Origin of the sequence: Sphingomonas sp. Mn802worker (assembly GCF_000382485.1) — a bacterium.
In the GTDB taxonomy this organism is placed as follows: Bacteria; Pseudomonadota; Alphaproteobacteria; order Sphingomonadales; family Sphingomonadaceae; genus Sphingomonas.
Map to the genome: position 1 here is coordinate 1 of NZ_AORY01000017.1, position 85558 is coordinate 85558.

Here is an 85558-nt window from a genome sequence, read left to right on the forward strand (position 1 = left end):
GCTGATCGTGCACCCTGCGATTACCTTCACGTTCGGCGGGCTGACGATCGACACCGGCGCGCATGTGCTGCGGCGTGACGGGTCGCGCGTCGCCGGGCTGTTCGCTGCTGGTGCAGATGCTGCCGGCGCCTACGGCTCTGGCTACGCGGGAGGATTGGCGCTCGCCATGACATTCGGAATAACGGCAGCACGCTCGGCCGGCTGGACGTAAGGCGCGCAACTGTCTTGCGGCGAAATGACAATCAGAGCGCCGGTGCGAGACGCATCTGCTCAAGAAACGACGGTTCCGCCATTTGACATACGGTACCGAACCATCTTCATCGAGATCTGCTAATTGGGTAGTTAAGCGGAACTGCGTTCTGCAGTGGTCAAATCCAGTCCCAGCAACCAACCATACAACCTGATACACCACCTCAAGGACGGCGTCGTCGTTCGTGGCGGCGGTCGTAGCGTCGGTGCTGCATCATTGCCCGCAGCAGCAGGGAATCTGCTGCACGAGCTAGATCACGGCTAGCACCTGCTCACCAAGCCGAACCATTTTCAGGCCGAGCGGATGAAGCGCTCCATCAGGAAGGCTGCCGGCAAACACTTCCACGAAGGCCACGCAGCATATTGTGACGGCTGCGATGCGGCGCGCCGGCTTGAAACGCCCAGCCGCCAGCGGAGGAGGTACGACGGAACATCAGGAGACGGTCATACGTCCGAGAGCAGCCCGGCGAGGATTACCGGGCCGGTCGGCTGGCCAGTCGGCGATCCGCCTGCCGGTTCCACCGAGATCGCGAGCTGGTCACCGGAATGCGGCAAGTGCGACCTCGTCACGGGAAGCGCGCGTCCGGCATCCAGCCCAACAACACCCAGCGACACAGGCTTTCCATCGGCCGGAATGCGCCAAAGTTGCGCCGCGCGGCCGGACGGTACCTCGATCGCGTCGGAAAGACGCAGCGCTGCGGTGTCGCGATCAAGCAGTGCGACAATCGCCTTCTTGGGCGAGTCTGCCGTCGGCGCAAGCGCGGCGACCAGCAGATGCGGCGCGATCGCAACCGGGGCAGGCGGTGGCGTCGGAACCGCCGGCACAGGAAGCAGCCAGGCGACGCCCGACGCGGCGAGCGCGCCGAGCGCACCTCCGATGCCGACGAAGCGCCACCTGCTAGCGCCGCGCCGCTCGCGCCGTGTGGAGGCCGAGCGCGGCGCCAGTGCAGGCGCATCCACCAGCCTCGCCTCGATCCGCTCGCGCAAGCCGGCAGGTGGTGGGACATCCTCCTCCTGCGCGTAGAGCGGGGTCAGATGCCGCTGCCACCAGTCAACTTCCTGCGCGAAGGCGGGATCGAACGTTGCGCGATCCGCGGCGTGGGCGTGCTCCGCGCCCTCCAGCAGGCCGATCGCGAACTCGGCGGCGGTGACGTGGTCCTCAGTCGTCATCGCGCAGACATTCACGCAGGCGGATCAGGGCGCGCCGGATCAGGCTCTTCATCGTCGGCAACGGAACCGCGTCGCGAGCGGCGATCTCGGCATAGGTCAGGCCATTGATGAAGGCCGACCGAATCGCAAGGCGAGGCCGGTCGTCCAGCAGATCGATACAATCGCGCAGCCGACGGCTCTCTTCGGCAACGACGATCGCGTCGTCGGCGTGCGTGGCCGGGTCGACGATGCTGCTCGCGGCGTGATCGTTGTCCGATCCGACAGTATCATGGTCAGGGCGTCGCGATCGCCGCCAATCGAGCGCGCGGTTGCGCGCAATCACACACAGCCACGTGACCGGGCTGCCGCGCGTGGCATCGTAAGCCGAGGCACGTCTCCAGATCACGAGATAGACTTCCTGCAACACGTCCTCGGCCGCCTGTCGTTCGCCGCAGATACGAAGGCAGATGCCGAAAAGCTTCGTGGCGGTCATGTCATAGACCTGCCGGAACGCCTGCCGGTCACCTGCGCCGCTCGCCGCAAGCGCGGTGATCAGGGCCGTGCGGCGCGCCGTTGCCTGTGTTTGATCGACCGTCACTTTTTCATGGCCGTGTGTGCATCCTGTTCCTGATTGGTCTCGTACCTCCTTTCACCCGCATGAAGGAAGGCGTTTGTGACGCCGGCTGTGGGTTGGGAGGTGCCGAGTGACGATGCACGACGAACAGGTCACGCATGATCGGATAATCGAGAGTTTCGACGGACGGGTGAAACGCCGGTCCGACCGGCGTGCGTTCTTTACCGCCGCGATCGGTGCGGCGGCGGTCGGCGGTGCGTTCGCCTTCGCCGATCCGGCGCTGGCGCAGACCAGCCTCAACGACAATGACGTGCTGAACTTTGCGCTCAACCTCGAATATCTCGAGGCGCAATTTTACCTCTACGCTGTCAACGGCAGCGGCCTTCCCGCCAACCTGACCGCAAACGGCGCCGGCACGACCGCGGGTGGCACCGTGACTGGTGGCGCGAAGGTCGATTTCTCGGGTGATCCGCTGGTCGGTGCCTATGCGCGTGAGATCGCCGCCGATGAGCAGGCGCATGTCGCGTTTCTGCGCACCGCACTCGGCTCAAACGCAGTGGCGATGCCGAACATCAATATCGATGGCAGCGCGAGCGGCGCCTTTACCGCGGCGGCGCGCGCGGCGGGCGTGGTCGGGTCGAGTGACACGTTCAATCCCTATTCGTCGCCCAACAACTTCCTGCTCGGCGCGTTCATCTTCGAGGATGTCGGCGTCACCGCCTACAAGGGTGCGGCACCGCTGCTGAGCAGCAAGATCTTCCTCGAAGCCGCAGCGGGCATCCTGGCGGTCGAGGCGTATCACGCCGCGATTGTCCGCACGACGCTCTACAGCAAGGGTATCTCCGCGCTGGTCGACGCGACCGAGAAGATCTCGAACGCGCGCGACACGCTCGACGGCAATCCGACGCTCGACGCCGTCCGCGGCATCGGTCCCGACGACGATCAGGGCATCGCCCCTTCGGGCAGCGGCACCACGCTGACTGCCAACCTGGCCCCGCTCAACAGCAACGGCCTCGCCTACAGCCGCACGACCGGTCAGGTGCTCAATATCGTTTACCTGAATGCCGGCACCGCCACGATGGGCGGTTTCTTCCCCAATGGCGTCAACGGAAACATCAAGTCGACCACCTGAGCGGTGCTGCCTCGAACCGATGTCCACAGACGCTATCAAGGAACGTTCACATGATTGATCCCTATAAAGCCATCGAGATCCTGGCCGCCGCCGACAAGCGCCGCGCGGCCCGACGCGGGTTCCTGAAAGCCGCAGGCGGCGGTGTCGTGCTGCTCGGCGGCGCGTCGCTGCTGTCCGCCTGCGACGAGGATAAGAACTATCCGCCGCCGTCCACCCCCTCGCCGTCGCCAACCCCGACTCCGACGGCCGTTACCGACAACGACATCCTCAACCTTGCGTTGAACCTCGAATATCTCGAGGCGCAATTCTACTCGTTTGCCGTCAACGGCACCGGCCTGGCGGCAACACAGACCGCGAGCGGCTCGGGCACGGCTGGCGGCACAGTCACTGGCGGCGCCAAGGTCGACTTCTCGGGCGATCCGGTCGTCGGCGCCTATGCGCGCGAGATCGCGGCGGACGAAGCGGCGCACGTCGCATTCCTGCGCACCGCGCTCGGGTCGGCGGCAGTGGCGATGCCCAACATCAACATCGACGGCGGCGCGAGCGGTGCCTTCACTGCCGCGGCACGCGCGGCCGGCGTGATCGGATCGAGCGACACGTTCAATCCATATTCCTCGCCGGAAAACTTCCTGCTCGGCGCGTTCATCTTCGAGGACGTGGGCGTTACCGCGTACAAGGGTGCGGCGCCGCTGTTGTCGAACAAAACCTATCTCGAGGCGGCTGCCGGCATCCTTGCAGCCGAGGCCTATCACGCGGGCATCGTGCGCACCGTTCTATATGCCAAGGGCATGTCGACGAGCTCGCTCATCACCGCAACGACCAAGATTTCCGATGCACGCGACCTGCTTGATGGTACGCCGTCCAACGACGACGTGCGCGGTATCGGATCTGACGACGACCAGGGTCTGGTCGGATCGGGCAACACCGCCAACCTGGTGCCCGCAAACGTCAACGGACTAGCCTACAGCCGCAACAGCCAGCAGGTGCACAACATCGTGTACCTGAACGCGACCGGGGCGAACCGTACCGGTGGTGGGTTCTTCCCCAACGGCACGAACAATCCCAACGCATCGTTGCGCGTCGGCCTTTCCTAAGCTTTCGAACGCCCGGGCGATCCGCTCGCCCGGGCACGTTCGTGTATTTTGCGCATGGTCCTATCAGCCATCCGCGCAAACACGCCGCCGTCGACCGCAATGCAATAGATCGAAATACCGCAGCCATTCACCCTTGGGCGAAAGCGGCGCGATCAGTCCGATTGTTTGTGGCAACACGAACTGACTTGGTCGTCATACGGTTGCGGCAAATGGCTGCGAGAGCGCCAGTCCATTCCTCCATACCTTGCTCGCTTGTACGCAGCTGCGGACGATTACACGCTGACGACGCCTGTACCGGTTGTTATCGGCACGATCATCAGCATGCGTGATCGCTCATGTGCCGCTAGCGCGGATGTGGAACCGCCGCTTCGCCAAGCATGCGGGCGCGGCGATGAGCGGGCATCGGCAGACCGGGTGGGCCGGTCCGTCGGCTAGGCGTGACACAGAAGACTCCGGCGCTCGCGCAACCGGGGTCAGCCACTCAACATGCTCGGACGAGCGGCGCGCTTACTGACAGGCGAGGCACTCGTCATAGTCGGTCGTTTCGCCGAACTCGTACTTCGGCTTTTCAATGGTGTTGTCGTTCTCGACACCGCCGGCGAAGCCCGCGCGCTGCACCGATTTCGAGCGCAGATAGTAGAGCGACTTGATCCCCAGTTCCCACGCGCGGAAGTGGAGCATCAGCAGGTCCCATTTCTCGACATCCGCCGGGATGAACAGGTTCAGCGACTGCGCCTGGTCGATGTACGGCGTGCGGTCGCCGGCGAGTTCGAGCAGCCAGCGCTGGTCGATCTCGAAGCTGGTCTTGTAGCAATCCTTCTCGTCCTGCCCCAGGAAGTCGAGGTGCTGGACCGAACCGCCGTGTTCGAGGATCGAGCTCCACACCGCCTCGGAGTCCTTCGACTTCTCGGCCAGCAGCTTCTTCAGATATGGGTTCTTGACCGAGAAGCTGCCCGACAGCGTCTTGTGCGTGTAGATGTTCGCCGGGATCGGCTCGATGCACGCGCTGGTGCCGCCGCAGATGATCGAGATCGACGCGGTCGGCGCGATCGCCATCTTGCAGCTGAATCGCTCCATCACGCCCATGTCGGCGGCATCGGGGCAGGGCCCGCGCTCGACCGCCAGCTGCATCGACGCCTGGCTGACCTGGGTATGGATGTGGCGGAAGATCTTGAGGTTCCACGACTTCGCCATCGCGCCCTCGAACGGCAGGCCGCGTGCCTGGAGGAACGAGTGGAAGCCCATGACGCCGAGGCCGACCGACCGCTCGCGCGCGGCGGAATAGGCGGCGCGCTCCATGCCGGGTTCGTGACGATCAATGTAATCCTGCAGCACGTTGTCGAGGAAGCGCATCACGTCCTCGACGAACGTCTTGTCATCCTTCCACTGGTCCCATGTCTCGAGGTTCAATGACGACAGGCAGCAGACCGCGGTGCGGTCATTGCCGAGATGGTCGCGCCCGGTCGGCAGCGTGATCTCGCTGCACAGGTTCGAGGTCGACACCTTGAGGCCAAGATCGCGGTGATGCTTGGGCATGTTCGAGTTCACGTGGTCGGCGAAGACGATGTACGGCTCGCCGGTCGCGAGGCGGGTCTCGACCAGTTTCTGGAACAAGGCGCGCGCGTCCACCTTGCCACGGACCGCGCCGTCCTTGGGGCTCTTCAGCTCCCACTCGGCGCCGTCGCGTACCGCCTCCATGAAGGCGTCGGGGATCAGCACGCCGTGGTGCAGGTTCAGCGCCTTGCGGTTGAAGTCGCCCGAGGGTTTGCGGATCTCAAGAAATTCCTCGATCTCCGGGTGGCTGACATCGAGGTAGCAGGCGGCCGAGCCGCGGCGTAAGCTACCCTGGCTGATCGCGAGCGTCAGCGAGTCCATCACGCGCACGAACGGGATGATACCGCTGGTCTTGCCGTTCAGCCCGACCGGCTCGCCGATGCCGCGCACGTTGCCCCAATAGGTGCCGATGCCGCCGCCGCGCGAAGCCAGCCAGACGTTCTCGTTCCAAGTGTCGACGATGCCGTTCAGGCTGTCGGGAACCGAGTTCAGGTAGCAGGAGATCGGCAGGCCGCGCCCGGTGCCGCCGTTCGACAGCACGGGAGTCGCCGGCATGAACCACAATTGCGAGATGTAATCGTAGATGCGCTGCGCATGCGCCTCGTCATCGGCATAGGCGCAGGCGACGCGGACGAACAGGTCCTGATAGGTTTCGCCCGGCAGCAGGTAGCGGTCGTTGAGCGTTTCCTTGCCGAAGTCGGTCAGCAGCGCGTCGCGTGAGGCATCGGTCTTCACCTTGAAATCGCGCGATGCCGCCTTCTTGGTCGGCGCACGCTCGGACGCTGCCGACATGCCGGGCGCGCCGCGCTCGGACGCGGGGTTGGGCGCATCGGCCTCGGGCTTCACCACACGCTCCATCAAATCCATCATCGACTCGCCGCCGGCATCCCCGAAGTTCATCCTGCCGTTCCCTTTTGATCAATTCATCTGCTGATCACGCCACAGGGCGCGATCCAGTGTAACGCTAAGCTGCCCACGACTTTGCCGATCCATGCTGCCCACGCGGGCACGACGCCGAGTTGACAGGTCGGCGAGCAACGGATCGTCAAATACCACAGGCAGTGTCTTCGCGTCGGTTCTGCCCCCACAACTTGTGTTGAGCAAGGCTGAAACGAGTGTCGCTGTTTTCGTTTCCCACTCCGCAACGACGGCTCGAAGGGGCGCGACGCATGGACCTAGGCCGCTTCCAGCAAGTGCAAGTGGAAAGACGGTCGAAAAAAATAAATGCGGCTTGATTTTGGAAGGTGAGCGCGAGGCGATGTGCGCGAACGGCGTGCCCGAGTACGCTGCCCCGATATGCGCGAGGAAGCAGCTGGTGTCAGAACACGCTGCGACGGCCCGCAGCAACCACGCCGCGATCAGGCGGCGCGGCGCTGGGTCGACTGGATCAGCTGGTCGATGTCGATCGGGTAGGTGAATTGCAGTCCGGCGCGGCCGTCGTCGATCCAGCGGATCGTTGCGGGGACGAACTGGCCGTCGACCAGCTCGATCGTCATCTCGAACCCGACCGCCTCGGGCGGCAGGTCGACCCCGTCGATCAGCACGCCGCCGGTGGACACGTCGCGGATGCGGACCTCCGCGGTCTCCCCCGCCATCGTCGCGCGCGCGGCGCGCAGTACCTTGTGGCGTTGCGCGCGGCTGGTCTTGAAACCGACCGCGATCGCCTTGCCCTCGGGTTGGCCGAGTTGCGCATGCACTGCCTCGGCCGGGGCGGGCTTGCCGTAGACATAGCCCTGAATGTGGCTGCACCCCAATTCGCGGATCAGCGCGATCTCGTCCTGCTGCTCGACACCTTCGGCGGTCGTCTCCATCCCCAGCGTGTCGGCGAGCGTCACGATCGCCTTGATGATCGCGGCGTTGCGGTTGCTTTCGTTGATCGCGCCGCGCACGAAGCTCTGGTCGACCTTGATCTTGTCGAACGGCGCCTTTTTTAGATAGCCGAGCGAGGAATAGCCGGTGCCGAAATCGTCGAGCGCCAGCCGCACGCCGATCCGCTTCAACGCCGCAAACATCCGCTCGGACGAGGCGTCCTCGTTCAGGAACACGCCCTCGGTTATCTCCAGTTCCAGCCGATGCGGCGGGAGTCCCGAGGTGGCGAGTGCGCTCGTGACGAGGCTTGGCAGCGCCGGGTTGGCGAACTGGATCGGCGACACGTTCACCGCAACGCGGACATGGTTGGGCCAGGTCGCGGCCTCGGCGCAGGCGGTGCGCATCACCCACTCGCCGATCGCCTCGATCATCCCGCATTCCTCGGCGACCGGAATGAACTCGGCCGGGCTCACGAAGCCGCGCGTCGGGTGGCTCCAGCGCAGCAACGCCTCGTAGCCGACGATGCGCTCGTCCTTGGTCGACACCACTGCCTGATAGGCGAGGTGGAGCTGGTTCTGCTTCAACGCCTGCCGCAGGTCGTCCTCGAGCTGGCGGCGATATTGCGCACCCTCCAGCAATTCGTCGCGGTAGAAACGATGCACGCCGCGCCCGTCGCCCTTGGCGGCGTAGAGCGCCAGGTCGGCGTTGCGAACCAGCGCCTCGGGATCGTCGCCATGCTCGGGCGCGATCGCGACGCCGATCGAACAGCCGATCGAGATCGTTGCGCCGTCGATGTAATAAGGGCGTGATAGCGCGGCGATGATCGCGTCGGCGAGCGCCGCCAGCCGCTCGCGATTGCCCTCGCGCGGCAGGATCACCTTGAATTCGTCGCCACCCAGCCGGCCGACCATGCCGGCATCGCCGACCGTCTTCTGCAAGCGCCCCGCGACCTGTTTGAGCAGTTCGTCGCCGACCTGGTGGCCGAGCGTGTCGTTGACGGCCTTGAACCGGTCGAGGTCGAGCAGGAACAGCGTGTTCGAGCCTTGCGTCCGCTGCTGCGGCGACAGCATCTGCTCAAGCGACAGGCGCATCCGCTGGCGATTGGCGAGCCCGGTCAGGCTGTCGAACAGCGCAAGGCGCGTGATCTCCGCCTCGGCGCGGCGCTTCTCGGTCAGGTCGGAGCCCGAGCCGATGAAGCCCTGGAACCGGCCGAACTGATCGAGCAGCGGGCGGCCCGAAATCGACCACCAGCGCTCGGGCGCTTCTTCAGGCGCGGGGCGCACCGAATAGTCGGAGAACGACGTGCGGCTCGACAGGTGGAACGTCAGCGTCCGCTCTGTCTCGGCCAGCGCGGTATCGACGCGGAAGACGCGGGTCAGCGTCTCGCCCTTCGCCTTGATCCCGAACGCGGACACTTCGCGCGCGACCTTGTCGCTCAGATAGGTCAGGCGACCGCCGCGATCAGTCTGCCAGAACCAGCCCGAGCCATGGCTCTCGAATTCATTGACGAGCCGGCTGGCGAGCAACTCGGTACCCGCGGCTTCCTCTTCGCAGGCGAGTTCGGCGAGCCGCGCACGGCTGCGCCCGACGACGCCGTACGCCAGCAGCGCGGCGAGGATCACCGCGGTCCCGCTCGCCCAGGACAAGCCATGCTGGACGATCGTGGCGCAGGCAAGGGCCGCCGCGAAGCCGAGCGTGGCGGCGGCGACGGGTTGGATCACCACCGCGGTAATGATGATGGTGCCGAACAATGCGACGATCGCGGCGATGCGCAGGTCGGGCGCGACGAACTCGCCCGCGACCGCGGCAAGCGAGAACAGCGACAGCGCGGCCGCCGCAGCGACCGCGGCGAGCAGCAACGTGCGCTGGTGAGCGCCAAGCTGCTGCGCGACAACGAAGCGGAGCAGGACGAATACGCCGGGCGCGGCGATCAGCGCGGGGATGCCGACGAGCGCGAGGGTCGCGGCGAGCCCGCCCGAGCCGACGGCAAGTGCGGCCGCGATCAACGCCAGCGGCGTGGCCACCATCGCGACACCTGCGACGGGCCACAGCTCCGCCACCTCGGCGAGCGCGACGTCACGATGGTCACCGACGCGTTCTTCGTCGGATGCGACCAGACCGAGGCTCGCGAGGATCGCAGGACGCGGGACATCGGGCTCCCGCGTGATGTCCGTTGCCTCGTGCTCTGACCGACCTGCTCTTCCCATAAAGGGTCAGATAGCCTGACGGGGCTTTGTCGAAGCTTGACGCGCATGCTTAACGCGGCGCTAACCGGCGGAGTCCGGCGTTGGCATCATGTCGCGGCGCACCATTGCGAGTACAACATGGCCGTCTTACAGGGATCGGCCATGACGACGATCCGCGAAGCCGATTTGATCGAGAGCGTGGCCGATGCGCTCCAGTTCATCAGTTATTACCACCCGATGGATTACATCCGCGCATTGGGCGATGCCTATGAGGCGGAGGTCAGCCCGGCGGCGAAGGATGCAATCGCGCAGATCCTGACCAACAGCCGAATGTGCGCGGAAGGACATCGCCCGATCTGCCAGGATACCGGCATCGTCAACGTGTTCGTCAAATGGGGGATGGACTGCCGGCTCGACAACACAACCCGCTCGTTGCAGGACGTGGTCGACGAGGGCGTGCGCCGCGCCTACCTGCACCCGGAGAATAAGCTGCGCGCCTCCGTGCTCGCCGACCCCGCGTTCACCCGTCGTAACACACGCGACAACACGCCGTGCGTGCTCCACGTCGACATGGTGCCCGGCAACACGGTGTCGGTCGATGTCGCGGCCAAGGGCGGCGGCAGCGAGAACAAGTCCAAGTTCAAGATGATGAACCCAAGCGATTCGATCGTCGACTGGGTGATCGAGATGTTGCCGCAGATGGGGGCCGGCTGGTGCCCGCCGGGCATGCTGGGCATCGGCATCGGTGGCACGGCGGAGCATTGCGTGCTGCTCGCCAAGCAGGCGCTGATGGAGCCGATCGACATGGGGCCGCTGAAGGCGCGCGGTCCGCGCAACGATATCGAGGCATTGCGCATCGAGATATTCGACAAGGTCAACGCACTCGGCATCGGCGCGCAAGGCCTTGGCGGGCTGTCGACGATCCTCGACGTCAAGATCATGGACGCGCCGTGCCACGCGGCGGGAAAGCCGGTCGCGATGATCCCGAATTGCGCCGCGACCCGCCACGCGCACTTCACGCTCGACGGCAGCGGGCCGGCGTATCTGGAAGCGCCCAAGCTCGACGAATGGCCCAAGGTCGACTGGAAGCCCGATAGCGCGGCGATCCGCGTCGACCTCGACACGCTGACGCCTGAGGTGGTCGCGCAGTGGAAGCACGGCGACCGCCTGCTCTTGAACGGCAAGATGCTCACCGGGCGTGACGCCGCGCACAAGCGCATCGCCGACATGCTGGCGCGCGGCGAGGAACTGCCGGTCAGCTTCAGGGGCCGCGTGATCTACTACGTCGGGCCGGTCGATCCGGTTGGCGAGGAAGTGGTGGGGCCGGCGGGTCCGACGACCGCTACGCGGATGGACAAGTTCACGCGCATGATGCTCGACCAGGGCCTGCTCGCGATGGTCGGCAAGGCCGAGCGCGGGCCGGCGGCGACCGAGGCGATCCGCGAGGCGAAGTCGGCCTATCTAATGGCGGTCGGCGGTGCCGCCTATCTGGTCGCGCGTGCGATCAAGGGATCGAAGGTCGTCGGGTTCGAGGACCTCGGCATGGAAGCGATCTACGAGTTCGAGGTCAGCGACTTTCCCGTCACGGTCGCGGTCGATGCCGAGGGGCAGAACGTCCACCAGCTCGCCCCGCTGGTCTGGCGCGAGAAGATCGCGCGCGAGGGGTTGCTACAGCCGGCGTGACGCCTGTGAGGCGCTGGTCGCGGTGGCAGGAGTGCCGCGACCAGCATCCGCTTGACGACCGGTCGGGCGCGGCGGATGAGGACAATCGTTCCATCATCCAAGCGAGCGACTGCATGAACCTGGCCGACCTGCTGCTGCCGACCTACACCCAGATGCTGGGTACGATGGCCAAGTGGCTCGACAAGGCCGAGGCCGCGCGCGGCGATGAGGCGGATACGCTGTTGAGCGCGCGGCTCGCCCCCGACATGTTTCCGCTGTCGACGCAGCTGCGTTTCGCGTGCCGGCAGGCGCAGGAGGCGGTGTTCCGCCTGCAGGGCCGCGACTTTTCGCCCGAGCTGCAGGCGCTGCTCGACGAGGCGCGAAATGGCGGTGACAAGCCGGGTACGCTCGCCGACGCGCGGGCGCGGATCGGCGAGACGCTGGCGGTCGTCGAGGCGGCGGGGCGGGACGGCTTCGTGCTCGATGGCGATGCCGCACTCGCGCACGCACTGCCGAACGGCATGGTGCTGGATGTGACCGCGACCGTTTACGCGCGCGACTGGGCGCTGCCGCAATTCTACTTCCACGTCGTGGCGGCCTATGCGATCCTGCGCGCGCAGGGCGTGGAACTCGGCAAGGCCGATTATTGCGCGCACCTGCTGCCGTATCTGCGGATGCCGCAGCGGGATTGAGGCGGGCGCGTTGGCGGCGGCGCTTGCTCGGCACTGTCCTGCAACGATGGTTGGCCCTACGCCGCGTGCGTCTTTGCTAACGCTATAATCCGCGCACGCGTCGGCGCATGAGCGCGCGCATGTAGGGTGTGACGCTCGTAACCTTCCGCAACGCGTGGCACGGGTGTCCGCGTGATCTCACCGACCCGTAAATGAGAAGAGGCTGCCGGACCGTCTCTCGACGGACCCGACAGCCCCTAGACATGGTCAGCGGCCGGAGAGCTCCAGCCCGGGAGACCATGAACGCCTCATCGACGCATCGCCGAACCGTTGTCGAGGGGCAAACCCTCCGGTCCGTCGACAGATCTTAGAAGCGGATCCCCCGAGCGAACTGAACCGAACCCACTGCTGAACCATGAGACATCGGATCACCTCCTTTCGCTGGTTGAAGACACGTGCGACCTGCGTTGATCGCATCTGCAATGTGTCCTCATCGGCGACGATATACAAGGCTTGTATTATCGCCCGACATGACCGAGCATCCTCGGCCACGGCGCTGCCACGAGCGTGCGATCAGCCGCGGCAATCCTCGATCACACGGCCGATCTCGGCATAGGGCGGCAGCACCAGCGCGGGCATGCCCGCCTGCTCGATGACGAAACGCCCGCGGCTGAACGCGACTGCGTCGAGCAGCGGATCGTTCGGCGCGAACGCGGCCGCGACATAGGGCGGCGTGCCGCCGGTTGATCGTGCTGTCACGCTGCGGGTCAGCGCGGTGGTACGGATCGCAAAGGACGACGTGGCGGTGCCGCTGCGCGACAGGAAGATGCGCCGCTCACCCAGATCGCAGCGCAGCACCGCCAGCGCATCCTGTCCCGGCGTTCCGAACAGCGCGCGGCTGCCGCGCGCGTCGCGCCCGTAGCTCCAGGTGCCAGGCGTTCGCGGCCAGTCCTGCCAGTCGACCGGGGCGGGGGGAGGCGGCGCGACGGTCGGCGCAGCTGCCGGCCGCGGCACGTCGACCGGCGTTGGTGCGCGCGGCGGCGCGACGCACGCCGCCATCCACAGCAGCGCCATGGGCGAGAGGCGGAGCAGCAAGCGGGTGGAGAAACGCGTAACGGTCATCCGCCCGGCTATGCCTGATGCGCGCCGCACGCTCAACCGCAGCGGGAACCCGCCGACGCAGCGATCGGTTGTTCCGGGGCAAACGACCACAGGGAAGCCACATGTCCGACACCGACGCTTCATCATCGACGCCCGGGGAGCCGACCCAGCTGCTGGTCCGCTCGACGCTTTCCGACGCGATGCGGGTCGACAGCCGCGACGGCGATCACCTGGGCAGCGTCCATGCCTTCATGGTGCACAAGGGCTCGGGTCGTGTGACCCACGCGGTGCTGAGCCTCGGTGGCTTCCTTGGCATGGGGAAGAGCTTCTATCCGATGCCGTTCGGGCTGTTGTCGCTCGACGCGGTGCGCGACCTGTACGTCGTCACGATCGATCGCCGCATGCTTGAGGGCGGACCGAGCTGGGCGAACAATCCGCCGGTGTTCAACCAGTCGTACGCCGACAGCGTCGCGCGCTACTATGAAGTGCCGACCGAAAATCTCGCCAACGGTTGAATGAGAAAGGACCTTTCACGATGAGCATCTTCGGCAAGATCAAGGACGCGATCTTCGGTCATAACGGACCGCTCGGCGGGCAGTTCGGCGGCAAGAAGGACCCGGCACCCGCGCCCGCTCCGTCATCGACTGCTGGTGCGCCGCATCCCGCGCCGGCCCAGCAGCCGCAGGCTGCGCCGACCCAAGCACCCGCGACGCCTGCCGCAACGCCGGCGCAGCCGGTCAATGTCGAGCAGGTACTAACCAACATCGCGGCGCAGAAGGGCAATCCGAATCTTAACTGGCGCACGTCGATCGTCGATCTGATGAAGCTGCTCGACCTCGATTCGAGTCTCGACAACCGCAAGGAGCTTGCGACCGAGCTCGGTTACAGCGGGGCGAAGGACGGCTCGGCCGAGATGAACGTCTGGCTCCACAAGGCGGTGATGCGTGAGCTGGAGAAGAACGGCGGCACCGTGCCCGCCAGCATGAAGGATTAAGCGCGATGTCGGACAAGCAGAACGACGTGCAGAAAACGATCGAGGAGCTGCTCGAAGACCCGGACGCACCGGACAAGGGCAACACTCGCCCGCCGCAGACGATCGATGCCGAGCCATCGCGGGCGGACAAGGACGCACGGTAAGCGACCGATGGTGGGAGGCGGTGCCTACGGGTGCCGCCTTCTTGTATACGCTCGCTGGTAAAGCATCAGCAAAGAATAAGCGTTCCTCAGCGGCGGAAGAAGCCGGCCTTCTGATCAAGTCGGAGATGACGGTGCCGGCTCTAGGTCAACGGCAGAGCGCCTGCACGATCAGCGCCGGTCACTCTCGACCGCCCATGTATGGTTCTCCAAGATCCACGCTGGCACCGGACGACCTTCGGCGTCGCGAGATGGCTTGTAGCGGAAGCGCTGCTGGATAAGACGGCAGGTGGCGTCATCGAGCGAGCGATAGCCGCTGGACCGCGTGATGCGGCAATCGCCGACACGACCGTCGGTTTGCACCAGAAACCTGACGGACACGGTGCCCTCGAATCCGGTTTCGGCGAGGTCGCGGATGTCGGCGGGGAAGTCGCCGTCGGTGATGCGACCCTTGCGCTGTATCGGCGGGGTTTCGTCGCCGCCGTCTCCGTCGCCATCACCCCAGCCGCCCGAGCCGGTGCCGTCGCCGACGCCGCCCGCACCGGTGCCCGGGCCGACGCGCGGTGCCGCCCCTTGCGTCGCCTGATTGCCCGCGAATGCCTTGGTCGCGACGACGATCGGCGGGGGCGGTACGGGAATGACGACAACCGGCTTGGGCGCGACAACCTGCGTCGCCTTCGAACGGATGTTGGGCGGCGCGGCACGACCCTCTGCGCGCTTGCTGACCTTTGGTCGTGGCACGGTCTTGGGGCGCGGCGGGGCGGGGGTGGTGCCAAGTCGAACAACCGCAAGCCCTCGTCGACACGCTGCCGGATCGCCTCGCCGGCAAGGCCGTTCAGCAGCCCCCAGCCAAGTGCTGCCGTGACCCCCAGTGCGGCGGCGGCGGCACCGAGACGTTCCTGTCGAGGCTGCGCGTACATGCCGGCCGATGTAGGAAGCGGCGGCTGAACCGCGAGTGGCTGGCGATGATCGAGATCGCTGGAACGTCGCGAGGGTCACACCCATTCTACCACTGCGTCGAATGGTGATGCGTTCACTGAGCACGCATGTCCGAAAGGGTTGTGGTGCGCAGGACAGTTCGTCCAAGTCACACAGCAGCGGTGTTTCGAAGGCAACCGGCCGGCGGCAGCGACGACCGCGTCAGGTCACGACCGACGCGATCGTTCCCGAAGTTGGTCGCGGATCATGCCCACGACACTTGCCCCGATCGCAACGGTGCTGGCGACCGCGCACGCTGCCCAGCCGTGCAGTCCCGCGAAGCTCGGATCGCCGTGCGCGGTACGCAGGCCGATCACCGCACTAGCCCAGCCAGCGATAACGAGTGCGGCGAGTACCCACCATAGAGTGCGCCGACCACGCGGCGCCGCGGTGCCGAGTACGAAGGGCAACGCAGCGGGCAGCGCAGTTGCCGCGAACCTCAGGCCCATATTCGTGCCGACACCAGTTGCCGCGCCGAGCACGATCCCGCACGTCGACGCGAGCACACCGCCGGCGATGAGGAAGCGTCCGCGGGTCATGTCATTACGCGTCACCGGCGCTTGTTCATCCGCATCTGCTGCTGCTTGCCGAAGCGGGTCTTGCGCGTGCCGGGCTTGCCCTCGTTCGAGCGACCCGTGATCGGCGCCTTCTGTTCGTGGACAGGCAGGCCGAGTTCCTCCTGCTCCAACTGGCGGATCTCGTCGCGCAGCCGTCCGGCTTCCTCGAACTCGAGGTCGGATGCGGCCTTGCGCATCTTCTTCTCCAGCTCCTCGATATAGGCGCGCAAATTGTGGCCGACCATGTGCGGACGGTCCTCGTCGATCTCGACCGTAACCTGATCGCCCTGGCTGACGTGCGCGATGATGTCGCCGATGTTGCGGCGGATCGTCGTCGGGGTGATGCCATGTTCGAGGTTATACGCCTCCTGCTTCTCGCGACGGCGCTGCGTCTCGTTCATGGCGCGCTCCATCGAGCCCGTGACCCGATCGGCGTAGAGGATTACGCGCCCGTCGACGTTGCGCGCCGCGCGTCCAATCGTCTGGATCAGCGACGTTTCGGAGCGCAGGAAGCCTTCCTTGTCGGCGTCAAGGATCGCGACCAATCCGCATTCGGGAATGTCCAGCCCCTCGCGCAGCAGGTTGATGCCGATCAGCACGTCGTAGACGCCGAGCCGCAGGTCGCGGATCAGTTCAATACGCTCCAGTGTCTCGACGTCGGAATGCATGTAGCGGACCTTGATCCCCGCCTCGTGCATGTATTCGGTCAGGTCCTCCGCCATCCGTTTGGTCAGCGTGGTGACGAGCGTGCGGTAGCCGAGGTCGGTCGTCTTGCGCGCCTCGACGATCAGGTCCTGGACCTGCTCCTCGACCGGCTTGATCTCGATGGGCGGATCGATGAGGCCGGTGGGGCGGATCACCTGTTCGGCGAAGACGCCGGCCGACTGCTCCATCTCCCACGTGCCCGGCGTCGCCGAGACGCAGACGGTCTGCGGGCGCATCGCGTCCCACTCGTTGAAGCGTAAGGGGCGGTTGTCGATCGCGCTGGGCAGGCGGAAGCCGTACTCGGCCAGGGTGATCTTGCGACGGTGGTCGCCGCGCGACATGCCGTTGATCTGGCCGATCGTCTGGTGACTCTCGTCGACGAACAGCATCGCATTCTCGGGCAGGTACTCGAACAGCGTCGGCGGCGGCTCGCCCGGCAGGCGGCCGGTCAGGAAGCGGCTGTAATTCTCGATCCCGTTGCAGCTGCCGGTGGCCGCGATCATCTCGAGGTCGAAGTTGGTGCGCTGCTCCAGCCGCTGGCGCTCGAGAAGCTTGCCCTCGATCTCCAGCTCCTTCAGTCGCTCGGTCAGTTCGTGACGGATCGCGTCGGCGGCCTGCTTCATCGTCGGGCCAGGCGTGACATAGTGCGAATTGGCGTAAATGCGGATCGAGTTGAGGCTGGCCGATTTCTTGCCGGTCAGCGGATCGAACTCGACGATTTCCTCGATCTCGTCGCCGAAGAACGACACGCGCCAGGCGCTGTCTTCGTAGTGCGAGGGAAAGATCTCGAGATTGTCGCCCTTGACGCGGAAATTGCCGCGCTGGAAGGCGGCATCGTTGCGCTTGTACTGCAGCGCGACGAGCTTGCGGATGATCTCGCGCTGGTCTGCGCTTTGGCCCTTTTTCAGGTCGAAGATCATCGCCGAATAGGTCTCGACCGAGCCGATGCCATAGAGGCACGACACCGAGGCGACGATCAGCACGTCGTCGCGCTCCAGCAGCGAGCGCGTGGCCGAGTGGCGCATCCGGTCGATCGCCTCGTTCACCGAGCTTTCCTTCTCGATGTAGGTGTCGGACCGCGGCACGTACGCCTCGGGCTGGTAGTAATCGTAGTAGCTGACGAAATACTCGACTGCGTTGTCGGGAAAGAACGACTTGAACTCACCGTAGAGCTGCGCCGCGAGGATCTTGTTGGGCGCGAGGATCAGCGCCGGGCGCTGCATCTGCTCGATCACCTTGGCCATCGTGAAGGTCTTGCCCGAGCCGGTGACGCCCAGCAGCACCTGATCCTTCTCGCCGGCGCGCGCGGCCTCGACCAGGTCGCGGATCGCAGTCGGCTGATCGCCCGAGGGTTGGTAGTCGCTGACGAGCTTGAACGGGCGGCCGCCCTCGACCTTGGGCGGGCGCTGCGGACGGTGCGGGACGAAGTCGTCACCCGTTTCGGGTTCGGCCAGGCTGGTGCGGATCTGGATCGACATATGTTCACGATATGGGCGCTCGCACACGCGGCGTGAAGAAGCTTGGCGCGTGACAAGCTGCGCTTGGTTGACCGCGAAGACGCCCGCCCATATTGCGCAGCGTTCGCAATCAGAGTGACAGGCTTAAGGCCGTGCCGTCCGGGCGCGGTTCGAGGAAGAACAGGCATGACCGACGTCCGCGCACCCCAGACCATTCCCGAGAGCAAGGCGTTCGCCAGCGTCAAGGTGAACTGGGTGCGTCACTGGAACGAGCATCTGTTCAGCTTCGCGGTCGAGCGGCCGGCGAGCCTGCGCTTCCGTTCGGGCGAGTTCGTGATGATCGGGCTGCCGGGCGAAGAAGGGTCGGACGGCAGCGCGGGCAAGCCGATCATGCGCGCCTATTCGGTCGCGAGCCAGCATTATGCCGAGGAGCTGGAGTTCCTCTCGATCAAGGTCGAGAACGGCCCGCTGACGGGACGGCTGCAGCAGATCGTGGCGGGCGACGAAATCTATCTGGGGCGCAAACCCACCGGCACGCTGGTCACCGATGCGCTGCTGCCGGGCAAGCGGCTGTTCATGCTGTCGACCGGCACCGGCCTTGCGCCGTTCCTGAGCCTCGCGCGCGATCCCGACGTGTACACGATGTTCGACCAAGTCGTGGTGGTCCACTCGGTCCGCCGCGTCAGCGATTTGGCGTACCACGACGAGCTTGCCGCGCGGCTGGCGGACGATCCGCTGGTGGCGGACGAGGCGGCGACACAATTCCACTATATTCCGACCGTCACGCGCGAGCCGTTCCACACCACCGGGCGCATCGACGCGCTGATGGCGGACGGCACGATGTTCGGTGATCCGATCACCGGCGACAAGTGCTTCAACCCCGAGACCGATCGCATCATGATGTGCGGGTCGATGGACATGATCCGCGATACAGCGAAGACGCTGGAGACGCTGGGGTTCGTCGAGGGTTCGAACGCCGCACCGGGCACCTACGTGATCGAGCGCGCCTTCGTCGGGTAACGGTCGGGCGCTAGAATAACCCTAGCGCCGCCACTTCCTCGGCCGGCAGGTCGATGCCGAACATCATGCTCAACCGCATGCGATAGACGCGCGGATCGGTGATTTTGGCGGCGCTGTCGGTGTTGGCGGCGCGGCGGCGATAGTCGCGGTCGGTCAGCGTCGCGAAGCCGTGCGGCAGGATGATCGACACGACCGTCACGTTGGTGAAGCGGCTTGCGGGCGCGGTCGAAGCCCAGTGGTTGCCCATCGCAAGATCGCTGTCGTGCGCCTCGTCCAGCGTGAAGCTGTACTGACGCTGCCACCCGGCGCCGGCACCGCGCCCGTCCGTGGTCGCAGGATCGCCGTCGCGCGACAGTATCCAGCCGTGTTCCGCGTCGCGCGCGAGCATGAAGCGTGCGCCATCGGGCGCCTCCGCCGTCTCGCCATCCGCCAGCCGCATGACGGGCGCGTAGCTGCCGCCGAAGCCGGCGTCGGCGATCCACTGCTCGCCAGCGATCGTCACCAGCGACAGCGTGTGAGTGAGCGGCGGCACCTCGCTTGCGCCGAGCCAGACGCGCGCGAGCAGCGGGCGCGCGGTGAAGCCGTTCGCGGCGAGCGCATCGAGGAACAGCCGGTTGTGCTCGAAACAATAGCCCCCGCGACGCGCGGTCACCAGCTTCGCGAACACCGACGCGGAATCGATCGCGACGCCGCGTCCCAGGCGAACGTCGAGATTCTCGAACGGGATTGCGAGCCGGTGCGCGCGCTGCACGCGTGCGAGCCCTTCGGCGTCGTTGGTCGGGCGCGCGGGCAGGTCGATGCGGGTGAGATAGGCGTCGAGGTCGAACATGCAGGTTCCGTGACGGATCGCGCGCGCGGGGGCAAGGTTCGCGATCCCCCTAGGCATCCCGATCCGTGCGGCTATGGTCGCGGACAAGAAGAGGGGAAACGTCATGCGCCTGATCCACCTGCTGGCGGCTGCCGGCACGCTTGCTGCCCTGCCTGCACTAACCGCACCTGCGCTCGCCGAGCCCGATTATGCCGCCGCGGTGCGCGCCGACTACAAGCGCGATCTGGGTGCGATGTGGGACGACTTCCACCGCAATCCCGAACTGTCATTCCGCGAGGTGCGTACCGCGGCGAAGATGGCGGCGGCGCTGCGCGCGGTACCGGGCATGACGGTGACGGAAAAGGTCGGGCAGACCGGCGTCGTCGGTGTGCTGAAGAACGGAGCCGGCCCGGTGGTGCTGTTGCGCGCCGACATGGACGGTTTGCCGGTCGAGGAGAAGTCGGGGCTCGCCAACGCCAGCCATGCGCGGCAGGTCGGCGTCGACGGGGTCGAGGCACCGGTCATGCACGCATGCGGGCACGACACACACATCACCGCGATGGTTGCAACCGCACGGCGACTGGCGGCGCTGAAGGACCGCTGGTCCGGCACGGTCGTGTTCGTCGTGCAGCCCGCCGAGGAGCGCGTCGGGGGGGCGAAGGCGATGATCGCCGACGGGTTGTTCACGCGCTTTCCCAAGCCCGATTACGCGCTCGCCTTCCACGTCGCGGCAGGCATGGAGGCGGGGACCGTGTCAGCGTCCGAGGGCATACAATATTCGTCGTCAGACTCCGTCAACATCGACGTGCCCGGTGTCGGCGCGCACGGCGCCAGTCCGAACGAGGGGAAGGACCCGGTCTATATGGCGTCGCAACTCGTCATCGCGCTCCAGGGCCTCATCAGCCGCGAGCGCGTACCGCTCGATCCCGGCGTCATCACGGTCGGCTCGTTCCACGCCGGGCTGAAGCATAACATCATTTCCGACATGGCGAAGCTGCAGGTGACGGTACGCGCGAACAACGAGGCCGAGCGCGCCAAGCTGCTGGAGGGGATCAAGCGCGTCGCCTACGGCGTCGGCGTGATGAACGGGATGCCGAACGACAAGATGCCGGTCGTGTCGGTCAGTGAGGGCACGCCGACGACGATCAACGATGCGGCACTCGCGCGGCGATTGAACGCGGTGATGGTCGAGACGCTGGGGGCGAAGAACGTGCCTGCGTTTCACCAGGAGGGCATGGGCGCGGAGGACTTCGCTTATTACGTCCAGCCGGACACCGGCGTGAAAGGCTATTATTTCGCGGTAGGCGGTTCGACCCGCACCGAGATCGAAGCGGCGGCGCACGGCGGACCCAGGATCGGTTCACATCACTCGCCCGAGTTCCGCATCGCGCCCGAGCCCGCGATCACCACCGGCGCGATCGCGATGACCGCGGCGGTGCTCGACCTGATGAAGCCGGGCGCGGCGCGGGCAGGAACCGGATCGTGACCGGTCGCTGGCTTCTGCTGAGTGCGACGTTGCTGCTGGCGGCGTGCAGCGGCGACATCGACCTGACCAACGCGTCGATCGCGGAGGTCGCCGACGCGACCGCGAGCCTGGCGAAGCCCGAGGCAGGGCAATGGCGCACCGACACCCGTGTCGTCAGCTTCGACGCGGGCGCAGACAGGACGCCCGCTGCCGCCGCGATCCGCGATCAGGTGGGCGACACCGCGACGACCGAGGCGTGCCTGACCGATGAGGAAGCGGGCAAGCCGCTGTTCGGCGACCTGTCGACGGCCGCGGGCGCGAACTGCCGCTTTCGACGCTTCGCATTGAAGGGCGAGCAGCTTGATGCCGAGATGGCGTGCCGCAACACGAGTGGGGAGACGCTGACCGTCAGCCAGAAGGGGCGTTATTCGGCGAGCGCGGTCGATCTGACCGCAACGGTGCGCCGTGGCGGCATCGCGGCGCAGGCGGGCGGCATGGTGACGCGGATCGTCGCCAGGCGCACGGGTGACTGCACGGAGCAGTGATCGCGCCTAGCCGGGGCGAGCGGTTTGATCCTGCGCCCTAGGGCAGGACGCGGCTGGTCGCGAGCGGCGTGTCGTCGAGCAGGATCGCGACGCGATTGCTTTTGTCGGGCTTGCCGCGGAACAGCTTCTTCACGCCGTCGACCATGTCGCTTGCGAGTTGCCCCGCACTGGTCGACTCGCCCGGGTTTTCGCAGCAGCTGTCGGGCGCGATCAGTTTCTGGATGCCGCGGACCAGCGCGACGCCCGGTCCGACCACGTCGACACCGGTCTGGCACCCGCCCATCCGCGCGGCGCACGGCGTTCCTTGCGCGTTCAAGGCGCCGCGGCCCGTCAGGTAGCCGTTGATCGGCACCGGTCGATCCGACACCGCTTCGTTCGGAAGCGGCAATGTCTGCGAGGGCAGGGCATTGGCGCAGACGACTATCTCGTCGCCCTGCTTTCGCGTGCACCGCTCGTCGGGAACCGGCGCCAAAATCGATATGCGCTCGGGCACAGCGGGTAGGGGCGTGACGGCAGCGGCCGCCTGGACGGCGAAAGCGATCAGCAGCATCTTGGCCGCAGCGTGAGCGACCGCGGCGTGTACGTCAACCTTCGGCTAACCGGCTGATAGTAAAACTATGCCGTGAACTTCTCGCGCCTTTTTCGTAGTCGCTGGGCCGCCTTGTGGTGGGCGGGCGGCGTGATCTGGTTCGCGTACGATATTGCTGGCGAGGCCCCGACGGCGAACGGCGGCAATGCGAGCGAGATGATCGACGCGAGCGGAGAAACCGTGAACGCGAGTGATCTGGCGATGGTGGCGAATGCGCTGGCGCCTTGAGGATTGTTTGGGCTGGCCTTGGAGGCTTTAACCTTATGAACTTGTCGGGCCGGTAGAGCACGCCGGGGCGGCAGTCGCGGCGAATCCGCGCCTTGTGCGCCGGCTCCACGGCCGCTGGTCGGTCGATGGCGTCACCTGCGTGACGCGCCTTGTGCGAAGCGTTGCTTCGCACATCGGTCTGGCGTCGACTTACGGCCTCAGTGCCTTATCCTGTCCGTCATCAAGGTCCCCGTCTTCGGCCAGCGTGTTGTCGTCGAAGTCGTCCTGCGCTTCGTCCTCGGCGATGTCGTCCTCGTCCTCATCAGCCTCGTCGTCCTGCACGCCGACCTCGCTATCGGTCATCTGCAGGTCGTCGGCGCTTTCCATGTCTTCATCATCCTCTTCGACGCCGAGGTCGGGGTTGATGTCGGTCATGATCGTGCCGTCGCTCGGGCCATCGCGCGTCGCTTCGAGGATCTCCGCCCGCTGCGATTCGTCATAGCCGTCCTCGTCGAAACCGTCGTCGCCGCTGCCGTGGCTGGTAACCTGATGACCGCCCATATTCGCCTCCTTGTTCATTCTCGCAGCGAACGGCGCAGCAGCGCGCCGGGTTCCGCCACGCGCTTGACCGCAGCGCCGATCCAACGTTAGTGTGTTGCAAGACTAATACGGAGATTGATCATGCGCCGTTCGACCATCTTGCTCGCCGCCGCACTGGCACTCGCCGGATGTAATCGCGGCGAGGAGGGGACGCAGATCGCGGTCACCGCGAACGGCAGCGGCGGATCGATGGAAAGCGACGGGCAGGTCAAGATCGACACGCCCGCGTTCAAGGGTGCGTTCAAACTGCCGCAGATCAACCTGACGGCGGAGAGTTTCGACATCAACGGCGTCCATCTCTATCCCGACAGCAAGATCGCCGCGGTCAACGTCGACGGCACCGGCAAGGACAAGGTGACGGTGCGCTTCACCAGCCCGGCCGATCCCGCCACCGTGCGGACCTGGTTCGCCGAGCAGTTCAGGCAGGCGGGTACCGAGGTGAAAGTTGACGGCAACACGCTGACGGGCCGTGACGACGACCAGACCTTCACCATCGACCTGTCGCCCCAAGGGCAGCAAAGCGCGGGCCTCGTCCGCATCGGATAGATCCACGCAGACTGGCGGTGGCGCGCGCGAGGGCTTATGTCGGCCGCAACGATCAACCGGACGATTGACACCATGCTCGACACGCCTTCCGCCCAGGTTCCGACGCTCAGCCTCGCCGATCAGGCGCGCGATCCTCAAGGGTTCGCGGCCGCACTTGGGCAATCGTTCGAGCGGTTCGGCTTCGCGATTGTCGCCGATCACGGCGTGCCGCAAGATCTGATCGACCGCGCTTGGGACGAGACGCAGCAGCTGTTCGCGCTGCCCGAGGAGGAGAAGCGCGGCTATTTCGTCGAGGGCGCGGGCGGCGCGCGCGGCTATACGCCGTTCAAGACCGAGATCGCGAAGGATGCCAAGCACGTCGACCTGAAGGAGTTCTGGCACGTCGGACGCGAGCTGCCGGAGGGTCACCGCTTTGCGGGCGAGATGGCACCGAACATCTGGCCCGCGCGGCCCGAAGGGTTCAAGGACACGTTCGTCGAACTGTTCAGCGCGTTCGACACCGCGGGCGACAAATTGCTGTCGGCGATCGCGTTGCATCTGGGGCTCGACGCCGACTGGTTTGACCCTGCGGTGCGCGACGGCAATTCGGTGCTGCGCCTGCTCCACTATCCGCCGATCCCGGTCGACGCGGAGGGCGTGCGCGCCGGCGCGCATGAGGACATCAACCTCATCACGCTGCTGCTTGGTGCCGAAGAGGCGGGGCTCGAACTGCTCGACCGGCAGTCGGGTCGCTGGCTGGCGATCAAGCCGCCCGAGGGCGCGATGGTCGTCAACGTCGGTGACATGCTGCAGCGGTTGACCAACCATGTCCTGCCCTCGACCACGCACCGTGTCATCAACCCGCCGCCCGAGCGGCGTGGTCACTCGCGCTACTCGATGCCGTTCTTCCTCCACCCGGCGCCCGACTTCGTGATCGAAACGCTGCCGCAGACGATCACGGCGGAGAACCCGAACCGGTACCCCGAGCCGATCAGCGCGCAGGATTATCTGATGCAGCGGCTGGTCGAGATTGGGTTGATCAAGAAATGAGCGATCATGGCGGGATCGTCGATGGCGACCTGCTCGTCGATCGCGATGCGACCGTGTCGGGCATCGTCAGTGGCGATGTGATCGTGGCAGCCGGATGCCGCGTGAAGGTGAGCGGTATCGTCAGCGGCGACCTGATCGCCGACGAGGGTGCCGACGTTCACCTGAGCGGGATGCTGAGCGGACGGATTATCGAGCGCGGCGGACGGATGCGCGTCACCGGCATGGTGACCGGGGGCTGATCGCGGATCAGGCGATCCGCTCTGGCACCTCATCAGCGTCGGCCTGGATCGCACTGTCGGGCGCCATCGCCTCCCACGGAAAGACGAACCAGTCCTTGGTCACCGCACGGTCGATCGTGCGCGCGCGGTAGTCGACCTGCTGCGCCGAGCCGGTGTTGTCGATCAGCGTCGCGAAGCGGACGCTGCCGGCCGTCGCGCCGGCGCGTGCGAGCATGTCGCGCAGGTGGCCGATCGTGCGTCCTGAGTCGTTGATGTCGTCGACGAACAGCAGCCGCTCGCCCGCGCGGGTGCGCGCGGCCAGGCGCGCGATCGCTTCGGCGGCGAGATCCTCGGCTTGCGAGCTGTAATCGACCGCGAGCATCGGCAGACCGCTCGCGTGGCTGAGGTACACCGCGGGGATCAGTCCGCCGCGACCGATGCCGATCAGATGGTCAGGCGACCAGTCGGCGTCGGCGGCGAGTGCGTTGGCGAGCGAGCGGACCTGTTCGACCAGATCGGCGTGGGACAAATGCGTGAAGATCGTCATCGCCGCATCAGCCCGCCGAGTACGTTGCGCACCACGCTGGCGAGCAGCCCGCCGCTGCCGGAACGTCGCGACGAGGTGCCAAATACCGCCTTGCTGATCTCGTTGCCGACCTGCCGCCCGACCGACGACGAGGCGGAGCGCATCGCCGAGGTCGCCATCCTGTTCCACGGTGAGTTCGCTGCCTCGCGTGTCGCGGTGCGCTGCGCACGCTCGTCGGCGGCGCGGGCACGTGCGGCATCGCGGTCGGCGCGCGCCTGTTCCTTAGCTTGTTGTGCGGCAGAGCGTTCCGCCTCGTCGCGCGCGTTGGCGGCGGCAACCCCGGCGGCGGCGGCCTGTGTCTTCGCCGACAGGATTTCCTCCGCCGATTGGCGGTCGATCGGCTCGTCGTACTTGTCGCCGATCGCGTCGGTCTGGATCAGCACGCGGCGTTCCTCGGGGGTGAGCGGGCCGAGCCGACTGCCGGGCGGGCGGATCAGCGTGCGCGCGACGGGCGAGGGGGCGCCGTCGGGCTGGAGCAATGAGACGAGCGCCTCGCCGACCTTCAGCTCGGTGATGGCGGTGGCGACATTGACACCGGGGCTGGCACGGAAGGTCTGCGCGGCGGCGTTGACGGCTTTCTGGTCGCGTGGGGTGAAGGCGTTGAGCTTGTGCTGGATGCGGTTGTTGAGCTGTCCCGCGACCGTTTCGGGCACGTCAATCGGGTTCTGCGTGATGAAGTAGACGCCAACACCCTTCGAGCGGATCAGCCGCACGACCTGCTCGATCTTGTCGAGCAAGGCCTTGGGCGTGTCGTCGAACAGCAGGTGCGCCTCGTCGAAGAAGAAGCACAGCCGCGGTTTGTCGGGATCGCCGATCTCGGGCAACGTTTCGAACAGTTCGGACAGCAGCCACAGGAGGAAGGTCGAATAAAGCTTCGGGCTCTGCATCAGTTTGTCGGCGGCGAGGACGTTGACGACGCCGCGGCCTTCGTGATCGGTGGCGATCAGGTCGCGCATCTCGAGTGCGGGTTCGCCGAAGAAATGCTCGGCTCCTTGCGTGCGCAATTGCAGCAGCGCGCGCTGGATCGCGCCGATCGACTGCTTCGACACGTTGCCGTATTGCGTCGTCAGCTCGGCTGCGCGGTCGGCGCAGTGCGCCAACATCGCCTGCAGATCGTCGATGTCGAGGAGCAGCAGCCCTTCCTTGTCGGCGACGTGAAAGGCGATCGTCAGCACGCCCTCCTGCACCTCGTTCAGGTCCATCAGCCGGGCGAGCAGGACGGGGCCGAGTTCGCTGACGGTGGCGCGGATCGGGTGGCCCTGTTCGCCGAACAGGTCCCAGAATTGCACCGGCACCGCGGCGTAGCGCCAGTCGGTGTCGCCGATCTCCGCCGCGCGCGCCTTGAGCGTTTCGTGCATCTTAGCGGTAGGCGAACCGGGCAGGGCGAGGCCCGCCAAGTCGCCCTTCACGTCGGCGACGAAGCAGGGGACGCCCGCGTCCGAGAAGCCTTCGATAAACCCTTGGAGCGTCACCGTCTTGCCCGTGCCGGTCGCGCCCGCGATCAGGCCGTGGCGGTTTGCCCGACGCAGGTCGAGGCGTTGGGGGTTGTTGCCGCCCGCTTGTGCGCCGACGAAGAGGCTGCCGGGGGTGCTTGCGGGATCGGTCATGCGCGCTCCTGATCGGGCTGGTTGGGCGTCAACGGATCATAGGCGCAGTCGGGCGTCGACCCAAGCGGCCCTGCGCAAATGGGTGGAAGTTGAGAAAGTTGACACTCACGCGCATGTGCGTGTGCGCGCGTGAGAACGGGCGACAGCGGCGATGAGCAGGGCGGAAGTTGAGAAAGTTGACAGTCACGCGCGGGCACATGCGTGCGCGTGGAGCGCGGTCGCTGCCGGGGCGAAGTTGAGGAAGTTGAGACCAGCGCGTGTCGGGCGACGTTGCAAGTGGGAAGGCAGTTCGTCATGCCCGGGTTGTCGCAAGCATCGGGCGTGTAGGACAGCGCGCCCGAAACGAAGAGGCCGCCGCGGCTGGTTACCGCGACGGCCCCGTCATCGACAAAGAGGTCGGCTTACTTGATCTTCACCGCGAGCAGAACACCGGCGGTGCGCTGGCGGGTGATGCTGAGCAGCACCTGCGGGCGACCGGCCGCCTTTGCTGCGGCGACGCCGCGCGCGAGGTCAGCGCTGGTGCGAACCGGCGCCGAGTTGATCGACGAGATCACGTCGCCGCGCTTCAGCTTCTGCGCGGCGTCCGAGGAGGGATCGACCGAGGCGATCACGACGCCCTGCACGGTCGAGTCGACGCCGATCGAGCGCGCGATCTGCGGCGTGAGCGGCTGTACGGTGACACCAAGCGCGCTTGACGCGGGCGCGACCGCGCTGTCGCCGCCATCGGGAATGCCGTCGTTATCGTCATCGTCGCCGCCCTGGAGCGCGGCGATCTGGTCGTCGGCGGGACGTACGGTGACGGTGGCGTTGAGCGTCGTTGGCTTGCCGTCGCGGATCACGTCGAGGCGGGTCGAGGTGCCCGGCGCGGTGTTGGCGACGAGGTAGGACAACGTCTTGTCGGGCGAAACCGGCGTGCCGCCGACCGCGGTGACGACGTCGCCCGAACGGAGCCCCGCCTTGGCACCGGGACCACCCGGCTCGACCCGGCCGATGATCTCGCCCTGGTTCTTCTTCAGACCGAGTGCGGCGGCGATGTCGTCGGTGACCGGCTGGATCGTGACGCCCAGGTAACCGCGCTTGATCGCCTGACCCTTCATCAGCGTGTCGATGATCGGCTTCGCCTCGGTCGCGGGGATTGCGAAGCCGATGCCGATATTACCGCCCGACTGCGAGTAGATCTGGCTGTTGATGCCGATGACGTTGCCGTTCATGTCGAACATCGGGCCACCGGAATTGCCCTGGTTGATTGCGGCGTCGGTCTGGATGAAGCTGTCAAACGGACCGTTGCCGGTCGAACGGTGGACCGCCGAGATGATGCCTGCGGTGACGGTGCCGCCGAGACCGAACGGCTGGCCGATCGCGATCACCCAGTCACCAACGCGCGAATTGGTCGAGTTGCCGAAGCGGACGAACGGCAGCGGCGCCGGCGAGGTGATCTTGAGCAGCGCGAGATCCGAGGTCGGATCGCGGCCGATCAGCTTCGCGGTGTACTCCTTGCGATCCTGCAAGGTCACCTTGATCGACTCAACCGTTGCACCGCGACCTGCGGGCGCGATGACGTGGTTGTTGGTCACGACATAACCATCGGACGAGATCAGGAAGCCCGAGCCGAGCGACTGGCCCTCGCGCGTGACGGGCGCACCGCCCTGTCCGCCACCGCCGCCGCCGAACTGACCGAACAGGTCGCCGAACGGGGTGCCGGCGAACGGGTTCGCCTGCTGCTGCACCGTCACCTTCTGCGTGGTGGAGATGTTGACCACCGCGGGCTGGAGCTTCGCGACCATGTCGGCGAAACTCATCGGTGCGCCGGCACGCGGCGCCTGCGCGCTGATCGCGCCGGGCTCGTTCTGCGCGGTCTGCGCGGTGGCCGGGTTCTGCAAGGTCAGCGACGCCGCCGTCCCGCCAAGGAGGAGCGCGCCGGTGAGGGCGTAGGCGTAACGCACTTTCTTCATGTCCTCTCGATCACCCATCTACAAAAAAGGGAGACAATCCGATCAGTCATGCCGGGCATGCGATGAACGGGGTTTGAATATCGTTTCGCAACGCCAGCCGACCCGTATCGGGCCCGACCGGACGATCTTTTATCCCGAAAGACCGCGCCTGCATCACCGCGACGCACGCCCTTCGAACTCGCGCAGGTAGGAATTGCCCGGGCTCATGATGATGTTGGTCGAACCCTCGGGCTTCGGACCGCCATCGGCGCCGAAGGTGTGACGATAGGACTGCATCGCGCGGTAGAAATCGTAGAAGCTCGCGTCCTTGCTGAACGCGTCGGCGTAGATGCGCGCGGCATTGGCGTCGGCTTCGGCGCGGACGATCTGCGCCTGCTTCTGCCCCTGCGCGCGGATCGTGTTCGCCTCCTGCTGCCGGGCGGTACGCATGCGTTGCAGCGCGCTTTCGAGCGGACTGCCGTCGGGCAGGTCGGCGTGCTTGATCCGCACGTCCACGATCTCGACGCCGTACTGGCGCGCGTCGCGCTGGAGCGAGTTTTGGATCGCGTCCATCACGCGACCACGCTCAGGGCTGAGCAGGACCGAGAAGGGCACCTTGCCTAGTTCGTTGCGGAGCGCCGTGCCGAGCAGCGGGCGCAGCTGATCCGCGACGCGCTCCTCGGTGTTCGAGGTGCTGCCGGTCGAGGTGACCGCCCGTAGGGGATCAACGATGCGGAAGCGCGCGAACGCATCGACGTTCAGCCGCAGCTGATCGGTCGACAGCACCAATGTATTGTCGAGATCGGCGTCGAGCACGCGCTTGTCGAGCCAGACGATGTTGTCGATCAACGGGATACGCGCGATCAGGCCCGCGCCCGATCCGCCGATCGTCTGCCCGCGCTGCCACTGGTTGACGACGCGCTGCGGGTTGTTGAGCCGGAGCACGACCGCCTGCTGCGTCTCAGGCACGATCGCAAAGGTCATCGCGGCGACGATCACCGCGGCGAGCACCGCAAACATCGCGGCGATCGGATGCTGGAGCAGGCGCGGCATCAGCGTGTCCCTTCCGCGGTGGGTTGCGCCGGGGCAGGCGTCGCCGGTGTCGCTTCCTCGCCCGGTTCGCGCAATCGCTTGGCGCGGTCGAGCGGCAGGTACGGCGTCACGCCGTTCGGCTCGACGATCGTCTTGTCGGTATTGGCCAGCACGGCCTCCATCGTCTCGTAATACATGCGGCGGCGCGTAACCTCGGGGGCGAGGCGGTACTGTTCATACACCTTGTCAAACGAGGCGGCCTCACCCTGCGCGCGCGCGATCACTTGTTGCGCGTAGGAGCGCGCGTTGTTGAGGTTGCCGACGGCTTCCTGCTGCGCGGCGGTGACCGCGTTGAAATCGTCGATCAGGCTGGCGGGGGCGGACGCCTGCTTGATCGATACGCCCTGGATGCGGACGCCGGCCTGATAGCTGTCGAGGATCTCCTGCATCGCGACCGTCACGCGCGCCTCGATCTCGGTGCGACCCGCGCCGATCGCCTGTTCGAGCGTGGTGGTGGCGAGCACCGCGCGCATCGCGCTCTCCGCGGTGGCGCGGACGGTTTCCTGCGGGTCCTTGATCTCGAACACGTAGTTGCGCGGATCGGACACGCGCCAGCGCACGGTATAGGCGAGATCGATGATGTTCTGGTCGCCGGTCAGCACGTTCTCGCCGCCCTCGCGCGGGAATTCATCGGTGCGGACCTGCTCGACATCGACCTTGGTCACGCGCGTGAAGGGCGCGGGCAGCGTCACGCGGATGCCGGGTTCGAGCATCCCCGAATAGCGACCGAAGAAGGTGACCACGCCGCGCTGCTGCGGCCCGATCTGGTGGAACGACGTGAACAGCACCCAGACGGCGACCAGCAAGGCGACACCGATCAGCCACAGCGCGCGCGGGTTGGCGCCGATCGGCAGATTGGGACCGGAGCCGCCGCCGCTGCCGCCGCCACCACCGCGCGCGCGTTTGAGGAATTCGTCGAGCGCAGTGGGCTTGTTGCCACCGCCGCGATTGCCGCCGCCGGGCGGGACCGACCACGGATTGCGCGGGCCGCTCTTGTCGCCACCCGCGTCGTTGCCGCCCCCATTGCCCCATGGGCCATTGTTCTCGGCGGAAAGGACATGCGGGCGGCGAAGGCGCCGGAACAGGCGCAGCAGGGTCGTCATGACAGTCTTTATAGGAGCCGCGCGCGCGAAAAACAGTGGCAAGCGGCCACGACGGGCGTAACGCCTCGTTGCTATGGACGCAGAACAGGTAAAAGGCGCGGTTGCCGCAGTCGCCGGCGCGCGCGCGACGGTCAGGATCGACGGCAATCGCATCGGCGTGGTGGTGGACGCGAGCGGGCTCGACCAGCAGGCACGCGACGCGCTGGAGGCGAGCGTGCGGATGGCGGCAAGCGTGCCGAGCGCCGAGGTGCGCGTCGTGGTCACGGCCGAGCGACCGACACGGCGGCTGATCGCGGTGGCGAGCGGGAAGGGCGGGGTCGGCAAGTCGACGCTGTCGGCCAACCTCGCCATCGCGCTGGCGCGGGGCGGGCGGCGCGTCGGGCTGGTCGACGCCGACATCTACGGCCCGTCGCAACCGCGGCTGATGGGGGTGGAGGGGACAAGGCCCGAAGCGCGCGACAAGGTGCTGATACCGGTGCAGACGCCGTACGGCGTGCCGCTGCTGTCGATGGGGCAATTGGTCGAGCCGGGCCGTGCGCTGGCATGGCGCGGGCCGATGACGGCGGGGGCGCTCGGCCAGATGGTCGATGCCGAATGGGGGATCGCGGACACGCTGGTGGTGGACTTGCCCCCCGGTACCGGCGACGTGCAGCTGACGATGGTGCAGAAGCACCGCCCGGCGGGCGCGGTGATCGTGTCGACGCCGCAGGACCTCGCGCTGATCGACGCGCGGCGTGCGATCGACCTGTTCGACAAGGCGGGCGTGCCGATCATCGGGCTGGTCGAGAACATGGCGGGCTACGCCTGCCCGCATTGCGGCGAGGTGTCCGATCCGTTCGGGCGCGGAGGCGCGAAGGCGGCGGCCGTGGAGGCGAGTATCCCGTTCCTGGGCCGGGTGCCGCTCGACATCGCGATCCGCACCGCGTCGGACGCGGGGCAGCCGCCCGCGGCCGGAGCGGACGACCGCGTGTTCGCGGGGATCGCGGCGCAGGTGGCGGAGTGGATGGCGCGCAACTGAGGCGGGGGCGGGGCGTTCCTTTGCCAAAGGAGTTCGCCCATGCCGCTGACGAGTGACGCCGAGATCAAGGCCCTGCTGGAGGAAACGCGCACGATCGCGGTGGTTGGCGCGTCCGACCGGCCTGATCGACCGTCGTTCCGCGTCATGAAGACGCTGCAGGACCACGGCTATCGCACCATCCCGGTCAATCCGCAGATCACCGGCGCGCATATCCACGGCGAGTTCGTGTTCCGTGAGCTCGCGCAGCTGGGCGATCCGATCGACATGGTCGACGTATTCCGCCGCCCCGACGCGGTGGGCGAGGTGGTCGACGAGGCGATCGCGATCGGGGCGAAGTCGATCTGGATGCAATTGGGCGTGATCGACGAGGCCGCGGCGGCGCGTGCGGAAGCCGCCGGGTTGAAGGTGGTGATGGATCGCTGCCCGGCGATCGACATTCCGCGGCTGAGTGTCGTGCGCGTGGATGGATGACGCCGGCGGGGTAGTGCTTTTCCTTCCACCCCACTTGCCGGATCGCGCGGGGCAGCGCATCCTCCCGCGTCATGATCCCGCTGCTGCTGCTTCTCGCCGGTGCCGATGACGCGATGGAAACCTATCGCGCGCGAACGGCGGCGGAACATCGCTGCGTCGTCACGCCCGACACGACCGACGTCACCGTGTGTGGGAAGCGGCACGCCGACCGTTTCCGCGTGCCGTTCGTCGGCGGCCCGAACGGGAATCGAAGAGACGACGTGCCGTTCGAGCGCGAGGCGATGCTTCATCGCACCACCCCGATCGACGACCTGAGCCCGTTCCTCGTCGGCGGCGGCATGGCCGGGGTGAGTGTCAGCACGCGCGGCGGCGTCGGCGGGTACAAGACGCGCGAGCTTGCCAAATAACGGTGGTGTGGGTCGTGGCTTGACTACACTCCTACGCTCGTGCCTGGCGTAACCGGCGAGCGCGACCTGAGAGCGATTTAGGGTCGCCCTTTGGTCCTGATGTCCCTGCGTCGACCACGAGCGTGAAGCGGATGGGCGGCATGGTCCCACGGCGCGTCTGGCAGGTTGCTGGACCGGCGACCATATGTCCGCGGACGGGCGCTTCGCGCGGTCGTTGGGCGGTTAACGCGACGAGCGCAGTTTGGCGCTGTTGCAGCAGGCGCAGGCGGGGACGAAGCGATAAGCGTGTGCGATCGCGCCGCTGACCCTTTCGCGAGCGGTCGCATCTGTTACGATCGCGCGCAAACATGGGGGTGCCAGTGTCCAGTCTTTTCCGCCGCAAGCCGATGGCGCCGCCCGCGCCCGACGCGCACGGACATGTGCTCGCGCGCACACTGTCGTGGCCGCATCTGGTCGCGCTGGGCGTTGGAGCGATTGTCGGCACGGGCATCCTGACGCTGATCGGTGTCGGCGCCGACCGCGCGGGGCCGTCGGTGATCCTGTCATTCGTGATCGCCGGCGCGATCTGCTCCTGCGCGGCGCTCGCTTATGCCGAGATGGCGACGATGATCCCGACCTCGGGCAGCGCGTACACCTACAGCTATGTCGTGCTGGGCGAGGTGATCGCCTGGGTGATCGGCTGGTCGCTGATCCTCGAATATTCGCTTGTGGTGTCGACGGTCGCGGTCGGCTGGTCGGGATATGCCGCGCCTTTGCTGACGCCGCTCGGCTTTCCTGTTTCGTTGACGCAGGGGCCAGAGCTGGGCGGGCTGGTCAACGTGCCTGCGGTGTTCATCATCGCGGTGGTCGCGGCATTGCTGAGCGTGGGGACGAAGGAGAGCGCGACGCTGAATGCGGTGCTGGTGGTGGTCAAGCTGATCGCGCTGGCGGTATTCGTCGCCGTCGCGCTGCCGCATTTCGACGCGGCCAACCTCCACCCGTTCACGCCGTTCGGGTTCGCTAAGTCGGTGTCGGCGGACGGGGTCGAGCGCGGCGTCATGGCGGCGGCGGCGATCATCTTCTTCGCCTTCTACGGGTTCGACGCGATCTCGACCGCGGCGGAGGAGACTAAGAACCCAGGACGCGATCTGGCGATCGGGATCGTCGGGTCGATGGTAGCGTGCGCCGCGATCTACATGCTCGTTGCGGTCGCCGCGGTGGGTGCCTTGTCGTTCACGCGCTTTGCCGACAGCCCCGAGCCGCTGGCGCTGATCCTGCGCGGGATCGGGCGGCCGGGGTTCGCGACGTTCCTGGCGGTAAGCGCGGTGATCGCGCTGCCGACCGTCCTGCTCGGCTTCCTGTTCGGGCAGAGCCGCATCTTCTTCGTGATGGCGCGCGACGGGTTGCTGCCGCAGGCGCTCGCCAAGGTGTCGTCGCGCGGGACGCCGGTCAGGATCACGGTGATGACCGCGGTGCTGGTGTCGATCATCGCAGGAATCATGCCGATCGATGCGATCGCCGCGCTGGCGAATGCGGGGACGCTGGCGGCGTTCACTGCGGTGTGCGTTGCGATGCTGGTGATGCGCCGTCGTGCGCCCGATGCGCCGCGCACGTTCCGCGCGCCGGCGGCGTGGCCGGTCGGGATCGTCGGGGTGCTCGGGTGCGTCTATCTGTTCTTCAGCCTGCCGAGCCGGACGCAGCTGTATTTCGTGCTGTGGAATGTCGCGGGGCTGGTGCTGTACTTTGCCTGGGGCCGGCGCCGTGCGAGTGCGATGCTCGGCTAGACGGGGCGGGTGACCGACGCACCCGTGTCGGCAAGGAGGCGAGCGGCCTGTTCGTCGAAGGTCGCGAGCGTTTCCGCGCCGAGGCGGCGGCCGTCCGCCTCGATCACCGCGTCGGCGAAGTCGCCGCCGCGATCGAGCAGGTCAAGCCCTGCTTCGACCAGCGGCCACTCGGTCTTCACGCGCGGATCGTTCAACAGCAGGCGCAGTGCGGCGGCGATCTGCGGGCCTTTCCACTTGTGGGCTCTGTTAAGAACCCAGACCGTCTCAGCAAGCGCTACGATCGGCAGCGCCACCAGAGTCGCCTTGGACAAGGTTCGCATGGCAATAGGGGACTGCACCTGATCGTCGGCGGTTAGCGCGCGTACGAGGACGTTGGTGTCGGCCGTGATCTTCAAGGTTCGACTTCTCCGGCCCAGGCGCGCGCGATCACCTCGTTCATCTCCTCGATCGAGAGTGCCTTCTGTCCCGGCCGGTGAAGGGCGCCAAAGGCATCTTCGATCCGACCAGTTCGCGCAATCCGTTGCGGCGCAAGCGTCAGGCGACCACCGGGGGCGGGCGTCACCTCCACCTTGTCGCCGGGACGCAGCGCAAGGTGCTGGAGTAGCTCCCTCTTCAACGTGATCTGGCCCTTGGCGGTGATCGTGAGCGTGGTCATGACAGCAAGGTAAGGAAGATATGCCTTACCTGCAACGGTGTGAATAAGAGGCGGGATGCTGGCTTAGGGCCAGGATAACGGGATGATGGGCGGGACGGTGAAGACGCAGACACGACGAAGCCCGCGTCGCTCGTCGCGACGCGGGCTCCTCGATCACTCAGTCGTGCGCGCGGGTCAGGCGGCGAGCTTGCGCAGCACGTATTGGAGGATGCCGCCGTTGAGGAAATACTCGAGCTCGTTGACGGTATCGATGCGGCAACGAGCCTGGAACGTGTCCTGCGAACCGTCGGCGCGGGTCAGCTTGACGGTCACGTCCTGACGCGGACGAAGCCCTGCGACATTCTCGATCGTGAAAGTCTCGTCGCCGGTGAGGGCGAGCGTCGCGCGGTCGGTGCCGGCGGCGAACTGAAGCGGCAGCACGCCCATGCCGACGAGGTTCGAGCGGTGGATACGCTCGAAGCTCTCCGCGATCACGGCGCGCACGCCGAGCAGGTTGGTGCCCTTCGCCGCCCAGTCGCGCGACGAGCCGGTGCCGTATTCCTTGCCCGCGACCACGACCAGCGGCGTGCCGTCGGCCTTGTGGCGCATCGCCGCGTCGTAGATCGGCATGACCTCGCCGTCGTAGCGGCTCATGCCGCCCTCGACGCCGGGGACCATCTCGTTCTTGATGCGGATGTTCGCAAAGGTGCCGCGCACCATGACGTTGTCGTTGCCGCGGCGCGCGCCGTAGCTGTTGAAGTCGCCGCGGCTGACCTGACGCTCCTGCAACCACTTGCCCGCCGGGCTGTCCGCCTTGATCGAGCCTGCCGGCGAAATGTGATCGGTGGTGATCGAGTCGCCCAGGATCGCGAGCGGCTTTGCCTCGATGATGTCGGTGACGGGCTTCGGCGTCATCTCCATGCCCTCGAAATAGGGCGGGTTGGCGATGTAGGTGGATGCTGGCGGCCAGGCGTAGGTGTCGGTGCCCTCGACCGAGATGCCCTGCCACTTGGTGTCGCCGGCGTAGACGTTGCCGTAGCGCGTGCGGAACATGTTGTCGTCGATGTTGGCGGCCATCAGGTCGGCGACCTCCTGGTTGGTGGGCCAGATGTCTTTCAAATACACCGGACCGTCGGTGCCGTCGCCGATCGGCGTGTCGTTCATGTCGGTGGTGACGGTGCCCTTCAGCGCATAAGCGACGACGAGCGGCGGGCTGGCCAGGAAGTTCGCGCGCACGTCCGGCGAAACACGACCCTCGAAGTTGCGGTTGCCCGACAGCACCGAGGCGGCGACGAGATCGTTCTCGTTGATCGCCTTGCTGATGGGCGCGGCGAGCGGCCCCGAATTGCCGATGCAGGTGGTGCAGCCGTAGCCGACGAGGTTGAACCCCATTGCGTCGAGGTCGGCCGAGAGGCCGGCCTTGTCGAGATAGTCGGTGACGACCTGCGATCCCGGCGCGAGCGAGGTCTTCACCCACGGCTTGGGCTTCAGCCCCAGTGCGTTCGCCTTGCGCGCGACGAGGCCGGCGGCGACCAGCACCGAGGGGTTGGAGGTGTTGGTGCAGCTGGTGATCGCCGCGATCACCACGTCGCCGTCGCCAATGTCGTGGTCGCGATCATCGACCGCGACGCGCGCCGGGCGCTCCTTGTGGTAGATCTTGTGCAGGTCGCCGTTGAACACCTCGTCGACGGTGTCGAGGCTGACCTTGTCCTGCGGGCGCTTCGGACCCGCCAGGCTGGGAACGACCGAGCCCATGTCGAGCTCGAGCGTGTCGGTGAAGATCGGATCGGGCGCGTCGGCGGCGCGCCAGAAGCCGTTCACCTTCGCGTACGCCTCGGTCAGCGCGACCGTTTCTTCCGAACGCGCGGTCAGGCGCATATAGTCGAGCGTCTTGTCGTCCACCGGGAAGAAGCCGCAGGTCGCGCCGTACTCGGGCGCCATGTTGGCGATCGTCGCGCGGTCGGCGAGCGTCATCTGGTCGAGGCCGGGGCCGTAGAATTCGACGAAGCGGCCGACGACGCCCTTGGCGCGCAGCATCTGCGTGACGGTCAGCACGAGGTCGGTCGCGGTGATGCCCTCGCGAAGCTGGCCGGTCAGCTTGAAGCCGATGACCTCGGGGATCAGCATCGAGACCGGCTGGCCGAGCATCGCCGCCTCCGCCTCGATCCCGCCGACGCCCCAGCCGAGCACGCCCAGGCCGTTGACCATCGTGGTGTGACTGTCGGTGCCGACGAGCGTGTCGGGATAGGCGATCGCGGTTTCGCCCTGCGCATGGTCGCCGCTCTCGGTCGAGGACCAGATCGCCTGGCTGACGTACTCGAGGTTGACCTGGTGGCAGATGCCGGTGCCCGGCGGCACGACCTTGAAATTGTCGAGCGCCTTTGATCCCCACTTCAGGAACTCGTAGCGCTCGCCGTTGCGCTGATATTCCAGCTCGACGTTGTCGTCGAACGCCTTGGGCGTGCCGAACTCGTCGACCATCACCGAATGGTCGATGACGAGGTGGACGGGCACCTGCGGGTTGATCTTGGCCGGATTGCCGCCGAGCTTGGTGATCGCGTCGCGCATCGCCGCGAGGTCGACGACGCAGGGCACGCCGGTGAAGTCCTGCATCAGCACGCGCGCGGGGCGATACTGGATCTCGCGATCGGGCGCGTTGGGGTTCTTCTGCCAATCGACCAGCGCCTGGATGTCGGCCTCGGTCACGGTCACGCCGTCCTCGAAGCGGAGCATGTTCTCGAGCAGCACCTTGAGTGAGAAGGGCAGGCGGCTGACATCGCCGTACTTCGCCGCCGCCACGTCGAGCGCATAATAATCGTAGCTCTTGCCGCCGGCGGTGAGCGTCTTGCGGGCCTTCAGCGTGTCGTGGCCGATCGCGGTCATGGGGCGTCCTTTGCTGTTGCACCGGCGGGCTCGCAGGAGGCGGGGGGACCCGCGCGGGCGCCGACGATAGCCTGATGGTTGGCCTGAATATAAGGTCGCCGCGGGCGATAGCAGCGTGTTGCGGATGCGAAAAGGGGCGTGGTTGCGGCTTTTTGTGTCCGGCGGCGTTGTGGCGCGAATTAGAGGGTTTAGGGGCAGCGTGGCGCGCAAGCTGAAGGTGTTTCGCACGGCCGCGGGCTTTCACGACGCGTACGTCGCCGCGCCGAGCCGCAAGGCCGCGCTCGCCGCCTGGGGCGCGGAACGCGATCTGTTCGCGCGTGGGGCAGCGGAGGAGGTAACCGACGCGGCGTTGATGGAGGAGCCGCTCGCGCGACCGGGCGAGGTCATCAAGCGGTCGCGCGGCAGTGCGGCGGAGCAGTTCGCGGCGCTGCCGGCCGGCAAACCGAAGACGAAGAAGACGAAGAAGCGGGCCGCGAAGGCCGAGGGGTCCGAGCCAGCATCCAAGCCTGTGCCCAAGCCTTCCCGCGACGCGCTCGATGCCGCGCAGGAGGCGATCGACGCCGCGGAACGTGACTGGCGCGCGGTGCAGCGCGATCTGGCGGCGCGGCAAAAGGCGCTCGATCGCGAGCGGCGGGAGGCGAGCGAGCGACACGAGAGGGCACTGGCCGATCTGGAGCGGGCGAAGCGGGCAGCGCAGCACGATTATGACGCGGCGCTGGCGCGCTGGCGCGAGGCGCGCTGAACGGATCGAATCGATGCGCGTGCGAGCGGGTTGATTCGCGCAGGGCTCCCCCGGTATCAGGCGCTCTTCCGGGGCGGCCGACGTGGTCGCCCTTGCTGTTTGAACGAGGAGAAGCCCCGTGTCCGCTTCCATGCCCGCATTGATGCCCGTCTACCCGCGGTGCGACGTGCGACCGGTGCGCGGCGAGGGGGTCTACCTCTACGGCGAGCGCGGCGAGCAGTACCTCGATTTCGCGAGCGGGATCGCAGTCAACGCGCTCGGTCACGCGCACCCGGTGCTGACCAAGGCAATCGCGGATCAGGCCGCGACGCTGATGCACGTGTCGAACCTGTATGGCAGCCCGCAGGGCGAGGCGTTTGCGCAGAAGCTGGTCGACGCGTCGTTCGCCGACACCTTGTTCTTCACCAATTCGGGCACCGAGGCGGTCGAGTGCGCGATCAAGACCGCGCGCCGCTACCATTTCGCCAATGGCAATCCTGAGCGCCACACGCTCATCACCTTCAACAATGCGTTCCACGGCCGCACGATGGGCGCGATTTCGGCGACCAACCAGGCCAAGATGCGCGACGGGTTCGAGCCGCTGCTGCCCGGCTTCGCCTACGCAGCCTTCAACGACCTGGAGGCGGCGCTCGCGCTGGTCGACGACAATACCGCGGGCTTCATGGTGGAGACGATCCAGGGCGAGGGCGGTGTCTCGGCGGCGAGCGCCGAGTTTATCCAGGGGTTGCGCCGCGCGGCGGACGAGCGCGGCCTGCTGCTGGTGCTCGACGAGGTGCAATGCGGCTACGGGCGCACCGGCAAGATGTGGGCCTACGAGCATTACGGCATCACGCCCGACATCATGTCGGTGGCGAAGGGGATCGGCGGCGGCTTTCCGCTCGGCGCGTGCCTGGCGACCGCGGAGGCCGCGAAGGGGATGGTGTTCGGCACCCACGGCTCGACCTACGGCGGCAATCCGCTGGCGATGGCGGCGGGCGAGGCGGTGCTGGGCGTGATCCAGGGTGACGGTTTCCTCGACAACGTGACCCGCATGGGCGAGCGGCTGCGCTCGGCGCTGGAGCAGATGATCCCGAACTTCGACCACGTGTTCGAGCCGGGGCTGCGCGGGCGCGGCCTGATGACGGGCGTGAAGCTGAAGCCCGAAGCGGACGCGCGGCAGTTCGTGGCGCATTTGCGCGACAATCACGGGCTTCTGCTGGTGTCGGCGGGGGAGAATGTCGTGCGCATCCTGCCGCCGCTGATCATCGAGGAACGCCACATCGACGAGTTCGTGCAGAAGTTGAGCGACGGCGCGCGCGTGTTCGTCCCCGCCGCCGACGATTGATCCACGTTATTGCCATCCGGGACCGGGCTCGCGAGCGGTGAGCCCGGCCCGACCGGAAAGGCCCAAGTTCATGACCACCCGCCACTTCCTGAACCTGTCCGATGCCGGCGCCGACGCGATCGCCGCGATGCTGGACGATGCGCTGACCCGCAAGCAGGCGCGTGCCGGCTGGCCGAAGGGCAAGGTCGACGCCGATGCGCCGCTTGCCGGCCGCGTGCTCGCGATGATTTTCGAGAAGAACTCGACCCGCACGCGCGTGTCGTTCGACATGGCTGTCAGGCAACTGGGCGGTCAGTCGATCGTGATGGAAGCCGGGCAGATGCAGCTGGGGCGCGGCGAAACGGTCGCCGACACCGCGCGCGTGTTGTCTGGCTATGTCGACGCGATCATGATCCGCACCGACGACCATGCCAAGGTCGAGGAGATGGCGCGCTATGCGAGCGTGCCGGTCATCAATGGCCTGACCGACGCGTCGCATCCGTGCCAGATCATGGCCGACCTGCTGACGATCATCGAGGCGGGCAAGTCGCTGCCCGGATTGAAGGTCGCGTGGCTGGGCGACGGCAACAACGTGCTCGCCTCGATCGTCGAGGCCGCCGGGCTGATGCATTTCGACGTGGTCGCCGCCTGCCCGCAGGGGTTCCAGCCGGAGGAGGAGGCGATCACGCGGGCTTCGGGGCGCGCGCGAGTCGTGGCTGACCCGCGCGAGGCGGTGGAAGGGGCGGACATCGTCGTCACCGATACCTGGATCTCGATGGGGCAGGCGCAGGCCGAGACCAAGCTCGCCGCGATGATGCCGTATCAGGTCGACGCCAGCCTGATGGCGCATGCCAAGGCCGACGCGAAGTTCCTCCATTGTCTCCCTGCGCACCGCGGCGAGGAAGTGACGCCGGAGGTGATCGATGGCGCGCATTCGCTGATCTGGGCCGAGGCGGAGAACCGGCTGCACGCGCAAAAGGCAATCCTGCGCTGGTGTTTCGGGCAGATCGGGTGAGGCACCAGTCCGGTTGACCGGCCGGTTCGGTTGATCGCGGCCGACTCGGCTCCCAAATAGACGGCATCTCACGACATGCTGGCCCATCGCGCGCCCTTTCTGGCGTATGGGTCTGCTTCGATCCGCTGACGGGAGCCGCCGATCTTGACCCACCAGATAAACGCCGACCTCGACCGCGCGCTCGGTTTTGCGATCCCCGAGCGGCACGCGCGCGGGCGCGTGATGCGGCTGGGGCCGACGCTCGACACGATCCTCGCCGCGCATGCCTATCCGCCGGTGATCGAGCGGCTGCTTGCCGAGGCGCTGACGCTGACCGCGCTGATCGGCTCGACGCTCAAGGACCCGAGCGGACAGTTGACGATGCAGACGCAGACGCAGAACGGCGTCGTCACGCTGATGGTGTGCGACTATCGCGGTGGCGAGCTGCGCGGCTATGTCCAGTTCGACGCCGACAAACTCGCCGATGTGGGCGAGGAGCCGAGCCTGTTCGCGCTGTTCGGGCAGGGCTATCTCGCGATCACCTTTGACCTCGCCAGCACAAGCGAGCGCTATCAGGGGATCGTGCCGCTCGACGGCGAGACGATCGCGGACGCGGCGCAGAGTTACTTCTTCCAGTCGGAGCAGATCCCGACGTTGCTGCGCGTCGGCGTGCGCAAGGGTGCAGACGGGCGCACGATCGCGGGCGGGTTGCTGCTCCAGCATCTGCCCGAGGGCGAGCTGGGACGCGAGCGGTTGCACGTCCGGCTCGACCATCCCGAATGGGAGCATGTCGCGGCGCTGGGCAGCACGATGGGCGTCGACGAGCTCGCCGATGCGACGGTGCCGCTCGAGACGCTCGTCTGGCGGCTGTTCAACGAGGAGAGCGAGGTGCGCGTGCTCGACCGTGCGACGATCTCACGCGGGTGCCGCTGCACGCCCGAGCATATTCGGTCGGTGCTGGCCAAATTCCCGCTCGCCGACCGGCTGGAGATGGCGGACGAACACGGCGTGATCGCGGTCGATTGCGCGTTCTGCGCCACCGTTTTCCCCCTCAAGGCCGAAGATATTGAGGCGTAACGCTTTTTGTTAACGCTTCGGTAGGGATTATGAGTTAGGGCTGCTGACATACTCCTCATCCGAGTATGTTTTCTCCCAAGAAAACAGCTCCCTGCGAGCCGCCTGGGCCGCCCGACGGGGCGGCCCTTTTCTTGTCCGGCAACGCGGTGATGGTGGCGTCGCGAATGTGTCGAAGGGTTGCGTATCGCTCCTGATCGGCCTAGCGGCGCGCGGATCATGACACAGCAAACTTCTGCGGTCGTCCTCGTCTCGGGCGGGCTCGACTCGATGGTGTCCGCCGCGCTCGCGCGTGAGGCGGGCTATCCGGTGCTCGCGCTCTCGGTCGACTATAATCAGCGCCACCGCGTCGAGCTCGCCGCCGCGGCGCGCGTGGCGAAGGCGGTCGGTGCCGTACGCCACGTCGTCCTGCCGCTCGACCTGTCGGCGTTCGGTGGTTCGGCGCTGACGGACAGCAGCATCGCGGTGCCGAAGGACGGCGTCGAGGCAAGCGCGATCCCCGTCACCTATGTACCGGCGCGCAATACGATCTTCCTGAGCCTCGCACTCGGCTGGGCCGAGGCGGCGGGTGGCCGCGACCTGTTCGTCGGCGTCAACGCACTGGATTATTCGGGCTATCCCGATTGCCGGCCCGAGTTCATTGCCGGCTTCGAGCGGCTGGCCGAACTCGCCACCAAGGCGGGCGTGGAGGGTGCGCCGTTCCGCATCCACGCGCCATTGCAGCACATGACCAAGGCCGACGTGGTGCGCGAGGGCGCGCGCCTCGGGCTCGACATGGGGCTGAGCTGGTCGTGCTATGATCCGACACCGGCGGGGCAGCATTGCGGTTTGTGCGATTCGTGCCGACTGCGGCACAAGGGGTTCGAGGACGCGGGCGTCGCCGATCCGACGGTTTACGCCGTGACCCCGCCGGCGCCCTGATGACCTATTCGGTCAAGGAAATGTTCCTGACGCTCCAGGGTGAGGGCGTACAGGCGGGGCGTCGCGCGGTGTTCGTGCGTTTTGCCGGGTGCAACCTGTGGACCGGGCGCGAGCACGACCGCGCGCGCGCGATCTGCCGCTTCTGCGACACCGATTTCGTCGGCACCGATGGCGCGGGCGGGGGCAAGTTCGGCGATGCGGCGGCGCTGGTGGCGGCGGTGTCGGGCTTCTGGGGCGAGGGCGCGGAACGCCGGTTCGTCGTGCTGACCGGGGGCGAGCCGATGTTGCAGGTCGACGACGCGCTGGTGGATGCGCTGCACGCCGCGGGGTTTGAGATCGCGATCGAGAGCAACGGAACGATTGCCGTGCATCCCGGGATCGACTGGGTCTGCATCAGCCCCAAGGCGGGCAGCGAGACGGTGCAGCGGTCGGGCGACGAGTTGAAGCTCGTCTGGCCGCAGCCGGGCAGCGACGTTGCAGCGATGGAAGCGTGGGACTTCCGCCACCTGCTGCTGCAGCCGATGGACGACGCGCGGGGACAGGCGAACGTCGAGGCGGCGATCGCGCTGGTGATGGAGCGCCCGCGCTGGCGACTGTCGCTCCAGACGCACAAGGCGCTGGGCTTGCGCTGACCGGACGCGGGGCGGCGCTCAGCGCGCCTGCTCCGCCTCGTAGTTCTTGAGTTCGTCGCCGGTGATGCGGACGACGTGGAGGACGTTGGTCGATCCCGGCGTGCGGAAGGGAACGCCTGCCATCACGATCACGCTGTCGCCCGCCTTCGCGACACCCTGTCGCAGCGCGATGCGCTTGGCCTTGGCGACCATTTCCTCGAACGAGGCGACGTCGCGGGTGTGGACGTTGTGCGTGCCCCAAAGGAGGCCGAGGCGGCGCGCGGTTTCCAGCTGCGGGGTCAGCACCAGGATCGGCACGCCCGGCCGCTCGCGCGCGATCCGCCGCGCGGTCGAGCCCGAGGTGGTGAAGCAGATGATCGCGGAGGCCGACACCGTCTCGGCGATGTTCTTCGCCGCTTCCGCCAGCGCGTCGGCGGTGGTGGGGTCGGGGCGCGTGACCGTGAAGTGGATGCGGTCGCCGTGCATCGGATCGCGCTCTACCGCGTCGCCGATCGCGTTCATCATCGACACCGATTCGACCGGCCACTGACCCGCCGCGCTTTCGGCGGACAGCATGATCGCGTCGGCGCCGTCGTAGATCGCGGTGGCGACATCGGACACCTCGGCGCGTGTCGGCGACGGGCTGACGATCATCGATTCGAGCATCTGGGTCGCGACCACCACCGGGCGGCCGAGCCGGCGCGAGGTCTCGACGATGCGCTTCTGCAAGGGCGGGACCGACTGCGGCGGCAGCTCGACACCGAGGTCGCCGCGCGCAACCATGACGCCGTCGCACGCCTCGACGATCTCTTCCAGCCGCTCGATCGCGGCGGGCTTCTCGATCTTGGCAAGGAGCGCGGCCTTGCCCTCGATCAGCTTGCGCGCTTCCCACAGATCCTCGGGACGCTGGACGAAGGACAGTGCGATCCAGTCGACGCCCTGGTCGATCGCGAACGACAGGTCGCTGCGATCCTTCGCGGTCAGCGCCGCCATCGGCACGACCACGTCGGGGACGTTCAGCCCCTTGTTGTTGCTAAGCGGCCCGCCGACCTCGACCGTCGTCACCAGCCGGTCGGCGTCGCATTCCACCACGCGCAGCACGAGCTTTCCGTCGTCGAGCAGCAGCCGCGCGCCCGCCTCCATCGCGGCGAAGATCTCCGGGTGCGGCAACTGCACGCGTGTCGCGTCTCCGGGCGTCGCGTCATGGTCCAGCACGAAGGTGCTGCCCCGCTCCAGCACAACGCGCCCCTCGGCGAAGCGCCCGACGCGCAGCTTCGGCCCCTGCAGATCGGCGAGGATGGTGGAAGGGCGATCGAACTCCTGCTCCAGCGTGCGGATCGCCTTGATCACGTCGACCTTGGATGCCTGATCGCCGTGGCTCATGTTGATGCGGAACGCGTCGGCTCCGGCCTCGAACAGCCGCGCGATCATCTCGGGCGTGCTGCTGGCGGGGCCGAGCGTGGCCAGCACGCGGACCTTCCGCGAACGGGGGGCGAAGGAGTGGGTCATGGAAAAAGGCTTCCTGCTTTGCGCGTGCGTGCCTTAGCCGCTAACCGCAGGCGATCAACCATTCAGACGCGCGATCTCGCGACGGAGACATCAATGGACACGCTCGACACCCTGGACGATGCCGCCGCGGCCGCCGCGTTTCGTCGGCTGGTGCGTCACCTGCGCCACCGCAGCGACGCGCAGAACGTCGACTTGATGGGGTTGGCGGGCTTCTGCCGCAACTGCCTGTCCGACTGGACGCAGGAAGCGTCGGGGCTGTCGAAGGACGACGCGCGGCAGGTGATCTACGGGATGCCTTACGCCGAGTGGAAGGCGAACCATCAGGCCGACGCGACGCCGGAACAGCTGGAGCGGATGGCGGAGAGCGTCAAGAAGAACGCCTGACCGGCGCACCCCTTGCTGCCGCGGCGAGAAGCGGCCACCCTGTGGCAAACAGCAGGCGCGCCGGGGCAGGCGTGCAACAGGGGAGACAGGCGTGTTGAAGTTCGTCGGTAGCGCGCTGGCGCTGGCTTTCGCGGCGTCGGCGGCGGCGCAGGTTCCGGCAACGGCGCCCGCGCCCGCAGCCGCGTCGGTCGTGACCTACATCCATGCCGGGCAGTTGCTTGACCGCCCGGGCAGGCCGCCACGCGGGCGTAGCACGATCGTGGTGCAGGACGGTCGCGTGGTTGAGGTGCGCGACGGCTTTGTCGCGCCACCCGCGGGCGCGAAGCTGGTCGACCTATCGCGCCGCTTCGTGCTGCCCGGCATGACCGACATGCACGTCCATCTGTGGGGGATCGGCGGCGACCCGATGCGCGCGCGGCTGGCCGAGGCGACGCAGGATCAGGCCGACGACATGATGGTCGCGGTGGTCAACGCGCGCCGCACGCTGGCGGCGGGGTTCACCACCGTACGGGACCTGGGCGGCGACGCGCGCGGTATCCGTGCGCTGCGCGACGCGGTGGAGCGCGGCGATGTCGAAGGGCCGACGATCGTCAATGCGGGGCAGATGATCTCGGTAACGGGCGGGCACGGTGACGGTACCAACGGCTTGGGCGAAAGCTTCGCCGACGCGGTCCACGCGCATCAGATAAACGTGTGCGACGGCCCCGACGATTGCCGCCGTGCGGTGCGCCAGCAGGTCGGATTGGGCGCGCAGGTGATCAAGTTCGCCGCGACTGGCGGCGTGCTGTCGAACGTGTCGGGCGGGCTGGGCCGTGCGATGACGCCCGAGGAGATGCGCGCGATCGTCGAGACTGCGCATGCGCTGGGGCGCAAGGCGACCGCGCACAGCCACGCGGCGGAGGGGACGAAGGCGGCGCTGGAAGCGGGCTGCGACTCGATCGAGCACGCCAGCTACCTCGACGACGAGACGATCCGGCTGTTCAAGGCGAAGGGCGCGTATCTGGTGCCAACCGAGATCGCGCCGGTCGCCGCGCTCGCGCAGGCGCGATCGGGCGCGCTGCCGCCCGCGACGATCCCGAAGGCGGAGGCCGCGGCGGCGGCGATGCACGCCAACCACAAGAAAGCGTGGGCGGCGGGCGTCAAGTTCGCCTTCGGCACCGACACCGGCGTGTCCAAGCACGGCGATAACGCGACCGAGTTCGCCTATCTGATCGATCTCGGCATGACCCCGGCGCAGGCGATCGCGAGCGCGACGGTGGCGGCGGCCGACCTGCTCGGCCGTGACGACATCGGCACGCTGGAGCCGGGCAGACGCGCCGACGTGATCGCCGTGACGGGATCGCCGCTGGAGGACGTGCGGCGGCTGGAGCATGTCGATTTCGTGATGCACCGTGGGCAGATCGCCAAACCGGTCGTCGACTAACGCTTGAGCGCGGGCGCGGCGTCCACTAGGTGCCGCGCCCACACCCATCAGGGTTAACCGGCCGAACCCCGCCTGCGCGCACGCGCGGCAGGGCGCGCGGCCTATTCTTTCAAGGGACGAGACAATGGCTGAAGAGCGGGGCGAGGGCATGGGTGGCGGTCAGGTCGCAGCGGACGAGCTGCGGCTGCTGATCGAACGCGCCGAGCGGCTAGAGGAAGAGAAGAAGGGTATCCAGGACGACATCAAGGACGTCATGTCGGAGGCGAAGAGCCGCGGCTACGACCCCAAGGCGATCCGTAAGATCATGTCGATCCGCAAGAAGAAGCGCGAAGAGTATCAGGAAGAGGAAGCGATCCTCGAAGTGTACATGCAGGCGCTGGGCATGATCTGATCGCCCCGACGTGCGCTCCTCGGCTGGGGCGTTTGCAGGGAACGAAGCGGCGGCGCGTGAACGATCACGTGCCGCCGTTCGCGTTTCTACGCCGCCTCAGCCGAGGCGGTGGTCCAGCCGAGATGCGGGATGGTGATCGAGCGCTTGCCCGACAGGTCGACGCGGCTGACGAACAATTCGCGGCTCTCGATATAACCGATCAGGCGGCGGACGCGGCCGAGCGAGCTGGTGCCGTAGGTGTGCGCCAGCTGCTCGTCGGACGGGCACGGTTCGCCCTCGCGCGCGGCGCGGGCGACGAGCAGGAACGCGCCCATCATATCCTCGGGCAGCGTGTCGGCGAGGCGCAGCGCGTCGGCCCATTCCTCCGCGCGCACGTCGAAGATGCCCGCGCGTGCGCAGCTCAAGCGCCGGGTGAAAGCGGTCAGGTCCATCGCCGGCCGCGCGAGCCCCGCCATGCGGCAGCGGACCTGGAAATCCTGGAACAGGACGGAGGCCGGTCGCCCGAACGCCTCTGGATCGGCGACGACCCCGCGCAATGCCTCGGCGTAGATCGCCTCGACCTCGTCCTCGCTGCGTTCGGGCTGCGCGGTCGCGGCGACGCTGGCGGCGGGGCTGCGCGACAGGTCGGATGCGACTTCGTTGGCGGGCACGCGGCGCGGGCGGGGAACGTGCGCCATCGGCAGCTCGGGCGCGTCGACCACGGGTTCGACGATCAGGTCGGCGAGTTCGAGCGGGCGGGCGTCGGGCAGCGGCACGAGCTTGGGGCTGGAGGAGCGCGCCGAGGTCTCGACCTCACCGATCCGCACACTGACCGGGCGGCGCGAGACCGCGGGGCCGAGCGCCATGAAGGTACCGCGCGGCAGGTCGCGGATCGCCTCCGCCTGTCGCCGCTCCATGCCGAGCAGGTCGGCGGCGCGCGCCATGTCGATGTCGAGGAAGGTGCGCCCCATCAGGAAGTTCGACGCCTCCGCCGCGACGTTCTTGGCAAGCTTCGCCAGCCGCTGCGTCGCGATCACCCCGGCAAGGCCGCGCTTGCGTCCGCGACACATCAGGTTGGTCATCGCCGACAGCGATGCGCGGCGCACGTCCTCCGCGACCTCGCCGCCGGTGGTCGGCGCGAACAATTGCGCCTCATCGACGACGACGAGTGCGGGATACCAGTGCTCGCGCGGCGCATCGAACAGCGCGGACAGGAAGGCGGCGGCGCAGCGCATCTGCCCCTCGGCCTCCAGCCCCTCAAGGCTCAGCACGACGGAGGTGCGGTGCGCGCGCAGGCGCCCGGCGAAACGCTCGATCTCGGGCACCGAATAATCCGCCGCCTCGATCGCGACGTGGCCGTAGGCACCCGACAGCGTGACGAAATCGCCCTCGGGATCGATCACCACCTGCTGCACCTGACCCGCCGAGCGTTCGAGCAGGCGGCGCAGCAGGTGCGACTTTCCCGAGCCCGAATTGCCCTGCACGAGCAGGCGGGTCGCCAGCAATTCCTCAAGGTCCATCGCGACCGCCGAGCCACGCTCGTCGAGCCCCATGTCCACGCTTACCGTCATGTGGCCGCCTGTGCCCGGCGCGTGTGGCGGGAGCAAGGCCGCGACTCGGGTGGGCATGGTTGAGCGAACAGGCGCGCCGCTCTAAGGACCGCACAACGCTTCAGTTTGCAGGGTTACGATGGCCGGCCATTCCAAGTTCAAGAACATCATGCATCGCAAGGGCGCGCAGGATAAGAAGCGCTCCAGCATGTTCTCCAAGCTTTCCCGCGAAATCACCGTGGCGGCGAAGATGGGCCTGCCCGACCCCGACATGAACCCGCGCCTGCGCGCCGCGATCGCCGCGGCCAAGGCGCAGTCGATGCCGAAGGACAACATCCAGCGCTCGATCGACAAGGCGTCGAAGGGCGACACCGAGAGCTACGAGGAAATCCGCTACGAAGGGTTCGGCCCCGGCGGCGTGTCGCTGATCATCGAGGCGCTGACCGACAATCGCAACCGCACCGCGACCAACGTGCGGACCGCGGTGTCGAAGAACGGCGGCAATCTGGGTACCGCGGGCTCGGTCAGCCACGGCTTCGACCGCGTCGGGCTCATCAGCTATCCGGCGAGCGCGGGTGACGCCGACACGGTGTTCGAGGCCGCGCTGGAGGCGGGCGCGGAGGACGTCACCTCGGGCGAGGATGGCCACGAGATCTGGACCGCGGTCGGCGACCTGCACGAGGTCGCCAAGGCGCTGGAGCCAGTGCTGGGCGAATCGACCGGCGCGAAGCTGGCGTGGCGGCCGCAGACCAATGTCGAGGTCGGCGAGGGCGATGCGGCGACGCTGTTCAAGCTGATCGACACGCTCGACGACGACGACGACGTGCAGCAGGTGTGGGGCAATTACGAGGTGTCCGACGCCGTGATGGAGAAGCTCGGCTGACCAAGCCTCTGATCATTCTCGGCATGGACCCGGGGCTCGGCACGACGGGGTGGGGCGTGATCCGGGCCGAGGGCAACCGGCTGACCCACGTCGCCAACGGGCAGATCAAGACCGACACGACGATGCCGCTCGCTAGGCGGCTGTGGAATCTCCATTCCGCGCTGATCGACGTGATCCGCGCGGAGAAGCCCGACAGTTCGGCGGTCGAGGAGGTGCTGGGCAACAGCAACGCGCAGTCGACGCTGAAGCTGGGGCAGGCGCGCGGCGCGGTGCTGCTCGCCGCCGCCGCCTCGGGGCTGATCGTCGGGGAATATCACCCCAGCGCGGTCAAGAAGGCGGTGGTCGGCACGGGCGGTGCTGAAAAGCGCCAGATCCAGGCGATGCTCGGCCACCTGCTGCCGGGCGCGAAGCTGTCGGGGCCCGATGCTGCCGACGCACTGGCGGTCGCGATCACGCACGCGCACCATCTGGCGAGCGCGGAAGGAATGATGCGGCGCGCGCGGGTGATGGCGTAGGGATTGACGGGCGACATTTGCCCTCCCGCTGCCTGCACGTTCCTGTTAGGTTCCGCCGCATGACCTTGCACCGGCCAACTATCCGATGATCGCGCACCTGAAGGGCCGGCTGGAATCGACCGGGGTCGACCACGCGGTGATCGATGTCGGCGGGGTCGGTTATCTCGTCGGCGCGTCGGCGCGGACGCTTGCGGCGGTGGGGCCTGTTGGGGAGGCATGCGTGCTGCATACCGACCTGCTCGTCGGCGAGGATTTCCTTCGGTTGGTGGGCTTTGCGACCGCGGCGGAGCGTGACTGGTTCCGGCTGCTGACCGGCGTGCAGGGAGTCGGCGCGCGCGTCGCGCTCGCGATCCTCTCGGCCTTGGAGCCGAACGACATCAGCCGCGCGGTGATGGCGCAGGACAAGGCGACGGTCGCGCGCGCCAACGGCGTCGGGCCCAAGTTGGCCGAGCGGATCGTGCGCGAGTTGAAGGACAAGGTCGGCGGCATCGCGATCGGTCCGTCGGCGGCGGCGCAGGTCGTGCCGGTCGGCGCGGGCGCGGACGCAGTGTCGGCATTGCTCAACCTCGGCTTCCGTCCCGCCGAGGCGAGTGCGGCGGTGGCCGCGGCGGAGGAGGAATTGGGCGACACCGCGACGCTCGACGCGCTGGTGCGGCTGGCGCTCAGGAAGGCGGCGAAGTGAGGCGGCCCCCGACGAAAAGACCGCGGGCCTTCGGCTTTGACGTGTTCGGGACCGTCGTCGACTGGCGCACGAGCATCGCGCGCGAGAGTGCGGGATTTCTCGCGACGATCGGGCGCGGTGACCTTGATGCCGGGCATTTCGCCGACGCGTGGCGTTCGCGCTATCAGCCAGCGATGGCGAGGGTGCGCGATGGGCAGCGCGCGTTCGTCATTCTCGACGTGCTTCACCGTGAGATGCTGGTCGATCTGCTCGGGCGGCACGGCGTCGACGTGGATGCGCTCGACCCGGCGCTGGTGACGGAATGGTCGCACGCGTGGCACCGGCTAGATCCCTGGCCCGACGCGGTCGCGGCGCTGGCGCGGCTGCGCGCGCTCGCGCCGGTCGTCACGCTGTCGAACGGCAATGTGTCGCTGATGATCGAACTGTCGCGGCGGGCGGGGCTCGAGTGGGATGCGATCCTGGGGGCCGAGCACGCGCGCGCGTTCAAGCCGGCGCGCGAGGTGTACCTTGCGACCGCGGCAGCGTGCGGGGTCGCGCCGGGCGACTTCTGCCTCGTCGCCGCGCACCACAGCGATCTGGCGGCGGCGAGGAAGGCCGGACTGATGACCGCGTACATCGACCGGCCGATGGAGTATGGCGGCGCGCCCGCCCCCGACCGCGATCAGCGGCAGGACTGGGATTACGAGGCCGACAGCCTCACCGCGCTCGCCGCGCAACTGGAAGCATCGACGTGACCGACACCGAACGCCTGCTCACGCCCGCGCGGCGGCCCGAGGACGTCGACGCGGCGCTGCGACCGCGCAGCCTCGACGATTTCGTCGGGCAGAAGGCCGCGCGCGAGAATTTGCGCGTGTTCATCGATGCGGCGCGCGGGCGCGGCGACGCGCTCGACCACGTGCTGTTCTTCGGCCCGCCGGGTCTGGGCAAGACGACGCTGGCGCAAATCGTCGCGCGCGAGATGGGCGTGGGGTTCCGCGCCACGAGCGGCCCGGTCATCGCCAAGTCGGGCGACCTCGCCGCGCTGCTCACCAATCTCGAGGACGGCGACGTGCTGTTCATCGACGAGATTCACCGCTTGCAGCCGGCGGTCGAGGAAGTGTTGTACCCCGCGATGGAGGACCGTGCGCTCGACCTGATGATCGGCGAGGGGCCGTCGGCGCGGAGCGTGCGGATCGACCTGCCGCGCTTTACCTTGGTGGGCGCGACGACGCGGCAGGGATTGCTGACGACGCCGTTGCGCGACCGCTTCGGTATTCCGCTTCGCTTACAATTCTACTCGGTCGAGGAACTGACACGCGTGGTGACGCGCGCGGCGGGGCTGCTCGACATGGCGATCGCGTCGGACGGCGCGGCCGAGGTCGCGCGGCGCTCGCGCGGTACGCCGCGGATCGCGGGACGGCTACTGCGCCGCGTGCGCGATTTCGCGAGCGTCGCAGGCGTGGCGGTGGTCGATGCGGGCGCGGCCGATCGCGCGCTCAACCGGCTGGAGGTCGATCAGCTGGGGCTCGACGCGATGGACCGGCGCTACCTCCACATGATCGCGGACGTGTACCGCGGTGGGCCGGTGGGGGTCGAAACGCTCGCCGCCGGCCTGTCCGAGCCGCGTGACACGATCGAGGAGGTGATCGAGCCGTATCTGATCCAGCTCGGCCTCGTCGCGCGTACGGCGCGCGGGCGCGTGCTGAACGCGGGCGGGTGGAAGCATCTGGGCCTCAACCCGCCGGCGGGAAGCCAGGACGAGCTGTTCGGCTGACGCCTCAGTCGGCGTCGTAGCGGCGCGCGAAGCCGTTGTCGGACATCAGCAGGTAGCGCACCGCGTCGACCAGCGCCCACGGTCCGGTCACCAGCAGGCCGACGACGGTGATCGACAGCCCCAGCATCACGAGCCCAGACCCGGTCCGGCCGGTGTAGAAACGGTGGATGCCGAGCGTGCCGAGGAAGAACGCGAGCAGCGCGGCGACGATGCGGCTGCGGTCGCGGCGGACGCGGGTCGAAACGGGAGTGGGGGCATAAGCGGCGAGCGCGCCTTGCCCCGGCAGCGGGAACACGCTGATCGCGTCGCGCCCCGCCACGTCGAAATCGACCTCCATGCCGATGCTCGGCTCGCCGGCCTGTGCCCAGTCGGCGGGGGTGAAGGTGTAGCGATCGCCGTCGTTCCCTGCGATCACGCCGCGCCCGCTCCGCGTGTCGACACCCAGTATCTGTCCGCGCATCAATCCTCTCAGCCAGCCCGGCAACGGGGCTAGCGCATCGCGGCGTCTGTCCGCAAGCGAATGGCCGGTCGCGGGAGCAGACGCGGTGCGGCTGCGTTGGAGCGGCTGACCCGAAGAGGAAACGCCCATGTCGCACGCGCACACGCCACCGGTACCCAAGGACAACCAGTCGCCCTATCCGCTGCACGAGGCGCCGCACCCGCATGCTGATGCGAAGCCGGCTGACAAGCCCGCCCCTCATGCTGCGAAGGCGAAGGCAAAGGACGATCATACCCGCGCGCTCGCGATCGGTGCGGCGGTCGGGGTCGGCGCAGCGGCGCTCGCGCTGGCGGCGGGCGTGTTCCTGCTCGAGGATCGCACCAAGCCGAAGAAGGGCAAGAAGCCGGCGGGACACAAGGCCAAGCCGAAGCCTGCGCCCAAGCCGAAGAAGCCCAAGCCGGCAAAAGACATCGAGCCGGCGTAAGGGCGTGGTAACAAACGTGTCGGTGCCGGCAACGATATGTTGCGTGGCACCCTCGGCCCCCGTCTGTTAGCCTCCCGCGCATGCCTGTCTCCGCTGCCGCCTCCGCCCGCGAAATACTGACCCGCCTGCATGATGTGATGGCGGCGCGCAGCCCGGCACAGGCGAAGCTCAACCAGGTGGTCGAGATCATCGGCGAGGCACTGGATAGCGAGGTCTGCTCGATCTACCTGCTGCGCGAAGGCGTGCTGGAACTGTTTGCGACGCGCGGGTTGGCGCCGGAAGCGGTGCATGTCACCAAGCTTGCGCTGGGCGAAGGGCTGGTCGGCAAGATCGCCGAGCAGAACGAGATCCTCAACCTCGACGAGGCGGCGAGCCACCCGGACTTCGCCTACAAGCCCGAGACTGGCGAGGATCGATACCACAGTTTCGCCGGCGTGCCGATCGTCCGGCGCGAGCGCTCGGTCGGCGTGCTGGCGGTGCAGCACGCCGACCCGCGTCGTTATGCCGATATCGAGATCGAGGCGCTGCAGACGGTGGCGATGGTCCTGTCCGAGCTGATCGCCAACGCTGGGCTGATCGACCAGGGCGGTCCGAAGGATCGCGTGCAGTCGACCGCGACGGTGCGGATCGCAGGCCAGAAACTGGTCGACGGCATGGCGGCGGGGTACGCGGTGTTCCACCAGCCGCGCGTCACGATCGAGCATACGGTTGCGGAAGATACCGAGGCCGAGCGGCACCGGGTCTATGCCGCTTTCGACAAGATGCGCGAGCAGATCGACCGGATCGCGCGTGAGGCCGAGTTCGGTGTCGGCGACGAGCATCAGGAGGTGATCGCCACCTACAAGATGTTCGCGTACGACGAGGGCTGGGCCCGGCGGATCAACGAGGCGATCGATTCAGGGCTGACCGCCGAGGCCGCGATCGAGCGGGTGCAGCAGCGCACGCGCCAGCGGATGCGGCAGATCGACGATCCGCTGCTCGCCGACCGGATGCACGACCTGGAGGACCTCTCCAACCGGTTGCTGCGGATCGTGTCGGGGCAGATGGGCACCGCGGCGCAACTGGGCCTCAGGCAGGACACGATCCTGATCGCACGCAACTTAGGGCCGGCCGAGCTGCTGGAATATGATCGCCGACGGTTGAAGGGCGTGATCCTGGAGGAAGGGTCGCTCACCGCGCACGTGACGATCGTGGCGCGTGCGATGGGCGTGCCGGTGCTCGGCCGCGTGCGCGACGTGCGGCGCACGATCGCGGAAGGCGACCTGTTGCTGCTCGACGTGACCGAAGGATCGGTGCTGGTGCGCCCGACGCTGCCGATGGAGGAAGCGTTCGATGCGAAGCTGCTGCTGCGACAGAAGCGCAAGGCCGCCTATGCCGCACTGCGCGATCTGGCGCCGCAGACACGCGATGGCCACCGCGTTACCGTCATGGTCAACGCGGGGTTGCGCGACGACGTGGCTGCGCTGGACGTGACCGGCGCGGACGGCATCGGGCTGTTTCGCACCGAATTCCAGTTCCTCGTCTCCGCGACGCTGCCGCAGCGCGAGCGCCAGCAGCGGCTGTACCGCGAGGTACTGGACGCGGCGGCCGATCGGCCGGTGGTGTTCCGCACCGTCGACATCGGCGGGGACAAGGCGCTGCCGTACCTGACCTCCAACGATGCGGAGGAGGAGAATCCGGCGATGGGGTGGCGCGCGCTCAGGCTGGCGCTGGAACGCGACGGATTGATGAAGGCGCAGGCGCGTGCACTGCTGGAAGCAGCGGCGGGGCGGACGCTCAACGTCATGTTCCCGATGGTGAGCGAGGCGTGGGAGTTCGACGAGGCAAAGGCATTGTTCGAGGCGCAGCGCGACTGGATCGCCTCGCGCGGGCGGCGCTTGCCGAGCGAGATACGCTATGGCGCGATGCTTGAGGTGCCGAGCCTTGCCTATCAGCTCGACCTGCTGCTGCCACGCGTGCAGTTCCTGTCGATCGGCACCAACGACCTGACGCAGTTCCTGTTTGCCGCCGATCGCGCCAACCCGAAGCTGGCCGAACGCTACGACTGGCTGTCGACCTCGATCCTGCGGTTCGTGAAGCTGGTGTCGGATCAGGCTCAGGCGGCAGGCGTGCCGGTTGCGGTGTGCGGCGAGATGGGCGGGCGTCCGCTGGAGGCGATGGCGCTGATCGGGCTCGGCATTGAGCGGCTGTCGATTACCCCGGCGGCGGTCGGGCCGGTCAAGGCGATGATCCGGTCGATCGATCGGTCGCGGCTGCGCGCGCGCATGGCGGACCTGCTCGCCGCGCCGCCGCGCGACGTTCGCGGCGTGCTTTCCGACTGGGCGGCCGGCGAAGGCGTCGAATTGGCGTGATCCTGCGGCCACTCACGCGCGGGTCCGGTTGACACTCCCCGGCCGGTTTGAAACACGCGTAACCGGGTTGCAGCCAAAATCGGGGTCCGAACAGGGGCTCAACATCGGGGAAGCGCTGCGCGCTGGAGAACAAGATGAGCGACGGCGACTTGGGCGAGATGGCGGGCGCGAAACCGGCGACGGTCGGTCAGCGGCTGCGCGCCGCGCGCGAGGCGCAGGGACTGTCGCTGCCCGACGTCGCAACGCGCACGCGGGTCACGCAGCGGTTCCTGGAGGCGATCGAGAACGGCCGGCTGGAGGATCTGCCCTCGTCGACCTACGCGGTCGGCTTCGCCAAGGCGTATGCGCGCGCGGTCGGACTCGATCAGGTCGTGATCGGGCGCGATATCCGCGAGGAGATGAACGCGCCGGGCGCGGTGCAGCGTCCACAACATCACGTGCAGGAGATCGCCGATCCGGCGCGCGGACCGTCACGCACTGTGGTGATCGTTGCGTTGGGCCTAGCGCTCGCGGTGCTGATCCTGGCGCTGCTGTGGTTTGCGACCGGCGTATTTCGCGGCGGTGGTGACAGCGGGGCGGAACCGGTCGGCAATGCGCAGGTGAGCGCCGCGGTGCCCGCTGCGACGGTGGCGCCGACCCCGACCGCGAACGGTCCGGTGGTGCTGACCGCCGCTGCTGATGTCTGGCTGCGCGTCTACGATGCCGCGGACAAGACGCTGTACCTCGGTACGATGAAGCCGGGTGAGCGGTTCGAGGTGCCGGCGGGCGCGAACGATCCCAAGATCAACGTCGGACGCCCCGACAAGCTGCGCATCACGGTCGGCAACCGCGCGGTGCCGCCGCTGGGTGACGGCAGCCGGCCGTTGAAGGATATTCGCATCGGCGCAGACGCGCTCGCCGGACGCGCGACCGGGGAGGCACCCGCACCGCAGCCGAGCGCGAGTGCCTCGGCACGAACGACGCGATCGAGCGCGCCGCGTGCGAGCGAGCGGCGTAGTGCGCTGCCTTCCGCCTTTGCCTCACCGACGGGCGACGAGGCCGCGCGTGCCAATCGCGCTGCGGCGGAGGCACCCGCGCCGGCGACGACACCGAACGCGCAATAAGGCTGCTTCAGCGTGGAGACAGGTATGGTAGGCAAGTAACGGGGCATGATGAGCGAGGGTCGGGGGCGACGCATGAAAATCTGGTTGGCGATGGGTAGCGCATCGATGGCGCTGATCGTGGCGGCGGGCGTAGCGCCTGCGACGGCGCAGTCGAACGTCGAGGGTCGCGTCGGGCGGCTTGAGAGCGAGATGCGCGCGGTGCAGCGCAAGGTGTTCCCGAACGGCAATGCCGCGATGGTCGAGCCGCAGATTTCGCCGCAAACGAGTGCGGCGGTGCCGCTGGGCACGCCGGCGATCAGCCCGGTCACCGACCTCAACAACCGGGTCGTCGCGCTCGAGCAGCAGATGGCGACGATGACGGGGCAGATCGAGCAGACGCAATACCGCCTGCGCCAGCTCGAGGACCAGTTCACCACCTACAAGAAGGCGACCGACGCGAAGCTGGCAGGCCCGACCGCCGGCGCGCCGCGCGACGTCGATGCCGCCGGCGTGACCGTGCCCTCGGTCCCGCGTGCAGCAGCGGCCGAGGCGGCGAGCGGCAAACCGGTGGCGCGTGGTGGTGGTACGCTAACCGCGCCCGATGAGGCAGCTCCCGCGCGCGGTTCGTCGGCAACGGGGATCGAGAAGCCGAGCACCGGCGATGCGGGCGAGGACGCCTATGTCTACGGTTATCGCCTGTACGCCGCGGGCAAATATCCCGAAGCCGAGGCGCAGTTGAAGCAGGTGGTCGCGACCTACCCGAAGCACCGACGCGCCAGCTACGCGCAGAACCTGCTCGGCCGCAGCTATCTCGACGAGGGCAAGCCGAGCCTGGCCTCGATCGCCTTTTACGACAATTACAAGAAATTCCCGGAAGGCGAGCGCGCGCCCGAGAGCCTGTACTACCTCGGCCAATCGCTGACCAAGCTCAACAAGCCGGCGGACGCATGCAAGGTCTATGGCGAGTTGAACGACGTGTACGGCGACAAGATCTCGGCCAGCATGAAGGCGGATGTCGCGAAGGCGCGTGTCACCGCCAAGTGCAAATAGCCGCACGCTGACGCCCGTCATCGCGCCCGATCCCGCGATGGTCGCGCGCTTCGCGGGCGATCTGGCGCGGGTGTTCGCGGATCCAAAAGCGCCGCTGCTGATTGCGGTGTCGGGCGGGCCCGACAGCGTCGCGCTGCTGTTGCTGGCGCGCGAGGTGCTGGGTGAGCGCTGCGTCGCCGCGACGGTTGATCATGGCTTGCGCGCCGAGGCGGCGGACGAGGCGCGCTGGGTCGCTGACCTGTGCGCGGGCATCGGCGTGCCGCATGCGATACTGACCGGTGCCTTGCCCGATCGGGACGGTCGGACGCGCAACGTGTCGGCGCGCGCACGAGCGTTTCGGTACGACCTGTTGCGCGCGTATGCGGAGACGACCGGAGCCGCCGCGATCGCCACGGCGCACCACGCCGACGATCAGGTCGAGACGGTCGCCATGCGCCTGAACCGCGGCGCGGGACTGTCGGGGCTTGCCGGCGTGCGTTCAGGCAACGGTGTGGTGATCCGGCCGCTGCTCGGCTGGCGACGCGACGAACTGGCGGGGATCGTCAAGGTATGCGGCATCACGCCGGTCGATGACCCAAGCAACCGCGATGAGCGCTTCGAGCGGGCGCGGCTGCGCGCGGCGCTTCCCACCGCGACGTGGATCGATCCGGTGGCGTGGACGCGCAGCGCGGCGGCGCTGGCGGATGCGGAGGAGGCGCTCGCGTGGACGGTCGAGCGGTTATGGAGCGAGCGCTGCGTCATCGAAGAGGGGACGGTGTCAATGTCGCCGGCCGGGTTGCCGTTCGAGCTTCGCCGCCGCTTGCTCGGCCGGTGCGTTACGGAGATCGATCCCGATGCGAACCTGCGCGGGTCGGCGGTGGCGCAGGCGGTCATGGCGCTGAAGCGCGGCGCGACGGTGACGCTCGGCGAGGCGCTGTGCCAGCCATCACTTGACGCGCGCGACGAACCGGTCTGGCGCTTCGTCCGGGCGCGACCCCGTCGATCATCGTGAGTGGCGTTGTTCCATTGCCATTAACCCCGGCGCGCCTACATATTCGCGGACGAAAGGCTCCCGAATGAACGACAACGACAAGCAGTCTGGCAACGGAGACGGCGGCGGCAATTCCGGCGGCCCGAACCCGTGGATGAAGAGCCTGCTGATCTGGGTAGGCATTCTGCTGGCACTCGCGGTCGTCGTGACGATGTTCGACGGGCGCACCAGCGGTGCGCAGGGCAACACGGTCGCTTATTCCACCTTCCTCGACAAGGTCGATGAAGGTACGGTCAAGACGGTCAACGTGTCGCGCGACATGATCACCGGCACCTTCTCCTCAGGTGACAAGTTCCGCACCTATCCGGTGCAGGACTCGGGCCTGATCGAGCGGCTGCGCAAGGCGGGCGTCGAGGTCGCGGGGAAGCCCGAGGAAGGGCCGTCGATCTGGATGGTGCTGCTGTATCAGTCGCTGCCGTTCCTGCTGTTCCTTGGCATCGCGTTCTTTGTCGTGCGGCAGATGCAGAAGGGCGGCGGCGCGGGCGGGGCGATGGGCTTTGGCAAGAGCCGCGCCAAGATGCTGACCGAGAAGCACGGCAAGGTGACGTTCGACGACGTCGCCGGCATCGACGAGGCGCGCGCCGAGCTGACCGAAATCGTCGAGTTCCTGAAGGATCCGACCAAGTTCGCGCGGCTGGGCGGCAAGATCCCCAAGGGTGCGCTGCTGGTCGGCTCGCCCGGCACCGGCAAGACGCTGCTCGCCCGCGCGATCGCGGGTGAGGCGGGCGTGCCGTTCTTCACCATTTCGGGCTCGGACTTCGTCGAGATGTTCGTCGGTGTGGGCGCCAGCCGCGTGCGCGACATGTTCGAGCAGGCCAAGAAGTCGGCGCCGTGCATCGTCTTCATCGACGAGATCGATGCGGTGGGGCGCCACCGCGGTGCGGGTCTGGGCAACGGCAATGACGAGCGTGAGCAGACGCTCAACCAGCTGCTGGTCGAGATGGACGGCTTCGAGGCCAACGAGGGCATCATCATCGTCGCGGCGACCAACCGCCCCGACGTGCTCGACCCCGCGCTGCTGCGTCCGGGCCGCTTCGATCGCCAGGTCGTCGTGCCGCGCCCCGACATCGACGGCCGCGTCAAGATCCTTGAAGTGCACATGAAGAAGGTGCCGCTGGCGCCCGACGTCGACGCGCGCGTGATCGCGCGCGGCACGCCGGGCTTCTCGGGCGCGGACCTTGCCAACCTCGTCAACGAGGCGGCGCTGATGGCGGCGCGCAAGGGCAAGCGGCTGGTCGCTTCGGCCGAGTTCGAGGAAGCCAAGGACAAGGTGATGATGGGCGCCGAGCGGCGTTCCATGGTCATGACCGACGATGAGAAGCGGATGACCGCGTACCACGAGGCTGGCCACGCCGTGGTCGCGATGCACGAGCCCGCGTCCGATCCTATCCACAAGGCGACGATCATTCCGCGCGGACGTGCACTGGGCATGGTGATGCGCCTGCCCGAGCGCGACAGCTACAGCTACCACCGTGACAAGATGTACGCGAACCTGGCGGTGGCGATGGGCGGCCGTGTCGCCGAGGAAATCATTTTCGGTTACGACAAGGTGTCGTCGGGTGCGTCGGGCGACATCCAATATGCGACGGGACTTGCCCGCGACATGGTCACGAAATGGGGCATGTCGGACAAGGTCGGGCCGGTCGAGTATGCGCAGCCGGAGGGCGAGAGCTTCCTCGGTTACTCGTCCTCGCAGCCGGTACGGATGTCGAACGCGACCGCGCAGCTGATCGACGACGAGATCAAGGGCATCGTCGAAGGCGGCCTGTCGCGCGCGAAGCAGGTGCTGAGCGACCATATCGATCAGCTCCATTCGCTGGCGGGTGCGTTGCTCGAATATGAGACGCTGAACGGCGAGGAGATCAAGCGGTTGATCGCGGGCGACGACATCGGCCGTAGCGATCAGGGCTTGAAGCCGACGGCGGTGCCGAGTGCCGGTACCTCGATCCCGAAGACCAAGCGGCCGAGTGGCCCGTTCGGGAGTCCGTCGCCTGCCGGCGCGTGACACGATAGAGTTATGAACCGTAAAGGGCCGCGGAAGGAATTACCTTCTGCGGCCCTTTCGTTTGCTTCGAAACGGCGCGTATGTTTCACTTGTTCGGTGAAGCGACGCTGGTGTCTCAGCCCCCGCCATGATCCATTCGCATGATGGGACGGGACACATTATCGCAGTGGTGGGACGCCGATCGGTTGCGGGGCCACGTCGCGTAGGGCGGAAGGTGGAACGCGCGAGCTCGATCTTTCGTCTTCGGCGGATGCGCAGAGGGCATGTCTAGCCGGGCAGAAGCGTCGAGCGCGGTCGACGCCCGGAACAGGGCGAATATTAATCGCCTGAGCGATCGATGATTGGCGGAATAGGCCGCAGATATTCTGAGCGCTTGGCGGCGGAGACGCGGGAAAAGGTTTTGCCGCTAGGGGCGCCGGTGCAATAGGTGACCAGCGCTGCGAGCGAGGCGGATCGACATTGATCGCCCGAATGGCTGCCCCCCGCCCGAACGAGCGGGAGGCGCATCATCTTAGCGGCAGCGACGCTTGGCGGTGATCGTACGGTCGATAGCGCGGCCGCCGAGCGCACCTGCGGCGCCGCCGGCAACCGTGCCAAGCAGGCCGCCGCCGACTGCGTTGCCGAGCACCGCGCCGCCGACGCCGCCCGCGACCAGACCGGTCGTGCCGCTCGAGTAGCGGCAACGGCGCGCGCCGCGGTAACGACGGTGCTTGTAGCTCTTTCCATGATACTCGCGCGCCTCGGCCTTGTGCGTCGGCGCGACGACTGCCGCGGTCGGGATGGCGAGGCCGGCGGCCGCCAGCGTGAGCAGGAATTTACGCATGGTACAATTCTCCCTGTGAATGGTGCGTCTGGTAACGCAAACGTCCGTCACAGGTTGCGCAGGCGTCAGTCGGCGACCCCGAGATAGAGCAACCCGGTGAGGAACAAGGGCACGATCGCCCAGCAGATGAAGGTGGAAAGGACGAGCGTGCGGATCAGCGCGCCGCCGCGGCTGAGCGAATAGGCGCCCTTCAACTGCTTGTAGATGTGGACCATCGCGGCGGCGAGCGCGAGGATCACCACCGACGAAGAGACACCCGCCGTCAGCAGCAGCGCGGTTACGATCGTCAGCAGCGACATGAAGGTGAGCGAATAGGTGGCGAACACCGCGTGATCGTAGAAGCCGAAACGCCGGCTGAACGGGAACAGCAGCCACAGAAACGGCAGCGACAAGGGGATCAGCGCCCAGCTGTATTTGTAGCCGCTGCTCTTCAGCTTGTAGAGCAGCAGCTTCGGGTTCTCTTTTGCATGTTGCAATTTGCCCGCCACCCAATTCTCGAAACCCGGACCGGCGGCGTTGAAGTTGCTATGCTCTGCCGCGCGGGGCAGCGCGCGTTCGGCAGCGGTGAGGTCGTTCACCGCGGTGCGCGCGTCGTTGATGCGTTTTTCCAGTTTTGCGATGCGGGCTGCATCGGGTTTCGGCGCTGCATGTTCCTCGCTTAGTTCCCGGCGCAGGTCGGGGAGATCGCGCGCGATCTTGCCGCGTTCGATGGCAACGGTCGATTGCAGGGTGGCGATGCCGCCTCCGCCCTTGAGGAAGTCCCCCTTGAAATGGAACATCGGCAGTTGCGCTAGGATCGCGAACAGCAGGAACACTGAGAATAGAAACAGCGCGATCGGTGAGACGAAGCGCGCGCGCTCACCCGCGACGTAGCGCCGCGTCAGCGCACCGGGATGGAGCACGAGCATCGGCAGCGTGCGCCATGCCTTGCCCTCGAAGTGGAAGACGCCGTGGAGCACGTCGTGGAAGAAGGCGCCGGCGGTGCGGTGGACGTGACCGGCCTGTCCGCAGCGGTGGCAGTGGGCGTCGATCAGCGCGGTGCCGCAGTTGAGGCACAGGCCGTGTTCGAACTGACTCGCCGCCACGTGCCCGCCCGCGCGCGGCTCGACCGCGTGCGCGACGATCCCGCCGGTCACCACGTCCGCTGCCATCTCACCAACCATGTCGAAGCCCCCGCTTGTCGCATGCGATGCTAGCCGCAAACGGCGGGGGCTCAAGCCCTCAATAGCGCGACAGCTCGACCGGCAGCGCGCGATAACCGTGGACGAAGCAGGCGGCGACGCGCGCGGGCTCCCCGACCACGTTCACGCGCATCCGCCTGGCCGCCATTTCCTCAAGCAGGATTGACACCTGCAACTCGGCGAGCCGTGCGCCGACGCAGCGGTGGATGCCGTGACCGAAGGCGAGATGGCGGCGTGCGTTGGCGCGGTCGACCTGGAAGTCGTCGGCATTGTCGCCGAACACGCTCTCGTCGCGATTGGCGGAAATGTACCACATTACGACCTTGTCGCCCGCGGCGATCCGCTGTCCGGCAAGCTCGGTGTCGGCGGTGGCGGTGCGCGCCATGTGCGCGAGCGGGGTCTGCCAGCGGATGATCTCGCTGGTGGTGTTGGCGATCAGGCCCGCGTCGGCCTCCAGCTTCGCACGCTGGTCGGGGAAGCGGTCAAGCGCGTAGACGAGGCCGCTCATCGTATTGCGCGTCGTGTCGTTGCCGCCGACGATCAGCAGGATCAGGTTTCCCATGAACTCGTGCGCGTCCATGTGGCTCATCGCGTCCGAATGGATCATCATGCTAACGAGGTCGGGGGTCGGCTCGGCATTGAGCTTGGCGTTCCACAGACCCTGGAAATAGGCGCCCATCTCGTAGATCTTGGCCAGCCGCTGCTCGCGCAGCGCATCGTTCTTGATGATCTCGATATCGCCCGCCCAGTCGGACCATTCGGTCAGCTTGCGCCGGTCGGCCCAGGGGAAGTCGAACAGGATCGCGAGCATCTGCGTCGTCAATTCGATCGAGACGCGGTCGACCCAGTCGAACGTCTCGCCGTAGGGAAGCGCGTCGAGGATCTCGGCGGTGCGGCGGCGGATGTCGGTGGTCATCCGCACCATCTCGCTTGGGCTGAAGGCGGGGGCGACGGTGCGGCGCTGCGCGGTGTGAATCGGCCGGTCGCGCCCGATGAACATCGGCATGCGCACCTCGCTCCCTTCCGGTGCGAAGGGCGCGATGGTGAAGCCGCCGACCTCGGACGAGTAGAGGTCGGGAAGCGACTCGACCTCGACAATCGGTTTGTAGGTCGAGACCGACCAGTAAGGGCCGAATTCGGAATGCTCGACCTTGTGGACCGGTGCCTCGGCGCGCAGGCGGCGGAACGGTGCGCCCCAGGTGTCGTCGCGGTACAGCTCGGGGCGGCTGACGTCGAACGGGTCGACCGCAAATGCCGCGTCTCGCGCAAGCGTCGCCATCTTCTCTCTCCTATTTGAGCCAAGAGAAAACCCAACTGACACGCCTGTCAATAGCGGCGCGATCAGCCGCGCGCGAAAAGCCGTTTCCACGCCGGCTTGCTGCTGGCGGACTGGAGCACCCCGCGGCGGAACAGTCGTGCGCCGACGGTGATGAAGATCGTCACCCACAACAATTGCCACGCGAGCGCCGCGGCGTGTGGCCACAGCTCGGGCCGGTTGGCGGCATGCGCTGCCATCGCGAACGGGGAGGAGAGCGGGAACAGCTCGGCCAGCGTCGCGATCCACGTGCCAGGGCGCGATGCGGCAGCACTGGAGAGCGCGAACATGCCGACCTGTACGACGGTGATCGGCAGCGACAGCATCTGGATCTCGCGCATCGTCGATGCCTGCGCGCCTACCCCTAAGAACACCGCGCCCAGCAGCAGGTAGGCGGTGGTGAAATATGCGACGAACAGGACCGCGAACCAGCCGATCCCGACCGCGGGAACGAGCTGCGCCGCCTGCGAGGCGAGATCGGCGGGGAGGAATTGCCCGACCTGCGCGATGATCGTGCCCCAGAAAGCGACGAAGAGCACCGCGACGCCGAACATGCCGAGCAGCTTGCCGAGGAACACCGATTCAAGCGGCACCGCGGCGGCGAGCACCTCGATCACCTTGTTGTTGCGCTCCTCCGCCATCGTGCCGACGACCTGCCCCGAAAGGAACAAGGTCAGAAAGAAGATGCCGAAGACGGCGAAGAACGCCGCGGTCTTCTGTCCGCCGTGTGACGGGGTCGAGACGCTGACCTGTTCGAGTGTCGGCGTCGACAGCCGCGCCTCGCCGGTGGCGTGGCGGCGCAGCGCGATATCGGCGACCGCGGCGAGATAGCGTGCATCGCGGCGATTGCCCGCGGCATAGAAGATGGCGGGACGGTCAAGCGGCCCCTGCATCACCGCGGACACGTCGAAGTCGCGTCGGCGCAACTGACCGCGCGGGTCGACCGGATCGGCGACGACGACGATCGCGGGCGGGCGCGCGTCGCGCGGGAAGGTGGCGCGCAACTGCTCGTCGGCCGCGCGCACCAGCCGTGCCTCGTCGAGCGGCATGACGAGCACCATGCGCTGCTTGTCGGACGAACCGTCGGCCGCGTTCGCGGCACCCAGCCCGCCGATCGCGCCGAACGAGCTCATGATCAGCGGCGCGAACAGGAACAGCAGGAAGATCGGCGTGAAGACGGTGGCGATGAAGTCGCGCCGCGCGATCGTCAGCGTCTGGCGGAGTTGACGTTGGAACCGGGTCATCGTGCGGACTCCGTCGCCTGCGCGCCGACGATGTGGACGAAGACCTCGTGCAGGCCGGGCCGCTCGATCGACAGGCCGGAGATGCCGTGACCGGCGTCAATCAGCTGCTTCAGCGTCCGTTCGATCCCGTCGGGCGGCAGCGTGAAGCGCCAGCCATCGCCGTTGCGTGTCGCATCGGCCGGGAGCGCGGCGGCGATGTCGGTGCCGGGACGATTGGGCACGTAATGAACCTGCTGCGGCAGAAGCGCGCGTGCGTCCTCGACGGTGCCCTCGAAGCGGCGCTTGCCGCCCGCGATCACGGCGAGCCGATCGCACAAACGCTGCGCGTGCGACATGATGTGGGTGGAGAACAGGATCGTCGCACCGCGATCGCGCTCGGCGACGATCAGGCGTTCCAGCCGTTCCTGATTGACGGGGTCGAGCCCGGAGAAGGGTTCGTCGAGCACGAGCACGTCGGGCTGGTGGACGACCGAGCCGAGCAGCTGGACGAGCTGCGCCATGCCCTTCGACAGCTTGCGAATCTTTTCGTCGGCGGCGTGGCCGAGCCCGGCGGCCTCGAGCATCTCGCCCGCGCGCGCGCGTCCCGTGCGCCAGTCGAGCCCGCGCAGCGCGCCCATGAACGCGATCGCCTCGCGCGCCTTCATCGCCGGGTAAAGCCCGCGCTCCTCGGGCAGATAGCCGACGTGATCGCTCGCGTCCTGCGGCTGCGCGTGGCCGAGCAGCGTGCGGCGGCCTTCGTCGGGTTCGATGATGCCTAGCAGCATCCTGAGCGTCGTGGTCTTGCCCGCGCCGTTGGGGCCGAGCACGCCGTAGATCGCGCCCGCGGGCACCGCCAGATCGACGCCGTCGACGACGCGGCGCTCGCCGAAACGCTTGACCAATCCCTCGGCGGTGACCGCCCAATCCCCTGCCACGCCATCGCCCCCGTCGTTCGCTGGCCGTGGTAGCGCGGCGATGCGTGCGCCGGAAGCGCTACTTGCCGTCTTCGCGGGTGCGGTTACTTGCCGCCCTCGCGCCTCGACAGCGCCGCGATGCAGCTGGCGCGGTCGATCGGGCTGCCGTCGCGCTGGCGCGCGTCGACCCAGGTGACGCGCGGGTCACCGCTGCCCTTGGGGTAGAGGTACGCGTCGAGGACGCAGATTGCGCTCTCGAACTGGAGCTTGCGCGCGGTGCCTTCGCGCACGTCGGCATCGGGGTTGCCGAACATGCGAACGAGCGCGGCGGCGTCCTGTCCCATCACCGCAAGGTTGGCCTGCGATGGCGCGTTGCTGAGCGCGGGCGGCGGGGTGACTCCGGTCGGCCCGCAGGCTGCCAGCGCGGCAAAGGGGGCGAGCACAGCGAAGCGGGTAGGCGGGAGCAAGCGGCGGATCATGGTCGCGTCCTGTGGAACAGATGGGTCGCCATCGCCGCGCCGAGCACGGGGGCGAGCAGGTTGACCAGCGGAACCACGAACAACCCCGTGCCCGCAAGCCCCAGCACGAAACGCTGCCCGCCATTCGACTTGCGCCAGTCGCGCATCGCCGCACGCGGCAGGTGCCGGCTCGCCACCATGTCGGACAGGTCGCGCCCGAGCAGCCACGCGTTGACGACGAAGAACGCCGCTGCCGTGCCGATGCCGGTGACGAGCAGCGCGATGTACACCGGCGCCATGACAAGGTTGAAGAGAAGGAAGCGCGTGGCGGAGCCTAGACCCATCTGCATGGAGCGGTGGAGTGGCAAGGCGCGGGCGCTCGCCAGCGCTTCGGGGTAATGCCTGCGTTCGACCGCCGCGACGACATCGTCGGCGAACAGGCCCACCACCAGCACCGCGACCGCGCGGAACAGCAGCCACAGCGCGAGCAGCGTCGCAAGCGTCGCCGCCGCACCCGCAAGCATACCGTGGTAGCGCCAGCCCGCGAGCGCGCCGTCGAGCCCCCACCAGATCGCCGCACCGAGCGCGGCAAAGATGGCGAGCGTCAGCGCCAGCGACCTGGCCAGCACGCGCCGGATCGCGGGGTCGCCGAGCTGGCCGAATGAGAGCAGCAGCGCGTGGAACATGGACGCGAGGATCGCTGCCCGTGGTGGATGCGTCAACGCTCCAATGATGGTGAAGACAGCGGAACCGGGGCGATGCAGGTGTCGAGCCTGACCCATTCGTGCCCGGCCGCGTCGCCGCATCGACGGTTGCGACCGGCCGAGCGCTTGGCTACCGCGAGCGCATCCGCGCCGGCCGATACGCCCGCGCCCTGTTGGAGCACCTTCTTGACCGAACCCCGTTACGATGTTGTCGCGATCGGCAACGCCATCGTCGACGTCCTCTCGCCCGCCGACGACGCGTTCGTCGCCGAGAACGGCATGACCAAGGGCGCGATGGCGCTGATGTTCTCGCCCGAGGAGGCCGACGCGCTCTATGCCAAGATGGGACCGGGGCAGGAGGTGTCGGGTGGCTCGGCCGCGAACACGATCGCGGGGATGGCGATGCTGGGCAGCGCATGCGCCTTCATCGGGCAGGTCGCCGACGACCAGCTGGGCGAGGTGTTCGCGCACGACATCCACGCCGCCGGCATCCGCTTCGACGTGGTCCCGCGTGCCGGTCAGCCGACGACCGGGCGGTGCCTGATCTTCGTGACGCCCGACGGGCAGCGGACGATGAACACGTTCCTGGGCGCATCGCACTATCTGCCGGCGGAGTCGATCGACGCTGCGCTGATCGAGGACGCGCGCTACCTGTATCTGGAAGGCTATTTGTGGAATCCGGAGGAGCCGCGCGCCGCGATGCGCGCCGCGATCGACATCGCGCGCAAGGCCGGGCGCAAGGTCGCGTTTACGCTATCGGCGGAGTTCGTGATCGATCGCCACCGTGCGGCGTTTCAGGAGTTGATCGATCAGGGGCTGATCGACGTGCTGTTCGCCAACGAGGCGGAAATCGTGTTCCTGACGCAGGCGGCGGATGTCGACTCGGCGATCGCGGCGGTCGCGCCCAAGGTGCCGCTGGTTGTCGTGACGCTGAGCGAGCGCGGTGCGCTGGCGCAGGCGGGCGAGGAGCGCGTGACGGTGCCCGCGCAACCGATCGATGCGGTGGTTGACACCACCGGCGCGGGCGACCTGTTCGCCGCAGGCTTCCTGCACGGTCAGGCGCGCGGGCAGACGCTGGAGCAGTCGCTCACGCTCGGTGCGGTGTGCGCGGCCGAGGTCATCAGTCATTTCGGCGCGCGTCCGATCGCGGACCTGAAGGAGCTCGCCCGGCAGGCGCTCTGACCGGGCTGCTCTCGTGACGGCGCTGCCGATCCACGCGGTCCTGCCCGACCTGCTCGCCGCCTTGCGCGCGCGGTCGTCGGCGGTGCTGGTCGCGCCGCCTGGTGCGGGCAAGACGACCGCGGTCGCGCCCGCGCTGCTCGCCGAGGATTGGTGCATCGGCGAGGTGCTGGTCACTTCCCCGCGGCGGCTCGCCGCGCGCGCGGCGGCGGAGCGGATGGCGGCGCTGGCGGACGAGAGCGTCGGGCGCACCTTCGGCTACGCGACGCGACTCGACAGCAAGCGGTCGGCGGCGACGTGCGTGACAGTCGTGACCGAGGGCATATTGACCGCGCGGTTGCAGGCCGACCCCGAGCTCGCGGGCGTATCGGCGATCCTGTTCGACGAGGTGCACGAGCGCAGCCTCGACGGCGATTTCGGGCTGGCGCTCGCGCTCGACGCGCAAGCGGGATTGCGCCCGGACCTGCGCGTGGTGGCGATGTCGGCGACGCTCGATGGCGCGCGTTTCGCGGCGCTCATGGATGGTGCGCCGGTGATCGAGAGCGCGGGGCGCAGCTACCCGCTGACGCTCCGCCACGTCGGCCGCGCGGGCGAGCAGCGGATCGAGCAGGCGATGGCGGCGGTGATCCGGCAGGCGCTGGCCGAGGAACAGGGCGGGGTACTCGCGTTCTTGCCCGGCGTGGCGGAGATCGAGCGCACCGCGACCGCGCTGGGCGATCTGCCCGGCGTCACGCTGCATCGTCTTCACGGCAGCCTCGATCCCGCCGCACAACGTGCTGCAATTCGGGCCGAATCCGACGGCGCACGCAAGCTGGTGCTGGCCACCTCGATCGCGGAGACGAGCCTGACGCTCGACGGCATCCGCGTCGTGGTCGATTCCGGCCTCGCGCGGCGACCGCGCTACGATCGCGCGGCGGGGATGACGCGGCTGGTGACCGAGCGCGAGAGCCAGGCGGCGGCGACGCAGCGCGCCGGTCGTGCGGCGCGGCAGGGGCCGGGGGTCGCGTACCGTTTGTGGGAGGAGGCGGCGACCGCGGGAATGCCGCGGTTCGATTCGCCCGAGATATTGGAGGCCGACCTGTCGGCGCTGCTGCTCGCCACCGCGATCTGGGGCGTCACCGACCCGCGCGAGCTGCGCTGGATCGATCCGCCACCCGAGGCGGCGATTGCCGAGGCGCGCGCGCGGCTGACCACGCTCGGCGCGCTGGGCGAGGATGGGCGGCCGACATCACATGGCCGGCGGATCGCGGCGATGCCGATGGCGCCGCGGCTGGCGCACATGCTGCTCGCCGCGCCCGACAAGCGGCTCGCGGCCGAGATCGCGGTGCTGTTGCAGGAGCGCGGGCTGGGCGGCCCCGACGCTGACCTGGAGGTACGGCTGCGGGGCTGGCGCGGCGAGCGTGGGGCAAAGGCGGAGGGCGCGCGCAAGCTCGCGGCGCGCTGGGCAACCTCGGCCGGACGTGCGGACGGTGAGGCGAGCATCGGCGCGACGCTGGCGCTCGGCTTTCCCGATCGCGTCTCGCGCCGCCGCGACGCGAGCGGGGAGCGCTGGGTCTCGGTTGGCGGGCGCGGGTTCCGGCTCGACGCGACCGCCTCGCTCGCGCGCGGGGAGTGGCTGGCGGTGGCGGAGACGCAAGGGACCGCGGCGGGCGCGCGCATCCTGTCGGCAGCGCCGCTGACGTTGGCCGAGGTCGAGGCGCTGTTCGCTGACCGAACTGAGACGGTGCGGAGTGCGACGTTCGACCCCGACACGGGTGGCGTGCAGCCGATGCGCGAGCGGCGGCTGGGCGCGATCCGGCTGTCGTCCGGGCCGGACACGCGTGTAGACCCCGCGGCGATCTCGGCCGCGCTGGTCGAGGGGGTGCGCGCGCACGGCGTTGCGCTGCTGCCGTGGGGCGACGGCGCGGCCGCCTTGCGGCAACGCGCCGCATTCGCTGGCGTCGCGCTCGACGACGAAACGCTGATGGCGCGGCTGGACGACTGGCTGCCTGCGCTGGTCGCGGGGCGTCGGCGGCTCGACGCGATCGCGCCGGGTGCGCTTACCGACGCGCTGCGCAACCTGGTTGGTTGGGACGGGATGCGGCACGTCGACCGGCTCGCGCCACCCGAATTTACAACGCCGGCGGGCAGCACGCATGCGATCGACTATGCCGCCGAAGCCGGCCCGACCGTCACGTTGCGCGTCCAGTCGCTGTTCGGGCTGGCCGAGCACCCGGTCGTGGGCGAGCGCCGCGTGCCGCTGGTGCTGTCGCTCACCTCGCCCGCGGGGCGCCCGATCCAGACGACGCGCGACCTGCCGGGCTTCTGGCGCGGATCGTGGGTAGCGGTGGCGAAGGAGATGCGCGGGCGCTATCCCAAGCATCCGTGGCCCGATGACCCTGCGGCGGCGACGGCCACGTTGCGCACCAAAAAGGCGGATGCGCGGAACGCCGGCGCGCGCTAGAGCATCTGCAACGCATCAGCCCGCGAGAGTTTCTTCAATGCCCAACGCCCGCATCTATCAGCGCCCGAAGAATGCCATGCAATCGGGACGCTTCGCGACCGACCATTGGGTGCTGGAGTTCGAGCCCGCCGAGCCCAAGCGCGCCGACCCGCTGACCGGATGGGCCGGCAGCGGCGACGTGCGCGATCAGGTGAAGCTGAGCTTCCCGAACTGCGACGCCGCGGTCGCCTATGCCGAGGACCAAGGGCTGGCGTATACGGTGATCCCGACCCCGACCAAGAAGCTGAAGCTGCAGAGCTACGCCGACAATTTTCACTGAGACCCGCGCTACAGCAGCGCGTCGCCGAGCAGCAGCAGCATCTTGACGTCGATCGCGACGCCCGCCGCGCGTTTTGCGGCGACAAAGGCGGGCAGGTCGGCGCGGGGGACGAGGATAACCTCGATATCCTCCTGCGCGTCGCCGCCGCCGTCGCCGACCTTCACCACGTTATGCGCGCGCACCAGCGTGAAACCCTCGCTGGTCATGCCGGGTGAGGCGTAGAAGAAGCCGAGTTCCTCGATACGTCCGGCGTGGTAGCCGGTTTCTTCTTCCAGCTCGCGCGCGGCGGCACTCGCCACGCCTTCGCCTTGCGCCCCCGCGTGCGCTGGATCGTCGCCGACGAGGCCGGCGGGTAGTTCTAGGCTGCGGCGGCCGAGCGGCACGCGGTATTGCTCGACCAGGATCACCTCGCCCGCAGGGGTCTCGGCGTAGATCACCGCCGCCTCGATCCCGCCGCGACGGCCGACATATTCCCACCGCCCGCGGCGCACCGCGCGGATGAAGCGACCTTCCCACATTACCTCGGCGGGCTTGTCGGCATCCTCGACGCTCATAGCTCGATCACCCGGTCCGGCAGTTCGTTGGGATTGTCGTCGGTCTTGGGCAGCACCTCGGCCAGCACTGCGCCGATCGCGGTGACTGCGCCGGCGAGCCCCTCGGCGGTGCGGCCGGCGCGGATCGCGGACACGAGCGTCGCCATCGCCTTGCCCCAGCGTTCGGGCGCGACGCGGGTGTGAACCGCGGCATCGGCGACGATCTCGGCACGATGTTCATCCAGCGAAAGGTAAAGCAGCACGCCCTCGTGTCCTGCGGTACGCTGCTCGGTGCCGACGCGGAACGCTTCCAGCGCGCGGCGGCGAACGCGGCGCGCCTTGGTCGCAGTGGGGGTGAGGGCAAGGCGCAGCGGCCGATAGGCGAGCAACAGGCGCACGGCGAGGAACGCGAATGTCTGGGCGATCAACAGCGTGAACAGCAGGCCGTGGATGCTCGGCTCATGTTCCCACCCGTTGTCGAACGGGGTGAGCCAGTCGGGCCTGATCGCGCCGAGCGCGGTGACCGCCAGCACGGCGGCGAGCGCGTAATGGAGCGCGACATCGTGATAGGCGTCTGACTGCCGCGCGACGATCGTCACGATCTCGCCGTCGGTGCCCGCCTCCGCGGCGGTGACTGCCGCGGCGATCGCGTCGCGTTCGGTGTCGGAAAAGGTCGCCATTACCAGCCCCCGCTCGCGCCGCCGCCGCCGAACGAGCCGCCGCCACCACCAAAGCCGCCACCACCGCCGCCGAAGCCGCCGAACCCACCGCCGCCGCCCCAGCCGCCGCCCGAACCGCCGCCGAAGCCCGGGCCCCAGATTACCACCGGCGGCACGAAGCCGCTGCGACGACGCCGGCCACCGCCGCCACCGCCGCCACCGCCGCCGCTGCCATGATCGTCGTCGTCATCGTCGTCGAAACGCCGGCCGCCGGCGCGGCGGAAGATCAGCGGCACGACGAAGAACAGCACCACCATGATCCAGAAGCCCGCGACCAGGCCGCTGCGGTTGCCGCCGGCGTTCGTACGCTTGGCACCCGTCGCCTTGGCACGCTGCTCGGCAGCCTCGAGCGGTAGTTTCAGCTGCTCCGCGAGTGCATTCGCGCCCGCGACGATGCCGCCCGCCATGTCGCCGTCGCGAAAGCGCGGCAGGATCGTCTGGTTGATGATGACGCTGGACAGTGCATCGGTGACGATCGGTTCCAGTCCGTAGCCGACCTCGATCCTGACCTTACGCTCCTTGGGCGCGACGAGCAGGATCACGCCGTTGTTCGCGTCCTTTTGTCCCAGGCCCCAGGCACGACCGAGCTTGTAGCCGTAATCCTCGATTGCATAGCCTTGCAGGTCGGGGATCGTCGCCACCACCAGCTGCCGCGTCGAGGCCTGCTCGACCCCAGCGCTCAGCTGCGTCAGTTGCTGCACCTGCTCGGGCGAGAGCAGGTGCGCGTCATCGACGACGCGGCCGGTCAGCTTGGGGAACGTCTGCGCCGCCGCCGGCAGCGCGAACGCGACCAGCAGCAGCGCGAGGATCGAGCGGATCAGCCGCGACACGGGAGGCAAGGTCACGACTGGCGGCTCAGGCGCCGAAGTTCACCGTCGGCGCGGTCTGTGCGTTGGGCGTGGTCGCCTGGAACGGCACCATCGGCTTCGCGCCGTAGAAGATCTTGGCACCGACCGCGTCGGGGAAGGTGCGGATGCGCGTATTGTAATCCTGCACCGCCGAATTGTAGTCGCGCCGCGCGATCGTGATGCGGTTTTCGGTGCCCTCAAGCTGCGATTGCAGCGCCATGAAGTTGACGTTGCTCTTTAGGTCCGGGTACGCCTCCTGCAACGGGCGCAGCTGCGTCAGCGCCGCGGTGATGCCGTTCTGCGCACTGGCATATTGCTGCACCTTGGCGGGATCCTTCAGGTCGTCGCCCGACAGCTGGACGCGGCCGGCGTTTGCGCGAGCCTCGGTCACGCGGGTGAGCACGTCCGACTCCTGCTTGGCGTAGCCCTTCACCGTCGAGACAAGGTTGGGGATCAGGTCGGCGCGGCGCTGGTATTCGTTCTGCACGTCGGCCCAGCGCGCCTTTGCGGTCTCTTCCGAGGTCGGAACGCTGTTGAGCCCGCACGCGGCAAGCGGAAGCGCCATCAGCGCGGCGGCAACGGCACGGTGGGTCATCGTCTCGGCTCACTCCCTAGGTCTGTGTCAGCCATATAGGACACGTGAAGGCGCGCGCGAAGGGGAATTGGCGCGCGACGTGAAATGAAACGGTCCGTGCCAAGAAAAGGCCGGAAGGATCGCTCCCCCCGGCCTCTGTCTGCACGGTCAGACGGTGTCAGTGACCCGCGTCGGGCGTCACCACCACGCCGCGGCCGAGATGGCTCGTCTTGCGGCTGTAGGCGTAATAAACCGCAAGGCCGATCGCGCCCCAGACGAAGAACACCAGCATTGCCTGCCACGGCAGGTTGACGAACAGGAAGATGCACCCCGCGATCGTCAGCGGCCCGACGAGCCAGAGCGCCGGCGTACGGAACGACCGCTTGGCGTTCGGTTGCTGGCGACGCAGCAGCATCACGTTGATCGCGACCATCATGAAGGCGTAGAGCGTGCCTGCATTGGCCCAATCGGCGAGCTGGCCGACGGGAAGGAACGCCGCCGCGATCGCGACCGCGACGCCGGTGAGTGCGGTGACGATATACGGCGTCTTCCACTTCGGGTGAACGCGGCTGAGCGCCTCGGGCAGCAGCCCGTCGCGGCTCATCACGAAGAAGATGCGCGTCTGGCCGAACAGCAGGATCAGGATGACCGAGGGCAGCGCGATGTTCGCCGCGATGCCGAGCAGGTTGCCGATCTTGCCGAAGCCGACCACGCGCAGCACGTGCGCCAGCGCCTCGTTCGAGCAGACGAGCGCGTCGCGGTACTGCGGCAGCGCGCACTGTCGCGCGAGCTCGGGCGATCCGGCCTCAAGCGGCATGCCGGTCAGCGCGTTCATCACCGGCTGTCCGCCGATCGCGCCGATCGCGCCGGCCGACACGACGATGTAGAAGACGGTGCAGATCAGCAGCGACCCGATCAGCCCGATCGGCACGTTGCGCTGCGGGTTCTTGGTCTCCTCCGCCGCGGTCGAGACCGCATCGAAGCCCACGTACGCGAAGAAGATCGTCGCCGCCGCGCCAACCGCACCAACGCCAGTGCCGAGCCCGCCGAACACGCCCGCGGGCAGGAAGGGGCTGTAGTTCGCGGTATCGATCTTAGGCAGGGTGAGCGAGCAGAAGATCACCAGCGCGACGACCTTGATCGCGACCAGTATCGCGTTGACCTTTGCGCTTTCCGACGTGCCGACCATCAGCAGCCAAGTCATCAGCAACGAGATGAACACTGCGGGCAGATTGACGAGGCCGCCGGGCGCGCCACCCAGCGCCAGCGGACCCGCGCTCGCCCAGGCAGGCAAATGGATGCCGAGGAATTGCTGCAGGATCGTGCCGTTGAAATACCCCGACCAGCTGACCGCCACCGCGCTCGCCGCCACCGCATATTCGAGGATCAGCGCCCAGCCGACGGTCCAGGCGATCGTCTCACCGATGGTGGTGTAGCTATAGGTGTAGGCGCTGCCCGCGACCGGGATCATCGCCGCGATCTCGGCGTAGCAGAGCGCGGCGACGATGCAGATCGCGCCCGCGATCGCGAAGGCGAGCATCAGGCCGGGTCCGGCCTTCTGCGCGCCGACCGCGGTCAGCACGAAGATGCCGCCGCCGATGACGCACCCGATGCCGAACAGCATCAGCTGGAACCAGCCGAGCGAGCGGTGGAGCGATTTCTCCTCCGCGGTCGCCAGGATGGCGTCCAAGGGTTTCATGCGTTCGAAAAAGATCAAGGAAATGCCCCCTCCCGGCGGGTATGCGAAAGCGGGGAGCCTAGCGACCTCTCCCGCGGTGACAAGTGGCCCCAATTGATAGCCGTTGTTACTTCTAGCGCGTGCTGTCGTTCTCGACCAGCATCGGCCCCAACGCGCGTCCCGCCATGATATGGACATGGAGGTGCGGCACCTCGGCGTGCGCGTCGCCGCCGATGTTGGCGATCAGGCGATAGCCGCTTGGCACCAGTCCGGCGTCGCGCGCCACCTTGCCGACCGCGCGGGTGAAGCCGGCGATCTCCGCGTCCGACGCGTGTTCGCTGAAATCGTCCCAGCTGACGTAACGCCCGCGCGGCACCGCAAGCAGATGGGTCGGCGCCCAGGGTGCGATGTCGCGGAACACGATCGCGTAATCGTCCTCATACACCCGCGTCGACGGGATTTCGCCCCGCAGCAGGCGCGCGAAGATGTTGTTGTCGTCATAAGGCTGCGTGGCGTCGACGGTCATGTTCGCGGCTCCGGGATCAGGGTCGGAAGGAGAGGGGGAGCCCGGCGGGCGTGCGCGCGGCCTTTTCATCGAGCCCGCCCAGCCCCTCGCGTTTGGCAAGCTCCATCCGCACGTCGCCGAGGCTGAGCCCAGCGTCGGCGAGCAGGACGAGCAGGTGATAGATGAGGTCGGCCGCCTCGGGCACGATCGCGTGCGGATTGTCGCCCATCGCGGCGATGATCGTCTCGGTCGCTTCCTCGCCCAGCTTTTGCGCGATGCGCCCGCGGCCCTTATGAAACAGCGAGGCGGTGTAGGAGGCGCCCGCGTCGGCGCCCTTTCGTTCAGCGATCGTCGCCTGGAGGCGATCGAGGATGTCGTCGGCCATGGTGCGCGCGGTGCCGCTTCACGCGCGCGCGGTCAATCCTTGCGGGCCGCGGCGCGGCGTCGCAGCGCGCGTCGGGTAAGCCACACCGCGACCACCGCGAAGACGAACAGCGCCACGTCGGACAGCTCCGGCGCGGTGCGCGGATGCGGTTGGCCGTCATGACCGTTCGCCGCGACGAGCAACGGAGCAAGCAGGAGCATGAGGAATTGGCGCGGGTTCATCGTCTGAGCTCTAGCAGGCGAACGTCACCGAAACGTTGGCGTCAGTGGCGGCGCACCGGCACACCTGCTGCGGCAAGCGCGGCGTGCGCGTCGGCGATCGTCGCCTCGCCGAAGTGGAAGATCGACGCGGCGAGCACCGCGGAGGCGTGCCCTTGCGTCACACCCGCGACTAGGTCGTCCAGCGTGCCGACCCCGCCCGAGGCGACCACGGGCACGCTGGTGCGGTCGGCGATCGCGCGCACCAGATCGAGGTCGTAGCCGCCGCGCGTGCCGTCGCGGTCCATCGAGGTGACAAGCAGCTCGCCCGCGCCCAGTTCGGCGAGGCGGAGCGCGTGCGCGACCGCGTCGATGCCGGTCGCGTGGCGACCGCCGTGGGTGAACACCTCCCAGCCGCCCTCGACCCGGCGCGCGTCGATGCTGGCGACGCAACATTGCGCGCCGAACCGCTCGGCGATGTCGGCGACCACCTCGGGCCGCGACACAGCGGCGGAATTGACCGCGACCTTGTCCGCGCCCGCCAGCAGCAGCGCGCGTGCGTCCTCCGCGGTGCGCACCCCGCCGCCAACCGTCAGCGGCATGAAGCAGACCGCGGCGGTGCGGCGTACCACGTCGAGGATCGTGCCGCGCGCCTCGTGGCTGGCGGTGATGTCGAGGAAGCAGAGCTCGTCCGCGCCCGCCGCGTCATAGGCGCGTGCCTGCTCGACCGGATCGCCCGCGTCGATCAGATCGACGAAGTTGACCCCCTTCACGACGCGCCCGTTCGCCACGTCGAGGCAGGGGATGACGCGCGCGCGAACGGTCATGCTGCGGCGGCGACGCTCAAGGCGGCGGCGAGGTCGAGGCGGCCGTCGTAGAGCGCGCGACCGGTGATGACGCCTTCGACGCCGTCGCGCGCATGGAGTGCGAGGACGTGGATGTCGCTGATGCCCTTCACGCCGCCGGAAGCGATGACGGGGATGTCGACCGCGCGGGCGAGGTCGACCGTCGCCTCGACGTTGCAGCCCTTGAGCATCCCGTCGCGCCCGACATCGGTGAAGAGGACGGCCGCGACGCCCGCGTCCTCGAACCGGCGTGCGAGGTCGGTGGTCGAGACGGTCGACACGTCGGCCCAGCCCTTGGTCGCGACCATGCCGTCCCGGGCGTCGACCGCGACGACGATGCCGCCGGGATAGTCGCGCGCCATGTCGCGGACGAAATCGGGGTTCTCGAGCGCGGCGGTGCCGATCACGACGCGTGCGACGCCCAGGTCGAACCACGCCGCGACCGCCTCGGGCGTACGGATGCCGCCGCCGAGTTGGACGTGGCCGGGGAAGGCCGACACGATCTGGCGCACCGCGTCGCCGTTGACGCTCTTTCCTGCGAACGCCCCGTCGAGGTCGACGACGTGGAGGTGGCCGGCACCGGCGTCGGCGAACTTCGTCGCCTGCGCGGCAGGATCGTCGCCGTAGACGGTGGCGCGCGCCATGTCGCCTTCGGCCAGGCGGACGACCTGACCGGCCTTGAGGTCGATGGCGGGGAAGACGATCAAGCTCATGGACGCCACTTCAGGAAACGGTCGAGGAGGGCCAGGCCGTAGCGCTGGCTCTTCTCGGGGTGGAATTGCACGCCGACCATGTTGTCGCGCGCGACCGCGGCGGTGACGGGGCCGGCATGGTCGGTGGTGGCGATCACGTCTGAGTCGTCGCCTTGTAACGCGAAGCTGTGGAGGAAATACGCCTCGCCTGGCACGATCAGCGGGTGGGGGCGTGTCGGCACGACGTCGTTCCACCCCATGTGCGGCACCTTGGCGTCGCTGCCCGCGACGTCGATCAGCCGCACGCGCCCGGAGATCCAGCCAAGCCCTTCGTGGCTGCCGAGTTCCTCGCCCGCGTCGGCCATCAACTGCATGCCGACGCAGATGCCGAGGAACGGTGCACCCTCGCGCCGGACGCGCTGCTCCAGCGCCTCGACCATGCCGGGCACAGCGCGCAGCGCCTGCGCGCACGATCCGAACGCACCGACACCGGGCAGCACGATGCGGTCGGCGCGCGCAACCGTGTCGGCGTCGGAAGTAACGAGGAGGTCGGTGCAGCCTGCGGCGCGCAGCGCGTTCTCGACCGAGTGGAGGTTGCCCGCGCCGTAATCGATCAGCGCGAGCGTCATGGGCGAGCGCTCACAGCACGCCCCCTCACAACACCCCCTTGGTCGACGGGATCGCGTCCGCCTTGCGCGGGTCGATCTCGGTCGCGGTGCGCAGCGCGCGCGCCAGACCCTTGAACGCGCTTTCGGCGATGTGGTGGTTGTTGTGGCCGTGGAGCAGTTCGACGTGGAGCGTGATGCCGGCGGTCTGCGCGAATGAGTGGAAGAAATGCTCGAACAATTCGGTGTCCATCGTGCCGAGCGTCGCCTGCCCGAAAGGCGCGCGCCACACCAGCCACGGGCGGCCGGAGATGTCGAGCGACACGCGCGTCAGCACCTCGTCCATCGGCGACAGTGCGTCGCCATAGCGTCGGATGCCGCGCTTGTCGCCGAGCGCCTGCGCGACTGCGGCGCCGAGCGCCAGCGCGGTATCCTCGACCGTATGGTGCGCGTCGATGTGCAGGTCGCCCTCAGTCTTCACATCGAGGTCGATCAGCGAGTGGCGCGACAGCTGCTCGAGCATGTGATCGAAGAAGCCGACGCCGGTTACGACATGATAGACGCCGGTGCCGTCGAGGTTGACGGAAACCTCGATGCTGGTCTCGCTGGTCGAGCGCTTGATGGTCGCGGTCCGCATGGGTCCGCTCCTTAGCGCAGCCGCCGCGCCAGGCAAGTTCGCGGCCGCGCACGCTCTTGACCGGGCCAGCCACGGCGCTACCCATGCGCCGCGATGAGCGACATGCCCGACAGCCTGATCCCCTATGACGAGATCGTCCAGGAAGCCCTGCGCGCGGTGGTGGGCCGCGTGCTCAACACCGTGGCGGAAACCGGCGGGCTGCCCGGCGAGCACCATTTCTACATCACGTTCAAGACGCAGGCGCCGGGTGTCGACATCCCGCAGCGCCTGATCGAGCGTTTCCCCGACGAGATGACGATCGTGCTGCAGAACCGCTTTTGGGATTTGCTGGTCGACGACCAGCGCTTCTCGGTCGGTCTGTCGTTCAACCAGGTGCCGTCGAAGCTGGTGATCCCTTATTCGGCGATCACCGGCTTCCACGATCCCGCGGTCAATTTCGAGCTTCGCTTCCAGGCACAGGAGGGGCCGGGCGACGGTCCGGGCGGGCACGATCCGGCCGAGAACGACGGCACGCCGACCGCGGAGCAGCAGGACGGCAGCAACGTCGTCGCGGTGGATTTCAAGCGCAAGAAGTGAGGCGGGTCGTGTGCGGTTGTCCCGCGCACGCGTGCAACGACTTGCGCATCCACGCGCTTGAACGCGCATGGCCGACACACGCACCGAAACCGACTCGATCGGACCAATCGAGGTTCCCGCCGACGCTTACTGGGGCGCGCAGACCGAGCGTAGCCTGGAGAACTTTCCCTTCGGCGCGCGCGAGCGGATGCCGATCGAGATCGTCCGTGCGCTCGCTTGTGTCAAACTTGCCGCAGCGCGGGTCAACAAGCGTCATGGGTTGGCGGCGGAGAAGGCCGACGCGATCGAGGCGGCGGCGCGCGAGGTGATCGACGGCCGGCTCGACAACCAGTTCCCGCTCGTCATCTGGCAGACGGGGTCGGGCACGCAGTCGAACATGAACGTCAACGAGGTGATCGCCGGTCGCGCCAACGAGGCGCTTGGCGGCACGCGCGGCGGCAAGGTGCCGGTTCACCCCAACGACGATGTAAACCGTGGGCAGTCGTCAAACGACAGTTTTCCGACCGCGCTCCACGTCGCGGCCTCGATCAAGGCGGGGGCGGAGCTGCTGCCCGCGCTGACCAGCCTTCACGATGCGATCGACGCCAAGGCGCGCGCGTGGGACGATCTGGTCAAGATCGGGCGCACGCATCTGCAGGACGCGACGCCGCTGACGCTGGGACAGGAGTTTTCCGGTTACGCCGCGCAACTCGCCGCGTGTCGCGCGCGGATCGATGCCGCGCTGATCGACGTCAACAAGCTGGCGCAGGGCGGGACCGCCGTGGGTACGGGCCTGAACGCGCCGGCGAAGTTCGACCGCGACGTGGCGACCGAGATCGCGGCGCTGACCGGCGTCCGCTTCGTGCCCGCCGACAACAAGTTCGAGGCGCTGGCGAGCAACGACGCGCTGGTGCAGCTGTCGGGCGCGCTCAACACGCTGGCGGTCGCCTTGACCAAGATCGCCAATGACATTCGCCTGCTCGCCTCCGGCCCGCGCTCGGGTCTGGCCGAGATCGACCTGCCTGCGAACGAGCCCGGCAGCTCGATCATGCCCGGCAAGGTCAATCCCACGCAGTGCGAGATGCTGACGATGGTGGCGGCGCAAGTGATGGGCAACCATGTCGCGGTCACCGTTGGGGGCATGCAGGGGCATCTCGAGCTCAACGTGTTCAAGCCGCTGATCGGCAGCAACGTGCTGCGATCGATGGATTTGCTGGCTACGGCCATGCCCGCGTTCGAAGAGCGCTGCGTCGTCGGGATCGTGCCCAATGAGGCGCGCATCGCAGAACTGCTCGATCGCTCGCTGATGCTCGTCACCGCGCTCGCGCCCGAGATCGGCTACGACAATGCCGCCAAGATCGCCAAGCACGCGCATGCCGAGGGGCTGACGCTGCGCGAGGCGGGACTGGCGCTCGGGCTGGTTGATGCCGAGACGTTCGACCGTGTCGTGCGGCCCGAAACGATGATCGGGCGGTAGCGGAACCGGGCGCAGCGCCGGTCATTGAGTGCGGCAGGAGGATCATTTCATGGGTGCAACAACCATCGGGGCCCTGATCGGCGGCGCGATCGACGGCATGTCTGGCGATGACAGCGCAGCTGACGGTGCGCTGATCGGAGCGGTCGCCGCCAATGTGCTGAAAGTGGTCCTGCCGATCGCGGTCACCTACGCGATCGGGTGGGGTGTATTGAAAGGCGTCGCGGTGTTGAGCGACCGGATTAAGGAGGCGGTTTGATGTTGAGGACGATTTTGGGTGCGCTGGTCGGGCGTGAGATCAGCGAGCGCAACCGTGATGGCGGCATGAAGGGCGCGGTGATCGGCGCATTGCTGACGCGCGGCGTGTCGCGCATGGGGCCGCTCGGCATGGCGGCGAGTGCGGCCTATCTCGGCAAGAAGGCGTACGATCGTCACAAGGCCTCGCGCGTAGGCGTCCCGCCGCGCCGCTGACGCGTGCGCGTCACAGGTTGAAGCATTCTCCCTGCCGTGTACCAAGGTCGTGACGGCGGGGAGTGCGGAAATGAAGAACAAGACAATTGGCGCAGGTTTGCTGGCGCTCGGTATCGGCCTTGCTGCCGGTGTGGCGGTGGCACAGGGCGTGTCCTTCTCCGGCAATCGAGCCGCGCTGCTGGTGCTCGGATCAGGGCATTTCGACAATCCTGGTGCCGACATCGCCAATGTTCGGGTCGAGAATATTCTGACGCCCGATCGCCAGCGCGAGATCGAAGCGGTGGTTGACCGCTTGGCGCGTTTTCGCCCCAACCACGTCGCTGTAGAGTGGAACGCCGTCGATCAGGCAAAACTCGACAAGCGTTATGCCGAATACCGCGCCGGACGTTACAAGCTGACGGCCGATGAGCGTGACCAGCTCGGGTTGAGGCTTGCGGCCAAGCTCAACCTGCCGCGCGTCGATGCAGTCGATTTCGTTGGCGACGGGCCGGGCAAGGATGCCGATTACGACTTCGTTGGCTGGATGAAGACGCACGGCCGCGCAGCCGAGTGGACCGCGTTCGAGCGGCAAGCCCAGGCGCAGGCCGATGCGACCGGTGCACGGCAGCGTTGCACGTCGATCGGTGACTGGCTGCGCTATTATGCAGATCCGAACTACACACGGCTTAACGAGACGCCTTATTACACCATCGCGCGCTTCGGCGATGCGCGCGACAATCCCGGAGCCAACTGGGTCGGCCAGTGGCACGCGCGCAACCTGAAGATCTACGCCAATCTGGCGCACCTTGCGGGGCGGCCGGGTGACCGGACAGTGGTGATCTTCGGTGCCGGCCACGCGCCGCTGCTGCGCGCCTATGCGAGCGAGTCCGGCACGTTCAACGTCGCCGACACGCGCGATTACCTGCCGTCAGGATCCAAGCGCCGCTGTTGACTCGCTCCGCTCGCCGACGCGCCCTGATTGGCGGCTGGCGCGCACCCTTCGTCGACCGTCGGCGTTGAGCGCGCAAAGGAGTGCCGGCGTGAGTGACGATGATCGGATGACGGGCGGCGGCCGTGCGGTGCCGAGCGGGCGCGTCGCGCGACTGGGCGCGTTCGGACGGCTGGCAGGCGGGGTCGCGGGCGGCGTCGTCGCAGAGGGCGCGCGGCGGCTGGCGAGCGGCGAGCGACCACGGATGGGCGACCTGTTGCTCACCCCCGCCAATGCGACGCGCGTCGCCGATCAGCTCGCCAATCTGCGCGGCGCGGCGATGAAGCTGGGGCAGATGGTGTCGATGGACGCGGGCGACATGCTGCCGCCCGAACTGACGCAGATTTTGGCGCGGTTGCGCGACAATGCGCACCACATGCCGCCCAGGCAGCTGGACACGGTGCTGGCGCGTGAATGGGGTCAGGGCTGGCGCCGCCGCTTCGCGCACTTCCAGGCGCACCCGATCGCCGCCGCCTCGATCGGGCAGGTCCACCGCGCGCGCCTGCCGGACGGGCGCGAACTGGCCATCAAGGTGCAATATCCCGGCGTCAAGGAGAGCATCGACGCCGATGTCGACAACGTCGCGACGCTGCTGCGCGTGTCGGGGCTGCTGCCGCGCGAACTCGATATCCGCCCGCTGCTGGAAGAGGCCAAGCGGCAGTTGCACGAGGAAGCGGATTACCGCCGCGAGGGCGGGATGCTGGCGCGCTACGGCGAATTACTAGCCGGGGAGGACGGGTTCGTGGTGCCACGGCTCGAACCGTCGCTGACGACCGAACGCGTGCTGGCAATGGATTTCGTTGCGGGCGTTCCGATCGAGATGCTGGAGGACGGTGACCAGGAGGTGCGCGACGCCGCGATGGCGCGGCTGATTGCGCTCGTGCTGCGCGAGCTGTTCGACTGGGGATTGATGCAGACCGATCCCAACTTTGCCAATTATCGCTGGCAGCCCGACACTGGCCGTTTGGTGCTGCTCGATTTTGGTGCGGCGCGCGGCGTGCCGGCAGAAACGAGCGCGGGGTATCGCCGGCTGCTCGCCGCCGGGTTGTCGGGCGACCGCGATGCCGTGCGTGAGGCGGCGGTTGCGGCGGGCTTCATGGGCGGGGCGGCGGCGACGGCGCATCGCGCGCTGGTCGACCGGATGATCGACGTGATCCTGTCCGAGCTCAACCAGCCCGGCGTGTTCGACTTCGGCGACCGCGCCTTCGTCGGCGTGGTTCGCGAGCAGGCCGTCGACATGGCGCGCGATCGCTCGACCTGGCATTTGCCGCCGATCGACACGTTGTTCGTGCAGCGCAAGATTAGCGGCACCGCGCTGCTGGCGGCACGGTTGAAGGCGCGCGTCGACATCCGCGCGATGGTGGCGGCGCGGCTGGGCGAGGGTACCGTGGTCGCCTGACCTCGTGCGGGAACGCATCGCCTACCCGGTTCTTTGTGCGTCGGCATATGCAGGAGCCCACGCATGACCTTTCACCCCGAACCGCCCTTTCCCGAACAGCAGCAGCAGGTGCCTGGCCACACCGAGAAGATGGACCCGCGGCCCGACCATGGCGAGGACAGCTATGTCGGCTACGGGCGGTTGAACGACCGCAAGGCGATCGTGACCGGCGGCGACAGCGGCATCG

The 85558-nt window shown here is 67.7% G+C and carries 89 protein-coding genes and 1 pseudogene; 49 read left to right on the forward strand and 41 right to left on the reverse strand.

The window, feature by feature from the left end:
- Window positions 1-211 (forward strand): FAD-binding protein (locus tag SMN802W_RS17310; RefSeq protein WP_019517727.1); only part of this gene is annotated, 211 nt, incomplete at its 5' end.
- Window positions 212-693: 482 nt separating this feature from the next.
- Here SMN802W_RS17310 and SMN802W_RS0114945 read toward each other — a convergent pair.
- Complete coding sequence (locus SMN802W_RS0114945; RefSeq protein ID WP_019517728.1) at window positions 694-1419, reverse strand: anti-sigma factor; 726 nt, start codon at window positions 1417-1419, stop codon at window positions 694-696.
- Window positions 1409-1996: a sigma-70 family RNA polymerase sigma factor gene (locus tag SMN802W_RS0114950; protein ID WP_019517729.1), complete on the reverse strand. Its 588-nt coding sequence runs from the start codon at window positions 1994-1996 to the stop codon at window positions 1409-1411. The genes SMN802W_RS0114945 and SMN802W_RS0114950 overlap by 11 nt, the downstream gene beginning before the upstream one ends.
- 112 nt (window positions 1997-2108) lie before the next feature.
- Between SMN802W_RS0114950 and SMN802W_RS0114955 the strand changes: the two genes are divergently transcribed.
- Complete coding sequence (locus SMN802W_RS0114955; protein ID WP_026326182.1) at window positions 2109-3104, forward strand: ferritin-like domain-containing protein; 996 nt, start codon at window positions 2109-2111, stop codon at window positions 3102-3104.
- Between the two features lie 50 nt (window positions 3105-3154).
- A complete protein-coding gene (locus tag SMN802W_RS0114960; protein ID WP_019517731.1) occupies window positions 3155-4198 on the forward strand; it encodes a ferritin-like domain-containing protein in 1044 nt (347 codons plus the stop codon).
- A 507-nt stretch (window positions 4199-4705) separates the two neighbouring features.
- Here the strand turns inward: SMN802W_RS0114960 and SMN802W_RS0114965 are convergent.
- Window positions 4706-6652 (reverse strand): ribonucleoside-diphosphate reductase subunit alpha, encoded by a 1947-nt coding sequence (locus SMN802W_RS0114965; protein WP_019517732.1) that lies wholly within the window; start codon window positions 6650-6652, stop codon window positions 4706-4708.
- 458 nt (window positions 6653-7110) lie between these two features.
- Entirely contained in the window at window positions 7111-9768 is a 2658-nt protein-coding gene (locus tag SMN802W_RS17315) for an EAL domain-containing protein (RefSeq protein WP_019517733.1), read from the reverse strand.
- A gap of 141 nt (window positions 9769-9909) precedes the next feature.
- On the opposite strand from SMN802W_RS17315, the gene SMN802W_RS0114975 reads away from it, so the two are divergent.
- Together SMN802W_RS0114975 and SMN802W_RS0114980 are read left to right on the forward strand one after the other, a co-directional pair.
- Window positions 9910-11430 carry a fumarate hydratase gene (locus tag SMN802W_RS0114975; RefSeq protein WP_019517734.1) on the forward strand — a complete coding sequence of 507 codons (1521 nt, stop codon included), beginning with the start codon at window positions 9910-9912 and terminating at the stop codon, window positions 11428-11430.
- A gap of 113 nt (window positions 11431-11543) precedes the next feature.
- Window positions 11544-12101 carry a DUF1993 domain-containing protein gene (locus tag SMN802W_RS0114980; RefSeq protein WP_026326183.1) on the forward strand — a complete coding sequence of 186 codons (558 nt, stop codon included), beginning with the start codon at window positions 11544-11546 and terminating at the stop codon, window positions 12099-12101.
- Between the two features lie 552 nt (window positions 12102-12653).
- On the opposite strand, the gene SMN802W_RS0114985 is transcribed toward SMN802W_RS0114980, so the two are convergent.
- The gene (locus tag SMN802W_RS0114985; RefSeq protein ID WP_019517736.1) at window positions 12654-13202 is read right to left on the reverse strand and encodes a hypothetical protein; all 549 of its coding nucleotides are present in this window, start codon (window positions 13200-13202) and stop codon (window positions 12654-12656) included.
- Window positions 13203-13303: 101 nt separating this feature from the next.
- On the opposite strand from SMN802W_RS0114985, the gene SMN802W_RS0114990 reads away from it, so the two are divergent.
- From SMN802W_RS0114990 to SMN802W_RS18410, 3 genes are read left to right on the forward strand one after another with little or no spacing between them, the layout of a single operon-like run.
- Window positions 13304-13696, forward strand: a complete 393-nt coding sequence (locus SMN802W_RS0114990) for a PRC-barrel domain-containing protein (RefSeq protein WP_019517737.1) — start codon at window positions 13304-13306, stop codon at window positions 13694-13696.
- A 20-nt stretch (window positions 13697-13716) separates the two neighbouring features.
- Window positions 13717-14175, forward strand: a complete 459-nt coding sequence (locus tag SMN802W_RS0114995; protein ID WP_019517738.1) for a DUF3597 domain-containing protein — start codon at window positions 13717-13719, stop codon at window positions 14173-14175.
- Between the two features lie 5 nt (window positions 14176-14180).
- Entirely contained in the window at window positions 14181-14318 is a 138-nt protein-coding gene (locus SMN802W_RS18410) for a hypothetical protein (RefSeq protein ID WP_019517739.1), read from the forward strand.
- Between the two features lie 168 nt (window positions 14319-14486).
- On the opposite strand, the gene SMN802W_RS17320 is transcribed toward SMN802W_RS18410, so the two are convergent.
- From SMN802W_RS17320 to uvrB, 3 genes are all read right to left on the reverse strand, one after another.
- The gene (locus SMN802W_RS17320; protein ID WP_019517740.1) at window positions 14487-15056 is read right to left on the reverse strand and encodes an energy transducer TonB; all 570 of its coding nucleotides are present in this window, start codon (window positions 15054-15056) and stop codon (window positions 14487-14489) included.
- Window positions 15057-15460: 404 nt separating this feature from the next.
- The gene (locus SMN802W_RS0115010; RefSeq protein ID WP_019517741.1) at window positions 15461-15832 is read right to left on the reverse strand and encodes a hypothetical protein; all 372 of its coding nucleotides are present in this window, start codon (window positions 15830-15832) and stop codon (window positions 15461-15463) included.
- Between the two features lie 11 nt (window positions 15833-15843).
- Window positions 15844-18033 carry an excinuclease ABC subunit UvrB gene (uvrB, locus tag SMN802W_RS0115015; RefSeq protein ID WP_019517742.1) on the reverse strand — a complete coding sequence of 730 codons (2190 nt, stop codon included), beginning with the start codon at window positions 18031-18033 and terminating at the stop codon, window positions 15844-15846.
- Between the two features lie 165 nt (window positions 18034-18198).
- Between uvrB and SMN802W_RS0115020 the strand changes: the two genes are divergently transcribed.
- Window positions 18199-19032 (forward strand): ferredoxin--NADP reductase, encoded by an 834-nt coding sequence (locus SMN802W_RS0115020; RefSeq protein ID WP_019517743.1) that lies wholly within the window; start codon window positions 18199-18201, stop codon window positions 19030-19032.
- Between the two features lie 10 nt (window positions 19033-19042).
- Here the strand turns inward: SMN802W_RS0115020 and SMN802W_RS0115025 are convergent, their stop codons facing one another.
- Window positions 19043-19861 carry an arylamine N-acetyltransferase family protein gene (locus SMN802W_RS0115025; RefSeq protein WP_019517744.1) on the reverse strand — a complete coding sequence of 273 codons (819 nt, stop codon included), beginning with the start codon at window positions 19859-19861 and terminating at the stop codon, window positions 19043-19045.
- 103 nt (window positions 19862-19964) lie between these two features.
- On the opposite strand from SMN802W_RS0115025, the gene SMN802W_RS0115030 reads away from it, so the two are divergent.
- Window positions 19965-21326: an amidohydrolase gene (locus tag SMN802W_RS0115030; RefSeq protein ID WP_037524305.1), complete on the forward strand. Its 1362-nt coding sequence runs from the start codon at window positions 19965-19967 to the stop codon at window positions 21324-21326.
- Window positions 21323-21850 (forward strand): DUF3617 domain-containing protein, encoded by a 528-nt coding sequence (locus SMN802W_RS0115035; RefSeq protein WP_019517746.1) that lies wholly within the window; start codon window positions 21323-21325, stop codon window positions 21848-21850. The genes SMN802W_RS0115030 and SMN802W_RS0115035 overlap by 4 nt, the downstream gene beginning before the upstream one ends.
- A 37-nt stretch (window positions 21851-21887) precedes the next feature.
- Here SMN802W_RS0115035 and SMN802W_RS0115040 read toward each other — a convergent pair whose 3' ends face one another.
- The gene (locus SMN802W_RS0115040; RefSeq protein ID WP_019517747.1) at window positions 21888-22400 is read right to left on the reverse strand and encodes a hypothetical protein; all 513 of its coding nucleotides are present in this window, start codon (window positions 22398-22400) and stop codon (window positions 21888-21890) included.
- Between the two features lie 72 nt (window positions 22401-22472).
- On the opposite strand from SMN802W_RS0115040, the gene SMN802W_RS18415 reads away from it, so the two are divergent.
- Complete coding sequence (locus tag SMN802W_RS18415) at window positions 22473-22667, forward strand: hypothetical protein (RefSeq protein ID WP_026326185.1); 195 nt, start codon at window positions 22473-22475, stop codon at window positions 22665-22667.
- A gap of 189 nt (window positions 22668-22856) precedes the next feature.
- Here SMN802W_RS18415 and SMN802W_RS0115050 read toward each other — a convergent pair whose 3' ends face one another.
- Window positions 22857-23207: a hypothetical protein gene (locus tag SMN802W_RS0115050; RefSeq protein WP_026326186.1), complete on the reverse strand. Its 351-nt coding sequence runs from the start codon at window positions 23205-23207 to the stop codon at window positions 22857-22859.
- Between the two features lie 120 nt (window positions 23208-23327).
- On the opposite strand from SMN802W_RS0115050, the gene SMN802W_RS17325 reads away from it, so the two are divergent.
- The 3 genes from SMN802W_RS17325 to SMN802W_RS0115065 all read left to right on the forward strand — a co-directional run bounded on the left by SMN802W_RS17325 (window position 23328) and on the right by SMN802W_RS0115065 (window position 25060).
- The gene (locus SMN802W_RS17325; protein WP_051083636.1) at window positions 23328-23792 is read left to right on the forward strand and encodes a hypothetical protein; all 465 of its coding nucleotides are present in this window, start codon (window positions 23328-23330) and stop codon (window positions 23790-23792) included.
- 72 nt (window positions 23793-23864) lie between these two features.
- On the forward strand, window positions 23865-24821 hold the full coding sequence (locus tag SMN802W_RS0115060; protein ID WP_026326187.1) for an isopenicillin N synthase family dioxygenase: 957 nt from the start codon (window positions 23865-23867) through the stop codon (window positions 24819-24821).
- On the forward strand, window positions 24818-25060 hold the full coding sequence (locus tag SMN802W_RS0115065; RefSeq protein WP_019517752.1) for a hypothetical protein: 243 nt from the start codon (window positions 24818-24820) through the stop codon (window positions 25058-25060). Before SMN802W_RS0115060 ends, SMN802W_RS0115065 begins: the two co-directional genes overlap by 4 nt.
- A 7-nt stretch (window positions 25061-25067) precedes the next feature.
- On the opposite strand, the gene SMN802W_RS0115070 is transcribed toward SMN802W_RS0115065, so the two are convergent.
- The 5 genes from SMN802W_RS0115070 to hflK form a co-directional block, all read right to left on the reverse strand.
- Window positions 25068-25586 (reverse strand): phosphoribosyltransferase, encoded by a 519-nt coding sequence (locus SMN802W_RS0115070; RefSeq protein ID WP_019517753.1) that lies wholly within the window; start codon window positions 25584-25586, stop codon window positions 25068-25070.
- Complete coding sequence (locus tag SMN802W_RS0115075; protein WP_019517754.1) at window positions 25583-27232, reverse strand: helicase HerA-like domain-containing protein; 1650 nt, start codon at window positions 27230-27232, stop codon at window positions 25583-25585. Before SMN802W_RS0115075 ends, SMN802W_RS0115070 begins: the two co-directional genes overlap by 4 nt.
- A gap of 401 nt (window positions 27233-27633) precedes the next feature.
- Window positions 27634-29184: a Do family serine endopeptidase gene (locus SMN802W_RS0115080; RefSeq protein WP_019517755.1), complete on the reverse strand. Its 1551-nt coding sequence runs from the start codon at window positions 29182-29184 to the stop codon at window positions 27634-27636.
- 153 nt (window positions 29185-29337) lie between these two features.
- Complete coding sequence (hflC, locus tag SMN802W_RS0115085; protein ID WP_019517756.1) at window positions 29338-30216, reverse strand: protease modulator HflC; 879 nt, start codon at window positions 30214-30216, stop codon at window positions 29338-29340.
- The gene (hflK, locus tag SMN802W_RS0115090; protein WP_019517757.1) at window positions 30216-31358 is read right to left on the reverse strand and encodes a protease modulator HflK; all 1143 of its coding nucleotides are present in this window, start codon (window positions 31356-31358) and stop codon (window positions 30216-30218) included. Before hflK ends, hflC begins: the two co-directional genes overlap by 1 nt.
- Before the next feature lie 73 nt (window positions 31359-31431).
- Between hflK and SMN802W_RS0115095 the strand changes: the two genes are divergently transcribed.
- The 4 genes from SMN802W_RS0115095 (at window position 31432) to SMN802W_RS0115110 (ending at window position 35017) form a co-directional block, all read left to right on the forward strand.
- Entirely contained in the window at window positions 31432-32376 is a 945-nt protein-coding gene (locus SMN802W_RS0115095; RefSeq protein WP_019517758.1) for an Mrp/NBP35 family ATP-binding protein, read from the forward strand.
- Window positions 32377-32415: 39 nt separating this feature from the next.
- Entirely contained in the window at window positions 32416-32847 is a 432-nt protein-coding gene (locus SMN802W_RS0115100) for a CoA-binding protein (RefSeq protein WP_019517759.1), read from the forward strand.
- 71 nt (window positions 32848-32918) lie between these two features.
- Window positions 32919-33254, forward strand: coding sequence for a hypothetical protein (locus SMN802W_RS0115105; RefSeq protein WP_019517760.1), 336 nt, complete (start codon window positions 32919-32921; stop codon window positions 33252-33254).
- A gap of 386 nt (window positions 33255-33640) precedes the next feature.
- The gene (locus SMN802W_RS0115110; RefSeq protein ID WP_019517761.1) at window positions 33641-35017 is read left to right on the forward strand and encodes an amino acid permease; all 1377 of its coding nucleotides are present in this window, start codon (window positions 33641-33643) and stop codon (window positions 35015-35017) included.
- On the opposite strand, the gene SMN802W_RS0115115 is transcribed toward SMN802W_RS0115110, so the two are convergent.
- The 3 genes from SMN802W_RS0115115 to acnA all read right to left on the reverse strand — a co-directional run bounded on the left by SMN802W_RS0115115 (window position 35014) and on the right by acnA (window position 38534).
- On the reverse strand, window positions 35014-35412 hold the full coding sequence (locus tag SMN802W_RS0115115; RefSeq protein WP_019517762.1) for a type II toxin-antitoxin system VapC family toxin: 399 nt from the start codon (window positions 35410-35412) through the stop codon (window positions 35014-35016). The genes SMN802W_RS0115110 and SMN802W_RS0115115 overlap by 4 nt on opposite strands.
- The gene (locus tag SMN802W_RS0115120) at window positions 35409-35672 is read right to left on the reverse strand and encodes an AbrB/MazE/SpoVT family DNA-binding domain-containing protein (protein WP_019517763.1); all 264 of its coding nucleotides are present in this window, start codon (window positions 35670-35672) and stop codon (window positions 35409-35411) included. Before SMN802W_RS0115120 ends, SMN802W_RS0115115 begins: the two co-directional genes overlap by 4 nt.
- A gap of 174 nt (window positions 35673-35846) precedes the next feature.
- Window positions 35847-38534 (reverse strand): aconitate hydratase AcnA, encoded by a 2688-nt coding sequence (gene acnA, locus SMN802W_RS0115125; protein WP_019517764.1) that lies wholly within the window; start codon window positions 38532-38534, stop codon window positions 35847-35849.
- A 199-nt stretch (window positions 38535-38733) separates the two neighbouring features.
- On the opposite strand from acnA, the gene SMN802W_RS0115130 reads away from it, so the two are divergent.
- From SMN802W_RS0115130 to queE, 6 genes are all read left to right on the forward strand, one after another.
- Window positions 38734-39276: a hypothetical protein gene (locus SMN802W_RS0115130; RefSeq protein ID WP_019517765.1), complete on the forward strand. Its 543-nt coding sequence runs from the start codon at window positions 38734-38736 to the stop codon at window positions 39274-39276.
- Between the two features lie 130 nt (window positions 39277-39406).
- Entirely contained in the window at window positions 39407-40600 is a 1194-nt protein-coding gene (locus SMN802W_RS0115135) for an aspartate aminotransferase family protein (protein WP_019517766.1), read from the forward strand.
- Window positions 40601-40670: 70 nt separating this feature from the next.
- The gene (gene argF / locus SMN802W_RS0115140; RefSeq protein WP_019517767.1) at window positions 40671-41594 is read left to right on the forward strand and encodes an ornithine carbamoyltransferase; all 924 of its coding nucleotides are present in this window, start codon (window positions 40671-40673) and stop codon (window positions 41592-41594) included.
- 144 nt (window positions 41595-41738) lie between these two features.
- Window positions 41739-42650, forward strand: a complete 912-nt coding sequence (hslO, locus tag SMN802W_RS0115145; protein ID WP_019517768.1) for an Hsp33 family molecular chaperone HslO — start codon at window positions 41739-41741, stop codon at window positions 42648-42650.
- Window positions 42651-42866: 216 nt separating this feature from the next.
- The gene (gene queC / locus SMN802W_RS0115150; RefSeq protein ID WP_019517769.1) at window positions 42867-43568 is read left to right on the forward strand and encodes a 7-cyano-7-deazaguanine synthase QueC; all 702 of its coding nucleotides are present in this window, start codon (window positions 42867-42869) and stop codon (window positions 43566-43568) included.
- On the forward strand, window positions 43568-44200 hold the full coding sequence (gene queE, locus SMN802W_RS0115155; protein ID WP_019517770.1) for a 7-carboxy-7-deazaguanine synthase: 633 nt from the start codon (window positions 43568-43570) through the stop codon (window positions 44198-44200). Before queC ends, queE begins: the two co-directional genes overlap by 1 nt.
- An 18-nt stretch (window positions 44201-44218) precedes the next feature.
- Here queE and pyk read toward each other — a convergent pair whose 3' ends face one another.
- Window positions 44219-45688 (reverse strand): pyruvate kinase, encoded by a 1470-nt coding sequence (pyk, locus tag SMN802W_RS0115160; RefSeq protein ID WP_026326190.1) that lies wholly within the window; start codon window positions 45686-45688, stop codon window positions 44219-44221.
- 93 nt (window positions 45689-45781) lie between these two features.
- Between pyk and SMN802W_RS0115165 the strand changes: the two genes are divergently transcribed.
- From SMN802W_RS0115165 to SMN802W_RS0115175, 3 genes are all read left to right on the forward strand, one after another.
- Window positions 45782-46072, forward strand: coding sequence for a DUF1244 domain-containing protein (locus tag SMN802W_RS0115165; RefSeq protein ID WP_019517772.1), 291 nt, complete (start codon window positions 45782-45784; stop codon window positions 46070-46072).
- Between the two features lie 91 nt (window positions 46073-46163).
- Complete coding sequence (locus tag SMN802W_RS0115170) at window positions 46164-47495, forward strand: metal-dependent hydrolase family protein (RefSeq protein WP_019517773.1); 1332 nt, start codon at window positions 46164-46166, stop codon at window positions 47493-47495.
- 148 nt (window positions 47496-47643) lie between these two features.
- On the forward strand, window positions 47644-47886 hold the full coding sequence (locus tag SMN802W_RS0115175) for a DUF2312 domain-containing protein (protein WP_026326191.1): 243 nt from the start codon (window positions 47644-47646) through the stop codon (window positions 47884-47886).
- An 86-nt stretch (window positions 47887-47972) separates the two neighbouring features.
- Here the strand turns inward: SMN802W_RS0115175 and SMN802W_RS0115180 are convergent, their stop codons facing one another.
- A complete protein-coding gene (locus SMN802W_RS0115180) occupies window positions 47973-49436 on the reverse strand; it encodes an ATP-binding protein (RefSeq protein ID WP_019517775.1) in 1464 nt (487 codons plus the stop codon).
- 118 nt (window positions 49437-49554) lie between these two features.
- Here SMN802W_RS0115180 and SMN802W_RS0115185 point away from each other — a divergent pair, with 118 nt between their 5' ends.
- The 5 genes from SMN802W_RS0115185 to ruvB all read left to right on the forward strand — a co-directional run bounded on the left by SMN802W_RS0115185 (window position 49555) and on the right by ruvB (window position 53248).
- Window positions 49555-50298: a YebC/PmpR family DNA-binding transcriptional regulator gene (locus SMN802W_RS0115185; protein ID WP_019517776.1), complete on the forward strand. Its 744-nt coding sequence runs from the start codon at window positions 49555-49557 to the stop codon at window positions 50296-50298.
- Between the two features lie 8 nt (window positions 50299-50306).
- Window positions 50307-50813 (forward strand): crossover junction endodeoxyribonuclease RuvC, encoded by a 507-nt coding sequence (ruvC, locus tag SMN802W_RS0115190; protein WP_026326192.1) that lies wholly within the window; start codon window positions 50307-50309, stop codon window positions 50811-50813.
- A gap of 85 nt (window positions 50814-50898) precedes the next feature.
- Window positions 50899-51495, forward strand: coding sequence for a Holliday junction branch migration protein RuvA (gene ruvA / locus SMN802W_RS0115195; RefSeq protein WP_019517778.1), 597 nt, complete (start codon window positions 50899-50901; stop codon window positions 51493-51495).
- Complete coding sequence (locus SMN802W_RS0115200; protein WP_083925823.1) at window positions 51492-52229, forward strand: haloacid dehalogenase type II; 738 nt, start codon at window positions 51492-51494, stop codon at window positions 52227-52229. The genes ruvA and SMN802W_RS0115200 overlap by 4 nt, the downstream gene beginning before the upstream one ends.
- Window positions 52226-53248, forward strand: coding sequence for a Holliday junction branch migration DNA helicase RuvB (gene ruvB, locus SMN802W_RS0115205; RefSeq protein ID WP_019517780.1), 1023 nt, complete (start codon window positions 52226-52228; stop codon window positions 53246-53248). The genes SMN802W_RS0115200 and ruvB overlap by 4 nt, the downstream gene beginning before the upstream one ends.
- A 4-nt stretch (window positions 53249-53252) precedes the next feature.
- Here ruvB and SMN802W_RS0115210 read toward each other — a convergent pair whose 3' ends face one another.
- Window positions 53253-53708 (reverse strand): TM2 domain-containing protein, encoded by a 456-nt coding sequence (locus SMN802W_RS0115210; RefSeq protein WP_019517781.1) that lies wholly within the window; start codon window positions 53706-53708, stop codon window positions 53253-53255.
- Between the two features lie 127 nt (window positions 53709-53835).
- Between SMN802W_RS0115210 and SMN802W_RS0115215 the strand changes: the two genes are divergently transcribed.
- From SMN802W_RS0115215 to ftsH, 6 genes are all read left to right on the forward strand, one after another.
- Window positions 53836-54171, forward strand: a complete 336-nt coding sequence (locus SMN802W_RS0115215) for a hypothetical protein (RefSeq protein WP_019517782.1) — start codon at window positions 53836-53838, stop codon at window positions 54169-54171.
- A gap of 80 nt (window positions 54172-54251) precedes the next feature.
- Window positions 54252-56522, forward strand: coding sequence for a phosphoenolpyruvate--protein phosphotransferase (gene ptsP / locus SMN802W_RS0115220; protein WP_026326193.1), 2271 nt, complete (start codon window positions 54252-54254; stop codon window positions 56520-56522).
- Window positions 56523-56656: 134 nt separating this feature from the next.
- Entirely contained in the window at window positions 56657-57625 is a 969-nt protein-coding gene (locus SMN802W_RS0115225) for a helix-turn-helix domain-containing protein (RefSeq protein WP_019517784.1), read from the forward strand.
- 72 nt (window positions 57626-57697) lie between these two features.
- Window positions 57698-58654: a tetratricopeptide repeat protein gene (locus tag SMN802W_RS0115230; protein ID WP_019517785.1), complete on the forward strand. Its 957-nt coding sequence runs from the start codon at window positions 57698-57700 to the stop codon at window positions 58652-58654.
- Window positions 58632-59645 carry a tRNA lysidine(34) synthetase TilS gene (gene tilS, locus SMN802W_RS17330; RefSeq protein ID WP_162140022.1) on the forward strand — a complete coding sequence of 338 codons (1014 nt, stop codon included), beginning with the start codon at window positions 58632-58634 and terminating at the stop codon, window positions 59643-59645. The genes SMN802W_RS0115230 and tilS overlap by 23 nt, the downstream gene beginning before the upstream one ends.
- 64 nt (window positions 59646-59709) lie before the next feature.
- Complete coding sequence (gene ftsH, locus SMN802W_RS0115240) at window positions 59710-61689, forward strand: ATP-dependent zinc metalloprotease FtsH (RefSeq protein ID WP_019517787.1); 1980 nt, start codon at window positions 59710-59712, stop codon at window positions 61687-61689.
- A gap of 511 nt (window positions 61690-62200) precedes the next feature.
- Here the strand turns inward: ftsH and SMN802W_RS0115245 are convergent.
- The 7 genes from SMN802W_RS0115245 to SMN802W_RS0115275 all read right to left on the reverse strand — a co-directional run bounded on the left by SMN802W_RS0115245 (window position 62201) and on the right by SMN802W_RS0115275 (window position 68289).
- Window positions 62201-62512, reverse strand: a complete 312-nt coding sequence (locus SMN802W_RS0115245) for a hypothetical protein (RefSeq protein WP_019517788.1) — start codon at window positions 62510-62512, stop codon at window positions 62201-62203.
- Between the two features lie 65 nt (window positions 62513-62577).
- Window positions 62578-63675, reverse strand: coding sequence for a DUF3667 domain-containing protein (locus SMN802W_RS0115250; RefSeq protein ID WP_019517789.1), 1098 nt, complete (start codon window positions 63673-63675; stop codon window positions 62578-62580).
- A 58-nt stretch (window positions 63676-63733) separates the two neighbouring features.
- Window positions 63734-64972, reverse strand: coding sequence for a cytochrome P450 (locus tag SMN802W_RS0115255; RefSeq protein WP_019517790.1), 1239 nt, complete (start codon window positions 64970-64972; stop codon window positions 63734-63736).
- Between the two features lie 62 nt (window positions 64973-65034).
- Entirely contained in the window at window positions 65035-66252 is a 1218-nt protein-coding gene (locus tag SMN802W_RS0115260; protein ID WP_019517791.1) for an ABC transporter permease, read from the reverse strand.
- Entirely contained in the window at window positions 66249-67166 is a 918-nt protein-coding gene (locus SMN802W_RS0115265; RefSeq protein ID WP_019517792.1) for an ABC transporter ATP-binding protein, read from the reverse strand. Before SMN802W_RS0115265 ends, SMN802W_RS0115260 begins: the two co-directional genes overlap by 4 nt.
- 83 nt (window positions 67167-67249) lie before the next feature.
- Window positions 67250-67624: a hypothetical protein gene (locus tag SMN802W_RS0115270; protein ID WP_019517793.1), complete on the reverse strand. Its 375-nt coding sequence runs from the start codon at window positions 67622-67624 to the stop codon at window positions 67250-67252.
- Window positions 67621-68289 (reverse strand): EI24 domain-containing protein, encoded by a 669-nt coding sequence (locus SMN802W_RS0115275; RefSeq protein ID WP_019517794.1) that lies wholly within the window; start codon window positions 68287-68289, stop codon window positions 67621-67623. Before SMN802W_RS0115275 ends, SMN802W_RS0115270 begins: the two co-directional genes overlap by 4 nt.
- Before the next feature lie 204 nt (window positions 68290-68493).
- Between SMN802W_RS0115275 and SMN802W_RS0115280 the strand changes: the two genes are divergently transcribed.
- From SMN802W_RS0115280 to SMN802W_RS0115290, 3 genes are read left to right on the forward strand one after another with little or no spacing between them, the layout of a single operon-like run.
- Complete coding sequence (locus tag SMN802W_RS0115280; RefSeq protein ID WP_026326195.1) at window positions 68494-69489, forward strand: adenosine kinase; 996 nt, start codon at window positions 68494-68496, stop codon at window positions 69487-69489.
- 13 nt (window positions 69490-69502) lie between these two features.
- Window positions 69503-71929, forward strand: coding sequence for an ATP-dependent helicase HrpB (gene hrpB, locus SMN802W_RS0115285; protein ID WP_019517796.1), 2427 nt, complete (start codon window positions 69503-69505; stop codon window positions 71927-71929).
- Window positions 71930-71966: 37 nt separating this feature from the next.
- Complete coding sequence (locus tag SMN802W_RS0115290) at window positions 71967-72248, forward strand: ETC complex I subunit (RefSeq protein ID WP_019517797.1); 282 nt, start codon at window positions 71967-71969, stop codon at window positions 72246-72248.
- Window positions 72249-72256: 8 nt separating this feature from the next.
- Here the strand turns inward: SMN802W_RS0115290 and SMN802W_RS0115295 are convergent, their stop codons facing one another.
- The 12 genes from SMN802W_RS0115295 to hisB form a co-directional block, all read right to left on the reverse strand.
- Window positions 72257-72802 carry an NUDIX hydrolase gene (locus SMN802W_RS0115295; protein WP_019517798.1) on the reverse strand — a complete coding sequence of 182 codons (546 nt, stop codon included), beginning with the start codon at window positions 72800-72802 and terminating at the stop codon, window positions 72257-72259.
- The gene (locus SMN802W_RS0115300; protein WP_019517799.1) at window positions 72799-73461 is read right to left on the reverse strand and encodes a TPM domain-containing protein; all 663 of its coding nucleotides are present in this window, start codon (window positions 73459-73461) and stop codon (window positions 72799-72801) included. Before SMN802W_RS0115300 ends, SMN802W_RS0115295 begins: the two co-directional genes overlap by 4 nt.
- Entirely contained in the window at window positions 73461-74339 is an 879-nt protein-coding gene (locus SMN802W_RS0115305) for a TPM domain-containing protein (RefSeq protein WP_193378597.1), read from the reverse strand. Before SMN802W_RS0115305 ends, SMN802W_RS0115300 begins: the two co-directional genes overlap by 1 nt.
- A 16-nt stretch (window positions 74340-74355) precedes the next feature.
- The gene (locus SMN802W_RS0115310) at window positions 74356-74943 is read right to left on the reverse strand and encodes a LemA family protein (protein WP_019517801.1); all 588 of its coding nucleotides are present in this window, start codon (window positions 74941-74943) and stop codon (window positions 74356-74358) included.
- Window positions 74944-75100: 157 nt separating this feature from the next.
- Entirely contained in the window at window positions 75101-76621 is a 1521-nt protein-coding gene (locus SMN802W_RS0115315; protein WP_037524314.1) for an amino acid permease, read from the reverse strand.
- 112 nt (window positions 76622-76733) lie between these two features.
- A complete protein-coding gene (locus SMN802W_RS0115320; RefSeq protein ID WP_019517803.1) occupies window positions 76734-77126 on the reverse strand; it encodes an HIT domain-containing protein in 393 nt (130 codons plus the stop codon).
- 16 nt (window positions 77127-77142) lie between these two features.
- A complete protein-coding gene (locus SMN802W_RS0115325) occupies window positions 77143-77490 on the reverse strand; it encodes a phosphoribosyl-ATP diphosphatase (RefSeq protein ID WP_019517804.1) in 348 nt (115 codons plus the stop codon).
- Window positions 77491-77522: 32 nt separating this feature from the next.
- Entirely contained in the window at window positions 77523-77711 is a 189-nt protein-coding gene (locus tag SMN802W_RS0115330; protein WP_019517805.1) for a hypothetical protein, read from the reverse strand.
- A gap of 41 nt (window positions 77712-77752) precedes the next feature.
- The gene (hisF, locus tag SMN802W_RS0115335) at window positions 77753-78514 is read right to left on the reverse strand and encodes an imidazole glycerol phosphate synthase subunit HisF (protein WP_019517806.1); all 762 of its coding nucleotides are present in this window, start codon (window positions 78512-78514) and stop codon (window positions 77753-77755) included.
- The gene (hisA, locus tag SMN802W_RS0115340; protein ID WP_019517807.1) at window positions 78511-79245 is read right to left on the reverse strand and encodes a 1-(5-phosphoribosyl)-5-[(5-phosphoribosylamino)methylideneamino]imidazole-4-carboxamide isomerase; all 735 of its coding nucleotides are present in this window, start codon (window positions 79243-79245) and stop codon (window positions 78511-78513) included. Before hisA ends, hisF begins: the two co-directional genes overlap by 4 nt.
- Window positions 79242-79853: an imidazole glycerol phosphate synthase subunit HisH gene (gene hisH, locus SMN802W_RS0115345; RefSeq protein ID WP_019517808.1), complete on the reverse strand. Its 612-nt coding sequence runs from the start codon at window positions 79851-79853 to the stop codon at window positions 79242-79244. The genes hisA and hisH overlap by 4 nt, the downstream gene beginning before the upstream one ends.
- A gap of 25 nt (window positions 79854-79878) precedes the next feature.
- Entirely contained in the window at window positions 79879-80466 is a 588-nt protein-coding gene (gene hisB / locus SMN802W_RS0115350) for an imidazoleglycerol-phosphate dehydratase HisB (RefSeq protein WP_019517809.1), read from the reverse strand.
- A gap of 93 nt (window positions 80467-80559) precedes the next feature.
- On the opposite strand from hisB, the gene SMN802W_RS0115355 reads away from it, so the two are divergent.
- From SMN802W_RS0115355 to SMN802W_RS18600, 7 genes and pseudogenes are all read left to right on the forward strand, one after another.
- Window positions 80560-81042, forward strand: a complete 483-nt coding sequence (locus SMN802W_RS0115355; RefSeq protein WP_019517810.1) for an SspB family protein — start codon at window positions 80560-80562, stop codon at window positions 81040-81042.
- 67 nt (window positions 81043-81109) lie between these two features.
- Window positions 81110-82498 carry a class II fumarate hydratase gene (fumC, locus tag SMN802W_RS0115360; protein WP_019517811.1) on the forward strand — a complete coding sequence of 463 codons (1389 nt, stop codon included), beginning with the start codon at window positions 81110-81112 and terminating at the stop codon, window positions 82496-82498.
- 28 nt (window positions 82499-82526) lie between these two features.
- Complete coding sequence (locus SMN802W_RS0115365) at window positions 82527-82754, forward strand: hypothetical protein (protein WP_338010612.1); 228 nt, start codon at window positions 82527-82529, stop codon at window positions 82752-82754.
- On the forward strand, window positions 82754-82966 hold the full coding sequence (locus tag SMN802W_RS0115370; protein ID WP_019517813.1) for a hypothetical protein: 213 nt from the start codon (window positions 82754-82756) through the stop codon (window positions 82964-82966). The genes SMN802W_RS0115365 and SMN802W_RS0115370 overlap by 1 nt, the downstream gene beginning before the upstream one ends.
- Window positions 82967-83036: 70 nt before the next feature.
- Window positions 83037-83897, forward strand: a complete 861-nt coding sequence (locus SMN802W_RS0115375) for a DUF5694 domain-containing protein (protein WP_156818930.1) — start codon at window positions 83037-83039, stop codon at window positions 83895-83897.
- A 106-nt stretch (window positions 83898-84003) separates the two neighbouring features.
- Window positions 84004-85332 (forward strand): ABC1 kinase family protein, encoded by a 1329-nt coding sequence (locus tag SMN802W_RS0115380; RefSeq protein WP_019517815.1) that lies wholly within the window; start codon window positions 84004-84006, stop codon window positions 85330-85332.
- Window positions 85333-85395: 63 nt separating this feature from the next.
- Window positions 85396-85558: pseudogene (locus SMN802W_RS18600) on the forward strand (NAD(P)-dependent oxidoreductase); the annotation flags it as partial.

Bases quoted from the DNA above. Each gene is read 5' to 3' on its own strand.
- SMN802W_RS0115065 (WP_019517752.1), top strand. From the start codon at position 24,818: ATGAGCGATCATGGCGGGATCGTCGATGGCGACCTGCTCGTCGATCGC.
- SMN802W_RS0115210 (WP_019517781.1), bottom strand. From the start codon at position 53,708: ATGCGCGGACAGATACTGGGTGTCGACACGCGGAGCGGGCGCGGCGTG.
- SMN802W_RS0115060 (WP_026326187.1), top strand. From the start codon at position 23,865: ATGCTCGACACGCCTTCCGCCCAGGTTCCGACGCTCAGCCTCGCCGAT.
- ruvA (WP_019517778.1), top strand. From the start codon at position 50,899: ATGATCGCGCACCTGAAGGGCCGGCTGGAATCGACCGGGGTCGACCAC.
- SMN802W_RS0114955 (WP_026326182.1), top strand. From the start codon at position 2,109: ATGCACGACGAACAGGTCACGCATGATCGGATAATCGAGAGTTTCGAC.
- fumC (WP_019517811.1), top strand. From the start codon at position 81,110: ATGGCCGACACACGCACCGAAACCGACTCGATCGGACCAATCGAGGTT.
- SMN802W_RS0115275 (WP_019517794.1), bottom strand. From the start codon at position 68,289: ATGTTCCACGCGCTGCTGCTCTCATTCGGCCAGCTCGGCGACCCCGCG.
- SMN802W_RS0115230 (WP_019517785.1), top strand. From the start codon at position 57,698: ATGAAAATCTGGTTGGCGATGGGTAGCGCATCGATGGCGCTGATCGTG.
- SMN802W_RS0115010 (WP_019517741.1), bottom strand. From the start codon at position 15,832: ATGACCCGCGGACGCTTCCTCATCGCCGGCGGTGTGCTCGCGTCGACG.
- SMN802W_RS0115215 (WP_019517782.1), top strand. From the start codon at position 53,836: ATGTCGCACGCGCACACGCCACCGGTACCCAAGGACAACCAGTCGCCC.
- SMN802W_RS0115245 (WP_019517788.1), bottom strand. From the start codon at position 62,512: ATGCGTAAATTCCTGCTCACGCTGGCGGCCGCCGGCCTCGCCATCCCG.
- SMN802W_RS0114990 (WP_019517737.1), top strand. From the start codon at position 13,304: ATGTCCGACACCGACGCTTCATCATCGACGCCCGGGGAGCCGACCCAG.
- SMN802W_RS0115040 (WP_019517747.1), bottom strand. From the start codon at position 22,400: ATGCTGCTGATCGCTTTCGCCGTCCAGGCGGCCGCTGCCGTCACGCCC.
- SMN802W_RS0115095 (WP_019517758.1), top strand. From the start codon at position 31,432: ATGGACGCAGAACAGGTAAAAGGCGCGGTTGCCGCAGTCGCCGGCGCG.
- hflK (WP_019517757.1), bottom strand. From the start codon at position 31,358: ATGACGACCCTGCTGCGCCTGTTCCGGCGCCTTCGCCGCCCGCATGTC.
- SMN802W_RS0115110 (WP_019517761.1), top strand. From the start codon at position 33,641: ATGGCGCCGCCCGCGCCCGACGCGCACGGACATGTGCTCGCGCGCACA.
- hisB (WP_019517809.1), bottom strand. From the start codon at position 80,466: ATGCGGACCGCGACCATCAAGCGCTCGACCAGCGAGACCAGCATCGAG.
- SMN802W_RS0115250 (WP_019517789.1), bottom strand. From the start codon at position 63,675: ATGGTTGGTGAGATGGCAGCGGACGTGGTGACCGGCGGGATCGTCGCG.
- SMN802W_RS0115020 (WP_019517743.1), top strand. From the start codon at position 18,199: ATGACCGACGTCCGCGCACCCCAGACCATTCCCGAGAGCAAGGCGTTC.
- SMN802W_RS0115330 (WP_019517805.1), bottom strand. From the start codon at position 77,711: ATGAACCCGCGCCAATTCCTCATGCTCCTGCTTGCTCCGTTGCTCGTC.
- SMN802W_RS0115370 (WP_019517813.1), top strand. From the start codon at position 82,754: ATGTTGAGGACGATTTTGGGTGCGCTGGTCGGGCGTGAGATCAGCGAG.
- SMN802W_RS0115310 (WP_019517801.1), bottom strand. From the start codon at position 74,943: ATGACCCACCGTGCCGTTGCCGCCGCGCTGATGGCGCTTCCGCTTGCC.
- SMN802W_RS17325 (WP_051083636.1), top strand. From the start codon at position 23,328: ATGCGCCGTTCGACCATCTTGCTCGCCGCCGCACTGGCACTCGCCGGA.
- SMN802W_RS0115050 (WP_026326186.1), bottom strand. From the start codon at position 23,207: ATGGGCGGTCATCAGGTTACCAGCCACGGCAGCGGCGACGACGGTTTC.
- SMN802W_RS0115070 (WP_019517753.1), bottom strand. From the start codon at position 25,586: ATGACGATCTTCACGCATTTGTCCCACGCCGATCTGGTCGAACAGGTC.
- SMN802W_RS0115270 (WP_019517793.1), bottom strand. From the start codon at position 67,624: ATGATCCGCCGCTTGCTCCCGCCTACCCGCTTCGCTGTGCTCGCCCCC.
- acnA (WP_019517764.1), bottom strand. From the start codon at position 38,534: ATGACCGCGATCGGCCACGACACGCTGAAGGCCCGCAAGACGCTCACC.
- SMN802W_RS0114960 (WP_019517731.1), top strand. From the start codon at position 3,155: ATGATTGATCCCTATAAAGCCATCGAGATCCTGGCCGCCGCCGACAAG.
- SMN802W_RS0114980 (WP_026326183.1), top strand. From the start codon at position 11,544: ATGAACCTGGCCGACCTGCTGCTGCCGACCTACACCCAGATGCTGGGT.
- SMN802W_RS0115225 (WP_019517784.1), top strand. From the start codon at position 56,657: ATGAGCGACGGCGACTTGGGCGAGATGGCGGGCGCGAAACCGGCGACG.
- SMN802W_RS0115075 (WP_019517754.1), bottom strand. From the start codon at position 27,232: ATGACCGATCCCGCAAGCACCCCCGGCAGCCTCTTCGTCGGCGCACAA.
- SMN802W_RS0115260 (WP_019517791.1), bottom strand. From the start codon at position 66,252: ATGACCCGGTTCCAACGTCAACTCCGCCAGACGCTGACGATCGCGCGG.
- queC (WP_019517769.1), top strand. From the start codon at position 42,867: ATGACACAGCAAACTTCTGCGGTCGTCCTCGTCTCGGGCGGGCTCGAC.
- SMN802W_RS0115355 (WP_019517810.1), top strand. From the start codon at position 80,560: ATGAGCGACATGCCCGACAGCCTGATCCCCTATGACGAGATCGTCCAG.
- SMN802W_RS0115295 (WP_019517798.1), bottom strand. From the start codon at position 72,802: ATGAGCGTCGAGGATGCCGACAAGCCCGCCGAGGTAATGTGGGAAGGT.
- SMN802W_RS0115325 (WP_019517804.1), bottom strand. From the start codon at position 77,490: ATGGCCGACGACATCCTCGATCGCCTCCAGGCGACGATCGCTGAACGA.
- SMN802W_RS0114945 (WP_019517728.1), bottom strand. From the start codon at position 1,419: ATGACGACTGAGGACCACGTCACCGCCGCCGAGTTCGCGATCGGCCTG.
- pyk (WP_026326190.1), bottom strand. From the start codon at position 45,688: ATGACCCACTCCTTCGCCCCCCGTTCGCGGAAGGTCCGCGTGCTGGCC.
- SMN802W_RS0115165 (WP_019517772.1), top strand. From the start codon at position 45,782: ATGGACACGCTCGACACCCTGGACGATGCCGCCGCGGCCGCCGCGTTT.
- hflC (WP_019517756.1), bottom strand. From the start codon at position 30,216: ATGCCGCGCCTGCTCCAGCATCCGATCGCCGCGATGTTTGCGGTGCTC.
- SMN802W_RS0115080 (WP_019517755.1), bottom strand. From the start codon at position 29,184: ATGAAGAAAGTGCGTTACGCCTACGCCCTCACCGGCGCGCTCCTCCTT.
- SMN802W_RS0115105 (WP_019517760.1), top strand. From the start codon at position 32,919: ATGATCCCGCTGCTGCTGCTTCTCGCCGGTGCCGATGACGCGATGGAA.
- ptsP (WP_026326193.1), top strand. From the start codon at position 54,252: ATGCCTGTCTCCGCTGCCGCCTCCGCCCGCGAAATACTGACCCGCCTG.
- SMN802W_RS0115135 (WP_019517766.1), top strand. From the start codon at position 39,407: ATGCCCGCATTGATGCCCGTCTACCCGCGGTGCGACGTGCGACCGGTG.
- SMN802W_RS0115175 (WP_026326191.1), top strand. From the start codon at position 47,644: ATGGGTGGCGGTCAGGTCGCAGCGGACGAGCTGCGGCTGCTGATCGAA.
- SMN802W_RS0115380 (WP_019517815.1), top strand. From the start codon at position 84,004: ATGACGGGCGGCGGCCGTGCGGTGCCGAGCGGGCGCGTCGCGCGACTG.
- hisH (WP_019517808.1), bottom strand. From the start codon at position 79,853: ATGACGCTCGCGCTGATCGATTACGGCGCGGGCAACCTCCACTCGGTC.
- hisA (WP_019517807.1), bottom strand. From the start codon at position 79,245: ATGAGCTTGATCGTCTTCCCCGCCATCGACCTCAAGGCCGGTCAGGTC.
- SMN802W_RS17315 (WP_019517733.1), bottom strand. From the start codon at position 9,768: ATGGGAAGAGCAGGTCGGTCAGAGCACGAGGCAACGGACATCACGCGG.
- SMN802W_RS0115180 (WP_019517775.1), bottom strand. From the start codon at position 49,436: ATGACGGTAAGCGTGGACATGGGGCTCGACGAGCGTGGCTCGGCGGTC.
- SMN802W_RS0115315 (WP_037524314.1), bottom strand. From the start codon at position 76,621: ATGAAACCCTTGGACGCCATCCTGGCGACCGCGGAGGAGAAATCGCTC.
- SMN802W_RS0115185 (WP_019517776.1), top strand. From the start codon at position 49,555: ATGGCCGGCCATTCCAAGTTCAAGAACATCATGCATCGCAAGGGCGCG.
- queE (WP_019517770.1), top strand. From the start codon at position 43,568: ATGACCTATTCGGTCAAGGAAATGTTCCTGACGCTCCAGGGTGAGGGC.
- SMN802W_RS0115300 (WP_019517799.1), bottom strand. From the start codon at position 73,461: ATGGCGACCTTTTCCGACACCGAACGCGACGCGATCGCCGCGGCAGTC.
- SMN802W_RS0115320 (WP_019517803.1), bottom strand. From the start codon at position 77,126: ATGACCGTCGACGCCACGCAGCCTTATGACGACAACAACATCTTCGCG.
- SMN802W_RS0114965 (WP_019517732.1), bottom strand. From the start codon at position 6,652: ATGAACTTCGGGGATGCCGGCGGCGAGTCGATGATGGATTTGATGGAG.
- hisF (WP_019517806.1), bottom strand. From the start codon at position 78,514: ATGACCGTTCGCGCGCGCGTCATCCCCTGCCTCGACGTGGCGAACGGG.
- argF (WP_019517767.1), top strand. From the start codon at position 40,671: ATGACCACCCGCCACTTCCTGAACCTGTCCGATGCCGGCGCCGACGCG.
- SMN802W_RS0114975 (WP_019517734.1), top strand. From the start codon at position 9,910: ATGACGACGATCCGCGAAGCCGATTTGATCGAGAGCGTGGCCGATGCG.
- SMN802W_RS0114985 (WP_019517736.1), bottom strand. From the start codon at position 13,202: ATGACCGTTACGCGTTTCTCCACCCGCTTGCTGCTCCGCCTCTCGCCC.
- SMN802W_RS0114995 (WP_019517738.1), top strand. From the start codon at position 13,717: ATGAGCATCTTCGGCAAGATCAAGGACGCGATCTTCGGTCATAACGGA.
- SMN802W_RS0115375 (WP_156818930.1), top strand. From the start codon at position 83,037: ATGAAGAACAAGACAATTGGCGCAGGTTTGCTGGCGCTCGGTATCGGC.
- uvrB (WP_019517742.1), bottom strand. From the start codon at position 18,033: ATGTCGATCCAGATCCGCACCAGCCTGGCCGAACCCGAAACGGGTGAC.
- SMN802W_RS0115030 (WP_037524305.1), top strand. From the start codon at position 19,965: ATGCGCCTGATCCACCTGCTGGCGGCTGCCGGCACGCTTGCTGCCCTG.
- SMN802W_RS0115025 (WP_019517744.1), bottom strand. From the start codon at position 19,861: ATGTTCGACCTCGACGCCTATCTCACCCGCATCGACCTGCCCGCGCGC.
- SMN802W_RS0115120 (WP_019517763.1), bottom strand. From the start codon at position 35,672: ATGACCACGCTCACGATCACCGCCAAGGGCCAGATCACGTTGAAGAGG.
- SMN802W_RS18410 (WP_019517739.1), top strand. From the start codon at position 14,181: ATGTCGGACAAGCAGAACGACGTGCAGAAAACGATCGAGGAGCTGCTC.
- SMN802W_RS0115255 (WP_019517790.1), bottom strand. From the start codon at position 64,972: ATGGCGACGCTTGCGCGAGACGCGGCATTTGCGGTCGACCCGTTCGAC.
- SMN802W_RS0115290 (WP_019517797.1), top strand. From the start codon at position 71,967: ATGCCCAACGCCCGCATCTATCAGCGCCCGAAGAATGCCATGCAATCG.
- ftsH (WP_019517787.1), top strand. From the start codon at position 59,710: ATGAACGACAACGACAAGCAGTCTGGCAACGGAGACGGCGGCGGCAAT.
- SMN802W_RS0115100 (WP_019517759.1), top strand. From the start codon at position 32,416: ATGCCGCTGACGAGTGACGCCGAGATCAAGGCCCTGCTGGAGGAAACG.